Annotated in this window: 68 protein-coding genes (2 of these 68 cut by a window edge); 39 read left to right on the top strand and 29 right to left on the bottom strand. The window is 72.5% G+C overall.

The genetic code is table 11. The annotated features are described in order from the left end of the window. The 10 genes from AOM46_RS35930 to AOM46_RS16800 all read left to right on the top strand — a co-directional run. Positions 1-16499, top strand: partial view of a type I polyketide synthase gene (locus tag AOM46_RS35930; protein WP_062212231.1) — the 3' portion only. 340 nt of this gene lie to the left of the window's left edge; the window shows 16499 of its 16839 coding nt (coding positions 341-16839); the start codon falls outside the window, past its left edge; its stop codon occupies positions 16497-16499. Positions 16500-16573: 74 nt separating this feature from the next. Then, entirely contained in the window at positions 16574-26410 is a 9837-nt protein-coding gene (locus AOM46_RS16840; protein ID WP_062212228.1) for a type I polyketide synthase, read from the top strand. Continuing rightward, entirely contained in the window at positions 26407-35673 is a 9267-nt protein-coding gene (locus AOM46_RS16835) for a type I polyketide synthase (protein WP_062212226.1), read from the top strand. Before AOM46_RS16840 ends, AOM46_RS16835 begins: the two co-directional genes overlap by 4 nt. 146 nt (positions 35674-35819) lie before the next feature. Further along, positions 35820-37322: an MFS transporter gene (locus AOM46_RS16830; RefSeq protein WP_078856893.1), complete on the top strand. Its 1503-nt coding sequence runs from the start codon at positions 35820-35822 to the stop codon at positions 37320-37322. A 2-nt stretch (positions 37323-37324) separates the two neighbouring features. Continuing rightward, positions 37325-40744, top strand: a complete 3420-nt coding sequence (locus tag AOM46_RS16825; protein ID WP_062212220.1) for a non-ribosomal peptide synthetase — start codon at positions 37325-37327, stop codon at positions 40742-40744. Continuing rightward, complete coding sequence (locus tag AOM46_RS16820; protein WP_062212217.1) at positions 40741-41802, top strand: MupA/Atu3671 family FMN-dependent luciferase-like monooxygenase; 1062 nt, start codon at positions 40741-40743, stop codon at positions 41800-41802. Before AOM46_RS16825 ends, AOM46_RS16820 begins: the two co-directional genes overlap by 4 nt. After that, positions 41799-46451, top strand: a complete 4653-nt coding sequence (locus AOM46_RS16815; protein ID WP_062212214.1) for a non-ribosomal peptide synthetase — start codon at positions 41799-41801, stop codon at positions 46449-46451. Before AOM46_RS16820 ends, AOM46_RS16815 begins: the two co-directional genes overlap by 4 nt. Further along, positions 46448-50341, top strand: coding sequence for a non-ribosomal peptide synthetase (locus tag AOM46_RS16810; RefSeq protein WP_062212211.1), 3894 nt, complete (start codon positions 46448-46450; stop codon positions 50339-50341). The genes AOM46_RS16815 and AOM46_RS16810 overlap by 4 nt, the downstream gene beginning before the upstream one ends. Next, a complete protein-coding gene (locus AOM46_RS16805; protein WP_062212208.1) occupies positions 50338-53628 on the top strand; it encodes a non-ribosomal peptide synthetase in 3291 nt (1096 codons plus the stop codon). Before AOM46_RS16810 ends, AOM46_RS16805 begins: the two co-directional genes overlap by 4 nt. Beyond that, positions 53625-55364 (top strand): beta-ketoacyl synthase N-terminal-like domain-containing protein, encoded by a 1740-nt coding sequence (locus AOM46_RS16800; RefSeq protein WP_062212205.1) that lies wholly within the window; start codon positions 53625-53627, stop codon positions 55362-55364. Before AOM46_RS16805 ends, AOM46_RS16800 begins: the two co-directional genes overlap by 4 nt. 43 nt (positions 55365-55407) lie before the next feature. Here AOM46_RS16800 and AOM46_RS16795 read toward each other — a convergent pair whose 3' ends face one another. From AOM46_RS16795 to AOM46_RS16785, 3 genes are read right to left on the bottom strand one after another with little or no spacing between them, the layout of a single operon-like run. Continuing rightward, positions 55408-56268, bottom strand: a complete 861-nt coding sequence (locus tag AOM46_RS16795) for a carbohydrate ABC transporter permease (protein ID WP_067226287.1) — start codon at positions 56266-56268, stop codon at positions 55408-55410. After that, positions 56265-57245, bottom strand: a complete 981-nt coding sequence (locus AOM46_RS16790; protein ID WP_062212202.1) for a carbohydrate ABC transporter permease — start codon at positions 57243-57245, stop codon at positions 56265-56267. Before AOM46_RS16790 ends, AOM46_RS16795 begins: the two co-directional genes overlap by 4 nt. A gap of 34 nt (positions 57246-57279) precedes the next feature. Further along, positions 57280-58536, bottom strand: coding sequence for an extracellular solute-binding protein (locus AOM46_RS16785; RefSeq protein WP_062212199.1), 1257 nt, complete (start codon positions 58534-58536; stop codon positions 57280-57282). Between the two features lie 367 nt (positions 58537-58903). Between AOM46_RS16785 and AOM46_RS16780 the strand changes: the two genes are divergently transcribed. The 3 genes from AOM46_RS16780 to AOM46_RS16770 all read left to right on the top strand — a co-directional run bounded on the left by AOM46_RS16780 (position 58904) and on the right by AOM46_RS16770 (position 63014). Next, positions 58904-60484: a beta-N-acetylhexosaminidase gene (locus AOM46_RS16780; RefSeq protein WP_062212196.1), complete on the top strand. Its 1581-nt coding sequence runs from the start codon at positions 58904-58906 to the stop codon at positions 60482-60484. Between the two features lie 113 nt (positions 60485-60597). Then, positions 60598-62040: a cellulose binding domain-containing protein gene (locus AOM46_RS16775; RefSeq protein WP_078856889.1), complete on the top strand. Its 1443-nt coding sequence runs from the start codon at positions 60598-60600 to the stop codon at positions 62038-62040. A 125-nt stretch (positions 62041-62165) separates the two neighbouring features. Continuing rightward, positions 62166-63014 (top strand): GntR family transcriptional regulator, encoded by an 849-nt coding sequence (locus tag AOM46_RS16770; RefSeq protein WP_062212193.1) that lies wholly within the window; start codon positions 62166-62168, stop codon positions 63012-63014. A gap of 98 nt (positions 63015-63112) precedes the next feature. Here AOM46_RS16770 and AOM46_RS16765 read toward each other — a convergent pair whose 3' ends face one another. Next, a complete protein-coding gene (locus AOM46_RS16765; protein ID WP_062212190.1) occupies positions 63113-64336 on the bottom strand; it encodes a GDSL-type esterase/lipase family protein in 1224 nt (407 codons plus the stop codon). 204 nt (positions 64337-64540) lie between these two features. Beyond that, positions 64541-64804 (bottom strand): sensor histidine kinase, encoded by a 264-nt coding sequence (locus AOM46_RS16760; RefSeq protein WP_062212187.1) that lies wholly within the window; start codon positions 64802-64804, stop codon positions 64541-64543. A 159-nt stretch (positions 64805-64963) separates the two neighbouring features. On the opposite strand from AOM46_RS16760, the gene AOM46_RS16755 reads away from it, so the two are divergent. The 6 genes from AOM46_RS16755 (at position 64964) to AOM46_RS16730 (ending at position 70151) form a co-directional block, all read left to right on the top strand. Then, entirely contained in the window at positions 64964-65854 is an 891-nt protein-coding gene (locus AOM46_RS16755) for an aldo/keto reductase (protein WP_062212184.1), read from the top strand. Positions 65855-66173: 319 nt separating this feature from the next. Beyond that, positions 66174-66686: a hypothetical protein gene (locus tag AOM46_RS16750; protein WP_158920451.1), complete on the top strand. Its 513-nt coding sequence runs from the start codon at positions 66174-66176 to the stop codon at positions 66684-66686. Positions 66687-66746: 60 nt separating this feature from the next. Next, positions 66747-67034, top strand: coding sequence for a hypothetical protein (locus AOM46_RS16745; RefSeq protein ID WP_062212178.1), 288 nt, complete (start codon positions 66747-66749; stop codon positions 67032-67034). Between the two features lie 3 nt (positions 67035-67037). Further along, positions 67038-68489 (top strand): hypothetical protein, encoded by a 1452-nt coding sequence (locus tag AOM46_RS16740; protein WP_062212175.1) that lies wholly within the window; start codon positions 67038-67040, stop codon positions 68487-68489. An 85-nt stretch (positions 68490-68574) separates the two neighbouring features. Continuing rightward, on the top strand, positions 68575-69138 hold the full coding sequence (locus AOM46_RS16735; RefSeq protein ID WP_062212172.1) for a hypothetical protein: 564 nt from the start codon (positions 68575-68577) through the stop codon (positions 69136-69138). 299 nt (positions 69139-69437) lie between these two features. Then, complete coding sequence (locus AOM46_RS16730; RefSeq protein WP_158920448.1) at positions 69438-70151, top strand: hypothetical protein; 714 nt, start codon at positions 69438-69440, stop codon at positions 70149-70151. A 116-nt stretch (positions 70152-70267) separates the two neighbouring features. Here the strand turns inward: AOM46_RS16730 and AOM46_RS16725 are convergent, their stop codons facing one another. Next, positions 70268-71200 carry a polysaccharide deacetylase family protein gene (locus AOM46_RS16725; protein WP_078856886.1) on the bottom strand — a complete coding sequence of 311 codons (933 nt, stop codon included), beginning with the start codon at positions 71198-71200 and terminating at the stop codon, positions 70268-70270. A gap of 107 nt (positions 71201-71307) precedes the next feature. Between AOM46_RS16725 and AOM46_RS16720 the strand changes: the two genes are divergently transcribed. From AOM46_RS16720 to AOM46_RS16705, 4 genes are all read left to right on the top strand, one after another. Then, positions 71308-71667 carry a MerR family transcriptional regulator gene (locus tag AOM46_RS16720; RefSeq protein ID WP_062212165.1) on the top strand — a complete coding sequence of 120 codons (360 nt, stop codon included), beginning with the start codon at positions 71308-71310 and terminating at the stop codon, positions 71665-71667. A gap of 208 nt (positions 71668-71875) precedes the next feature. After that, positions 71876-73870 (top strand): molecular chaperone HtpG, encoded by a 1995-nt coding sequence (gene htpG / locus AOM46_RS16715; protein WP_062212162.1) that lies wholly within the window; start codon positions 71876-71878, stop codon positions 73868-73870. A 155-nt stretch (positions 73871-74025) separates the two neighbouring features. Beyond that, entirely contained in the window at positions 74026-74583 is a 558-nt protein-coding gene (locus AOM46_RS16710) for a DUF1648 domain-containing protein (protein WP_062212159.1), read from the top strand. A gap of 116 nt (positions 74584-74699) precedes the next feature. Further along, entirely contained in the window at positions 74700-75758 is a 1059-nt protein-coding gene (locus tag AOM46_RS16705; protein ID WP_062212156.1) for a LacI family DNA-binding transcriptional regulator, read from the top strand. Positions 75759-75884: 126 nt separating this feature from the next. On the opposite strand, the gene AOM46_RS16700 is transcribed toward AOM46_RS16705, so the two are convergent. From AOM46_RS16700 to AOM46_RS16685, 4 genes are read right to left on the bottom strand one after another with little or no spacing between them, the layout of a single operon-like run. After that, the gene (locus tag AOM46_RS16700) at positions 75885-77345 is read right to left on the bottom strand and encodes a glycoside hydrolase family 32 protein (protein WP_062212153.1); all 1461 of its coding nucleotides are present in this window, start codon (positions 77343-77345) and stop codon (positions 75885-75887) included. Further along, the gene (locus AOM46_RS16695; protein WP_062212148.1) at positions 77342-78187 is read right to left on the bottom strand and encodes a carbohydrate ABC transporter permease; all 846 of its coding nucleotides are present in this window, start codon (positions 78185-78187) and stop codon (positions 77342-77344) included. The genes AOM46_RS16700 and AOM46_RS16695 overlap by 4 nt, the downstream gene beginning before the upstream one ends. A 16-nt stretch (positions 78188-78203) precedes the next feature. Beyond that, positions 78204-79154, bottom strand: coding sequence for a carbohydrate ABC transporter permease (locus AOM46_RS16690; protein ID WP_078856928.1), 951 nt, complete (start codon positions 79152-79154; stop codon positions 78204-78206). A gap of 5 nt (positions 79155-79159) precedes the next feature. Continuing rightward, a complete protein-coding gene (locus tag AOM46_RS16685; RefSeq protein ID WP_062212140.1) occupies positions 79160-80578 on the bottom strand; it encodes an extracellular solute-binding protein in 1419 nt (472 codons plus the stop codon). 349 nt (positions 80579-80927) lie between these two features. Here AOM46_RS16685 and AOM46_RS16680 point away from each other — a divergent pair, with 349 nt between their 5' ends. Together AOM46_RS16680 and AOM46_RS16675 are read left to right on the top strand one after the other, a co-directional pair. Next, the gene (locus AOM46_RS16680; RefSeq protein WP_078856884.1) at positions 80928-82538 is read left to right on the top strand and encodes a glycoside hydrolase family 32 protein; all 1611 of its coding nucleotides are present in this window, start codon (positions 80928-80930) and stop codon (positions 82536-82538) included. Beyond that, positions 82525-83466 (top strand): carbohydrate kinase, encoded by a 942-nt coding sequence (locus tag AOM46_RS16675; protein WP_062212137.1) that lies wholly within the window; start codon positions 82525-82527, stop codon positions 83464-83466. Before AOM46_RS16680 ends, AOM46_RS16675 begins: the two co-directional genes overlap by 14 nt. 130 nt (positions 83467-83596) lie before the next feature. Here AOM46_RS16675 and AOM46_RS16670 read toward each other — a convergent pair whose 3' ends face one another. After that, positions 83597-83995 carry a peptidase inhibitor family I36 protein gene (locus tag AOM46_RS16670; protein WP_062212136.1) on the bottom strand — a complete coding sequence of 133 codons (399 nt, stop codon included), beginning with the start codon at positions 83993-83995 and terminating at the stop codon, positions 83597-83599. Positions 83996-84607: 612 nt separating this feature from the next. On the opposite strand from AOM46_RS16670, the gene AOM46_RS16665 reads away from it, so the two are divergent. Next, on the top strand, positions 84608-85273 hold the full coding sequence (locus tag AOM46_RS16665) for a hypothetical protein (RefSeq protein ID WP_062212134.1): 666 nt from the start codon (positions 84608-84610) through the stop codon (positions 85271-85273). Between the two features lie 40 nt (positions 85274-85313). Here the strand turns inward: AOM46_RS16665 and AOM46_RS16660 are convergent, their stop codons facing one another. Further along, positions 85314-86201 (bottom strand): siderophore-interacting protein, encoded by an 888-nt coding sequence (locus tag AOM46_RS16660; protein WP_062212129.1) that lies wholly within the window; start codon positions 86199-86201, stop codon positions 85314-85316. Between the two features lie 115 nt (positions 86202-86316). Here AOM46_RS16660 and AOM46_RS16655 point away from each other — a divergent pair, with 115 nt between their 5' ends. Then, positions 86317-88020 (top strand): ABC transporter ATP-binding protein, encoded by a 1704-nt coding sequence (locus AOM46_RS16655; RefSeq protein WP_062212125.1) that lies wholly within the window; start codon positions 86317-86319, stop codon positions 88018-88020. Between the two features lie 56 nt (positions 88021-88076). Further along, entirely contained in the window at positions 88077-90437 is a 2361-nt protein-coding gene (locus tag AOM46_RS16650; protein ID WP_234313810.1) for an ABC transporter ATP-binding protein, read from the top strand. 50 nt (positions 90438-90487) lie between these two features. On the opposite strand, the gene AOM46_RS16645 is transcribed toward AOM46_RS16650, so the two are convergent. The 6 genes from AOM46_RS16645 to AOM46_RS16620 form a co-directional block, all read right to left on the bottom strand. Then, a complete protein-coding gene (locus AOM46_RS16645) occupies positions 90488-91285 on the bottom strand; it encodes an SAM-dependent methyltransferase (RefSeq protein ID WP_062212122.1) in 798 nt (265 codons plus the stop codon). 217 nt (positions 91286-91502) lie between these two features. Beyond that, positions 91503-92504: a glycosyl hydrolase gene (locus AOM46_RS16640; RefSeq protein WP_062212119.1), complete on the bottom strand. Its 1002-nt coding sequence runs from the start codon at positions 92502-92504 to the stop codon at positions 91503-91505. A gap of 103 nt (positions 92505-92607) precedes the next feature. Next, positions 92608-93654 (bottom strand): LacI family DNA-binding transcriptional regulator, encoded by a 1047-nt coding sequence (locus tag AOM46_RS16635; RefSeq protein ID WP_062212116.1) that lies wholly within the window; start codon positions 93652-93654, stop codon positions 92608-92610. A gap of 214 nt (positions 93655-93868) precedes the next feature. Continuing rightward, complete coding sequence (locus AOM46_RS16630) at positions 93869-94909, bottom strand: ABC transporter permease (protein ID WP_062212113.1); 1041 nt, start codon at positions 94907-94909, stop codon at positions 93869-93871. After that, positions 94902-96449, bottom strand: a complete 1548-nt coding sequence (locus AOM46_RS16625) for a sugar ABC transporter ATP-binding protein (RefSeq protein ID WP_062212112.1) — start codon at positions 96447-96449, stop codon at positions 94902-94904. Before AOM46_RS16625 ends, AOM46_RS16630 begins: the two co-directional genes overlap by 8 nt. Positions 96450-96508: 59 nt before the next feature. Continuing rightward, on the bottom strand, positions 96509-97558 hold the full coding sequence (locus AOM46_RS16620; protein ID WP_062212109.1) for a sugar ABC transporter substrate-binding protein: 1050 nt from the start codon (positions 97556-97558) through the stop codon (positions 96509-96511). A 289-nt stretch (positions 97559-97847) separates the two neighbouring features. Between AOM46_RS16620 and AOM46_RS16615 the strand changes: the two genes are divergently transcribed. After that, on the top strand, positions 97848-99047 hold the full coding sequence (locus tag AOM46_RS16615) for an RNA-guided endonuclease TnpB family protein (RefSeq protein ID WP_062212107.1): 1200 nt from the start codon (positions 97848-97850) through the stop codon (positions 99045-99047). Between the two features lie 312 nt (positions 99048-99359). Here the strand turns inward: AOM46_RS16615 and AOM46_RS16610 are convergent, their stop codons facing one another. The 3 genes from AOM46_RS16610 to AOM46_RS16600 form a co-directional block, all read right to left on the bottom strand. Next, positions 99360-100601 carry an MFS transporter gene (locus tag AOM46_RS16610; RefSeq protein WP_062212103.1) on the bottom strand — a complete coding sequence of 414 codons (1242 nt, stop codon included), beginning with the start codon at positions 100599-100601 and terminating at the stop codon, positions 99360-99362. A gap of 231 nt (positions 100602-100832) precedes the next feature. Continuing rightward, positions 100833-101393: a TetR/AcrR family transcriptional regulator gene (locus AOM46_RS16605; RefSeq protein ID WP_062212101.1), complete on the bottom strand. Its 561-nt coding sequence runs from the start codon at positions 101391-101393 to the stop codon at positions 100833-100835. Further along, complete coding sequence (locus AOM46_RS16600) at positions 101393-102016, bottom strand: sugar O-acetyltransferase (protein WP_062212098.1); 624 nt, start codon at positions 102014-102016, stop codon at positions 101393-101395. The genes AOM46_RS16605 and AOM46_RS16600 overlap by 1 nt, the downstream gene beginning before the upstream one ends. A gap of 254 nt (positions 102017-102270) precedes the next feature. Between AOM46_RS16600 and AOM46_RS16595 the strand changes: the two genes are divergently transcribed. Beyond that, positions 102271-103104, top strand: coding sequence for an SDR family oxidoreductase (locus AOM46_RS16595; RefSeq protein WP_062212095.1), 834 nt, complete (start codon positions 102271-102273; stop codon positions 103102-103104). A 62-nt stretch (positions 103105-103166) separates the two neighbouring features. Here the strand turns inward: AOM46_RS16595 and AOM46_RS16590 are convergent, their stop codons facing one another. Genes AOM46_RS16590 through AOM46_RS16575 form a run of 4 tightly spaced genes read right to left on the bottom strand, consistent with a single transcriptional unit; the run spans position 103167 to position 104569 of the window. After that, positions 103167-103535: a hypothetical protein gene (locus tag AOM46_RS16590; protein ID WP_062212093.1), complete on the bottom strand. Its 369-nt coding sequence runs from the start codon at positions 103533-103535 to the stop codon at positions 103167-103169. Between the two features lie 21 nt (positions 103536-103556). Next, entirely contained in the window at positions 103557-103973 is a 417-nt protein-coding gene (locus tag AOM46_RS16585) for a hypothetical protein (protein ID WP_062212090.1), read from the bottom strand. Positions 103974-103994: 21 nt separating this feature from the next. Next, positions 103995-104363: a hypothetical protein gene (locus AOM46_RS16580; RefSeq protein WP_062212087.1), complete on the bottom strand. Its 369-nt coding sequence runs from the start codon at positions 104361-104363 to the stop codon at positions 103995-103997. Further along, on the bottom strand, positions 104360-104569 hold the full coding sequence (locus AOM46_RS16575; protein ID WP_062212084.1) for a hypothetical protein: 210 nt from the start codon (positions 104567-104569) through the stop codon (positions 104360-104362). The genes AOM46_RS16580 and AOM46_RS16575 overlap by 4 nt, the downstream gene beginning before the upstream one ends. A gap of 329 nt (positions 104570-104898) precedes the next feature. Between AOM46_RS16575 and AOM46_RS16570 the strand changes: the two genes are divergently transcribed. The 6 genes from AOM46_RS16570 (at position 104899) to AOM46_RS16545 (ending at position 109605) form a co-directional block, all read left to right on the top strand. After that, complete coding sequence (locus AOM46_RS16570; RefSeq protein ID WP_062212081.1) at positions 104899-105714, top strand: helix-turn-helix transcriptional regulator; 816 nt, start codon at positions 104899-104901, stop codon at positions 105712-105714. Further along, entirely contained in the window at positions 105704-105913 is a 210-nt protein-coding gene (locus AOM46_RS16565) for a DUF397 domain-containing protein (protein WP_062212078.1), read from the top strand. Before AOM46_RS16570 ends, AOM46_RS16565 begins: the two co-directional genes overlap by 11 nt. A 248-nt stretch (positions 105914-106161) precedes the next feature. Beyond that, entirely contained in the window at positions 106162-106758 is a 597-nt protein-coding gene (locus tag AOM46_RS16560) for a YdcF family protein (RefSeq protein WP_370592731.1), read from the top strand. An 89-nt stretch (positions 106759-106847) separates the two neighbouring features. Next, complete coding sequence (locus tag AOM46_RS16555; protein ID WP_062212073.1) at positions 106848-107792, top strand: zinc-binding dehydrogenase; 945 nt, start codon at positions 106848-106850, stop codon at positions 107790-107792. A gap of 76 nt (positions 107793-107868) precedes the next feature. Next, entirely contained in the window at positions 107869-108531 is a 663-nt protein-coding gene (locus AOM46_RS16550) for a hypothetical protein (protein ID WP_078856882.1), read from the top strand. A gap of 111 nt (positions 108532-108642) precedes the next feature. Then, on the top strand, positions 108643-109605 hold the full coding sequence (locus AOM46_RS16545) for a formylglycine-generating enzyme family protein (protein ID WP_078856881.1): 963 nt from the start codon (positions 108643-108645) through the stop codon (positions 109603-109605). A gap of 24 nt (positions 109606-109629) precedes the next feature. Here AOM46_RS16545 and AOM46_RS16540 read toward each other — a convergent pair whose 3' ends face one another. Then, entirely contained in the window at positions 109630-110550 is a 921-nt protein-coding gene (locus AOM46_RS16540) for an aminoglycoside phosphotransferase family protein (protein WP_062212067.1), read from the bottom strand. Positions 110551-110801: 251 nt separating this feature from the next. On the opposite strand from AOM46_RS16540, the gene AOM46_RS16535 reads away from it, so the two are divergent. After that, positions 110802-111788, top strand: coding sequence for an aminoglycoside phosphotransferase family protein (locus AOM46_RS16535; protein WP_078856926.1), 987 nt, complete (start codon positions 110802-110804; stop codon positions 111786-111788). Positions 111789-111821: 33 nt separating this feature from the next. On the opposite strand, the gene AOM46_RS16530 is transcribed toward AOM46_RS16535, so the two are convergent. Next, a complete protein-coding gene (locus AOM46_RS16530) occupies positions 111822-112280 on the bottom strand; it encodes an N-acetyltransferase (protein WP_062212065.1) in 459 nt (152 codons plus the stop codon). Positions 112281-112464: 184 nt separating this feature from the next. Between AOM46_RS16530 and AOM46_RS16525 the strand changes: the two genes are divergently transcribed. Next, positions 112465-113121 (top strand): aspartate/glutamate racemase family protein, encoded by a 657-nt coding sequence (locus tag AOM46_RS16525; RefSeq protein WP_062212063.1) that lies wholly within the window; start codon positions 112465-112467, stop codon positions 113119-113121. A gap of 15 nt (positions 113122-113136) precedes the next feature. Here the strand turns inward: AOM46_RS16525 and AOM46_RS16520 are convergent, their stop codons facing one another. Both AOM46_RS16520 and AOM46_RS16515 read right to left on the bottom strand, forming a co-directional pair. Further along, a complete protein-coding gene (locus AOM46_RS16520) occupies positions 113137-113574 on the bottom strand; it encodes a hypothetical protein (protein WP_158920446.1) in 438 nt (145 codons plus the stop codon). Positions 113575-113638: 64 nt separating this feature from the next. Further along, positions 113639-114868, bottom strand: coding sequence for an MFS transporter (locus AOM46_RS16515; protein WP_062212057.1), 1230 nt, complete (start codon positions 114866-114868; stop codon positions 113639-113641). A 100-nt stretch (positions 114869-114968) separates the two neighbouring features. On the opposite strand from AOM46_RS16515, the gene AOM46_RS16510 reads away from it, so the two are divergent. Beyond that, a protein-coding gene (locus AOM46_RS16510) for a helix-turn-helix domain-containing protein (protein WP_062212054.1) crosses the window boundary here: on the top strand, positions 114969-115343 show its 5' portion. Its footprint extends 711 nt past the window's final position; only the first 375 of its 1086 coding nucleotides appear in the window; its start codon is at positions 114969-114971; its stop codon lies beyond the right edge, outside the window.

Below are 115343 nucleotides of genomic sequence, written 5' to 3'. Positions count from 1 at the left end.
ACGACGCCCCGGACTTCGACGCCGCGTTCTTCGGCATCAGCCCGCGCGAGGCGCTGGCCATGGACCCGCAGCAGCGGCTGCTTCTGGAGACCTCCTGGGAGGTGATTGAACGCGCCGGGATCGACCCGCTGTCGCTGCGCGCCAGCGCCACCGGCGTCTTCGCCGGCGTGATGTACCACGACTACGCAGGCAGGATGCCCACCGCGCCCGATGGCCTGGAGGGGTACTTCTACAACGGCAGCGCCGGCAGCGTCGCCTCCGGGCGGATCGCCTACACCCTCGGCCTCGAAGGCCCCGCCGTCACCGTCGACACCGCCTGTTCGTCGTCGCTGGTCGCGCTGCACCTGGCCTGCCACGCGCTGCGCGAGGGCGACTGCACCCTCGCCCTCGCGGCCGGGGCCACCGTGCTGGCCAGCCCGAACCTCTTTGTCGAGTCCAGCCGCCAGCATGCCCTCGCGGCGGACGGCCGCTGCAAGGCGTTCGCCGACGCGGCCGACGGCGCCGGCTTCGCCGAGGGCGTCGGCGTGCTGCTGCTGGAGCGCCTCTCCGACGCGCGCCGCAACGGGCACGAGGTGCTGGCCGTGGTGCGCGGCTCGGCCGTCAACCAGGACGGCGCCAGCAGCGGACTGACCGCCCCCAACGGGCCCGCGCAGGAACGCGTCATCCGGCAGGCCCTCGCCAACGCCGGCCTGACGACCGCCGATGTGGACACCGTCGAGGCCCATGGCACCGGCACCACCCTCGGCGACCCGATCGAGGCCCAGGCGCTGCTCGCCACCTACGGGCAGCAGCGGCCGGCCGAACAGCCGCTGTGGCTGGGCTCGTTGAAGTCCAACATCGGCCACACCCAGGCGGCGGCCGGCGTCGGCGGCGTCATCAAGTCGGTGCTGGCCATGCGGCACGGCACGCTGCCCAGGACGCTCCATGTCGACGCGCCGTCGCGGCATGTCGAATGGGACACGGGCGCGGTGCGGCTGCTCACCGAGGCCAGGCCCTGGCCGGAGACCGGGCGCCCCCGCCGGGTCGGCGTGTCCTCCTTCGGCGCCAGCGGCACCAACGCGCACGCCATCATCGAACTGCCCGCCGACGTACCGGAGTCGGCCCCCGTCGACGAGCCGCCCGGGACCGTGCCGCTCGTGCCGCTGGTCCTGCACGGGCACGACGCCGCCGCCGTCCGGGCGCAGGCCGGTGCGCTCCGCGACCATCTGCACGCGCGCCCCGAGCAGTCGCTGGGCGCCACCGCGCGTGCCCTGGTCAGCAGCCGCGCCGCGCTCGACCACCGCGCCGTCCTGGTCGCCGACGACCGGGTGGGCGCCCTGGACGCCCTCGCCGCGCTGGCCGACGGACGGCCCGCCGCCGCCACCTTCACCGGACAGGCGGCGCCGGGCGCCGACCGGCCGGTTCTGGTCTTCCCCGGCCAGGGCTCCCAGTGGGCCGGCATGGCCGTCGACCTGCTGGCCGCCGCGACCGCCCAACCGGCAGGCCCCGCAGGCGCGTTCGCCACCCGCATCGCGGAGTGCGAACGGGCGCTCGCCGCCCATGTCGACTGGTCCCTCACCGATGTGCTGCGCGGCGCGCCCGAGGCGCCGGGCCTGGGCCGGGTGGACGTCGTCCAGCCCGTGCTGTGGGCGGTCATGGTGTCGCTGGCCGAGCTGTGGCGCGCGCACGGCGTCCGGCCGGCCGCCGTCGTCGGCCACTCCCAGGGCGAGATCGCCGCCGCCTGCGTCGCCGGCGCGCTCACCGTCGAGGACGCCGCCCGGGTCGTCGCCCTCCGCAGCCGGGCCCTCCTCGGCCTCGCCGGCGACGGCGGCATGGTCTCGCTGGCCCTGTCCGCCCAGGCGACGGAGACGCTGATCGCCGGCTGGCCCGACCAGATCACCATCGCCGCCGTCAACGGCCCGCACGCCACCGTCGTCACCGGCGAACCCGACGCCCTGGACGAGCTGTTGGACGACTGCCGAAGCGTCGGCGTCCGCGCCCGACGGGTGCCCGTCGACTATGCCTCGCACGGACCCCAGGTCGAGCGGGTCCGCGACGAACTCCGCACCGCCCTCGGCCCGTTGCACCCCACGGCGGCCAGCGTGCCGTTCTACTCGACCGTTACCGCCGAACCCGTCGACACCACCGGGCTCGACGCCGACTACTGGTACACCAACCTGCGGCACGCCGTCCGCTTCGAGGACACCACACGGGCCCTGCTCGCGGCGGGTCACACCCTGTTTGTCGAGGTCAGCGCCCATCCTGTGCTGACCGCCGCGATCGAGGACACCGCCGCCGACGCCGAGGCGGCGGCCGTCGCCGTGGGCACGCTGCGCCGTGACGAGGACGGGCCGCGCCGCTTCCTGCTCTCGCTCGCCGACGCCTACGCCCATGGCGCCGACGTCGACTGGCCCGGCCGGGCCACCGGCGGGACCCCGGCGCCGCTGCCCACCTATGCCTTCCAGCGCGAGCGCTACTGGCTCGACGCGCCGGCCGGCGCAGCGAGCGCCACCGGGCTCGGCCTCGGCTCGGCCGAACACCCCCTGCTCGGCGCCCGGGTGGCGCTCGCCGACGGCGAAGGGCTGCTCTTCACCGGCCGGCTCACCCCCCGCACCCAGCCGTGGCTCGCCCAACACGCCGTGGATGGCACCGTGTTGCTGCCCGGGACCGCGCTGCTCGAACTCGCGGTGCACGCCGGCGACCAGGTCGGCTGCGGCCACGTCGAGGAACTGACGCTGCACGCGCCGCTGTTGCTCCCGGAGCACGGCGGCGTCACGCTCCAGCTCGGCATCGACGCACCCGATCCGACGGGCCGCCGCGCGCTGCGCGTCCACGCCCGGCGCGACGAGGAGGCGCCCTGGACGCGGCACGCCGAGGGCTTCCTCGCCCCCGAGCCCCCCGAGCCCACCGAGCCGGCCGGGACCGACGAGCGGCTTGTCGTCTGGCCGCCGCCGGACGCCGAACTCCTGCCGCTGGACGGCCTCTACGAGCGGCTGGACGCGATCGGCTTCGGCTATGGCCCGGCCTTCCGTGGCCTGAGGTCCGTATGGCGGCGCGGCGAAGAGCTGTATGCCGAGGTCGCGCTGCCCGAGGCGGCCGGCGACGGCGCCGCGCACTACGGACTGCACCCGGCGCTGCTTGACGCGGCCCTGCACCCGCTGGCGCTGGCCGCCCTCGACACGGATGCCGGCGCCGGCGGGGGCGAGCGCGGCCGGCTTCCGTTCTCCTGGAGCGAGGTCACCCTGCACGCCATCGGCGCGGCAGCGCTCCGGGTGCGCCTGCTGCCGACGGGCGTGGACCGGGTCGCGCTCACCGTCGCCGACGCCGAGGGCGAACTCGTCGCCCGGATAGGCGCGTTGGACCTGCGCCCGGTCGCCGCCACCCTGGCCGGGGGCACCGCCGAAGGCGCGGCGCTCCATGAGACGCGCTGGCGCCCATTGCCGCTGCCGCCCGCCGAGGAGCCGTCGGACGCCCCCGAACCCACCGTGCTGCGGCTGGCCTCTGACCCCTCCGCCGAGGACCCCGTCGCCGCCCTGCACGCGGTGGCGGCCCGCGCGCTGGCCGCCGTCCAGGAAGCGGTGACAGCCGACCGGCCGCTGGCCGTGGTCACCACCGGCGCGGTCAGCACCGGGCAGGACGACCCGATCACCGACCCCACGGCCGCCACGGCCTGGGGCCTGGTCCGCTCCGCGCAGGCCGAACACCCGGGACTGCTCACGCTGGCCGACACCGACGAGGACCTTGACCAGGGGACGCTGATGGCGCTGCTGCGCTCCGGCGAACCCCAGACGGCGGTCCGCGCCGGCCACGCCTACACCCCCCGCACCCAACGACTCCCCGAAGTCCCGCCGGGTACCACCGCGTTCGACCCCGAAGGCACCGTGCTGCTCACCGGCGGCACCGGCACCCTCGGAAGACTGACGGCCCGTCATCTCGTGGCCGAGCATGGCGTCCGACGCCTGCTGCTGCTCTCCCGCACTGGACAGAACGCCCCCGGCGCAGCCGAGTTGGTCACCGAATTGACGGCGGCCGGCGCGATCGTCACGGTGACCGCCTGCGATGCCGCCGACCGGGACGCGCTGGCCGCCGTCCTCGACACCATCCCGGACGAGCACCCGTTGACCGCGGTGGTGCACGCCACCGGGGCCCTCGCCGACGGTCTGGTCGCCTCGCTGACAGCGGACGGCCTGGCCGAGGTCCTGCGCTCCAAGGCCGACGCCGCCTGGCATCTGCACGAGCTGACCCGTGACCTCGATCTCGCCGCCTTTGTGCTGTACTCGTCCGCCGCCGGCCTGCTCGGCTCCGCCGGACAGGCCGCCTACGCCGCGGCCAACGCGGCGCTCGACGGCCTCGCCGCCCACCGGCGCGCCCTCGGCCTGCCGGCGATCTCCCTCGCCTGGGGCCTGTGGGCGGAACGCAGCGCCATGACGGGTGCCCTCGGCGACGCCGAGCTGGCCCGCATGAACCGCGACGGCTTCCAACCCCTCACCACAGCCCAGGGGTTGAGCCTTCTCGACCAGGCGCTCACCACTCCCCGCCCGGGCCCGGCCGACGCCACCCTGCTCGCCGTGCACCGCGCCGCGACAGCCACCGCTCCAACCAGCCCGAGGCGTGTCCGCCGGCGCGCGGCCGGCGCCGCCGGCACCCCCGAACTGCGACGGCGCCTCGCCGCGCTCCCCGCACAGGACCGGCGCGCCAAGGTCCTCGGCCTGGTCCGGGAGAACGCCGCCCTGGTCCTGGGGCACTCCTCGCCCGACACCGTCGCGCCGGGCCGCGCCTTCAAGGACCTCGGCTTCGACTCGCTGACCGCCGTGGAACTGCGCAACCGCCTCAACGCCGAGACCGGACTGCGGCTGCCCGCCACCCTGGTCTTCGACCACCCCACCCCCGAGGCGCTGGCGGAACTGATGGAGCGTCAGCTGCTCGATCAGGCGCCGGAACGTCGCCCCGCCGCCGTCGCGACCGCCGTGGCCGAGCCGATCGCGATCGTGGCGATGGGCTGCCGCTATCCGGGCGGCGTCGACTCGCCCGAGGCGCTGTGGCGGCTGGTCGCCGAGGGCGGCGACGCCATCGCGGAGTTCCCCACCGACCGGGGCTGGGACCTGGAGTCCCTTTACGACCCGGACCCCGAGCGCTCCGGCACCTCCTACACCCGGCACGGCGGATTCCTGCGCGACGCCGCCGAGTTCGACGCCGAACTGTTCGGGATCTCGCCGCGTGAGGCCCTGGCGATGGACCCCCAGCAGCGGTTGCTGTTGGAAACGTCCTGGGAGACGTTCGAGCGGGCCGGCATCGATCCGCTGTCGCTGCGCGGCCGGGACGTCGGCGTCTTCGCCGGCGTGATGTACCACGACTACGGCAGCCGACTGCGGGAGATCCCCGAGGACGTCGAGGGATATCTCGCCACCGGCGCCTCCAGCAGCGTCATCTCCGGCCGCGTCGCCTATACCTTCGGCCTTGAGGGCCCGGCGGTGACGGTGGACACGGCGTGCTCATCGTCGCTGGTGGCACTGCACCTGGCGGCCCAGTCACTGCGCAACGGCGAATGCGGCCTGGCGCTCGCCGGCGGCGTCACCGTCCTGTCGTCCCCCGGACTCTTCACCGAGTTCAGCCGCCAGCGCGGCCTCTCGCCCGACGGCCGCTGCAAGGCCTTCGGTGCCGACGCCGACGGGGCGGGCTTCGCCGAGGGTGTGGGGATGCTGCTGCTGGAACGGCTCTCGGACGCGCGTCGTAACGGGCACCGGGTGTTGGCGGTGGTTCGTGGCTCGGCGGTGAACCAGGACGGGGCGAGCAACGGTCTGACGGCGCCCAACGGTCCTTCCCAACAGCGGGTGATCCGGGCGGCGTTGGCGGGTGCGGGGCTTGGCGTGGCGGATGTGGATGCGGTGGAGGCGCATGGGACGGGCACGACCCTTGGTGATCCGATCGAGGCGCAGGCGCTGCTCGCCACCTATGGGCAGGAGCGGGACGTTGAGCGGCCGTTGTGGTTGGGGTCGTTGAAGTCGAATATCGGGCATGCGCAGGCGGCCGCCGGTGTGGGTGGCGTCATCAAGATGGTGCAGGCCATGCGCCATGGGGTGCTGCCGCGCACCCTCCACGTTGAGGAACCGTCCCCGCATGTCGACTGGGAGTCGGGCGCGGTGCGGCTGCTGACGGATGAGGTCCCCTGGCCGGAGACGGGGCGCCCGCGTCGGGCCGGGGTCTCCTCCTTCGGGGCGAGCGGGACCAATGCGCATGTGATCATCGAGCAGCCGGCGCCTCAGCACGAGCCGGAGCCGGAGCCCGGGGTGCGGCCGGTGGTGGATACTCCGATTCCGTTGGTCGTCTCGGCCGCGACTCCGTTGGCGGTGGATGCGCAGCTTCAGCGGGTGGGGTCGTTGGTGGGGTCGGTGGATGTGGGGTGGTCTTTGGCGTGTGGTCGGGCGGCGTTGGGTGAGCGGGCGGTGGTGTTGGGTTCGGAGGTGGTGCGTGGGGGTGTGGTGCCGGGTGCGGGTCGGGTGGTGTTTGTGTTCCCGGGGCAGGGTTCGCAGTGGTTGGGCATGGCGGAGGAACTGCTGGACGCTTCGCCGGTGTTTGAGCGGCGGTTGGTGGAGTGTGAGGAGGCGTTGTCGGGGTTTGTGGAGTGGTCGTTGGTGGGGGTGTTGCGGTCTGGGGATGAGGGTTGGTTGGGGCGGGTGGATGTGGTGCAGCCGGTGTTGTGGGCGGTGATGGTGTCGTTGGCGGAGGTGTGGCGGGGGTATGGGGTTGAGCCGGCTGCGGTGATCGGTCATTCGCAGGGTGAGATCGCGGCGGCGGTGGTGGCGGGTGGGTTGTCGTTGGTGGATGGGGCGCGGGTGGTGGCGTTGCGGTCGCGGGCTATTGGTGAGGTGTTGTCGGGTCGGGGTGGGATGGTGTCCGTCGCGGAGTCGGTGGGTGTTGTGGAGGGGCTGATTGCGGCCTGGGGCGATCGGCTGTCGATCGCGGTGGTGAACGGTCCCTCGGCCACGGTGGTCGCGGGCGAACCGGCGGCGTTGGACGAGCTGTTGGCGGCCTGCGAGGCGGATGAGGTCCGGGCCCGCCGAGTCCCCGTCGACTATGCCTCGCACTCCGCCCAGGTCGACGAACTGCGCGAGCGTCTGCTGGCCGATCTTGCGGAGGTGACACCCCACTCCGCGCCCATACCGTTCTATTCGACGGTGACCGGACAGCCCGTTGATACGGCTGAGTTGACGGCCGAGTACTGGTTCACCAATCTCCGTAGTCGCGTGCGGTTCGATGAGGCGGTCGTCGCCGCAGGCCAGGGGACGTTTGTTGAGGTCAGTGCGCATCCGGTGTTGACGATGGCGATCGAGGACGCCCCTGCCGTGGGGACGTTGCGGCGGGGCGAGGGCGGTCTGGACAGGTTCCTTACCTCCCTGGCCGAGGCCTGGGTCCAGGGTGTGCCGGTCGCCTGGGAGCGGGTGCTGGCCGGTGGCCGGCAGGTCGACGTTCCGACGTATCCGTTCCAGCGGAAGCGCTACTGGCTGGATGGCGGTCAAGAGGCGGTCAATGCGGCCAGGTTGGGCCTTGGCGAGACGCGGCATCCGCTGTTGGGTGCCGGTGTGGAGCTGGTGGACACCGATGGGTTTCTGCTGACCGGCAGCCTGTCGCCGGCCACCCACCCTTGGCTGGTCGACCATGCGGTCAACGGGACGCTGCTGCTCCCCGGCACGGCGATGTTGGAGCTTGCCGTGCATGCCGGGGATCAGGTCGGCTGTGGCTGGGTTGAGGAACTGACCCTTGAGGCGCCGTTGGTGATCGCGGAGAGCGGGGAGACCCAGCTGCAACTCGTCGTCTCCGCCCCGGAGGACGCCGCCGCCGCGGAGGACGCCGGGCGGCGCACGCTCAGTCTGCATGCCCGCCATGGCGTCTCGGGCGGGTGGACGCGGCACGCCACCGGGCTGCTCGCCGAGCGGCCGGTGCCGCCGGGCGGCGAGCCGGCGGCGGTCTGGCCGCCGGATGGCGCGGCCGCCGTGGACCTCTCCGACTTCTATGCGCGGGCAAACGACGCCGGCTTCCAGTACGGCCCGGCGTTCCGTGGACTGCGCGCTGCCTGGCGGCGCGGCGACGAGGTGTATGCCGAGATCGAGCTGCCGGAGGCGGCGGGCGACGGCGCGGAGTTCGCGTTGCATCCGGCGTTGCTGGACGCCGGATTGCAGGCGTTGCGGGTGGGCGGCGTCCTCGAAGGGGAGGGGCGGCTGCCGTTCTCCTGGCGCGATGTCACCCTGCACGCCGCCGGCGCCGCCGATCTGCTGCGGGTGCGGCTTTCGGCGCTCGGCCCGGACGAGGTGGCGATCGACGTTCGGGACCGGCAGGGGCTGCCGGTGCTGACGGTCGGCTCCCTGGTCGCCCGACCGCTGGCCGCCGGTCAACAACAGCCCAAGGCCGCCCAGGACTTCCTCTTCCGGGTCGTCTGGTCCCCGGTACCGGGCGGCGGCGAGGCCGCCGCGTCGGATCAGCCGGTCGAGCTGCTGCGCCTCGGCGCGGCCGACCCGGCACGCGGCGAGCTGCCGGACGCCGTGCACGCGGCCGTCGCCGACGCCCTGGACCGGGTGCGCGGCTGGCTGGCCGACGAGGCGAACGAGGGCACGCGGCTGGTGGTGGTCACCCGGGGCGCCGTCGCCGTCCAGGCGGGCGAGCCGATCGTCGATCTGGCGGGCGCTGCGGCCTGGGGTCTGCTGCGCTCGGCGCAGGCCGAACACCCGGGCCGAATAACCCTGTTGGACAGTGACAGTGACAGTGACAGTGACAGTGACGGCGACACCGCCACCGTTGCCCAGCTGACCCAACTAAGCCTCGGGGAACCGCAGTTGGCCGTGCGCGCCGGCACCGCATATGTGCCGCGTCTCGACCGGGGGACGCCGCCGCTCGCCCCGCCGGCCGAGGCGCCGGACGGCGCGTGGCGGCTGCGGCTCGGCGATGGCGCCGTGGGCGCCGGCACGGTCGGCGATGTGCGGCTGGGCGCCGCGCCGGAGGTTGGCGCGCCGCTGGCCGCCGGCCAGGTACGGGTCGCCGTGCGGGCGGCCGGGGTGAACTTCCGCGATGTGGTGCTGGCCCTCGGCATGGTGGCCGGCCGGGACGGCGGCGCGGGGCGGGACGAGTTGGGCGGCGAGGGCGCCGGAGTGGTGCTGGCCGTCGCCGACGATGTGCCCGATCTGCGGCCGGGGGACCGGGTGATGGGCCTGCTGCCAGGATCGTTCGGCCCGGTCGCGGTCGCCGACCACCGGATGCTGGCGTTGATCCCCGACGGCTGGTCGTTTGTCGACGCCGCCACGTTGCCGATCGCCTACCTCACCGCCGCCTATGGCCTGCGCGACCTCGGCGAACTCCGCCGGGGCGAACGGGTGTTGGTGCATGCGGCGGCCGGCGGTGTCGGCATGGCGGCGGTGCGGCTCGCTCGCCACTGGGGCGCCGAGGTGTTCGGCACCGCGAGCCCCGGGAAATGGCCGGCGTTGCAGGAACAGGGCCTGGACGCCGAGCACATCGCGTCCTCCCGGAACCTCGCATTCGAGGACGCGTTCCGGGCCGCGACCGGCGGCCGGGGCGTCGACCTGGTGCTCAACTCGCTTGCCGGCGCCCCCGTTGACGCGGGCCAACGGTTGCTGGCCGCCGGCGGTCGGTTTGTCGAGATGGGCAAGACCGACATCAGGGAAGGCGCGCTCAGGGACGATATCCGCTACCGGGCGTTCGATCTGATCGAGGCCGGGCCGGACAGGGTGCGGAGCCTGCTGGCCGAGCTGCGCGGGCTGGCCCAGGACGGCGTCATCGTGCCGCTGCCCGCCACCACCTGGGATGTGCGGCGGGCCCCCGAGGCGCTGCGTCATCTGCAGCAGGCCCGGCATATCGGCAAGGTCGTGCTGACCGTTCCGGCACCGCCGGCCGCCGACGGAACGGTGTTGATCACCGGTGGCACCGGCACGCTGGGCAGCGCGGTGGCCCGCCATCTGGTCGCCGCCCGGGGCGCGCGCCGGCTGCTGCTGCTCAGCCGCAGTGGCCCCGAGGCGCCTGGCGCCGCCGAACTCGTCGCCCAGCTGGCGGAGTTGGGCGCGACGGCGACCGTCGTGGGCTGCGATGCGGCGGACCGCGAGCAGTTGGCCGCTGTGCTGGCCGGGATACCGGACGAGCATCCGCTGTCCGCCGTGATCCACACGGCCGGTGTGTTGGACGACGGGGTCATCGGCTCGTTGACGCCGGAGCGGCTGGCCCGGGTGCTGCGGCCCAAGGTGGACGCGGCCTGGCATCTGCACGAGCTGACCCGGGCGCTGGATCTCGACGCGTTTGTGCTGTTCTCCTCGGCCGCGGGACTGCTCGGCGGCCCCGGCCAGGGAAACTATGCGGCGGCAAACGCCTTTCTCGACGCCCTGGCCCTGCACCGCAGGTCGCTCGGGTTGCCCGCGGTCTCGCTGGCCTGGGGTCTGTGGGCGGAACGCAGCGCCATGACCGGAGGGCTCGGCCGGGAGGACCTGGCCAGGATGGGGCAGGCCGGGATCGACGCGCTGTCCACGGAGGAAGGTCTCGCCCTCCTCGACGCCGCCCTCGCCTCGGCCGAGACGCTGCTGGCGCCGATCCGGCTGCGCACCGCCGCGTTGCGCGCCCGAGGCGCGGACGCCGCCGAAACCCCGCCGCTGCTGCGCGGACTGGCCCGCGCCGCGCGCCGCCGCCGGCTGCCCAGGAGCGGGGGCGGCGACGGCGGCGGACGCTATGCCACCGCGTCGGCCGAGGAACTGCTCGCGTTGGTCCGCACCGTGGCGGCGACCGTGCTGGGGCATGAGACGCCGGAGGCGGTCGATCCCGAACGCGCCTTCAAGGACGTGGGGTTCGACTCGCTGACCGCCGTCGAACTCCGCAACCGGCTGAACGCGGCGACCGGCCTCCGGCTGCCGTCCACCGCTGTCTTCGATCACCCCACGCCGCTTTCGCTCGCCGACCGGCTGGTGACCCTCCTCGCGCCCGAGGCGCCGGCCGCCGCGCCGACCCCCGTGCGGACAGGGGCAGTTGACGCCGATGATCCGGTGGTGATCGTCGGGATGGCGTGTCGTTTCCCGGGCGGGGTGGATTCGCCGGAGGCGCTGTGGCGGCTGGTGGCCGACGGCGTCGACGCGGTCTCGACCTTCCCCGACGACCGGGGTTGGGATGTGGCCGCGCTCTACCATCCGGACCCGGAACACCCCGGCACCTCCTATGCGCGGGAGGGCGGATTCCTTGCGGGGGCCGCCGAGTTCGACGCCGGTTTCTTTGGGATCTCGCCTCGTGAGGCGCTGGCGATGGACCCCCAGCAACGGTTGCTGTTGGAAACCTCCTGGGAGGTGTTCGAACGGGCCGGGATCGATCCCGCGTCGGTGCGCGGCAGCGCCACCGGGGTGTTCGCCGGGCTGATCCACGGCGGCTATGGCCATGGCTCGGCCGCCGCCCTTGAGCTGGAGGGCTATCTGGGCAACGGCAGCGCCGGCAGTGTCGCCTCCGGAAGGGTCGCCTACACCTTCGGGCTTGAGGGTCCGGCCGTCACGGTGGACACGGCGTGTTCGTCGTCGCTTGTGGCGTTGCATCTGGCGGCGCAGGCGTTGCGCACCGGTGAGTGCACGATGGCGCTGGCCGGCGGTGCCACGGTGATGGCCACCCCGACCGCCTTCGTGGAGTTCAGCCGGCAGCGTGGCCTCGCCCCCGATGGTCGTTGCAAACCGTTTGCCGAGGCGGCGGACGGCACGGCCTGGGCCGAGGGTGTGGGCATGCTGTTGCTGGAGCGGCTTTCGGACGCGCGCCGCAACGGGCATGAGGTACTGGCCGTGGTCCGGGGTTCGGCCGTCAACCAGGACGGTGCCAGCAACGGTCTGACCGCGCCCAACGGTCCCGCCCAACAACGGGTCATTCGGGCCGCGTTGACGGCCGCCGGGCTGACCCCGAACGATATCGACGCCGTCGAGGCCCATGGCACCGGCACCGCCCTGGGCGATCCGATCGAGGCCCAGGCGCTGCTCGCCACCTATGGCCAGGGGCGGTCGGAGGAACGGCCGTTGTGGCTGGGCTCGTTGAAGTCCAATATCGGGCATGCCCAGGCGGCGGCCGGAGTCGGCGGCGTCATCAAGATGATCGAGGCGATGCGGCATGGCACCCTGCCGCGCACCCTCCATATCGATGAGCCGTCCTCGCATGTCGACTGGGAGTCGGGCGCGGTGCGGCTGCTCACCGAGGAGACGCCGTGGCCGACGACGCCCGACGGTGAGCGTCCCCGCCGGGCCGCCGTCTCCTCGTTCGGCGTCAGCGGCACCAACGCGCATGTCATCGTCGAGCAGCCCGTCCCACCGGAGCCGCACGAGGAGCGGCCGCCGGCCGGTCCGGTGCCCGTGCTGCTCTCCGCCGAGAGCCCCGAGGCGCTTGCCGCCCAGGCCGGCCGGCTGCGGGCCCATCTCACCGCCCACCCCGAGCTGCGACCCGCCGATGTGGCCCGCTCCCTCGCCGACGGCCGCGCTGCCCTCACCCACCGGGCCGCGCTGACCATCGCCGACGGGACCGAACAGGCGCCGCTGCTCGCCGCGTTGGACGCTCTCGCGGAGGGCGCCGAATTGCCCCGCGTGATCAGCGGCACCCCCGCCGAGGGCGGCACCGCGTTCCTGTTCACCGGGCAGGGGAGTCAACGGGTGCGGATGGGGGTGGAGTTGGCGGAGGTGTTTCCGGTGTTCGCCGATGCGTTGTATGGGGTGTGGGGGGAGTTGGATCGGCATCTGCCGCGGCCGTTGGGTGAAGTTGTGGCCGATGAGGGGGTGTTGGGGCGGACGGAGTTTGCGCAGCCGGCGTTGTTCGGGGTGGAGGTGGCGTTGTTTCGGTTGGTGGAGTCGTGGGGTGTGGTGCCGGCTTTTGTGGTTGGTCATTCGGTGGGGGAGTTGGCGGCGGCTCATGTGGCGGGGGTGTGGTCGTTGGCGGATGCGTGTGCGTTGGTGGTGGCGCGGGGTCGGTTGATGCAGGAGCAGCGGTCGGATGGGGCGATGCTTGCGGTTCAGGCTGCCGAGGACGAGGTGGCGCCGTTCCTGGTCGAGCGTTCGACGCGTCTGGCTCTGGCGGCTGTCAACGGTCCGTTGTCCGTGGTGGTGGCGGGGGACGTGGACGCGGTGGAGGAGGCGGCGGCGCATTTCACGGGTCTGGGGCGGAAGACCAAGCGGTTGCGGACCTCGCATGCCTTCCACTCCCCGCATATGGACGGCATGCTCGACGCGTTCGCCGAGGTCGCCGAGCGGGTCACCTACCATCCGGCGCGCATCCCGATCGTCTCCGATATGACCGGAACCGTCATCGATGACGAGGAACTGAGCGATCCGGCCTACTGGGTGCGGCATGCCAGGCAACCCGTGCGGTTCGCCGACGCCATCGCCACCCTGCACCGGCGGGGCGTGCGGACCTTCCTCGAACTCGGCCCCGACGCGGTGCTCAGCGCGATGGCCGAGGACTGCCTCCCCGACGCGCGGGACGCCGCGTTTCTGCCCACCCTGCGCGGCGGGCAGGACGAGGCGCTGGCGCTCACCACCGCGTTCGGCCGGCTCCAGGTGCGCGGACTGGTGAGGAACCGCGCCGCCCACCCCACCGGCGGCCGGCGCGTCCCGCTCCCCACCTATGCCTTCCAACGCCGCCGCTACTGGCTCAACCCCGGTGCGCCCGGCGCCCATCGGGCCGCGCCCGACGCCCATCCGCTGCTGCCCGAGGTCGTCACCCTCGCCGACGGCGAGGGAACGCTGCTCAGCGGGCGGCTCTCCACCGCCGACCAGCCCTGGCTCGGCGACCACACCATCCATGGCACCGTGCTGGTGCCCGGCACCGCGCTGGTGGAGATGGCCTGGCAGGCCGGTCAGCACAGCGGCTGTGCGCTTGTTGAGGAACTGACCCTGGAGGCACCGCTGGTGCTGCCCCCGGGCGGTGCCCAGGCGCTGGTGCAGCTACGGGTGGGTGCCGCCGACGCGGCCGGCCGCCGGCCGCTCACCCTGCACTCCCGCCCGGCGGCCGACCCCGAGGCGCCCTGGACCCGGCATGCCGAAGGCGTGCTCGCCGACGCCCCCGACGCCAAGGCGCCGCCGGCCCCTGACGGTGCGGACTGGCCACCACCGGGCGCCGTCCCCTTGGAGACGGCCGACTTCTATCGGTGGTTCGCCGCCGGCGGCTTCGACCTCGGCCCCGCGTTCCAGGGCCTGGGCGCCGCCTGGCGGGACGGCGACGACACCCTCGCCGAGGTGGCCCTGCCGGCGGAACAGCACCGGGACGCGCCCCGCTACGGCATCCACCCGGCGCTGCTCGACGCAGCCCTGCACGCCGGCGGCCTCAGCGTCCCCGATGCCGGCGACACCGCCGAGGGGTCGGGCGGCGCCGGCCGGCTGCCGTTCGCCTGGCATGACGTCGTCCGGTACGCCCCCGCGCCCACCGCGCTGCGGGTGCGGCTGAGCCCCACCGGCACCGACGGTGCCCGGGTCACCCTCACCGACCACCGGGGGCGGCCCGTCGCCCGGATCGGCCGGCTGGTCACCCGACCCGTCAGCGAGGAACAACTGGCCCCGCGCCAGCACGCGTTGCACACCGTCGCCTGGCGCGAACTGCCGCCGGCACCGCAGCAGCCGACCGGCCGGTGGGCGGCCCTGGCCCCCGCCCAAGGACCGGACGGGCTACCGGAGTTGACGGGCCTGACCCGGCATGCCGAGCTGACCGCGCTGGCCAAGAGCCTCACCGACGGCGGGCCGCGCCCGGAGCTTGTGCTCGCGCCGCTGCCGCCCGATTCGGCGCTGCCCGTGCACGAGGCCGCGCACGCGCTGGTCCACCGCACCCGCGATCTCGTGCAGACCTGGCTCGACGGCGAGTTCGCGCCCGCCCGGCTGGTGCTGGTCACCCGGGGCGCCGTCGCCCAGCACGACGGCGAGGCGCCGCATCCGGCGTCGGCCGCCGTCTGGGGCCTGATCGCCGCCGTCCAGGCCGAGCACCCGGGCCGCTTTGTGCTGCTCGACGCCGCGCCGGACGCCCCCCTCGACGCCGGGCCGCTCGCCCGCGCCCTCGCCTCGGACGAGCCCAGGCTCGCCCTGCGCGGCGAGACGGTACGCGTCCCCCGCCTGGCCCGCCGCCACGACACCCCGGACCGGGCAGCATCAGAACGGGCAGCCCCAGAGGGGGCGTTGGCGGATCGGGGCCTGACCGGTACCGTTCTGGTCACCGGGGCCACCGGCGGCCTAGGCCGAGCCCTGGTCCGGCATCTCGCCGAACGCGGCGCCCGGCAACTGCTGTTGGTCAGCCGCTCCGGCGCCGACGCTCCCGAGGCCACCCAACTCGTCGCCGAACTGGCCGCGGTGGGCGCCACCGCCGAGGTGCGGTCCTGCGATGTGGCCAACCGCACCCAGCTCGCCGCGCTCCTCGCCGAACCGCGCGAGCATCCGCTCACCGCCGTCTACCATCTCGCCGGCGTCCTCGACGACGGCATCGTGGAGTCCCTGACCCCCGCGCGGTTCGACCGGGTGCTGCGGCCCAAGGCCGACGCGGCCTGGCATCTGCACGAACTGACAAGGGAGTTGAGCCTGGGCGCGTTTGTGCTGTTCTCCTCCGCCTCCGGCGTCATCGGCGGCGCTGGCCAGGCCAACTACGCCGCCGCCAACGCGTTCCTCGACGCCCTCGCCCGGCACCGGCACGCCCAGGGGCTGCCCGCGCTGGCACTGGCCTGGGGCGCCTGGGAGGCCGGCATGGCCGGGGAGTTGGCGGACGCCGACCGGGAGCGGCTGGCCAGATCGGGCGCGGCGCCGCTCACCGAGGCCCAGGGCATCGCCCTGCTCGACGCCGCCGCCCGGACGGGCGAACCGCATCTCGTTCCGCTGCGGCTCGACCCGGCCGCGCTGCGCGCCGCGGAGGTCCTGCCGCGGCTGCTCGCCGAGCTTGTCCCGGCGCCCGTCCGACGCCCCGGAAGCGCCGAAGCGGCCGGGGAGTCCACCGCGCTGCGCGGCCGGCTCGCCGGCCGGGAGACGTCCGAACGGGCCGAGATTCTGCTGGAGTTGATCCGGACCAAGGCGGCCCTGGTCCTCGGCCATGACACGCCCGAAGGCATCGAGCCCGGGCGTGGCTTCACCCAGGCCGGCTTCGACTCGCTGGCCACCGTCGAACTGCGGAACCGGCTCAACGAGGTCACCGGGCTCCGCCTCGCCTCCACCGCCCTCTTCGACCACCCCACACCGCTGGCGCTGGCCCACCATCTCGCGGAGGAACTGCCCTCGCCCGACACCGCGACCGGCCCGGCGGCGCCCCCGCCGGACGTTGCCGCCGCCGGCACACCGGCCGCCCGGCTGGCGATGCTCGAAGCGCTCGACGATCTGTCCGTCAGCGATATCGCCAGGGCCGACCGCGAGGCCGTCGCCGACCGGCTCGAACGCCTGCTGACCAGGCTGCGGCTGCCCACCGACGCGCCGGCCGGCGCATCGACCGACGAGGACATCGCCCGGGCCACGGACGACGAGCTGTTCGACCTCATCAACGAGGACTTCGGCCTCTCCTGACCCAGGCCCGCCGCCCGCCCGCCCGCACCTGCCCGGCCCCCCGGACCCGCCCCGGACCCGCCCGAAGAGGACAGATGTCGAACGAACAGAAGCTTCGCGACTACCTGAAACTGGTCGCGACCGACCTGCGGCACACCCGCGAGAAGCTGGGGACCGTCCAGGCGGCCGAGCGGGAACCCATCGCCGTCGTCGGCATCGGCTGCCGCTACCCGGGCGGCGCGCGCTCCGCCGAGGAGCTGTGGCAGCTGGTCGCCGAAGGACGCGACGCCATCGGCGACTTCCCCACCGACCGGGGCTGGGACCTCGACGCCCTCTACGACCCGGACCCGGCGAGCCCCGGCACCACCTATGCCCGGGCCGGCGGATTCCTCGACGAAGTGGCCGAGTTCGACGCCGAGTTCTTCGGCATCTCCCGCCGCGAGGCGCTGGCCATGGACCCACAGCAGCGGCTGCTCCTGGAGACCTCCTGGGAGGCCGTCGAACGCGCCGGCATCCGGCCCCATTCCCTCCACGGACAGGACATCGGCGTCTTCGCCGGCGTCGCCTACAGCGACTACGCCACCCAACTCGACGAGACACCGGCCGAGTTGGAGGGCTATCTCGGCAACGGCAGGTCCGGCAGCGTGGCCACCGGACGGATCGCCTACACCTTCGGCTTCGAGGGCCCGGCCGTCACCGTCGACACCGCCTGCTCCTCCTCCCTGGTCGCCATCCACCTGGCCTGCCAGGCGCTCCGCAGACGCGAATGCGGAATGGCCCTCGCCGGCGGCGTCACCGTGATGTCGACGCCCGGCATGTTTGTCGAGTTCAGCCGGCAACGCGGCCTCTCGCCCGACGGCCGGTGCAAGGCGTTCGGCGCCGAGGCCGACGGCACCGGATGGGGCGAGGGCGCCGGCGTGCTGCTGCTGGAACGGCTCTCGGACGCGCGCCGCAACGGGCACCGGGTGCTGGCCGTCGTCCGTGGCTCGGCCGTCAACCAGGACGGCGCCAGCAGCGGTCTGACCGTGCCCCGGGGACCCGCCCAACAGCGGGTCATCCGGGCCGCGTTGGACAACGCCGGGCTGGCGACCGGCGATGTGGACGCCGTCGAGGCCCATGGCACCGGCACCACCCTTGGCGACCCCATCGAGGCCCGCGCCCTGCTCGCCACCTATGGCCAGGGCCGGGACCCGGAGCGGCCGCTGTGGCTGGGCTCGTTGAAGTCCAATATCGGGCACACCCAGGCCGCCTCGGGCGTGGCCGGCGTCATCAAGATGATCGAGGCCATGCGGCACGGCACCCTGCCGCGCACCCTGCATGCCGAGCAACCGTCCCCCCATGTCGACTGGGACTCGGGCGCGGTACGACTGCTGACGGATGAGGTGCCCTGGCCGACGACGCCCGAGGCGGGCCGTCCCCGCCGGGCCGCCGTCTCCTCGTTCGGCGTCAGCGGCACCAACGCCCATATCGTCCTTGAGCAGGTTCCCGAGCAGGTTCCCGAGCAGGTTCCCGAGCAGGCCCCCGAACAGGCCCCCGAGCCGGACCCCGAACAGCCCCCCGGCCGGGACCCCGCGCCGCAGGCGTCGCCCGTTCTGCCGTTCCCGGTCTCCGCCAAGGACGAGACGGCCCTGCGCACCGGGATCGAACGGCTCCGCGCCGAGCTGGCCCGCCGGCCCCAACTCGACCGTCAGGACATCGCGTTCACCCTCGCCACCGCCAGGACCCCCTTCGATCACCGCGCGGTGCTGGTCGGCGAGGAGACCGTGACGGGAACGGTGGTGCCGGGGGCCGAGCGGACGGTGTTCGTCTTCCCGGGACAGGGCTCGCAATGGCTCGGGATGGCCGTCCAACTCCTCGACGAATCACCGGTGTTCGCCCGCCGCATGACGGAGTGCGCGGAAGCCCTCGCCGAGTTCGTCGACTGGTCGCTGCTCGATGTGCTGCGCTCGTCCGATCCGGGCTGGCTGGAGCGGGTCGACAGGGTGCAGCCGGCGCTCTGGGCCGTGATGGTGTCGCTGGCCGCCGTCTGGGAAGCGCTGGGCGTCGGCCCCCTGGCGGTCATCGGCCACTCCCAGGGCGAGATCGCCGCCGCCGTGGTCGCCGGCGCGCTGACCCTGACGGACGGCGCCCGGGTGGTCGCGCTCCGCTCGCGCGCCATCGGCGAGGTCCTTTCCGGCCTCGGCGGAATGGTCTCCGTCGTCGAGCCCGCCGACGCCGTGGAACGGCGGATCGCCCGCTGGGGCGACCGGCTCTCCGTCGCCGTGGTCAACGGCCCCTCGGCGACCGTGGTCTCCGGCGAACCGGCCGCGCTGCACGAGCTGTTGGCCTCCTGCGAGGCCGACGACGTCCGCGCCCGCCGGGTGCCGGTCGACTACGCCTCGCACTCCGCCCAGGTGGAGCGGCTAAGGGAACGCGTCCTCGCCGACCTGGCCGGGATCACCCCCCGCGGCACCGTGATCCCGTTCTACTCGACGGTCACCGGCGGCGAGTTGAACACCGCCGAGCTGGACGCCGCCTACTGGTTCACCAATCTGCGCGGCCGAGTACGGTTCGACGAGGCCGTCGCCGCCGTGGGCCAGGGGGTGTTTATCGAGGTCAGCGCCCATCCGGTGCTGACCATGGCGATCGAGGAAGGCACCGCCGTCGGCACCCTGCGGCGCGGCGAGGGCGGCCTGGACCGGGTCCTCACCTCGGTCGCCGAGGCATGGACACGCGGCGTCCCCGTCGCCTGGGAACGGCTGTCGCCCGGCGGCCGACAGGTCGACGTCCCCACCTACCCGTTCCGGCGTGAACGGTTCTGGCTGACGTCGAACGGCAGGGCGCCCACCGGCGGCGGGCTGGACGGCACCGGGCATCCGCTGCTCGGCGCCTGGGTCGGCCTCGCCCAGTCCGACGGCTGTCTCTTCACCGGGCGGCTCTCCCTCGCCCAACAGCCCTGGATCGCCGACCACTCCGTCAACGACGTGGTCCTGCTGCCCGGCACCGGGCTCCTCGAACTCGCCCTGCGCGCCGCCCATGAGGCGGGCTGCGCCACCGTGGAGGAGCTGACCCTCGAAGCGCCGCTGGTCCTCCCCGAGCGGGGCGAGCTGCGGCTCCAGGTCGAACTGGGCCCGCCCGACCCGGACGGCCGGCGGGAACTCGCCCTCCACTCCCGCCACCCCGACGAGACCGGGCCCGGCGGCTGGACCCGCCATGCCACCGGACTGGTCGGCCCGGCACCCCAACAGGCCGCGGAGCAGCGGGACTTCACCAACTGGCCGCCGGCCGGCGCGGAACCCCTCGCAACCGAGGGCCTGTACGCCCGCGCGGCCGCGCTCGGCCTCGGCTACGGCCCGCTCCTCCAGGGCGTCAAGGCCGCCTGGCGGCGCGGCGAAGAGCTGTATGTCGAGGCCGAGTTGGCCGAGGAGCTGCGCGGCGAGGCCGATGCCTACGGCATCCATCCAGCGCTGCTGGACGCCATCCTGCACGCGGTGGGCCTGGGCACCGAGGACGACGACGCGCAGCAGGCACGGCTCCCGTTCTCCTGGCACGGCGTGACCCTGCACGGGTCGGGGCCCGGCGGCCTGCGGGCCCGTGTGAGCTACCACTCGGCCGACTCCGTCGCCCTGGCCGTGGCCGATTCGGCGGGGCGTCCCGTGGTCACCGTCGACGCGCTCCGCACCCGGCCCGTCAACGCGGAGCGGCTGCGCGCCGCCGGCCGACCGGAACTGCGCGCGCTCCATGAGATCCGCTGGCGCCCCGCGCCGGCCGCCGACGATGCCGAACCCACCACCCGGGTGCTGCGGATGGCGCGGCAGCCGGAGGCATCGGCCGCCGCCGTACACCACGCCGTGGAACGGGTGTTGACCGCCGTCCAGGGCGCGGTCGCCGACGGCGACCGGCTCACCGTGGTCACCGAGGGCGCGCTCGCCGTCGACCCGGCCGACCGGATCGACCCCGCCGCCTCGGCCGTCTGGGGCCTGGTCCGATCCGCACAGGCCGAACACCCGGGCCGGCTGCTGCTCGTCGACACCGACACCCCCGAGGACACCTGGACCACGCCCCCCGACGAGCCGCAACTCGCCGTGCGGGACGGAAACGTGCTGGTGCCACGCCTGGAGCGGGTGACCGATCTCGGCGAAGCCGCCCCCGCGCTCGACCCGGCCGGCACCGTACTGGTGACCGGCGGCACCGGCACCCTGGGTCGGCTGACGGCACGTCAGCTGGTGACGGAACACGGAGTGCGGCGACTGGTCCTGGTCTCCCGGCGCGGACCGGCCGCCGAGGGGGCCGAGCAACTAACGGCGGAGCTGGCACAGTTGGGCGCCTCGGTCACACTGGTCGGCTGCGATGTGGGCGACCGGGAGGCGCTGGCGGCCGTCCTGGACGCCATCCCGGCGGAGCACCCGCTGACCGCCGTGGTGCACGCCGCAGGAGTGCTCGCCGACGGGCTGGTGGAGACCCTGACCCCGGACGGACTGGCCGAGGTGCTGAGGGCCAAGACCGACGCGGCCTGGCATCTGCACGAGCTGACCCGCGGCCTCGATCTCGCCGCCTTTGTGCTGTACTCGTCTGCCGCCGGCCTGCTCGGCTCCGCCGGACAGGCGGCCTACGCGGCGGCCAACGCCGCACTGGACGGCCTCGCCACCCACCGGCGCGGCCTCGGCCTGCCGGCGCTCTCCCTGGCCTGGGGCCTGTGGGAGGAACGCAGCGGTCTGACGGGCGCGTTGGGCGAGGTGGAACTGGAACGCATGGCGCGCGGCGGGCTGCGCCCGCTCACCACCGCCCAGGGCCTCGCCCTGTTCAGCGCCGCGCTCCGCGCCGACCGGGCCTGCCTGGTGCCGATCGCCCTCTCCCAGCCGGGGCTGCGCGAACGCGCCGCAAGCGGCGAACTCCCTGTGTTGCTCAAGGAGTTCGCGCCCGTTGTCGTGCCACGCGCCTCGAACGCGAACCGGCGCGACGGCGGCGGGCTCGCCCAACGGATCGCCGAACTGCCGGCGGCCGAACGTCTGGGCGCCGTCGTCCAGTTGGTCCGCGAACATGTCGGGCAGCTGCTCAAGCATCCGGCCCCCGGGACCATCGCCGGGGACCGCGCGTTCAAGGATCTGGGCTTCGACTCGCTGATCGGCCTGGAGCTCCGCAACCGGCTCAACGCCGAGACCGGACTGCGGCTGCCCGCCACCCTGGTCTTCGACCATCCCAGTCCCGAAGCGCTCGCCGTCCACCTCCTCGAACGACTCGCGGACGCGCCACCCGCCGCCGGCCCCGGAACGACGACCCCCCGACGCCGGCGGGCCGCCTCGGCGGACGAGCCGATCGCGATCGTGGCGATGGGCTGCCGCTACCCGGGTGGCGTCGACTCGCCCGAGGCGCTGTGGCGGCTGGTCGCCGAGGGCCGCGATGCGGTCTCCACCTTCCCCGAGAACCGGGGTTGGGACATGGCCGCGCTCTACCACCCGGACCCGGAACACCCCGGCACCTCCTACACCCGGCACGGCGGATTCCTGCACGAAGCCGCCGAGTTCGACCCGACGCTCTTCGGAATCTCCCCGCGCGAGGCGCTGGCCATGGACCCCCAGCAGCGGCTGCTGTTGGAGACGTCCTGGGAGACGTTCGAGCGGGCCGGCATCGACCCGCTGTCGCTGCGCGGCCGGAACATCGGAGTCTTCGCCGGCGTGATGTACCACGACTACGCGTCCCGGCTGGGCGAACTCCCGGACGCCGCACAGGGAATGGAGGGCTACCTCGGCAGCGGCAGCGCCGGCAGCGTGGCCACCGGCCGGATCGCCTATACCTTCGGCCTGGAGGGTCCGGCGGTGACGGTGGACACGGCGTGCTCATCGTCGCTGGTGGCACTGCACCTGGCGGCCCAGTCGCTGCGCAACGGCGAATGCGAGATGGCACTTGCGGGCGGCGTGACGGTGATGTCGACGCCGGGCCTGTTTGTCGAGTTCAGCCGGCAGCGCGGGCTCGCCGCCGACGGCCGCTGCAAGCCCTTCGCCGAGGCGGCCGACGGCACCGCCTGGGCCGAGGGCGTCGGGATGCTGCTGCTGGAACGGCTCTCCGACGCGCGCCGTAACGGGCACCGGGTGCTGGCCGTGGTCCGCGGCTCCGCGGTCAACCAGGACGGGGCGAGCAACGGTCTGACGGCGCCCAACGGTCCCTCCCAACAGCGGGTGATCCGGGCGGCGTTGGCGGGCGCGGGGCTCGGTGCCGCGGATGTGGACGCGGTGGAGGCGCATGGCACGGGCACCACGCTGGGCGATCCGATCGAGGCGCAGGCGCTGCTCGCCACCTATGGGCAGGGGCGCGAACAGCCTCTGTGGTTGGGGTCGTTGAAGTCCAATATCGGCCATGCGCAGGCGGCCGCCGGTGTCGGTGGCGTCATCAAGATGGTGCAGGCCATGCGCCATGGAGTGCTGCCGCGCACCTTGCATGTGGATGAGCCGTCCTCGCATGTGGACTGGGAATCGGGCGCGGTACAGCTGCTGACCGACGAGGTCCCCTGGCCGACGACGCCCGGGGAGGACCGTCCCCGCCGGGCCGCCGTCTCCTCGTTCGGGATGAGCGGCACCAACGCCCATGTGGTCCTCGAACAGGGCCCGGTCGAGAGAAGGCCCCAGCCGCCGGCGACGGCCGAACTGCCCGTGGTGCCACTGGTGGTGTCGGGCGCGGACGAGGGCGCGGTGGACGCCCAACTTCAGCGGGTGCGGTCGTTGCCGCCCTCGCTGGACCTGGGCTGGTCGCTGGCGCGCGGCCGGGCCTCCCTTGCCCGGCGCGCCGTGGCGCTGGGGTCCGAGGTGGTGCGCGGGGGAGTGGTGCCGGGCGCCGGCCGGGTGGTGTTTGTGTTCCCGGGTCAGGGTTCGCAGTGGCTCGGCATGGCGGAGGAACTGCTGGACGCCTCCCCGGTGTTCGAGCGGCGGCTGGCCGAGTGCGAGGAGGCGCTGTCCGGCTTTGTGGAGTGGTCGTTGGTGGGGGTGTTGCGGTCGGAGGACGAGGGCTGGCTTGGCCGGGTGGATGTGGTGCAGCCGGTGTTGTGGGCGGTGATGGTGTCGTTGGCGGAGGTGTGGCGGGATTATGGCGTCGAGCCGGCTGCGGTGATCGGCCATTCGCAGGGTGAGATCGCGGCGGCGGTGGTGGCCGGCGGGTTGTCGCTGGCGGATGGGGCGCGGGTGGTGGCGTTGCGGTCGCGCGCCATTGGCGAGGTGTTGTCGGGTCGGGGCGGGATGGTGTCCGTCGCCGAGCCGGTGGGTGTTGTGGAGGGGCTGATTGCGGCCTGGGGCGATCGGCTGTCGATCGCGGTGGTGAACGGTCCCTCGGCCACGGTGGTCGCGGGCGAACCGGCGGCGTTGGACGAGCTGTTGGCGGCTTGCGAGGCGGACGAGGTCCGGGCCCGCCGGGTTCCCGTGGACTATGCCTCGCACTCCGCCCAGGTCGACGAACTACGCGAGCGTCTGCTGACCGATCTTGCGGAGGTGACACCCAACTCCGCGCCCATACCGTTCTATTCGACGGTGACCGGACAGCTCCTCGACACCGTTGAGTTGACGGCCGAGTACTGGTTCACCAACCTCCGCAGTCGCGTCCGGTTCGACGAGGCCGTCGCCGCCGCCGGAATCGGAACGTTTGTCGAGGTCAGCGCGCATCCGGTGTTGACGATGGCGATCGAGGACGCCCCTGCCGTGGGCACCTTGCGCCGGGGCGAGGGCGGCCTGGATCGCTTCCTCACCTCCCTGGCCGAAGCCTGGGTCCAGGGTGTGCCGGTCGCCTGGGAACGGGTGCTGGCCGGCGGCCGGGGGATCGACGTTCCCACGTACCCGTTCCAGCGGAAGCGCTACTGGCTGGACGCCCCGCCGCCCGGTCGACGAGGGCCGGGCACCGACGACTGGCTGTATGAGATCGCCTGGCGCCGGCAGGCCGAGCCGGCCGGGTCCGCGCTCGCCGGCAGCTGGCTGCTGCTGACCGCCTCGGGGCTGATCGAGAACGACACGATGGGCGCCATCCTCGACGGGCTCAAGGACGCCGGCGCCGATGTGCTGCTGGCCGCGCCGGGCGAGACCCCGCCGCCGGGGCAGCGCATCGACGGTGTGCTCTCCCTGCTCGCCCTCGCCGAGACCGGCCAACCCGACCCGGACGCCGACCCGTTGCTGGCCACGGCGACGCTGCCCACCGCATTGGCCGACGCCGGGGTGACGGCGCCGCTGTGGGTGCTGACCCGGGGCGCCGTCGGCACCGGCGCAGCCGATGCACCGCCCGACCCGTGGGCGGCGCGCCTCTGGGGGCTCGGCCGGACGGCGGCGCTCGAACACCCGGAACGCTGGGGCGGACTCGTCGATCTGCCGGCCGTCCCCACGGTGCCCGAGCCGGCCGTGCTGGCCCGACTGGGGCGGGTACTGGCGGGTGGGCTCGGCGCCGAGGACCAGCTCGCGGTCCGCGACACCGGGGTGCTGGCCCGCCGCCTGACCCGGGTGCGCCCGCGCGCCGAGGGGGCGGGGCCCTGGCGCCCGGCGGAGACCGGCACCGTGCTGGTCACCGGCGGGACCGGCGGGCTCGGCGCCCAGGTGGCCCGCTGGCTGGCGCAGGCCGGCGCCGACCATCTGCTGCTGCTCGGCCGCCGGGGCGACAAGGCGCCAGGCGCATCCGAACTCGCCGCCGAACTGGGCGCGTTGGGCTGCTCGGTGACGATCACGGCCTGCGATGTCGGCGACCGGGAGGCACTGGCCGGCGCCCTCGACGGCATCCCCGCCGACCGCCCCCTCACCGCCGTCTTCCACACCGCCGGCGTGCTGGACGACGGCGCGCTGCGCGATCTCACCCCCGAGCGGTTCGCCGCCGTGGCCCGCCCCAAGGCCCTGGCCGCGCACCATCTCCACGAGCTGACGGAACATCAACAGCTCTCCGCCTTCGTGCTGTTCTCCTCGTTCGCCGGCGTCGTCGGCAACGTCGGCCAGGCCAACTACGGTGCGGCGAACGCGTTTCTGGACGCACTGGCCGAGCGCCGCCGCGCCGGCGGACTGGCCGCCACCTCCGTCGCCTGGGGCGCCTGGGCCGAGGCCGGGCTCGCCACCGGCGAGATCGGCGAGCGCCTGCGCCAGCGCGGGGTGACGCCGATGGACCCACGCCTGGCCATCGCCGCGCTCGGCACCGCCCTGGAACAGGACGCCCCGGCCGTCGCGGTCGCCGATATCAGCTGGGGAACGTTCGGCCCCGCGCTGAGCGGGATCCGGCCGACCCCGCTCCTCGACGAGCTGGCCGAGGCGCGGCCGACCCCCGAGGCATCCGGCCCGGCCCGGCCGACCCTCGCCGCCCGGCTGCTCGGCAGGGGCGTCGAGGAACGGCACGAGATCGTCTCCGAGGTGGTGCGTGACCAGGTCGCCGAGGTGCTGCGCCATGAGTCGGCGGACGAGCTGGACGACGAACGGGCCTTCCGCGACATGGGGTTCGACTCGTTGACCGCCGTCGATCTGCGGAACCGGCTCGGCGTGGCCACCGGCCTGGCGCTGCCCACCACCCTGGCCTTCGACCATCCGACGATCGCCGATCTCGCCGACCACCTGCTGGCCGAACTGACCGCCGCCACCGCCGAACCGGCCGGCGCCGACCCCGAGTTGCTGACGCTGGTGAGCCGCATCCCGCTGGACCGCCTCAAGGAGTCCGGGCTCTATGCCGCGCTGCTACGACTGGCCGACGAGACGGACAACAGGCCGGACGACGAGCCGGACGAGACGGACGCCGACGACGAACCGGCGCCGGCCCGGCGATACGACGACGGCTACGCCGGGGACTACGACGACGACTTCGACGAGGACGCGGTCGACGATATGAGCGTGACCGCCCTGATCCGCCTGGTCCTCGACGACGATGCCCCCGACACCCCCGACACCCCCGATACCGACACAGCCCCCGACACCGACACCGAGCACGACGGGGACACCCCGGGAGGAACCCGATGAGCCAGACCGAGGCGAACGTTGTCGCCGCCCTCCGGGCCTCCGTCAGGGAGAACAAGAAGCTGCAGCGGCAGAACCGGGAGCTGTCCAGGGCCGCCAGGGAACCGATCGCCATCGTCGCCATGGGCTGCCGCTTCCCCGGCGGGGTGGAGTCGCCCGAGGAGCTGTGGCGGCTGCTGGAGTCGGGCGACGACGCGCTGTCCCCGTTCCCCGCCGACCGTGGCTGGGATCTCGACCGGCTGACCGATCCGGCGGCCGATGAGAGCGGCAGCAGCGCCACCGGGCACGGCGGATTCCTGCGCGACGCCGGCGCGTTCGACCCGGCGTTCTTCGGGATCAGCCCGCGCGAGGCGCTGGCCATGGACCCGCAGCAGCGGCTGCTTCTGGAGACCTCCTGGGAGACGTTCGAGCGGGCCGGCATCACCGCCCAGGAGCTGCGCGGCAGCGAGACCGGCGTCTTCATGGGCACCAACGGGCAGGACTACGCGGCGCTGTTCTCCGGCGCGCTGGACGGTGTCGAGGGCTTTCTGATCACCGGCACGGCCGCCAGCGTCGTCTCCGGGCGGCTCGCCTACACCTTCGGCCTCCAGGGCCCGGCCGTGACCGTGGACACCGCGTGCTCCGCCTCGCTGGTGACCCTGCACCTCGCCGCGCAGGCGCTGCGGAACGGCGAGTGCTCCCTGGCGCTGGCCGGCGGCGCCACCGTGATGGCCACGCCGACGGCGTTTGTCGAGTTCAGCAAGCAACGCGGGCTGGCGCCCGACGGTCGCTGCAAGGCGTTCGCCGCCGGCGCCGACGGCACCGGCTGGGGCGAGGGCGTCGGCGTGCTGCTGCTGGAACGCCTCTCCGACGCACGCCGCAACGGGCACCCCGTGCTGGCCGTCGTCCGGGGCTCGGCCGTCAACCAGGACGGTGCCAGCAACGGGCTGACCGCGCCCAGCGGACCCGCCCAACAGCGGGTGATCCGACAGGCGTTGACCGCCGCCGACCTCGACCCGGACGAGGTCGACGCGGTCGAGGCCCATGGCACCGGGACCACCCTCGGCGACCCCATCGAGGCCCAGGCGCTGCTCGCCGTCTACGGCCAACGGCGGGACGCGGAACGGCCGTTGTGGCTCGGATCGATCAAGTCCAATATCGGGCACACCCAGGCGGCGGCCGGGGTCGCCGGCGTCATCAAGATGGTGCAGGCCATGCGGCACGGCACCCTGCCGCGCACCCTGCATGTGGACGAGCCGACGCCGGCCGTCGACTGGTCGTCGGGCGCGCTGCGGCTGCTCACCGAGCCGGTGCCCTGGCCCGAGGTCGGCGACCGGCCGCGCCGCGCCGGCGTCTCCTCGTTCGGCGTCAGCGGCACCAACGCCCATATCGTCCTCGAAGCGGTACCGGCGCCGGCGCCGGAGGCCGAGGAGACGGCCGGCCCCGACCCCGAACGGCCCCTGGTCTTCCCGCTGTCCGCGCGCACCGCCGCCGCGCTGCCGCTGCAGGCCGCGCGGCTGCGCGACCAGCTGGCGGCCGCGCCCGAGCGGCGGCTCGTCGATATCGCGCACGCCCTCGCCACCACCCGCACCCCGATGGACCACCGGGCCGCGCTGGTCGCCGCCGACCACGCGGGGCTGCTCGCCGGCTGCGCCGCGCTGGCCGCCGGCGAGCCGGCGCCCGGGGTGTGGACCGGGCGGGCCCGGCGCGGCAAGCTGGCGTTCCTCCTCACCGGACAGGGCAGCCAACGCCCCGAGATGGCAACGGCGTTGGCCGACGCCTTCCCCGTCTTCTCGGCGGCGCTGGACGAAATCGCCGCGCATACCGACCCGTTGCTCGGCCGGTCGCTGCGCGCGCTGCTGACCGCCGCGCCCGGCAGCCCGGAGGCCGAGGCGCTGCGCGGCACCGAGCTGGCCCAACCCGCCCTGTTCGCCTTCGAGATCGCCCTCGCCCGGCTCCTCGCCTCCTGGGGCGTGCGGCCCGACGCGCTCCTCGGCCACTCCGTCGGCGAACTGGCGGCGGCCCAGCTGGCCGGCGTTCTGACGCTCGCCGACGCCGGCGCGCTGGTGGTGGCGCGTGGCCGGGTCATGGCGCAGGCGCCGGCCGGCGGCGCGATGGTCGCGATCGAGGCGAGTGAGGCCGAGATCGCCGCCTCCCTCGCCGACAACGCCGATCTGGTGTCCCTGGCCGCCGTCAACGGGCCCGGCTCCGTGGTGGTCTCCGGCGACGCCGACGAGGTCGACCGGATCGCCGACGGCTGGCGGCAACAGGGCCGCCGCACCAAACGGCTGGCCGTCAGCCAAGCCTTCCACTCGCCCCAACTCGACTCGGTGCTCGACGAGTTCAGAACCGTGGCGGAGAGCGTCCGGTATGCCGCGCCCAAGGTGCCGCTGGTGTCCGATGTGACGGGTGCGATAGCCGACCCCGAGCTGCTGACCACGCCCGACTACTGGGTGCGGCAGATGCGGGGCACCGTGCGCTTCGCCGACGGCGTCGGCGCGCTGCGCGAGCACGGCGTCACCGCCGGCCTCGAACTCGGCCCCGACGGCGTGCTCTCCGCGATGGCGCAGGAGTGCGCGCCCGAGGCGCTGTTCGTGCCCGCGCAGCGCGCCGAGGGCGATCCCGTCGCCGAGATCACCGGCGCGCTGGCCAGGATCCACACGGCGGGACGGCGGCCCGACTGGGCCGCGTTCCTCGGCGAGGCAGCGCCGCGCCCCGTGGCGCTGCCGACCTACGCCTTCGCCCGCGACCGCTACTGGCTGGACGCCGAACTCACCGCCACCACCCCGCTCGCGGCCCGACCGGCGGCGTTCACGCCCGACGCGCCCGAGGCGTCCGACGCGCCGGCCACGCCGCTCGGCGCCGAACTGGCCGGGCTCCCCGAGGAGGCGCGCACCGCCAGGGCCCTGGGCCTGATCCGCCGGCACACCGCCGCCGTGCTCGGGCACAGCGATACCGAAACGGTCGACCCGGACGCCGCGTTCAGCGATCTCGGCTTCACCTCGCTCACTGCCGTCGAACTGCGCAACAGCCTGGTCGCCGCCACCGGCGTCGAACTGCCCGCCAGCCTGGTCTTCGACCACCCCAGCGCCCGCGCCGCCGCCGCGCACCTCGTCACCGAGGCGCTTGCCGCCCCCGCCCGCGCCCCCCGGCGCGCGCCCCGCGCCCGCACGGTCGACGAGCCCATCGCCATCGTCGGCATGGCCTGCCGCTACCCGGGCGGCGTCGCCTCGCCCGAGGACCTGTGGCGGCTGGTCGACGACGGCGTCGACGCCATCGGCCCGTTCCCCACCGACCGGGGCTGGGACCTGGACACCCTGCTGCACCCCGACCCCGAACACCCCGGCACCACCTATGTCGACGAGGGCGGGTTCCTCACCGGCGCCGACCGGTTCGACGCCGCGTTCTTCGGCATCAACCCGCGCGAGGCGCTGGCCATGGACCCGCAGCAGCGGCAGCTCCTCGAAGTGTCCTGGGAGGCGCTGGAGCGGGCCGGCATCGCGCCCACCACGCTGCGCGGCAGCGACGCCGGCGTGTTCGTCGGCGCCGCCACCCAGAACTACGGCGTCGGCCTGCCCGAACTGCCCGACGGCGTCGAGGGCTATCTGATGACCGGCAACACCGGCAGCGTCATCTCGGGCCGGCTCTCCTATGTCCTCGGCCTCGAAGGGCCCTCGCTCACCGTCGACACCGCCTGCTCCGCCTCGCTGACCGCACTGCACCTCGCCTGCCGGGCGCTGCGCGCGGGCGAGGTCGAGCTGGCGCTGGCCGGCGGCGTGATGGTGATGCCGACGGCGACGCCCTTTGTCGCCATGGCCAAACAACGCGGACTGGCCGAGGACGGCCGCTGCAAGGCGTTCGACGCGAGCGCCGACGGCGCCGGGTTCGCCGAGGGCGTCGGCGTGCTGATCGTGGAACGGCTCAGCGACGCGCGCCGCAACGGGCATCCCGTGCTCGCCCTCGTCCGGGGCACCGCCGTCAACTCCGACGGCGCCAGCAACGGCCTCACCGCGCCCAACGGGCCGTCCCAGGAACGGGTGATCCACGCCGCGCTGGCCGACGCCGGACTCACCCCCGACGCCGTCGACGCGGTCGAGGCCCATGGCACCGGCACCAGGCTGGGCGACCCCATAGAGGCCCAGGCGCTGCTCGCCGTCTACGGCCAACGGCGGGACCCGGAACGGCCGTTGTGGCTCGGATCGATCAAGTCCAATATCGGGCACAGCCAGGCCGCCGCCGGGGTCGCCGGCGTCATCAAGATGGTGCAGGCCATGCGGCACGGCACGCTGCCGCGCACCCTGCACCTCAAGGAGCCCACGCCGCATGTCGACTGGTCGCGCGGCGCGGTCGTGCCGCTCGCCGGCGCCAGGCCCTGGCCCGAGGAGGACGGCCGGCCGCGCCGCGCCGGCGTCTCCTCGTTCGGCGTCAGTGGCACCAACGCCCATGTGCTGCTGGAACAGCCGGCACCCGAGGACCGGCAACCCGTCGACGAGGCCCCGCCGGCCGACGACAACCGGCCCGTGGCGCTTCCCGTATCGGCCAGGACCGAGCCCGCGCTCCGCGCCCAGGCCGCCCGACTCGCCGGCTATCTCACGGGAGAAGGCGCCGACCACCGGCCCCTGGACATCGGCTGGGCGCTGTCCGCCGGACGGGCCGCGTTCGCCCGGCGCGCCGTCGTGGTCGGCCGCGACCGGGCCACCCTGACCGAGGCGCTGACCGCGCTCGCCGACGACCGCCCGCACCCGGCCGCCGTCCGGGGCGCGGTCGTCGACGACCCCGCCGGGCCGGTCTTCGTCTTCCCGGGACAGGGCTCCCAGTGGCGCGGCATGGCCGCCGAACTCCTGGACACCGCACCGGTGTTCGCCGAACGGATCGCCGACTGCCAGCGGGCCCTCGATCCCTATGTCGACTGGTCGCTGGCCGACGCGCTGCGAGGCGGCCCCGACGCGCCGTCCCAGGAACGCACCGATGTCGTCCAGTGCTCGCTGTTCGCCGTGATGGTCGCCCTGGACGCCCTCTGGCGGGCGCACGGGGTGCGGCCCGCCGCCGTACTCGGCCACAGCCAGGGCGAGATCGCCGCCGCCCACTCCGCCGGCGCCCTCACCCTCGACGAGGCCGCCCAACTGGTCGCCACCCGCAGCCAGGCGTATCTGCGGCTCGCCGACACCGGCGCCATGGCCTCCGTGCTGCTGCCGCACGGCCAACTCGAACCGCTGCTCGCCCCCTGGGACGGCCGGCTCTCCGTCGCCGCCGTCAACAGCCCCCGCGCCACCGTCGTCTCCGGCGATCCGGCGGCCGTCGAAGGGCTGATGGCCCAGCTTGGGGAACGCGACGTCAAGGTGCGCCGGGTCCCCGCCAACGCCGCCGGCCACTCCCCGCATGTCGAGGTGCTGCGCCACCAGATCGTCACCGCCTTCGCCGGCATCGCGCCCCGCGCCGGCGAGATCCCGTTCGCCTCCTCGGTGGCCGGCCAGGTCACCGACACCAGCACGCTGGACGCCGGCTACTGGTTCGCCAACCTGCGGCAGACCGTGCGCTTCGACCTGTCCGCCGGGGCCCTGATGGACGCTGGCCACCGGGTGTTCATCGAGATCAGCCCGCATCCCGTCGTCAACCTGTTCCTCCAGGAGACCGCCGCCGACCGGGGCCACCAACCCGTGGTGCTCGGCTCGCTCCGGCGCGACGAGGGCGGCCTCGACCGCTTCCTCACCAGCGTCGCCGAGGCCCATGTGCACGGCGTCGGCGTCGACCTGACCCGCGCGGCCCCCGGCGGGCGCCGCGTCGACGTGCCCACCTACGCCTGGCAGCGCACCCGTTACTGGCTCGCCCCCGGGCACGGCACCGGGGATCTCTCCGCCGCCGGCGCCGAGGCCGCCGAGCACCCGCTGCTCGGCGCGCGGGTCTCGCTGCCCGACGGCGGGCTCGTCCTCACCGGACGGCTCTCCGTCCAGAGCGAGCCCTGGCTCGCCGACCACGCCGCCGCCGGCACCGTACTGCTGCCCGGCGCCGGCCTGTTGGAGCTGGCGCTGCGCGCCGGCGCCGCCACCGGGGCCGAACGCGTCGAGGAACTCACCCTGCACACCCCGCTGGTGCTGCCCGAACGCGGCGGCGTCGCGCTGCGCGTGGTGGCCGAGGCCGCCGACGCCGCCGGCCGCCGCCATCTCGCGATCCACACCCGCCGCACCGACGACGAACCCTGGCTGCGGCACGCCGACGGCCTCCTCACGCGCCAGGGCGACGGCCAACTGCCGGATGACGACGACCCGTTCGCCGTCTGGCCGCCGCCGGGCGCCGAATCCGTTGCCCTGGACGGCGCCTATGAGCGCCTGGCCGAGGCCGGCTACGACTACGGCCCGGCCTTCCGTGGTCTGCGTGCCGTCTGGCGGCGTGGCGCCGAGACCTTCGCCGAGGTGCGGCTCGACGACAAGCCGCGCGCCGATGCCGAACGCTACGGGCTGCACCCGGCGGCCCTCGACGCGGCGCTGCACGCGGCGGCGGCCGGCCGCGCCGACACCCAGGTGCGGCTCCCGTTCGCCTGGGCCGGCGTCACCCTGCACGCCGTCGGCGCCGGCACCCTGCGGGTGCGGCTGACGGCGCTCGGCGACGACACCATGGCCGTCCGCGTCGCCGACGGCACCGGCGCGCCGGTGCTCAGCGCCGACGCGCTGGCCGTCCGGCCCATCGACGTCGCCGCCGTCCAACGCGCCGCGTCCCGCACCGACCTGGCGGCCGACCGGCTCTACGAAACGGTCTGGACGCCGCTGCCACCGGCCGCCGTCCCCGATGTGCCGACCGGCCGCTGGGCCGCCGTCGGGGACATCGCCCTCGCCGAGGGCCTGCAGTCCGTCGGCGTCCCCGTCGACTCCTATCGCGATCTCGCCGAACTCTCCGCCGCCGTCGCGGCCGGCACCCGGGCACCGGAACTGGTCGTCGCCGCCCCGGAAGCCGGCCCGGAAGAGGGGCGCGAACTGGCCGCGCGCACCCATGCGTTGACCCGCCACGCCCTGGCGCTGACCGCCCGACTGCTGACCGACGCCGGCCTCGCCACCACCCGTCTGGCGCTGCTCACCCGGGGCGCGCCCGGTCCCGGCAGCGACCCGATCGACCCGGCCGCCGGCGCCCTGTGGGGCCTGCTGCGGTCGGCCCAGTCGGAGAACCCGGGGCGGCTTCTGCTGCTGGACGTGGCCCCGCCCGACGTCCCGACCCCCTGGCGCGAGGTCGCCGCCGCGCTCGCCACCACCGACGAACCCCAACTCGCCCTCCGCGCCGGGACCTCGCACGCCCCCCGGCTGGCCACCGTCCCCCGGACCGAAGTCGCCGAAACCGACGCCCCGTTGGGGCCCGGCACCGCGCTGATCACCGGCGGCACGGGCACGCTCGGCCGGCTGGTGGCGCGCCATCTCGTCGAGCGACACGGCGTGACCCGGCTGCTGCTGCTCAGCCGCAGCGGCGGCACCGTCGACTTCGCCGACGAGCTGGCCGCGCGCGGCGTCGAGGTCAGCGGCGTCGCCTGCGATGTCACCGAACGGGCCGCGCTGGCCGCCGTGTTGGCGGATATTCCGGCGGAGCATCCGCTGACCGTCGTGGTGCACGCCGCCGGCGTCCTCGACGACGGCGCGGCCGTCTCCCTGACGCCGGAGCGGTTGGCCCGGGTGCTGCGGCCCAAGGCCGACGCGGCCGTGCATCTCGACGAGCTGACCGCCGACCATCCGCTGCGCGCCTTCGTCCTCTTCTCCTCCGCCTCCGGCACCTTCGGCGGCCCGGGCCAGGCCAACTACGCGGCGGGCAACGCGTTTCTGGACGCGCTGGCCGCGCGCCGGCACGCCGAGGGCCGGCCGGCGACCTCCCTGGCGTGGGGCACCTGGGCGCCCGCCAGCGGCCTGGCCGATCTCACCGAGGTCGACCTGCGCCGGATGGCCAGGGGCGGCGTGGTGCCGCTCGGCGCCGACGAGGGCCTGGCGCTGCTGGATCTGGCCCTCGCCCGGCGCGAGCGCCCCGTGCTGGTGCCGGTGCGCCTCGATCTGCCGGCGCTCGCCGCGCAGGCGGCGGCGGCCGGCGTGCCCGTGCCCGGGCTCTTCCGCGGCCTGGTCCGGACCGCACCGCGCCGGGCGGCGAGCGGCGCGGCCGCCCCCGACATGCGGCAGCGGCTCGCCGCCCTGCCGGAGGACGAACGGCTCGACGCGCTGCGGGAGTTGGTCCGCGAGCAGACCGCGACCGTGCTGGGCCACGGCTCCGCGGCCGCCGTCCAACCGGACGCCGGGTTCGGCGAGTTGGGCTTCGACTCGTTGACCTCCGTCGAGCTGCGCAACCGGCTCGCCACCGCCACCGGCCTCACCCTGCCGCCCACCCTGGTCTTCGACCATCCGACGCCCGAGGAGCTGGCCGGCCGGCTGGCCACCGAACTCGCCGGCGCGCTCGACGCCTCGGCCGGCGCGCCCGGCGGGGCACGGGCCGGCGCCGCCCCGGGCGGCGGCAGCACCTTGCTGCCGCTGTTCGCCGGCGCCGTGGAACGCGGCGCGGTAAGGGAGTTCGTCCTCGCGATGGACGCGCTCTCCCGGTTCCGCCCCTCGTTTGACGACGACCAGGGGCACGACGGCGCGGGCGAGGCGCCCGCCGTGCGGCTCGCCGGCGGCGACGCGGGGCCGCTGCTGCTCTGCCTGCCCCCGATCATCGGCGTCTCCGGGCCGCACCAGTACGCCAGGTTCGCCGCCGCGCTCCGTGGCCGGCGCACCGTGCTGGCGCTGCCGCACCCCGGGTTCCGCGCGGGCGAACCGCTCGCCGCGAACGCCCGCGCGCTGGCCGCCGCCCACGCCGGGACGGCGCTGCGGATCGCCGACGGCGCGCCGTTCGCGCTGGTCGGCTACTCGTCGGGCGGCTTTGTCGCCCAGGCCGTGGCCGAGGCGCTGGAAGCCTCGGGCACGCCGGCGGAACGGGTGGTGCTGCTGGACAGCTATCCGCCGGACGAGACCGAGCTGTTGGAACGGCTGGTGCCGGCCGTCGTCGGCGGCCTCCGGAGCCGCAAGGACCGGCTCCTCGGCGGCGACGACGACGCCTGGCTCACCGCGATGGGCCGCTATATGGGCTTCGACTGGACCCCGTCCCCGGTCGGGGCCGGCACCCTGCTGGTCCGCTCCAGCACCCCGCTGGACGGCTTCCCCACGACCGGATGGCAGGCCACCTGGAAGTACCCGCACGACGCCGTGGACGTGCCGGGCGACCACTTCACGATGATGGAGGACCACGCGGACGCCGCCGCCGACGCGGTGGACCGCTGGCTGCGGGACTGATCCCCCGACGGCCCCGAAGAGCACCCCGGTGCTCGAACTCGCCACCTCCGACGCGCAGTTGACGGTGCGTGTCGGCCCGCCGTTGGTGGGGTTGACGGGATCGAACACCGGGGCGAGAGTGACTTCAGCGTCGGGGAACGGGGCTCATGAGCGATACCAACAGGTCCATCGAGACAACCGGGAGCGCACGCGCCGGCACCCCGCCCGGGAGCCGATTAGCGGGCATGGGCTCCTTCACGCTGATCTGGGCCGGCCATACGATCGCGCTGGTCGGGAACTCGGTGATGCGCTTCGCCCTGATCATCCAGGCGTGGACGGACGGCGGCCGGGCCACCTCGGTGGTGCTGCTTTCCCTGTGTGCGCTGCTACCCCAGATCGTGCTCAGTCCCACGGCCGGAGCGTTGATCGACCGGCTGAGTCGGCGTACCGCGCTGCTGCTCGCCGACTTCGGCGGGCTGATCGCCGTCGCGTTGCTGGGCCTGGTCTATCTCTCGGGTGGCATGAGGCTGTGGCATGTGTATATCACCGTGGCCCTGGTAGGCGCCGCCGCCGCCTTTCAGTACCCCGCACTCTCCTCCGCCGTTCCGCAACTCGTCCGCACGGACCAGTTGCAGCGCGCCAACGGCATGCTCTCGTCCGCCAAGAGCAGTGCCGAGGTCGGAGGCCCCGCGCTCGGTGGCCTGTTGGTCGCGCTCTCCGGGCTCGGCTTCATCATCTGGGTCAACCTCGTCTGTTTCGGTCTCTCCCTGCTCGCCGTCTGGCTGGTCCGCTTCCACGAGACCGCCGTCGACCGCGCGGCGGCGAAGGCGCCGCGCAAACGGCTGTGGGCCGACTCCCTCGAAGGGCTACGGGAGTTGTTCGCCCGGCCCAGCCTGCGGGATCTGATGCTGGTGTTCTTCGTGGTCAACCTGGTGATGGTGCTCGGCTTCGCGGCCGTCCAGCCCATGGTGCTGGCCAGGACGGGGGACGACGCCGCCTCGCTCGCCGCCGTCAACACCTGTGTGGGGGTGGGCGGGATCAGCGGCGGGCTGCTGCTCGCCGCCTGGGGCGGGCCCAGGAACCGGGCACGCGGCATGATGTTCGGCATCGTCGGAATGTGCCTGAGTGCCCAGATCCTGATGGCCAGCGTGCATGGCGTGGTGGCATGGGGCGGGGCGATGATGCTGGGCGCCCTGCTGCTGCCGCTGGTCAACGGCGCGATGCAGTCCATCGTGCAGACCAAGGTGCCGCAACGGTTGCACGGGCGGGTGTTCGGCGCCGTCGTCTTTGTCTCCCAACTGTCGATCCCGCTGGCGATGGCCGTCTCGGGGCCCCTCGCCGACCATGTCTTCGAGCCACAGGCGGCCTCCGGGAGCGGCCTGGTGGGACTGCTGGAGCCGGTGGTCGGCAGCGGCAGGGGCAGCGGAATGGCCACCCTGCTGCTGCTCGCCGGCGTGCTGGGCGTCGCCGCCGCGATCTGGGGCATGTCCCGCCGCACCGTGCGCGATATCGACACCCTGATGCCGGACATCGACCCGAAGGACGCGGACCCGAAGGACGCGGACCCGAAGGACGCGGACCCGAAGGACGCGAACCCGACGGACGCGAAGCCGACTGATGCCGAGCCGAAGGACGCCGAGGCCGGCGAGAGCAGAAGCGCGGAGGGTTGACCATGCCATCCCCCACGATCGGATGCGTGCACGAGTTGGTGGCCCGGCACGACGCCGGAGCAACGGCGCTGATCGCGGGCGAACAGCGCGTCACCTACGGCGAGTTGACGGAACGGGCCGGGGACCTCGAAACCCTGCTGCGGCAGCGCGGCGTCCGACGCGGCGCCATCGTCGGGGTGCGTCTCGACCGTGGCGTCGAACTGGTGGTGGCGCTGCTGGCGGTGCTCGGGGCCGGCGCCGCGTACGCCGTGCTCGACCCCGCCCTGCCCGGGCGGCGGCTGCGCGCCATGATCGCGGACGCCGGCATCGAAACCGTCGTCACCGACCGGCCGGCACCCCTGGACGACGCCACCGTGCGCTGGATCGACGTCCGGGGCACCCCGGACGCCGGGCACCTGGCCGGGGACCGGGCGACACCGGCCGACGCCGCCTGTGTGATGTTCACCTCCGGATCCACCGGCCGGCCCAAGCCCGTGTGGGCGGCGCACCGGGCGATCACCACCACCGTCACCGGCCAGGACTTCGCCGCGTTCGGCCCTGGCGCCGTCTGGCTCCAGTGCGCGCCGCTCTCCTGGGACGCCTTCGCGCTGGAGCTGTGGGGGCCGCTGGTCGGCGGCGGCACCTGTGTGCTGCACCCACCGGGACGCCCCGACCCGCTGGTCGTCGGCCGGCTGGTCGGGCGGCACGGCGTCACGGACATGTATCTCTCCGCCAGCCTCTTCAACGTTGTACTGGACGAGTGCCCCGAGGCGCTTGACGGGCTGGCCCGGCTCACCGTCGGCGGCGAGGCGCTGTCCCCGCCGCATGTGGACCGCGCGCTGCGGCGCTGGCCCGCGCTCGAACTCCGCAACGGATACGGCCCTGTTGAGGGCATGGTGTTCCTCACCACGCACCGGGTCCGGCCGACGGCGGTCTCCCCGAGCGAACCGGTGCCGATCGGGCGGCCGCTGGCCGGCCGCCGACTGCGGGTGCTGGACGGGCGGCTGCGCCCGGTCCCCGACGGCGAGCCGGGGGAGCTGTACGCGGCGGGCGAGGGGCTGGCCTTCGGCTATCTGGGCCGGCCGGCGGCGACCGGGGAACGCTTTGTGGCCGACCCGTTCGGCGCGCCCGGGGAACGGATGTACCGGACGGGCGATGTGGTGCGGCAACGCCGGGACGGGGTCCTTGAGTTCGTCGGACGGGCCGACGCCCAGGTGAAGATCCGGGGCTTCCGGGTCGAACCCGGCGAGATCGAGGCGGTGTTGGCCCGCCGGCCCGGGGTGGCCAGGGCCGTGGTGCTGGCCGGGGATGACGAGCTGGGCGAGCGCCGACTGGTGGCCTATCTGGTGCCGGGCCAGGGCCAGGAGATCTCCACGACCGAGCTTCGGGCCCATCTCGCCGATGTCCTGCCGGAGTTCATGGTGCCGGCGGAGTGGCTGGTGCTGGAGAAGCTGCCGCTGCTGGCCAACGGCAAGCTGGACCGGGCGGCGCTGCCGGCCCCGGGACCGCCGGCCGTCGGCCGCCCCGACGGCGCCCCCCGCACCGAGACGGAACGGACGCTGTGCGCGCTCTTCGCCGAGGTCTTGGGGCTGCCGGCGGTCGGGGTGGCCGACGACTTCTTCGCCCTGGGCGGGCATTCGCTGCTGGCCACCCGGCTGTTGAGCCGGATACGCGCCGTGCTGGGCGCGGAGTTGGGCATCGGGGCGGTCTTCGCCACCCCCACGGTCGCCGGGCTGGCGCCCGAGGTCGCCGTCGCCCCGCGCGCCGCCCGGCGGGTCGTCGGGCCGCGCCCGGCGGCGCTGCCGCTCTCCACGGCGCAGCGCGGGCTCTGGTTTCTCGACCGGATGGGCGCCGGCGCCGCCTATGCCATGCCGCTGCTGGTGCGGCTCTCCGGCCCGGTCGACACCGGCGCCCTGGACCGGGCGCTGGCCCGTGTCGTCGACCGCCACGAGGCGCTGCGCACCGTCTTCGACGAGACGGACGGCGAGCCGACGCAGCGGGTGCTGCCGAGCGACGCCGCCCGCCCGCGACTGCACCAAACCACCGTGCGGGCAACGGAGTTACCCGGGAGGCTGAGGGAGACGATCCAAGGCGGCTTCGACCTGGCCACCGAACCCCCGTTGCGCGCCGCTCTCTTCGCCCTCGCCGAGGCCGAACCGCCCGGGGAGCATGCTCTGTTGCTGGTGTTCCACCACATCGCGGTCGACGGCTGGTCGCTGGCGCCGCTGCTGCGGGACCTCTCCCGCGCCTATGCCGGCGAGCCGTCCCCGCCGCTGCCCCTCCAGTACGCCGACCACGCCCTGGCCCAGGCCCTGGACCCGCACCGCGCGGAGCGGCAACTCGCCTACTGGCAACGGGCCTTGGCCGATGCCCCAGTCGGCCCCCAACTGCCGGAGCGCCCCGGCGCGCCGGCCGTCGCCGCGCCCGAGGCCGAAACGGTGGTGCGGGCGGTGGACGCCGCCACCCACGGCCGGCTGGAGGCGCTGGCCCTGGCGTCGGATGCCACGCTCTTCCAGGTGCTGCACGCCGCGCTGGTCGCCGCCATCGGCCGGGCGGGCGCGGCGCGGGACGTGCTGGTCGGCGCCCCGGTCGCCGGCCGGGGCGGCGCGGGCGAACTCGACGATCTGGTCGGCTACTTCGTCAACCTGCTGGTGCTGCGCACCCGTTGGGCCGGCGATCCCACCCTCGCCGAGCTGCTGGCCGAGGTCCGAAGCGCCGATCTGGCCGCGCTGGCACATGGCGAGATCCCGTTCGAGCGGGTGGTGGAACGGCTCAACCCGCCCAGGACGCCCGGCCGGCAGCCGTTCACCGATGTGGTGCTCGCCCTGCAGAACAACGCCAGGGGCGAGCTGACCCTGCCCGGTGTGGAGACCCGCGTCGAGGTGCCCCGCACCGGCGTCGCCCGGTTCCGGCTGCTGCTCGATGTGACCGAGGACCACGGCCCGGCGCGGGAGCCGGCCGGGCTCACCCTGACCTGGGAGTACCAGGCGGACGCCGTCGAAGGGGAGCTGGTCCGCTGGCTCGCCGACGCGTTCCGGACGGTGCTGCTGACGCTGCTCCGGGCCCCCGACACCCGGCTGGCCGCCGTCGCGCTCCCGCCGCAACCCGCCGTCCGACAGCAGAGCCGAGCGCCGGCGCCCGCCGCGCCCGACGGCGCCTTCGACCCGGCGCTCGCCGCCACCGTCGCCGGGGTCTGGGCCGAGGTGCTGGGCGTCCAACGGGTCGGCCCGCACGAGGACTTCTTCGCGCTCGGCGGCAACTCGCTACGCGCGGTGCGGGCCGCCGCCCGGATCGGCGCCCGGGGCGGACCCCGGGTGACCACCGCGCAGATCTTCGCCCACCCCACCCCCGCCGCCCTGGCCCACGCGCTGGCCCGGCAGCCGGCCACCGCGCCGGAGGCGCCCATCCCCCGTCAGCGACGCGTCCCCGCCCAGGAGAGATGACCACGGTGGAACTGAGCATCATGTTCTTCGGCGCCGACTCGGCCGGCCAACGCGCCGACCACGCCGCGAAATACCAGGACATCCTCGCCATCGCCAGGGCCGCCGACCGGCTCGGCTTCGCCGCCGTCTGGACCCCGGAGCGGCACTTCCAGCAGGTCGGACAGGTCTTCCCCAGCCCGCCGGTGCTCAACGCCGCACTGGCCGTGGCCACCGAACGGATCGGGCTGCGCGCCGGCAGCGTGGTGCTGCCGCTGCACCACCCGCTGCGGGTGGCGGAGGACTGGGCCGTGGTGGACAACCTTTCCGGCGGCCGGGTGGGCTTCTCCGTCGCCACCGGCTGGCATTCGGCGGACTTCGTGCTGGCGCCCGACGCCTACCCCGACCGCCGCGCGCGGGCCCTCGCCGATATCCCGCTGCTGCGTCGCCTCTGGGCCGGCGAGGCCGTCGAGTTCACCGACGGCGCCGGCGAACGGATCGCCGTCACCCCCCAACCGGTCCCCGTCCAGGGCGCGTTGCCGCTCTGGCTGACCACCTCGGGCTCGCCGGCGACCTGGGACGCCGCCGGCTCGCTGCGCACCGGAGTGCTGGGCGCCACCGTCGGCCAGAGCCGCGCCGATCTGGCCGCGCTGATCGGCCGCTACCGGGCCGCGTTCCATGCCGCGCCCGTCCAGCCGGGGGCGCGGGACGGCGGCATGGTCACCCTGATGGCGCACACCTTTGTCGGCGCGGACGACGCCGAGGCACGACGGCTGGCCGAGACGCCGCTCAGGGCCTATCTGCGCTCCTATGTGCGGCAGACCTCGGCGAACCGGGGGACGGCCGGCGACACCGCCGGGCTGAACGCACAACAGCTGGACGCCCTCACCGAGTTCGCGTTCCAGCGCTATCTCAACTGGGGCAGCCTGCTGGGCTCGCCGGACACCTGCGCCCGGATGCTCGCCGACCTGCGGGACCTCGGCTGTGACGAGGTCGCCTGCTTTGTCGACTTCGGACTCGAACGCGACCAGGTGATCGCGGGGCTGCACCGGCTCGCCGACATCCGAAAGGACCTGCTATGACGTCTTCGTCGCCCCTCGCGGACCGGTTCGCCGCGCTCACCGGCGAGCAGCGGCAACGGCTGATGCGGCGCCTGGTCGAGGCCGGCCAGGCCGAGGCGATCCCGGCGGTGGTCCCGCCCAGGGACGGCGACGCGCCGCTGCGGCTCAGCCCGGCCCAGGAGGACCTGTGGGTCTTCGACGAGCTGTATCCGGACACCGCCGCGCTCAACCTGTGCTGCGCCTACCACTTCGAAGGGCCCGTCGACCCCGCCGAGTTGGAGCGGGCGCTCACCCTGCTGCGGCGCAACCACGATGTGCTGCGCACCAGGATCGGCGGACCGCCCGAGGCCCCCGACGTCAGCTTCCCGCCGGCCGAGCCCTTCACGCTGGAACGGATCGACCTACGCGGCTCCGACCGCCAACTCGACGATGTCTTCGCCGAGTTCCGGCGGCGCCCGTTCGACCTGCGCGGCGAGGGCCTGATGCGCGGCCGGTTCGTCACCGTCGACGAGCGGCGCCGCACCCTGATGCTGAGCCTGCACCATATCGTCACCGACTGGTGGTCCTTCGACGTTCTGCACACCGAGTTCGCCACCACCTACCGGGTGGTCCGCGAGGGCGGCACCCCGCCGGCGCGGCCGGCCATCCAGTACGCCGACTTCGCCTCCTGGCAACGGGAGTTGGAACGAGCCGGGGTGTTCGAGGCGCGGCTGGCGTTCTGGCGGGACTATCTCGCCGACCCGCCCCGGCCGCTGGCGCCGCACGGCCCGCCCCGCACCGCGCCCGCCCGTTCCGCCGCCATCGCACAGCTCCCGTTCCGGCTGAGCGCCGACGTCGAACGCCGGGTGCGGGCGCTCGCCAGGGAACGCGGCACCACCGTCTACGGGGTGCTGATGGCCGCGTTCGCCGCGTTCGCCGGCCGGCTGGGCGACGTCGACGATCTGGTGCTGGGCACGCCCGTCGCCAACCGGGCGGCCAAAGGCCTGGACCGGGTCATCGGCTATGTGATGAACGCGGTGCCGACCCGCTGGCGGATCGGCCCCGACACCACCTTCGCCCAACTGCTCGCCGGGTTCGCCGCCGACTTCCCACGGGTGCTGGCGCACGCCGACGTGCCGGTCGGGAGGATCGTGGCGGCCACCGCGCCGGACCGCGACGCCGGCCGATCGCCGCTGTTCCAGTGGGTGTTCATGTATCTGCCCCGGCAGGAAAGCGTCCGGCGGATCAGGGAGTTCGCCGAGCCCGAACGGATCCACACCGGCGGCGAACACGATCTGGTCTGTGTCGTCCAGGACGCCGACGACGGCTTCGCCGGCACCATCGAGGTCCGCACCGACCGGCTGCCGCCCGATGTCGTCGCGCACTGGGCGGAGAGCTTCGCCACCCTGCTGGAACGGCTGCTGCACCACCCCGAAACGCCCGTCGCCCACCATCCGCTGGGGACCCACGAGGCACCCCACCGGCCGCCGGCCGACCCGCCGCGCCCGACCGACCAGCCGCCCGGCCTGCCGGCGATGGTGGAACGCTGGGCGGCGGAACGCCCCGGGGCCCCGGCGTTGGACGACGGCGAGACGGTCCTCGACTACGCCACGCTCGCCGACCGGGTCGCCCGGCTGGCCGGCCGTCTCGCCGCCCTCGGCGTGCGGCCGGGCGCCACCGTGGCGCTGGCCCTTGGCCGTTGCCCCGCCGCCACCGTGGCCACCCTCGCCGTGCAGCGCGCCGGCGCCGCGCAGCTGCCCGTCGACCCCGGCCATCCGGAGCGCCGGATACGTCAGCTGCTGGCGGACGCCGAACCCGTGCTGCTGCTGGTCGCCCCCGGCGCCCGGGTGCCGGCCGGCATCGGGACGCCCACGCTGGTGGTCGACGAGGCCGCCTGGTCGGGCCCGCCGCTGCCGGCCGGTCCGCCGCTGCCCGGGCAGCCGGCCTATGTGATCCACACCTCCGGCACCACCGGACGCCCCAAGGGCGTGGTGGTTCCGCACGCGGGCGTCACCACCCTGGCCGCCGCCCTGGTGGACGCCTTCGCGCTGGACGCCAACAGCCGGGTGCTGCAGGCCGGTTCGCCGACGTTCGACATCTTCGTCGCCGAGCTGGCGATGGCCTTCCACGCCGGCGGCACCCTGGTCGTCGCGCCGCCCGGCGGGCTGGCCGGCGAGGCGCTGGCCGAGGTGCTGCGCGACCGGGGGATCAGCGCGACCCTGCTGCCGCCGGCGCTGCTCGCCGGGGTGGCGCCCGACGAGGTGCCGGAGCTGCGCACCGTCGGCGTCGGCGCCGAGCCCTGCCCGCCGGCGCTGGTCGCGCTCTGGGCGGGCGCGGGACGCCGGATGGTCAACGCCTACGGCCCGACGGAGGCCACCGTCGCCGTCACCCTCTCCGATCCGCTGGACGGCGCGGCCGGGACGGTGCCCATCGGCCGGCCGATCCCCGGGGTGCGGGCCCAGGTGCTGGACCGGTCGCTGCGGCCGGTGCCGGTCGGGGTGGCCGGCGAACTCTATCTGGGCGGCCCCGGGTTGGCCCATGGCTATCTGGGCAGGCCCGCGCTCACCGCCGAACGCTTTGTCGCCGACCCACGGGGGCCCGCCGGCGCGCGGATGTACCGCACCGGGGATCTGGTGCGGCGCCGGCCGGACGGTCAACTCGACTTCCTGGCCCGGGTGGACGCCCAGATCCAGCTCCATGGCCTACGGGTCGAACCGGCCGAGGTGGCCGCCGTGCTCGCCGAACACCCGGCGGTGGAACGGGCCGTGGTGGTCGAGCGCGACCAACGACTCGTCGGCTACCCGGTGTCGCGCACCGGGTCGGCGCCCTCCCTGGATGAGCTGCGGGCCTTCCTCGCCGAACGGCTGCCGGCCGCGCTGGTGCCGGCCGCGTTCGTCCCGCTGGCGGCGCTACCGCTCACCCCCGCCGGCAAGACCGATCTTGCGGCGCTGCCCGCCCCCGAACCGGTCGAGCCCACCGACTCCGGGGAGGCCGCGCCCGCCGGCGTCGGGGAGGCCGCGCTCCGCGCGCTCTTCGCCGACGTCATCGGCGTGCCCTCGGTCGGCGCCCAGGACGGCTTCTTCGACCTCGGCGGCGACAGCATCATGGCCATCCAACTGGCCCACCGGGCCCGCGCGATCGGCCTCGCCTTCACCCCGGCGGAAGTCTTCGGCGCCTCGACGCCCCGCCAACTCGCCCTGCTGGCCAGGGAGGTCGAGGCCACGGCCGGCGCGGCGGGGGACGACGGGGTGGGCCGGGCGCCGCTGACCCCGATGATGCGCCGGTGGCTGCCACGCGCCGAGGAACCGGACCGCTTCCTGATGGCGGCGCTGCTGCCGACCCCCGCCGGCAGCGACGAGAAACGCCTCGACGCCGCCCTGCGGAAGCTCACCGAGCGGCATGGCGCGCTGCGTCTGCGGCTGCTCGGGGACGGCGAGGAAGGGCCGGCGCTCGAGGTGCCGCCCGCCCGGGCCGAGACGGCGCCGGGGGTCGAGCGGGTGGACGCGGCGGGCTGGCCGGCCGAGCGGCTGACCGCCCACGCCGGCGAACTGGCCGCCACCGGCCGGATCGACCCCGCATCCGGCCGGCCGTGGCGCGCCGTCTGGTACGACGCGGGCCCCGGGCGCGTCGGCCGGCTGCTGCTGGTCGTGCACCATCTGGCCGTCGACGGCGTCTCCTGGCGGGTGCTCGCCCGGGACCTGGCGGCGTTGCTCTCCACCGCCCCCGACGCGGGCGGCACGCTGCCGCCACCCGGTGTCTCCTTCCGCCGCTGGGCCACCCTGCTGGCCGCCGAGGTTCGGGCCGCCGACCGGCTGCGGGAGCAACTGCCCTACTGGCGCCAGGCGTTGGCCGGCCCCGAGGCCAGGCTGGTGCCCGGTGCCCAACCGGCAGGCGCCCAACCGCCCGGCGCCCAGGCGGCCGGCGCCCAGGCGGCCGGCGAACGTGCCATCTTCACCGTCGAGTTGACCGCGGACCGGACCGCGCCGCTGCTCGGCGAGCTGCCCGCAGCCTGGCGCTGTGGCACCGAGACACTGCTGCTGACCGCGCTCGCCGCCGCCGGCGCCCGCTGGCGCGGGGACGACGGCGCGCTCCTCGTCGATCTGGAGGGCCACGGCCGGGACGGGCTGCCGGACGGGCCCGATGTCTCAGCGGCGGTCGGCTGGTTCACCATCCAGTACCCCGTCCGGCTGGACGCGGCCGGCGAGGCCACCGGCGAGGCGGTGCGCCGGGTCAGGGAACGGCTGCGCGCCGTGCCGTCCGCGGGACTCGGCTGGGGACTGCTGCGCGAGATGGACCAGGAAGCCGGCCCCGAACTGGCCCGACTCCCCGCCCCCGACGTCCGGTTCAACTATCTGGGCGGCATCGCCGGCACCTCAGCCGGCACCTCCGGCGGCGACGGCGTCGAGCTGCTGGGGGCGGGCGCCGACGCCCTGCCGCTGGACCATCTGGTGGAGCTGGACGCGGTGCTCGGCGACGGGCCCGAAGGACCCCGGCTGGTGGCCAGCTGGTCCTATGCCGCCGGCTCCCTCGACGAGGCCGGGGTGCGGCGGCTGGCCGAGCTGTGGACCACGGCGCTGGACGAGCTGGTCACCCACACCCGGGGCGGCGCCACCGCCGCCCCCACCGCCGCCGACTTCCCGCTCGTCGACCTCTCCGACGACCAACTGCTGGCGTTCGAGGAGGAGTTGTGAGCGGCAAACTCGCCGATGTGCTGCCGCTCGCACCGGCCCAACACGGGCTGCTCTTCCACGCCCTCCTCGAACCCGAGGGACCCGACCCCTATCTGGTGCGGGCCAGATTCCATGTCGACGGCCGCCCCGAGCCCGGACGGCTGCGTCAGGCGGTCGCCGCGCTCCTGGAGCGCCACCCCAACCTCCGCGCCTGCTTCCGCCACCGGGGCCTCGACCAGCCGGTCGCGCTGATCCCCCGACGGGCCGAGGTGCCCTGGCGCGAGCTGAACCTGACCGGCCGCCCGCCCGACGAGGTCACGGCGGAGCTGGAACGGCTGCTCGCCCCCGCCGCCGAACCCCGTCTCGACCTCACCCGCCCACCCCTGCTACGAGCCACCGAGGTCCGGCACGACAACGGCACCGAACTGCTGCTGACGCTCCATCACATCCTGCTGGACGGCTGGTCGATGCCGCTGCTGGCCCAGGACCTCAACGCCCTCTACCGAGGCGCCCCGCTGCCGCCGCCCGCCCCCTACCGCGACTATCTGGTCTGGCTGCGCGGCCGGGACCGGCGGCCCGCGCTCGACGCCTGGCGGGACGCCCTCGCCGGAGTCACCCCGCTGACCGCCCCGCCGGCGGGCCAGGGACCGGCCGGCACCCTCGACGTCCAGCTGTCGGCGGAGCTGAGCGCCGCCCTGGCCCGCACCGCCCGCGCCGCCGGTTGCACCGCCAACACCGTCGCGCAGCTGGCGTGGGCGCTGGTGCTGGCCAGGAGTACCGGGCGCCGGGACGTGGTCTTCGGCGGCGTGGTCTCCGGCCGCCCCGTCGAACTCCCCGGCGTGGAACGGATGATCGGCCTCTTCCTCAACACCCTCCCGGTCCGCGTCCGGCCGCGGGAGGGGGAGAGCGTGGCGGCGTTGCTGCGCCGGCTGCGGGACGAACAACTCGCGCTCTCCGCCCACCACCAGGTGCAACTCGCCGATCTCCAGGCCGCCGCGCACCCCGGCGGCGGCCCGCTCTTCGACACGGTGCTCGCCTTCGAGAACTACCCCAGGGCCGGGCTCGCCGCCGATGCGGGCCCGACGTTGCTGGAGACCAGGGACGCCACCCACTATCCGCTCTCCGTCGCCGTCGTCGCCGGCCACCGCTGGCTGCTGAGGTTCGGGCACCGGGGCTCCGTCGATGCCCGGGGCCTCGCCGAACGGCTGGTGCGCGCCCTCGAACTGCTCGCCGGCACCGATATCGAGGCCGACGCGGCGCGGCTCGATGTGCTGCCCGACCACCAGCTGCGGGCGCTGCTCAGCGCCGGACGCGGCGCCGCCCAGGCCCCGCCGCAGCCCGCGACCGTCACCGCTCGGTTTGCCGCCGGACCGGCCGGGACCCCCTCGGCCCCCGCCGTCGAGGACGGCGAACGCACCTACAGCTACGCGGAGTTGGACGACGCCTCGGACCGGCTGGCCGCCCGCCTGACGGCCGCCGGGGCCGCCGGGGGGACGGTGGTGGCGCTGGCGCTGCCCCGCTCCGCCGAGCTGATCGTCGCCCAACTCGCCGCGCTCAAGGCCGGCGCCGCCTATCTGCCGATCGACCCGACACAGCCCCCGGCACGGCTCGCCCGACTGCTGCGGGACGCCGGCGCCCGGCTGGTGGTCGCCGCCGAACGGCCCCCCTGGGCGCCGAACGGAACCCAGTGGCTGACCCCCGACGGGCCCGCCCCGGCGGCACCCGGGGACCCGCCGGCAGAGCCGCACCCCGAAGCGGTGGCCTGTCTGCTGTACACCTCGGGCTCCACCGGCGCGCCCAAGGGCGTGCTGGTCACCCATCGGGGCCTGGTCGCCTTCGCCGCGGACCGCCACTTCCGGCGTCCAGGACACCGCAGGGTGCTCTTCCACAGCCCCCACACCTTCGATGCCGCCAGCTACGAGGTATGGGTGCCGTTGCTCACCGGCGGCACGGTGGTCGTCGCCCCACCAGGGCCGCTCGACCCCCGCACGCTCGGCGCCGCGCTCGCCGCCCACCGGGTCGGCGCGCTGCTGCTCACCGCCGAACTGCTGCGCGCCGTAGCCCAGTTCGCGCCCGACGCGGTCGCGGGCGTGCCCGAGCTGTGGACCGGGGGAGACGCCGTCTCCGCCGAGGCGGTCGCCACGCTCCGCGCCCACTGCCCCGACACCGTCGTCACCAACGCCTACGGCCCCACCGAGGCCACCGTCGCCGCCACCGCCCACCGTTGCGAGGCGCCTGGCGCCGTCCCCGTCGGCCGGCCGCTGGACCACGCGCGGGCCTATGTGCTGGACGCCCGGCTCCGGCCGCTGCCGGCCGGGGGCACCGGCGAGCTGTATCTCGCCGGCGAGGCGCTGGCGCGCGGCTACCACCGCCAACCGGCGCGCACCGCCGAACGGTTCGTCGCCGACCCCCATGGCCCGCCGGGCGCCCGGATGTACCGCACCGGCGATCTGGCCCGCTGGACCGAGGACGGGCTGCTGGAGTTCGCCGGACGGGCCGACGACCAGGTCAAGGTGCGCGGCTTCCGGGTGGAGCCGGCCGAGATCGAGGCAGCTTTGGAGAGCTGCCCCGACGTCGGACGGGCCGTGGTCACCGCCCCGCCGGCGCCCGGCGGCGGACGCCGGCTCGCCGCCCATCTGGTGCTCGCCGCCGGCGGCACCCTGGACCGGGCACGCCGGCACGCCGTCCGCACCCTGCCGGGCCATCTGCTGCCCACCCTCTGGGCCGTGATCGACCGGCCGCCGCTCACCCCCCATGGCAAGATCGACCGGGCGGCCCTTCCCGAGCCCGCCCCGGCACCGTCGACCGCGCTGGACGCCCGGCCGGGCAACGATGCCGAACGCGCCCTCTGCCGCGCCTTCGCCACCGTGCTGGAGCTGCCCGAAGTCCCCGTCGATCTGGACTTCTTCGGCGCCGGCGGCACCTCCCTGCTGGCGCTGCGGCTGGCCGCCGGGATCGAGGCGGAGCTGGGCGTCGCCCCACCCCTCGGCCTGCTCTTCCAGGCCCGCACCCCCGCCACCCTCGCCCGGCGCCTCACCGGAGACGACCGCGCGGCCCCCGCCGGCGGACTCGCCCCGCTGCTGACGGTCCGTCAGGGCAACGACGGGCCACCGCTGTTCTGTATCCACTCCGGACTGGGCATCGGCTGGGGCTATACCGCGCTGCTGCCGCACCTTCCCGCCGGCCGTGCCGTCCACGCGCTGCAGCTCCCCGGACTCGAAGACCCCGGGGCACCGCCGCCGGCGACCCTCGCCGAACTCGCCGACGAGCATCTGCGACGCATCCGCGCCGTGCGCCCCGAGGGCCCCTATCTGCTGCTGGGGCACTCGCTCGGCGGCCTCCTCGCCTATCAACTGGCCGCGCGCCTCACCGCCGAAGGCGAACGCGTCGACCTCCTCGCGGTACTCGATGCCATCCCCGCGACGGCCGACGAGACCACCGTTCCCGTCGACGAGAAGCAGCTCGAACAGGAGTCGCTGAGCGTCCTGTTGAGCCAGTCCGTCCCGGACGCACCCGAAGTACCGCCCATGGCAGGCCCGTTGGACCGTGCCGAGGTCATCGACGCCGTGCGCCGACCCGGCGCCGCCTTCGCCGGACAGCCACCGTCCGTCCTGGAGACCCTGCTGCGGCTGCGCCTCAACAACGCCCGGATCGCCCGCCGTTGGCGGCCTCCGCAGTACCGGGGCCGGCTGCTGCTCTGCTCGGCGAGCCGGGAGCCCGACGTTCCCACCACCGAGGCCAAGGCCGCCCGCTGGCGGGCCCTGGGGGCCACCGTGGACGCCCACGAACTGCCCTGCCGGCACGCCGACCTGCTCCGCCCGGCGTTCGCCGCCCGGATCGCCGCCCTGGTCGACGCCGCCCTCGTCAACGCCACGCCGGAAGCCCGGCCCGCTCAGGGAGGATCGCCGTGATCTACGAGTTCCCCGTCTCACCCGCACAGGGCCGGCTTCTCGTCCTGGACCGGATGCACCCGGGCACCGCGCAGTACAACGTGCCCGCCGGGTTCCACGTCCGGGGCCCGTTCGACCGGGCCGCGTTCCTCCGCGCGCTGGACGCGCTGGTCGCACGCCACGAATCGCTGCGCACCGTGTTCCCCGCGCGGACCGCCGGCGAGGGCGGCGTCCCCACCCAGGTGGTGTCGGCGACGGGGCACCCCGAGGTGGCGTGGCATTCCCAGGTGCCGGCGGGCGATGTCGAGGCGCTGATGCTGGCCGAGGCGGCCCGCCCCTTCGACACCGGAACCGGACCGCTGCTGCGCTGCTCCCTCTACGGGGTGGACGACGGCAGCCACCGGGTGCTGCTGGTGGCCCACCATCTGGTGTGCGACGGCTGGTCGGTGCAGCAGATGCTGCGCGAACTCGCCGCCGACTACGCCGCGTTCACCGGCGAGGTCGCCGACCGCACCGCCGGTGCCACCGGGCGGCCCGCCGAACCCGCCCTGCAGTACCCGGACTACGCCGTCTGGCAGCGGGAGCGGCTGGCCGCCGGCGGCTATGCCGAGGCCGTCGCGCACTGGGCCGGACAGCTGGCCGGCGCCCCCGACACCACCGCGCTGCCCGTCGACCGGCCCCGCCCCGCCCGGCGCGGCACCGAGGGCGGCGTGGCCCGCTTTGTGCTGCCGCCCGAGACCCTGACCCGGCTCGGTGAGCTGGCCAGGGCCAGGGGAGCCACCCCGTTCATGGCCCTGTTCGCCGCCTTCGCCGCGTTTCTCGGCCGGCTCTGCGACCAGGACGATCTGGTCGTCGGAGTGCCGGTCTCGGGCCGGGACCGGCCCGAACTCCACGACATGGTCGGCATGTTGACCAACACCCTGGCCATCCGCTGCGAGCTGACCGGGGAGCCGGGCTATGTCGAGCTGATCGACCGGACGCGGGACCGGCTGCTGGCCGGCCAGCCCTACCAGGACGCGCCGTTCGAGGCGGTCGTGGACGCGGTGGCGCCCCACCGGGCCATCGGCCATGACCCCCTGGTCCAGGTGATGTTCGCCTACGACGACGACACCCAACTCGTCCTCGATCTGCCGAACACCGACACCCGCCGCGTCGAACTCCCACTCAACGTCGCCAAGTTCGACCTGCTGCTCTATGTGGAGCGGATCGGCGACGAACTGGTCGCCTCGCTGATCCACTCCACCGACCTGATCGGCCATGACACGGCCCGACGCTGGGTGCGCGCCTTCGAGACGCTGCTGGACTCCCTGCTGTCCGCCCCCGAGGCGCCCGTCAGGACCGCGGCCCTGCTGCCCGCCGACGAACTGGCCTGGCTGGCGAAGGCCGGCGACCGCACCGCCGAAGCCGCCCCGCCCGAACCGCTGGTGCCTGACCTGATCGCCGCCCAGGCCGAACTGCACCCGGACGCACCCGCCCTCCGCGACCGGGACACCGCCCTCGACTACCGCCAACTCCTGGAGCGGGCCGACCTGTTGGCGGCCCGGCTGCGCGCCGCCGGGGTGCGGCCCGACACCGTCGTCGGGCTGCTGCTGCCCCGTTCCGCGGGAATGGCGCTCGCCGCGCTCGCCGTGCTGCGCGCCGGCGGCGCCTATCTCCCGCTCGACCCGGGACACCCGGTGGCCCGGCTGCGCTATATGGCCGACGACTCCTCCATGTCGCTGCTGCTGGCCGAGGAGACCACCGCCCCGCTCGCCGACCTGCTCGGCCCCCCGGTCCTCCGGATCGACCTACCCGACCAGCACAAACGCGCACCCGAACGCGCACCCGAGCCCGCGCCCGCGCCAACGCCCAGGAACCTCGCCTATCTCCTCTACACCTCGGGCTCCACCGGCACCCCCAAGGGCATCGGCGTCGAACACCGGGCGCTTGCCAACCTCTGCGCCGCCGTGCGCGCCGCGTTCCCGCTGGACGCCGACGACCGGGTGCTGCAGTACGTCAACTTCGGCTTCGACGTGGCCGTTTCCGATTTCTTCCTCACCTGGACCGCCGGCGCCGAACTGCATATCGCCGGCGACGACGAACGCCTCGGCGCACCACTGCTGGCCCGGTTGCGCGACTCCCGCATCAGCTATGTGTTCCTGCCGCCGTCCGCCGCCCTCTCCGTCCCCGACCCCGAGGGGCGGCTGCCCGAGCTGCGGAGCCTGGTGGTGGGCGGCGAGGCATGCCCGGCCGAACTCGTCGAACGCTGGTCCGCGCCCGGCCGGCGCATCGTCAACGCCTACGGACCCAGCGAGGCCACCGTCTACGCCACCACCGAGGACCTGCGGCCCGGCGTCCCGGTGGCCATCGGCGAGCCGGTGCCGGGCGCCCGTGTCATGGTGCTCGACTCCGGGCTGCGCCCCGTCCCGGTCGGTGTCACCGGCGAGATCCATCTCGCCGGCGCCGGCCTCGGCCGGGGCTATCCGCGCCAGCCCGGGCTGACCGCCCAGCGCTTTGTCGCCGACCCCTACGGCCCGTCCGGCTCCCGGATGTACCGCACCGGCGATCTGGGGCGTTTCGACGCGAACGGCCGGCTGCACTACCTCGGGCGCGTCGACACCCAGGTCAAGGTGCGTGGCTTCCGGATCGAACTCGGCGAGATCGAGAGCGTGTTGGCCGGCCATCCGGAGGTCGCGATGGCGGCCGCCGATGTGCGCGGCGACGCCACCGACCGGCATCTGGCGGCCTATGTGGTGCCGGCCGAAGGGCGTCGACCGACCGAGGCGGCGCTGCGCCGGCACCTCGCCGAGCGGCTGCCGAGCTATATGGTCCCCGAGTACGTCACCCACCTCGACGAACTGCCGCTCAACCGCTCGGGCAAGGTGGAACGCGCCCGACTGCCGGCCCCGCACCGGACCTCGGCCGACCCCGAGCGGGCCCATGTCGAACCCGCGACCGCGACCGAACGGCGGGTCGCCGCCGTCTGGGCCGAGGTGCTGGGCCACCAACGGATCGGCGCCCACGACAACTTCTTCGACCTGGGCGGCAACTCCGTCCGGCTGCTCGCCGTCCTCCAGGCGCTCAACGAACCCCTGGGCGAAGCGCTCGACGGGGCGCCAAACGAACGGGGCGACGGGGTGCCCGCACTCACCCTGGTCGACCTCTTCCGGCATCCCAGCCCGGCCGCCCTGGCGGCCCATCTGGACCGACCGCGGCACCGTCCGGCGATCCCGGACGGCGAAAGCGACGCCGCTCGGCGCGGCCAGGACCGCCGCCGACGCCGCACCGCGGCACGCGGCGCCCGACCCAGGAAAGGCAGCACACCGTGACGCATCCCGCCCCCGCCCCGACCGCCGACGACCTCGCCGGATCCGTCGCGATCACCGGCATGCACGGCCGCTTCCCCGGCGCCGCCGACCTGGACACCTACTGGGCCAACCTGCGCCAAGGCACTTGCTCCCTACGGGACTTCAGCGCCGACGAGCTACGCGCCGCCGGCGTCCCCGAGGACGAGCTGAGCCACCCCGCCTATGTCCCCACCAAGGGATGGCTGGCCGACGCCGACCGGTTCGACGCCGCCGCGTTCGGCTTCCACCGCGCCGAGGCCGCCGCGCTCGACCCACAGCACCGGCTGCTGCTGGAGAGCGCCTGGGCCGCCCTTGAGGACGCCGGCTACCACCCCGACAAGGCGCCGGCCAGGACCGCCGTCTATGTCGGCGGCAGCCTCACCGAGCACCTGTTCGCCGCCGGCCGCGACCGCCGGCTGGCCACCACCATCGGCGCCACCCAGCTGCGCATCCTCACCGACCGGGAGTTCCTCGCCCCCTGGATCTCCTACCGGCTCGGCCTGGACGGGCCCAGCATGACGGTGCAGACCGCCTGCTCCACCTCGCTGGCCGCCGTACACCTCGCCGTCCAGGCGTTGTTGGGCGGCGAATGCGACGCGGCGCTCGCCGGCGGTGTCGCCGTGGACGCCGTCGAACCGCGCGGCTACACCTACTACGAGGGCGGCATCTACGCGCCGGACGGCCGCTGCCGCCCGTTCGACGAACACGCCGCCGGCACCGTCCCCGGCAACGGCGTCGGCCTGGTGGTGCTGCGCCGCCTGGAGGACGCCCTCGCCGACGGCGATCCGGTCCACGCGGTCATCCGGGGCACCGCCGTCACCAACGACGGGGCGGGCAGGGTCGGTTTCACCGCCCCCGGCGTCGCCGGGCAGACCGCCGCCATCGAGGAGGCGTGGTCGGCCGCCGGGCTCGACCCGGCGCAGGCCCGCTATCTGGAGGCGCATGGCACCGGCACCCGGCTCGGCGACCGCGTCGAGGCCGAGGCGGCGGCGGCCGCCTTCGCGGGCGCCGGCCGGGGCCGGGTCGCACTGGGCTCCGTCAAGGCCAACATCGGACATCTGGACGCGGCGGCCGGCGTCGCCGCGCTGATCAAGACGGCGCTGATGCTGCACCACCGCACCCTGGTGCCGTCCGCCGGCGTCAGCAGCGCCAACCCCGAACTGGGCCTGGACGACGGCCCGTTCCGGCTGCCGCGCGCCGCCGAGCCCTGGCCTGGTGCGGTCGGCGTGCCACGACTGGCCGGCGTCAGCTCCATCGGCATCGGCGGCACCAACGTGCACGCGGTGCTCGCCGAGGCGCCGGAACGCCCGCCGGGCGCCCGCCGCGCCGCGCGGACGCCCCGCGTCTTCACCCGGCAGTCCTACCCGGCGCTGCGCCCGGCCGACCCGCCGCCGGCCACCTCGCCGGGCGGGGAACCCGTCGAGACGGCGGACGACCTGGGCGGCCGGGTGCACGCGCTGCTGATCGAGGCCCTTGAGCTGCCCGGCGAAGACGCCCTGGACGTCGGCTACTTCGAGGCCGGCGGCGACTCACTCACCGCCGTCCACCTCATCGGCCGGCTCCGCGACGAGCACGGCGTCGAGGTCCCCATCACCCTCTTCCTCGAAGAGGCCCCGCTGCGCGAGCTGGCCGCCCGCATCGTCGCTGAGGTGAACGGCACGGCGGAAGGCCCGTTGGCCTCGCTGCTCGACGAGATCGAGAACGAGAACGAGGGCTGACCGCCCACCAGGTGGCGGGGACAGGGCCGCACGGGCCCCGTCCCTAACCCTTGACCGCCCCCGAGGCGAAGCCCGAGGTGACCTGCCGCTGGAGCAGCAGGAAGATCAACAACGCCGGGATGGCGAAGAGCGTCGAGGCCGCCATCGTCGCGCCCCAGTCGGTGCCGAAGGTGTTCTGGAACGAGGTCAGCCAGACCGGCAGGGTGCGCGCGTCCTGGTTGTTGATGATCAGGAAGTTGGCATAGGCGAACTCGTTCCAAGCGGTGATGAAGCCGAACAGGGAGGTCGCCATCAGCCCGGGCGCCAGCAGCGGGAAGATCACCCGCCGGAACGCGCCCAGCCTGGTGCAGCCGTCGACCTGTGCGGCCTCCTCCAACTCCGGTGGCACCGTGGCCAGGAAGTTGCGCAGCACCACGATGGTGAACGGCAGCGTGATCATGAAATAGATCAGGGTCAGCGCCGGCAGCCGGTCCAACAGGTCGGTGTCCCGGTACATGATGTAGATGGGGATGATCAACGACTCCCAGGGCGCCATCTGGGCGGCGAACACCATCAGCAGGAACTGCCGCCGGCCACGCCACCGCATCCGGGCCACAGCGAACGCGGCCGCCAGCGCCACCACCAGCGCCAGCAGCACCGCACCCACCGTCAACAGCAGACTGTTGCGCCAGAACAGCCAGAACCCGTCGGCCGCCATCGCCGTCCGGAAGTGGTCGAACGTCCAGTTGAACGGAACCAGCTTGGGCTCGTCCGTCTGGATGTCGCCGGCCGGCTTCAGCGCCGTGGAGAACATCCAGTACACCGGGAAGGTGCAGAAGACGAAGACCACCACCGCCGCCGCGCCGCGCAGCGGACGCCTGCGCCGCCGGCGCGGTGGCACCGATGTCCGGAGTGTGCTGGTCACAGCTCGGCCTCCTGACGGTAGAGCTGACGGAAGTAGATGACCAGCACGCTGGACATCAACAGCACGGTGATCATGGAGGCGGCCGTGCCCAGGTCGTAGCGCTGCGCCGACAGCGCGGTCTGCACGGCATAGACCGGCAGGATGGTGGTGGCGTCCCCGGGACCGCCCTGGGTGATCACCCAGATCTGGACGAACGCCCGGAAGGTCCAGATCACTTCGAGGCAGATCACCAGCATGAAGAGCGGCCGCAGCATCGGGAAGGTGACGGTGCGGAACGTCTGGAAGGCGCTCGCCCCGTCCAGCCTGGCCGCCTCATGAAGCTCCCTGGGCACGGTGGTCAACCCGGCATAGAGGGTGATCGCCGCGAACGGCACTGACTGCCAGACCACCAGAAAGACCACGATGGCAAAGGCCGCCGTCCCGTTGGCAAACCAGGCATAGCGTTCGAAGGAGTCGAACCCCAGACTGGTCAATGCCCAGTTGACCACTCCGTACTCGGAGTGGAACATCCACTGGAAGACGGTGGTCGCCGCGATCACCGGCATCCCCCAGGCCAGCACCAGACCGCTGAGCACGGCCGTTCTGCCGAACCTGCCGAGCCGCTCGACCAGCAGCGCGATCAGGGTGCCGATGCCGACGATCAGTACGACGTTGATCGCCATGAAGAGGAAGGTGCGCCGGACCACCTCCCAGAACCTGGGGTCGCCGAGCAGCGTGCCGTAGTTGTCCAGGCCGACGAACTCGGCGTCCCCGTTGACCAGTTCGCGCAGCTTGAAGTCCTGGACCGAGATCAGCAGTCCGCGCAGCAGCGGGACCAGCAGCAGCGCGGCCGTGCCCAGCAGGGTCGGGGCGATCAGCAGATAGGGCCACCAGCCCGAGCCCCGCGCGCGGCGGCGCGGGGCCGGCTCCCCGGCGCGTGCCGGGGGAGCGCTCGGGGGCGTGGCGGCGGGAACGGGACGCTGTCCGGTGACCGACATCTTCAATCCCTTCGACTCCGGCCCGCCGACCCGGTCAGGGGTTCAGCGCCCGGGTGATCACCTCGGACGCCTCCCTGGCCGCGTCCGCCGGATCGCCGCCGGTCAGCACGGCGGTCATATAGTCCTTGATCGGGTTCTCCGCCTCGACCGCCGCCCAGTCGGGCGTGTTGGGCGTGGCGCGCCCCTCGGCGGCACCCACCGCCATCGCGGCGGTGCCCGGCTCGTCGGCGACGGCGTCGGCGAGCCCGGTCCGGTTGGGCACATAGCTCATGGCCCGGGACAGCTCCCGCTGCCACTGCTCGCCGGTCAGCTCCTGGACGAAGGTGTAGGCGGCGTCCTGTTCGCCGGACGCGGCCGGGATGATCAGGTTGGAGCCGCCGGTGAAGACGGCGCCCGGCTTCTCGGGAGTCTTGCCCGGGATCGGGAAGAAGCCGATCCGGCCCTCCAGTTCGGGGTTGCGCTCCACGATCAGGTTGGCGCCGCCCGGCACCGCGATGATCTGCGCCACCTCCTCGCCGGCGAACACCTCGACCTGTGGCGGCTGTGCCTCGTCCGAGTCGCGCGGGCCCTGGCCCAGGCTCTGCAGCCGCTGGTAGAAGTCCATGCCGGCCAGCGCCTCGGGCGTGTCGAGCGCGCCCTGCCAGCCGTCGGCCGTCTCGACGGCCAGCTCGCCGCCTTCGTCCCAGATGAAGCCGGCCAGGGCATACCAGTTCTGCCCCGGCAGATAGATGCCCTGCTGTCCATCGGGCTCGTTCAGCGTCTCCGTTGCGGCCAACCAGGCGTCCCTGGTGGTCAGTTCGGCGGGATCGACGCCGGCGGCCCCGAACAGGTCGGTGCGGTAGATGACCACTCGGTTGGCGGCGTAGTAGGGGATGCCGTACTGCCGTCCTTCGATGGCGCCCGGCTCGGCGAGGCCCGATATCCAGTCGCCGCCGTTCAACTCCTCGACCCGGTCGGTCAGGTCGACGACGCCGCCGCTGGCCGCGTACTGGGCGACCTGGGTGTTGCCGACCTCGATCACATCGGGTGCGTCATTGCTGGCCAGGGCGGCGGTGACGCGTTGGCCGATCCCGTTCCACTCCTGTATCTGGACGTTCACCCTGATGTCCGAGTGGGCTGCGTGGAAGGCGTCCACGAACTCCTGCTGGAACTCCTGGCTGACGCTGTCCCGCATCAGCCAGACGTCGATGGTCGTCCGCCCGTCCCCGCTGTCCGACGAGCCGTCCGAACAACCTGTCAGGAGCATGACGGTGGTAAGTGAGGTGGCCAGGGCCACGGTACGGATCTTCACGGTTCACCTCGGGATCGAGAGGCGGAAGGCGCTGAGTCGATTGACCAATTGGCTTGCCTGGGTCGTGAACGAGAAAGTTGGCATAGACCTTTGAGGGCGTCAAGGCCGCCGGTGCCGTTCTTGTGCAAACAGTCGGGGAAAAATGGAACTGGACGCGCCGGAAGGGGCGTTGGCGGTGAAACTAACTGCCACCCGTTGTCCCGTCGTGGCCGCGGTGGTCGAACGGGAAGCGTTGTCGCCGCCCTTGACACCGCTCGGCCGAGGCTGCCACTTTTCTTACCAGCACTGCCCTTCAGTTGACCAATTGGAAAGTCAAAGGGCTGGGCACGGTCGTCCGCACCGGGCCCGTCCGCTTCCGGAGGCATCCGTGCTCATCCCGCTGCCCCACCATCTCCTCGAACGCTCGGGTCACTTCACTCTCACCGAGCACACCGCCCTGCGCCTCACCCCGGGCAGCGAGCCGGTCGCCCGGCTGCTGCGCGAGACGCTCGCCCCCGCCACCGGACTGCCCCTGCCGGCTCATGCCGACGGCCAACTCGCCCTCGTCCTCGACCCGTTGCTCACCGGGCTCGGACCCGAGGGCTACGGCCTCACCGTCGGCGCCGAGGCGGTCCTGCTCCGCGCCGCCACCCCCGCGGGACTGCGCAACGGCGTGCAGACCCTGCGTCAGGCACTGCCGCCCACGGCCCTCGGCGACACCCCGGCGCCCGGCGTGCCCTGGCGACTGCCCCTGATGGAGATCACCGACCGCCCCCGCTTCCCCTGGCGTGGCGCGATGCTGGATGTGGCCAGGCACTTCATGCCGGTCGCGTTTCTGCACCGCTTTGTCGACCTGCTGGCCCTGCACAAGCTGAACGTCTTCCATCTGCACCTGACGGACGACCAGGGCTGGCGGATGCCGGTGCCCCGCCATCCCGCGCTCACCGAGGTGGGCGCCTGGCGCGCCGAGTCGATGGTCGGCCGGGCCGGCAGCCGCCGCTACGACGGCACCCCGCACGGCGGCGCCTACACCCGCGCCGAGTTGACCGGCCTGGTCGAGTACGCGGCCGAGCGGGGCGTCACCGTGGTCCCCGAGATCGAGATGCCGGGGCACACCCGCGCCGCCATCGCCGCCTACCCCCGGCTGGGCAACCGCCCGGACCGCCGGCTGCCCGTCTGGCCCGAGTGGGGCGTCTGCGATTCCGTCCTCGGCGTGCACGACGCCGCGTTGGACTTCTGCCGCGAGGTGCTGGACGAGGTGATGGACGTGTTCCCCGCCCGCCATGTGCACATCGGCGGCGACGAATGCCCCACCACCGAATGGGCCGCCAGCGACGCCGCGCTCCGCCGGATGCGCGCCGAGGGCCTGGCCGGCCCCGCCGCGTTGCGCGGCTGGTTCCTGCGGCAGATCGCCAACCATCTGATCGACCAGGGCCGCACCCCCGTCACCTGGGACGAGGGCGACGACGAACAGCTGCCGCCCGAGGTGGTCACCATGGCCTGGCGCACGGGCGCGCACGGCGCCCCCGCGGCGCGCTCCCTGGCGCGCGGGCACCGGGTGGTGCTCACCCCCTGGGAGCGCACCTATCTGGACTATCCGCGCTCCGCCGACCCCGGCGAACCGCTCGGCCAGGACGGCACCGTCACCGTGCGGGACATCCTCGCCTGGGACCCGGTGCCGGTGCCGCTGCCGGAGTTCGGCGCCGGCAGCGGCTCGGTGCTCGGCACCCAGGCCCAGCTGTGGACCGAGTTCGCGCCCACCCCGGCCGACGTCGAATACCTCGCCTTCCCCCGGCTCGCCGCGCTCGCCGAGGTGGCCTGGAGCCCTCGACGGGGCACGCCGGGGCGCAACTCCCGTTCGTTCACCGCGCGGTTGGCCGCGCACAGCGCCCGACTCGACGCGCTGGGCGTCAACCACCGCAAGCCCAGACGGCCACCGCGCCGCCGCGCCGACGCGCGCCTCGGCTGAGCCACGCGCCCGTGGGCCGGCCCCGGTTCGCCCCCCTTGATCTCGCTCTCTCGATCTCGCTCTCTCGATTTCGTCCCCCTGGTTTCGTACCCCCAGCGAAGGAGAAGTGACCCATGCGCCACTCCCCACCCCGAGCGCGGTTCCGGCGGCGGATCGCCGTCCTGGTGACCGGGCTCGCCCTGGTCGCCGGACTCGGCGCCGCCGGCGTCTCGCACGCCGATCCGCAAGCCTCGGACATCGAGGCCGCCGACGCCGCCGTGGCCCTGCACTACCGCAGCGGCAACGGCGGAGCCACCGCCGACCAGATCGAACCCTGGCTCAAACTGGTCAACACAGGCGACCAACCAGTCGTCCTGAGCGAGTTGACCATCCGCTACTACTTCAAGGCCGAATCGCCCGGCACCGACTACCGCTTCGGCTGCTCCTGGGCGGTCGTCTCCTGCGGCAACGTGCGGGGCTCCTTCGGCCTGTTGACCCAGCCGTCCGAGACCGCCGACCGCTACCTGGAGGTCGGCTTCTCCTCGGGCGCCGGCACCCTCGCCCCCGGCACGGACACCGGTGACCTGCAACTCCGGCTGCACCGCGCGGACTGGCAACAGGTGGTCCAGTCCGATGACTACTCCTTCGGCGCGGGCCAGACCTCCTACGGCCCCTGGGAACGGATCACCGTGCGGCGCGACGGCGAGCTGATCTGGGGCACCGCACCCGAGGGCGACGAGCCGGGCGAACCCGAGGAGCCGGGCGATCCCACCGGCGAACTCTTCGACGACTTCGACTACTCTGGGCACGCCGACCCCGCCCTGAGCCGGAACGGATGGATCGTGCGCACCTACACCGGCGGCCCCGGCGTCCCGGGCGCCAGCTGGCCGGCGGAGAACATCACCTTCCCGGCCGGCGAGGGCGGCACGGTGCTCAACCTGGAGTCCGCCACCGACGGCACCCCGGGCGGCACCGAACAGTCCGAGCTCTACACCTCGGAACTCAAGTTCCAGGAGGGCACCTACGCGGCCAGGGTGCGGTTCTCCGACGCCCCACGCTTCGGACCCGACGGCGACCATCTGGTGCAGACGTTCTTCTCCATCAACGCCCTCCAGGCGCCGATGGATCCGGACTACGCCGAGTACGACTTCGAGTACCTGCCCAACGGCGGCTGGGGCGAGCCGGACAACATCCTCTACGCCACCTCCTGGGAGACCTACCGCGCGGAACCCTGGGAGGCGGTCAACACCCACACCGCCGAGCGAACCAGTTTCGACGGCTGGCACGACCTGGTGTTTACCATCGACGGCCAGAGCATCAGGTACTACCTGGACGGCCGGCTCTTCGCCGTGCACGGCGAGCCCTATCTGCCCGAGAAGCCCATGTCGATCAACTTCAACCAGTGGTTCATCGACCTGCTCGGACAGCCCGGTACCACCCCGCGCGCCTATGACCAGCAGGTGGACTACGTCTACTTCGCCGCCGACACCGCGCTGACCCCGGCACAGGTCACCGCACGGATCGCGGAGTACCGGGGCGACGGCGTCTCGTTCGAGGACACCGTCCCCGCCGGCTAGGAACGGTCCGCCGGGAGCGGACAGCGGGCGCCGGCCGGCGTCGCGAGTCGCCGGCCGGCGCCAACTGGTCATATGCTGGTCAAAGTTACGTCGAACGAGCAGCAGTCGAGCACGGGGGAACGACCATGGCCAGACCGTCGCCCGGGGCGGCCCTCAAACGCGAACGGGTGCGGGAGCACCTGCTGGAGCTGATCGAGGAACGCCGCCCAGGAGACGCGATCCCCTCCGAACGTTCGCTCTGCGCCCGGCTTGAGGTCTCCAGGCCCACGCTGCGGGCCGCGGTGGACGAACTGGTGGCGACCGGCCAACTGGTCCGCGAACACGGCCGTGGCATGTTCATCGCGCCCGGCAAGATCACCCAGGAACTGGTCTCCGGCGGCGACTCCCTCGCCGTTCCGCTGGCCTCGGGCGCCTGGACCAGCCGCATCCTGGAGTTCACCGACCAGGCCGCCGGCGCCCGGGTGGGGCGCAAGCTCCGGATGTCGCCCGCCGGTCGGATCTTCTATATCGCCCGGCTGCGGCTGGTGGAGTCCATGCCCATGGCCGTCGAGTATCTGCACCTCCCGGCCGATCTGGCCCCCCGGCTGGACGAGCGCGATCTCGCCGCCGGCGATCTCTACGACCATCTGCGGGAACGCCATGGCGTCCAGGTGCGGGAGGCCACCCAGTCCATCGAGCCCACCGTGGTCAGCGAGGCGGAGGCCGCGCTGCTCGACGTGCCGGCGTTCTCCCCGGCGCTGCTCTTCGAACGCGTCACCACGGACAGCGCCGGCCGCACCGTCGAGTACTGCCACTCGCTGTACCGGGGTGACCGTTACCGCATCGTCTCCCGCCTCGCCCTCACCGGCGGCGCGGCCCCCGGCTCGGTCCCCGCTCCGGCCGGCGGCCACCACCCGGGAATGCCCCCGGCCGACTCCGGCACCGGCCGCCCCGTGATCTCCGCCACCACCGGCGACATCCAACCGGCGGACTGAGCCGACGCTTTCGCGACAGCGAGGAGTTGACGCCCGCCCACGCCGACGGGTCCTTCCCACCGGGGCGGGGCAGGGCGGGGCGGAGCGGCGCTTCGGGCTCAGGGCTGTTCGGCCGCGGGGCGTCCGGTGCTGAACGGGCCGCCGGGGGCGAAGGCCAGCCCGGCGAACCGTTCGCCCACCAGGCGATGGGTCGCGGCGTCCGGATGCAGCGCGTCGGGCAGCGGCAGCTCGGCGTGGTCCGCCTCGCCATAAAGGGCCAGGCCGTCGAGGTAGTACAGCCGGTGGTCGTCGACCGCCCGCCGGCTCACGATCCGGGCCAGCTCGTCCCTGATGACGGTGAGCGTCAGCTTCCCCGCGGCCCGCTCCGCCGGATCGCCGGCGGCGCGAAACCGCAGAATCCCGCTGCCGAGGTCGCTGAAGTCCGGGACGGACGGCCCGGGGGTGTTCTCGTGCAGCGGGCACAGCAGCGGCGAGATGACCAGCAGCGGTGCGGTCGGATGGCCCTCACGGATGGTGTCGAGGAAGCCGTGCACGGCCGGGGCAAAGGCACGTAGCCGCATCAGATCGTTGTTGACCAGATTGATGCCGATCTTGACGCTGAGCAGATCGGCTGGGGTATCGCGCATGGCGCGGGCCGTGAACGAGTCCAGCAGTCCGCCACCGCCCAGTCCCAGATTGACCAGCTCCACGCCGCCGAGGGACGCGGCCAGCGCCGGCCAGGTGCTGCTGGGACTGGCGGCGTTCGAACCCTGGCTGATCGAGCTGCCATGGTGCAGCCACACCCGACGGCCCGTCCGCTCGACCGGTTCGACGGGGGCGTCGGCGCGCAGCGCGACCAGCCGGGTGGTCTCGTTGTGCGGCAGCCAGAGGGCGATCTCCTTCGCGCCCTCGGGCAGCCCGGCGAACCGGACGGTGCCCGCGGGGCCGGGCAGCGTCTCGGCGGTGCCGGCCGCCATGTCAACGGAGAGCACCATGCCGCCGGACGCGCTCGCCTGCCCGACCCGATGCCCGTCGACCAGCAGGTCATAGACCCCGTCGGGGCGCGGCGGGGCACCCTGGTAGACCGTCTTGGTGGGGAGCGTGTCCAACTCGACGACGGTGGCCCGACTGCGGAAGACGAGCCGAACGCCGGACGGTTGGGACTCCGCCATGGCCAGCTGGCCGTCGTCGCACTGAGCCCTGGCCCGGGCGGGCAGCCGGTGCGGCAGCAGACCGTCCTCGGTCCGCTCGATATCGAGGGCGCCGAACAGCAGATCCTCGGTGAGGGGAATCTCGATCAACGGGGGGCCGGCCGGTGTGGGGTTGTCGTGCTGGTGGTCCATGGGCCCCAGGGTGTCAACGGGAGGGCGGGTCCGCACGCGGATTGCCGCCGGCCGACGGGGGTGTGTGCGCGAGCACCAGGCGGATGGCGTCGTCGAGGAGCCCGGTCTCCTCCTCGCTCATCGCGGGGTCCGCGGCCCGCCGAGCCCTGGCCTCCGCCAGACAGCCGGCCCCGGCCGGCCCCGGGCGGTGGGCGGCCGGCCAGGTCAGCGGCGCGGGGAGAGACGGAAGACGCAGCCGTCACCGCAGGGCCCAGAGGAGGCGACCGTGAGGCGCCCCCCATGGGCCTCGGCTATCTGGTAGGCGATCGGCAGGCCCAGGCCGGCCCCCGCATATCGTCGTGGCCACGCCAGGGCCGTCAGATCGGCGGGAGCCCGGTCGAGCGTGCGGGCCCGGCCCCGCGCCTCGATCAGCAACTCGTCGATGGTCGCCTGGAGTCGATCGGCCGCCCGCTGGAGGCGCCCCGACATTTCATGCCCCGAACCTAGGAACCCCCGTGCAAACGTGATGTGAACGAACCCGCCGCCCCTATGTTTTTCCGGACCGTCCTTCCACCCCCGATCTTCCACAGCGGGGATGTCAGTGCCCCTTGCTAACGTGGCCGAGCGAGTTCAACGGAGGCTGACCGGATGACAAGTTCGAGCACGTTCCGCATCGGTGGGGATCTGGAGGTGGGCCGGCTGGGCTTCGGTGCCATGCGACTGCCGACGGAGGAAGGCCCACCCCGCGAGGGCTCCCTGGCGGTGCTGCGCAGGGTCGTCGAGCTGGGCGTCACCCTGATCGACACCGCCTTTCTCTACGGCGGCGGGGCCAACGAGGAGCTGATCGTCGAGGCCCTTCACCCGTTCCCCGAGGGGGTCCTGGTCACCACCAAGATCGGTGTCGCCCGCTCGGCGGAGTCAGGCGAGTGGGCGCTCGACGGGCGCCCCGAGGTGCTGCGCGACCAGGTCGACCGGGCGCTGGCCCGGCTGCGGTTCGAACGCCTGGAACTGCTCCAACTGCACCGAATAGACCCCGAGGTGCCGCTCGCCGACCAGATCGGCACGCTGCGGGATCTCCAGGCCGAGGGCAAGATCGGCCGGATCGGGCTCTCCGAGATCAGCGTCGACGATCTCGACCAGGCCAGAAAGATCATCGATGTGGCCAGCGTGCAGAACCGCTACAACCTGTTGGACGCCGAGCACGAGCCGGTGCTCGCGGCCTGCGAGGCGGCCGGCATAGCCTTCCTGCCGTGGCGCCCGGTGCACACCGTCCACACCGCGACGTCGGCGACGGCCGACTCGGGAGCGGCCGAATCGGCAGCGGCGGAAGAGGTCGCGGCCATCGCCGCCGAACTCGACGCGACCCCCGCCCAGGTGGCGCTCGCCTGGCTGTTGGACCACTCCCCGGTGATCCTCCCCATCCCGGGAACCGCCAGCATCAAGCACCTGGAACAGAACGTCGCGGCAGCCGCCCTGCACCTGACCAAAGCCCAACGCACCCGCCTCGACCGACAACGCCCCACCCCGCCCCAGCCGTAGCGGACAACCAGGAACCAGCTGGCCACGGAGTCCATGGACAGCCGCACGCAACCGCATCGACCGCAGTGATCTCACGCTGCGGCATCCCATGGCCACCGTCCGCAGCGCTACTGGTAGGTTCGTGTTCACTCGTTGACCAAGCGTCACGGAACCCTGGGGGGAACACGTGAGCCATCAAGCGCCGTATGTCGCCAACCCGACAGCGGAACGGTCGGGCCCGCCGCGATTACCGTCCACGTACCGCCTGATCACACCGACGGATTGGTTCCGCGTACCACTGCGGTCGCGGCAGAAGCGTGACGCTTCCCTTCGGTCCCTGGTGGACGCCGCCTATCCGAATCGGGATCAACACGCCGCTCGCCGTCATGAATTCCGACAGATGCTCACGGCCATGGTGGAGTCCGCCGCCGAGCGTGACGGAATCGAGTTGTACCTTTCCACTCACGCTGTGCTCGGAATTCCCGTCCCTGCCAGCCTGTTGGTTACGGCGGCGTCCGGAGATCCCGAACATCCCGGGCCGCTGCCTGTCGACACCATCGCCGACAGCCTTCGTGGCGCGCACGGCCGGGCGGCCGAGATCGATACGGTCACGCTGCCCTCCGGGCCGGCCGTGCGTTGTAGACGCACGGAACACACGGAGGAGACCAAAGGGCTGGGCCAGCCAGAGGATCAGCCCAACACCGTCCTCGACTTCTATCTTCCTGTGCCGAACTCGGGCGCCTGGTTGCTGCTGACATTCAGTACGCCGATGCCGGTCCCTGAGATCGCCGACGCACAAGTGGAGATGTTCGAGGCCATCGCGGCCTCGTTGCGCTGGACCTACACGTCTTGAGCTCCTCGGGAGAGGAGCGGCTAGCGGAACCCTAATCGATATCACTGAGAGGGGAAAGGTATGTCCGATCTGACAGTCTCTGTCGATGACGTCCAGGAACTCGGTAACAAACTACGATTCGTTGCCGGCGAGTTCGAGGGTGCTGAAGACATCGCCTCGGACTATGCGGAGGAGGTCTGCCACGGCGACCTCGCCCACGAATTGGAACAGTTCGCGTCGAACTGGCGTGTTCACCGGAGCAAGTTGATGGAGGGCCTTACCAAGTTCGCAGAACTGGCCCAGGCGGCTGGAGACAGCTACGACGGCATTGAGTCCGAACTGGCCAACGCGTTACAGGGGGAGGGCTGAGCAATGAGTCGCCCGACGGACTGGTACCCGCTGATTGAGTGGGGCATCGATCCCCTTCCCGGTGACTGGGAGTTGGTGCAGGAGGCCGCAGCCCGTTACCGGCGCACTGCCGATTCCATCCAACGGGCCCGTGAGCTGCTGGAGGACGTGACCGACAGCGAGGACGGTTGGCAGTCCGACGCCGGGGAGGCCTTTCGCGAGAAAGCCACGGAGCTGTCCGACGACGTGTTCCACGCATACGGCCGCTATGACGCCACGGCCAACGCCTTAGCCGGGTACTGGCCCGAACTGCGCGAAGCGCAGGAGGAGAGCCTGGAACTCCGCCGCCAGGCACAGCAGGCTCAGGCGGAACTGGACCGGCTCGTCCCAAGGATTGAGGCAGCGGAAGACGAGAACTCTGAAACCCACGATCAACACGCTTCACTGCAAGGTCAGTTGGATAGTGCGCAGGCTGAGATACAGCGGCTGCGCCTGCGGTTGGCCGAAGTTATTGAGGACAAGGACGTCGCCGCCCAGCGAGCTGCGGATGCTATCGGTGACTTCATCGGCGGAGACGGCCTCACCGACGGTTTCTGGGACCGCGCTGGGGCCGCCCTCACTCAGGCCTTGAATCTCCTGGGGGCCCTGGCGGGCCAGATAGCGATGATCGCGGGCATAGCCTCACTGCTTCTCTGCTGGGTCCCGGTGTTGGGCGCGGCGCTGGGCGCCGTAGCCGCCGTTGCTACCGCGATCTCCCTGACGGTGAACGTCCTTCAGGGGAATTGGAAGGGGGTCCTGATGGATTCCATCGGACTTCTCACGTTCGGCATCGGCCGAGTAGCCGGAGTCGCGGCGCGTGCCGCGCGTGGACGAGGCGTCTATCGGGCGGCCAACAACGTACGGAGAACAACGGCTCCTGGAGCATCGGCAGCGGCGCGGCTCAGCAGGATCCGACGTCTTACCCGTGCCACTCCGGGCGAGGCGCTGCGGGGATATCGCTATGCCAGGGAGGTCACCAATATCGCCAGACAGCCGTTGAACGTGTTTGGGCGCTCCGTTCCGCTCGGCCCTCTAGGCTGGGGGCGGCACGCCTTCCGGAATCTCGGTCCGGATCTGGCCGGTAGCCTGCGTGCTCCCTTCACCGGGGGGAACCCCTTCTCGCGTGCGGGGGACTGGCGTCAGGCTATGAACTTGACGGACATGGGTGCCGCCACCAGTGCACGTGCAGGCAGCACCACCGCAGCACAACGGGCCAGCCTTTTCGAGGGTGTCGGGGTGGGCGTAGGTGCCGGGACAGCCGTTCTCACATCGGGGGATGATGCAATTATCCAGCCCAATATTCCAGGTGGTTGGAGTCCGCAGATTCCTTTCGCGGAGCTTCCTGGACTCTCGCTGAGCATGGACAGTCCGTGGTCCCAGGATGCCGCGCAGGTCGGTGAGTTCTCCTATCAGGAAAGCGAGGCGACCGTCCGATGAGTTGGGGAGACGACGCGATAGATGCCTGGGAGGTGTGGCCGTGACCCGATGGTATTCACGCTTCGCGTCCCCTGGGGACGGGTGGGTGCAGATAGGTAGTGCGGATCCGGACGGTGCTGAGACTGCCGCTCAGCGCATTGCCGACCGGGGTGGTGCGGGGGCATCGGAGTACGCCGAGGCTGTCTATCCCGAGCTCAAGGAAATCTGGGCGGAGATGGGGGAGAGGGAGGCTGCGCCCGTGTTGGCGTATGTGCCCCCGGTGCCGATCAGTACACGACCGCTGGTGCCGGCAGTGGCCTATGTGCAGGCAAGGCGGTGTACGGAGGAGGAGCGAACGTTGGACGCGGTGGTCGACATGGCGAGCCACCCTGTTCCTCATCGGCATGGTGAGCCGGAGATCACCAGGCTCGAACTGCCTGCCGGACTCGCCTGCAGGGTGCATGAGGTGCTCCTGAGCGAGGCGGACGAGGATGGGCGCAGTTTCCTCTCGGAACGTGTCGATCACTATGTTCTGCCGCCTCAGTGCCCGGAGGGCATGTTCAAACTATCCGTCCAGTGGGCGGGGCCGACGATCAGCGTGGCCATGGTGGAGATCGCCGACCGCATGGGCGTTTCGCTCGGCGTGTGGGCGGAGGGTGAGGGCGAGTGAGCCGGTTGCCCCGGAACGGAGAGGACGTACAGGTGACGGACTGGGTGCCGAGGGTCGACTATCCGGGCGGTGGCGAGTGGCTGTGGCTCGATGTGCGTCTTCCGGATCCGGTCGGGTCGGTGGTGGAGCAGGTTGTGGGGCGGGGGCGTCCGCTGCGGCGGAGTTACACGAGAGCCCTGGAGCGAGAGCTGCGGGACGCGTGGGCGGAAGCCGCGGAAGATCGGATCGAGCCGGTCACGCTGTATATCCCGACTGTGCCTCGGCACGCGGAACCCAGGTCGCCGGTCAGCATTCACGGTATGCGCGACACTCCCGACTATCCGCGCACGGTCGAAGCCATTGCGGAAGCGGTGCGGAGGCCGATGGAGATGCTGCCCGGGACGAGCCTTGCGTCGGAGCCTGAGGTCACGGTGGTCGATCTGGCGGCTGGGCCCGCCTGTCGCTATCGGTCCGGCATCGTCACGGAGACCGAGTTCGGGGACCGCGTCGAGATGGAGACGATCCAGTACTACGTGATTCCGGATGTGTACACGGAAGACATCTGGCTGCTGCAGGTGTACTGGGTTCGGGGGAGCGCGCCGGGGATGGTGGAGTTGGCCCAGCGGGTGGCGGAGTCGTTGGTGTTCGTGCCGCGTGGGGGGGGTGAAGCCGCGCCTCGGGCGGTGTTGGAGTGGAGCGATGTGGTGGCTTTCGACGAGGTGCAGATCGGGCGTGGGGCTCGGCCGTTGGCGCAGCACGGGTTCGTGGTGGTGGAGGACGGAGTGCTGTCGTTGCTGGGGAGCGATCGGGAGGTGATCGATCGGGCTGCGGTGGGGGAGGTGGTGGTGCGGTCGGCTCGGGGCGCGCTTGGGTCCGCGGTGGTGCTGGAGGTCAACGGCGTGGCGTACAGCGCGGCTCCGGGGCGCGGTGGTTATACGAAGGCGTTTACGCTGCCGACCGATCTGCTGAACGGGCGGCGGGATGCTGAGGAGATGGCGCGGATCATCGAGGAACGCGGGGGTCGGCGCGGCTGACCGGCTGGAAGGGGAGAGGTGATGCGGGTGAGGTCGGGCCGCGCGTTTCTCCGGCGGTCCGCCCTCACCGTCGAGTGGCGGGCCGCCGGAGCCGGGCTCGCCCGGTGTCGTGCTGGTCAGGGGTGCGTCGCCGCGTAGTGGGTGGCGATTTCGTCGCTGGTGGTGAGCCAGATGTCGGGGTGGTTGGCGATGTGGTCCAGGGCCTCGTCGAGGTATCTGGCGCGGAAGGCCTGGCCCATCACGAACGGGTGCAGGACCAGGGGCAGCACTCGGCCGCTGTCGGTCGACTCCGCGTGGAGTTGGGCCAGTTGGTCCTTGACGAGGCGGACGAAGTCGGGGCCGCTGAGGCTTTTGCCGACGAAGAGGCTGATGTCGTTGAGCTCCACCGTGTACGGGACCCCGTACATCCCCGGCACGTTCAGCGGGTAGGGCTGGTCGTCGTTGGTCCAGTCCAGGAGATAGCTGAGGCCGAGCTCGGCCAGCAGTTCGGGGGTGTGGAAGGTTTCCGTGAGGGCCGGTCCCAGCCAGCCCCGCGGTCGGGTGCCGGTGGTGCGTTCGATGCTGTCGACGACCTCGGTCAGATAGCGTCGCTCCGCTTCCCGGTCCGGTCCGTTCTGGAAGGTCGACTGGAAGGTCGAGTTGTTCCGACCGTGGGCGATCCAGGCCCAGTTCCGGTCGCGGCCCGCCCGGACGATGGCCGGATAGCGTTCCCCGGCGTCGGAGTTGAGCATCACGCTGGCCCGCACCCCGTGCCGGTCCAGGCTCTCGATCAGCCGCCAGACGCCGACCCGCGGCCCGTAGTCCCGCCAGCCGTAGTTCAACGGGTCGGGCGCGAACGCCGAGGTGTCGGGGAAGATGCTGGTCGCCGGGCGGTCGACCCGGTAGTGCTCGATGTTGAGCGCGAGATAGAACGCGATCCTGGCACCGCCCGGCCACCGGATCGGGGCGCGGTCCACGATGGGGCTGTAGTCGTAGAGTCGCTGCTCGCCGTGCGCGGGCCGGTACGAGGCCGGCACGGGGGAGGAGGGGATCGAGGGCTGGTCGGTCATGGCGTCTCACCTGTCGCTGGTGGGGTGGGCCGGGGCCCGGTGTCCGCCTATGCTCAAACCTTCACATCTGTGTGAGGGTAAAGCCGGCTCGGCGTGAGGTGGATCACATGCGCATCGGGGAGTTGTCCGAACGCACCGGCATATCGCGGCGGTTGCTCCGTTACTACGAGGAACAGGAGCTGATCACGCCGGTCCGGTGCGCCAACGGCTACCGCTCCTATGACGAGGTCTTCGTCGACCGGGTGATCCAGATCCGGGGCCTGTTGGAGGCCGGGCTGCCCACCAGGATCATTCGGCAGATCCTCCCGTGCCTCGATCGTCCTCGCGATATCCACTTCCGGGACGCCACTCCCGAGATGCTGGCGCTGCTGGAGCGGGAGCGGGACGCGATGACCGACCGGATCGCGGTCCTGCTCCGGAACAGGGACGCCATCGCCGACTATCTCGACGCCGTCCGCGCCCGCTGACCGCCCCCGGGTCGTCCGCCGCCCAGGGGGCGCGTCGGACAACACAGGGGGGTGTGCCCGGGGGGAGGACAGGGTGGTGGGCGCCGCGCTCGCCTAACATCGTCAACGCACCCGTCCCCGTGCGGCGCGCGCCGTCGTGGCGCTCGTCCCCGCCAGGGGTGGGGGCAGGTTCCCGTTACCGTGCGACAGACGTGAGGAATCCACGACCATGCCGACCGAGACGTTCGAGTTCCAGGTAGAGGCGCGCCAGCTTCTCCAGATGATGATCCACTCGATCTACTCGAACAAGGACGTGTTTCTGCGCGAACTGATCTCCAACGCCTCCGACGCGTTGGACAAGCTGCGCATCGAGTCCCTGCGTGACGACAGCCTCGACGCCGATGTCTCCGATCTCCATATCGAGATCGAGGCCGACCAGGACGCCCGCACGCTCATCGTGCGGGACAACGGCATCGGGATGGCGCACGACGAGGTGGTCGAGTTGATCGGCACCATCGCCAAGTCGGGCACGGCCGAGCTGCTGAAGAAGCTGCGCGAGGCGCAGGACGCCAACGCGGCCGAGGGCCTGATCGGCCAGTTCGGCGTGGGCTTCTACGCCAGCTTCATGGTGGCCGAGGAGGTGCAGCTGATCACCCGCCGCGCGGGCGAGAGCGGGGGCACCCGCTGGTCGTCGACCGGCGAGGGAACGTACACCATCGAGTCGGTGGACGAGGCGCCGCAGGGCACCTCGGTCATTCTGCGGCTGAAGCCGGCGGACGACGACGACCAGCTCTTCGACTACACCTCCACCTGGAAGATCCGGGAGATCGTCAAGCGCTACTCCGACTTCATCACCTGGCCCATCAGGCTGGCCACCCCGGCCAAGGAGGAGGCCGCCGAGACCGCCGAGGCAGCCGAGGCAGCCAAGGACGCCGAGGAGGAGACGGCCGAGGCGGAGCAGGACGGGAGCGCGGACGGCGAGAAGGCCAAGGCCGCCGAGCCGGAGACGCTCAACTCCATGAAGGCGCTGTGGGCCCGCTCGCGCGACGAGGTCGCCGAGGAGGAGTACCACGAGCTGTACAAGCACATCAGCCATGACTGGAACAACCCGCTGGAGACCATCCACCTGCGGGCCGAGGGCACCTTCGAGTACCAGTCGCTGCTGTTCCTGCCCAAGCGGGCCGCGCAGGACCTCTACTCCCAGGCGCACAAGCGCGGCGTCCAGCTCTATGTGAAGCGCGTCTTCATCATGGACGACTGCGAGGCGCTGGTCCCGGAGTACCTGCGCTTTGTGAAGGGTGTGGTCGACGCCCAGGACCTGTCGCTCAACGTGTCCCGCGAGATCCTGCAGCAGGACCGCCAGATCCAGCTGATGCGCCGCCGGCTGGTGAAGAAGGTGCTCTCCACCCTGCGCGAGATGATGACCAAGCGCGAGGAGAACTACACCGCGTTCTGGAAGGAGTTCGGCGGCGTCGTCAAGGAGGGCCTGCTCAGCGACAGCGACAACCGGGACGCGATCCTCGCCGTCTGCTCGTTCGCCTCGACCCACGACGAGGAGAAGCAGACCACGCTCAAGCAGTATGTCGAGCGGATGAAGGACGGCCAGCAGCACATCTACTACATGACGGGCGAGTCGCGGACCGCCGTGGAGAACTCCCCGCATATGGAGGCCTTCCGGGAGAAGGGCCTTGAGGTGCTGATCCTGACCGACGCGGTGGACGAGGTCTGGGTGGACGCGGTGCCGGAGTTCGACGGCCGGCAGCTCCGTTCGGTCGCCAAGGGCGACGCCGATCTGGAGACCGAGGAGCAGAGCGAGGAGACCAAGGCCGAGCGGGAGCGGCAGCGCGAGGACTACGCCGAGCTGCTGCGGTGGATGAGCGAGCGGCTGAGCGAGGAGGTCAAGGAGGTGCGGCTGTCGTCGCGGCTCACCGTCTCGCCGGCGTGTGTCGTCTCGGACGCCGAGGATGTGACCCCCGCCCTGCAGAACATCTATCGGGCGATGGGGCAGGAGGTGCCGATCGGCAAGCGCATCCTGGAGCTCAACCCGGGGCATGGCCTGGTCACCGGCCTGCGGAAGGCGCACGCCGCCGACACCGCGGACCCGGCGCTCGCCGCCACGGCCGAACTGCTCTATGGGATGGCCCTGTTGGCGGAGGGCAGCCAGCTCGCCGATCCGGCGCGGTTCACCAAGCTGCTGGCCGAACGCCTGGAGCAGAGCCTGTAGTCACCGGCTCTCCACCCGGCTCTTCACCCGGCGCCGCCCGGCGGGTCCGACCCGCCGGGCGGGCGCATGTCAGGGGGCATGTCGGGGCGGTCATGGACGGCGCCGGGCCGGGTAGGAGCCGGACGAACAGGTGCGCGATCCATGGGGGACGACCCGTGAGCAAGGAAGCAGACGCGAGGTTGTGGTGGTGGCTGGCGCCCAGCCTGCTGCTGGTGGCGGGGCTGACGGTCTGGGGGGTGGCGCGGTATCCGCATCTTCCCGATCGGATTCCGCAACATATCGGTGCCGGCGGTGTCGACGACTGGGCAGACAAGAGCGTTCTGGTCGCTTTCCTGCCGGTCTATGTCTATGCGCTGCTCACGGCCGTCATGGTGGGCGCGACCGTGGCGATGCTCCGCACCACGCCGGCCGACCAGTTGCCGGAGGCGGAGAACCGCTGGGCCCGGGCGGTCGCCGCGACGAGCAACCGTCCGGCCAGCGCGGCGTCCGCCCGCCGGGCCGCCACCGCGCTGCTCGCCGGCAACGCCCTGATGGGGATCGCCTTCATCCCCATGGCGCATGTGCAGTGGCGGGGCTCGGAGACCGCCCACGTCCCCGGCTGGATGTTCGCGGCCACGCTGGTACCGCTGTTGGGCGGCGTCGCGCCGGTGGTGGTCGCGGCCCTGCGGGACGCGGCCGAGAAGCGGACGGCACGCGAGGGCCGGGCGGCCTGACGCCAACGGCGGCCCCACGCGGCCCCACGCCGCCCCACGCGATCCCACGGGGCCCCACGCGGCCCCAGCCGGTCCCACGCGGCACGGCCGTCTCCGGGCCGGGATAGCATGCCGAGGTGGCTGGCAGCGGTGAGGGCGCGGAACGGAGAAGGCCCACGTCACGGGATGTGGCCAGGCTCGCCGGTGTCTCCCACACCGCGGTCTCCTTCGTGTTCAACGGGCGAGCCGACGGCAACCTCTCCGCCGAGACGCAGCGCCGCATCAGGGACGCCGCCGAGCGGCTGAACTATCGGCCCAATCCGGTGGCGCGCGGCCTGCGCAGCCGCCGCACGGCCGTCATCGGCATGGTCACCGACCACATCGCCTCCACCCCGTTCGCCGGCGCCCTGCTGCGCGGCGCCATGCGGACCGCCTGGGAGCGCCAACACCTGGTGCTGACGGTGGACTCGGCGGGCTCCCGGGAACGGGAGGACGCCGCCGTGGCCGAGCTGCTGGACCGCAGGGTCGACGGCATCATCTATGCCGCGATGTCCCTGCGGAAGGCGTGGCTGCCCGCGGGGCTGGACCAGTGCCACACCGTCCTGGCCAACTGCCTCCCGGCGGACGGCTCCCTGCCCGCCGTCATCCCCGCCGAACGGGCCGGCGGCCGGGCCGCCGCCCGCCTGCTGCTGGACGCGGGCCACCGGCGGGTGGCCCTGGCCGGCGGCCTCGACGACATCGCCTCGGCCGAGCGGCTGGGCGGCTTCCGCGACGCGCTGCGCACCGTCGGCCTCAAGCCCGCGCCGGAGAGCGTGGTGCGGACCGGCGGCGAGATCGCCAGCGGCTACCGGGCCGCCCGGCGGCTGCTGGACGGCGTGCCGGCGAACGAACGCCCCACCGGCATCGTCTGCTACAACGACCGGGTCGCCGCCGGGGTGTTGCTCGCCGCCGCCCGCCTGGGGCTCGATGTGCCGGCGGATCTCTCGCTGGTCGGCTACGACGACCAGGAGCATATGGCCGCCTTCCTCGACCCGCCGTTGACCACGGTGGCGCTGCCGCACGAGGCGATGGGCGAGGTCGCCGCCGCACTCCTGCTGGACGCCGTCGAGACCGGCACCCCACCCGCCGTCGAGACCACGGCGCTGCCCTGCCCCACCGTTTCCCGGGGCTCCGTGGGCCCGCCCGCCGACCGCTGACCGGGACCGCCGACCACGGACGCCGGCCCGTCGACCACGGGGCCCCGCCGGGGGAGAGCACGCCCCTCCCGCCGTCGGGGATCCCGCCTCCGTGCCATGGTGACAGGCGGCACCGACAACGGGCCGTCAGCCCCGGTCGGGAACGCCCAACTCCCAGCAGCGCGCCGAGAACGAGGCGGCCGGGCTCTGGGCGCGCACCACCAGGGCGCGGTGGTCGTCAGGGCGGAGATAGATCCGTTCGGTGGCCATCGCCCGGCCGTCGCCCGCCAGGATCTCGATCACCGAACCATCCACCCACACCCGCACCGCCAGTGCCCCGGCCTCCGAAACCGGGCCCGGGTACGGCACCGGTATGCGCAGCGGCCCGAAGTCCGCCTCCGCGCCCGGCCGTTGCCTCGGCCAGCCGTCCCGGGTGAACACCACCTCGCCGGCCGCCGGGTCGAGCCGCAGGGCCAGCGACCGACCGGCCCCGTCCCCGGCCAGCTCGGCCAGCACCGGGCCGCCCCGCGCCGTCAGCGCCACCTCGTAGGCGGACGGCAGCGGCACCGGGCCCAACTCCGTCGCGCCCTCCCGCACCACCAGCGGCGCGCCGGCGCGCAACGCCACCAGTTCGGGCGCCGGCGCGCTGCGCAGCGCGCCGTCCGGATGGGTGGCCACCTCGCGCGGCAGCGTCAACACCCCGGCCCAGCCCGCCTCGTCCACCTCGCGCTGCCCGCGCGCCTCCCAGGACCAGCCCCACAACAGCGCCCGTTCCTCCTGCTGGAGCACGGCCGGCGCATAGCAGTCCCGGCCCAGATCCAGCGGACCCGAGCGGCGCGGCCCGAACGTCAGCCCGGGCCCGTCCGCCCCGTCCACCGGCCGCAGTTCGCCGGAGAGCCAGACCACACGCAACGGGTCCCCGTCCCACAGCGACAGCACCAGCACCCACTCCCCGCGGCCCGCGTGGAAGAGCTGGGGGCACTCCCAACCCGTCGCCGGGAAACGCGCGTCGGGGTGCCTTCCGTCCAACAGCACGCCGGCGAACCGCCAGTCGGACAGGTCCTGGCAGTCGTAGAGCAGCACCGACGGCGTGCCGTCCGCATGGCCGGCGCCCACCAGCGCCCAGCGCCGCCCGCCGTGCCGGAAGACGAACGGGTCGCGGAACATCACCACGTCCAGCCCGTCCGGCGGCCCTTCCAGCACCGGCAGGGGCAGCGGCTCCCAGTCGAGCAGCAGCTGGTCGGCCGGGTCGGCGGCGCGCGCCAGGCAGATGGTGCCGAGCCCCTCGTGCCGCTCGTCGACGCCCGTGTAGACGGCGGTCGGCGTCCCGCCGTCGTCCACCACGCAGCCCGACCAGCAGCCCGCCGAGTCCGGCCCGCCGGGGGTGGGGGCGAGGGCCACCCGGTGGTGCTCCCAGCCGACCAGATCCGGGCTGCTGGCATGCCCCCAGTGGATGTTCTCGTGCACGGGGCCGGCCGGGTTGTGCTGGTAGAAGAGGTGGTAACGACCACGCCAACGGAACGGCCCGTTCGGGTCGTTGGCCCAGCCGGACGGCGGCCGGACATGCAGGCGCGGATCTTCGGGACGGGTCGCCCTGGAACGGGTCACCTGTTGACTCCTGCGGAAGTGATGCCCTCGCGGAGAGGACGTTGGCCGACGACGAACACGAGGACTGCGGGAATCATGGAGAGCACCACGCCGGCCAGCACCACGGAGATGCTTCCGGTGCCGAGGTTGCCCTGGAGGGAGACCAGGCCCAGGGGCAGCGTGAAGTTCTCCGTGCTGGTCTCAAGGATCAGCGGGCGGAAGAACTCGTTCCAGTGGTAGTTGAAGGCCAGCACCCCGATGATGGCCAGCCCGGGCGTGGCCAGCGGCGCGTAGACGGAACGGAAGATCCGCCAGGGACCGGCGCCGTCGATCATGGCCGCCTCGCCCAGGTCCCTGGGCATCCCCAGGAAGTACTGCCGCATCAGAAAGGTGCCGAACGCGGTGGGCCAGGCCGGAATGATCAGCGCCAGCAGGGTGTCGGTCAGCGACATCTCCTTCAGCAACAGGAAGACCGGCACGATGGTCACCTGCACCGGCACCATCATCGTCGCCAACACCAGACCGAACAGCGGTCGTTTGAAACGGAAGTCGATCCGGGCGAAGGCGTAGCCGGCGAGCGCCGCCGTCAGCATCTGCCCACCGGCCACCAGCGCCGTCACCAGGGTGCTGTTGAACGCCAGCAGCCAGACGTCGATCTGGTCGAAGACCTGTCGGTACGCCTCCCCGGTCGGGTCGGTCGGGATCGGCCGGGGCGGCAGGTCGAAGGACTCGGCCGGTGCCCGCAGCGAGGTGGACACCGTCCACAGCACGGGCCCCAGGGTGAGCAGCGCCACCAGGGTCAGACAGGTGACGCGCCCCACCAGGCCGAGGCGGGGGCGAACGGACGTGGATGTCGTGGTCATCGGAAGCAGCCCCGGCTCACTGGTAGTGGACGAAACGCCGGCTCAGCCGGAACTGGAGAGCGGTCACGGCGAGAATCAGGCCGAACAGCAGCACCCCGACGGCCGACGCGGAGCCGAAGCGCAGCTGTTCGAAAGCGCTCTGGTAGATCACCATCACCACCGTGCGCGTCGCGTCGCCGGGACCGCCGTCGGTCAGCACATACGGCTGCTCGAAGACCTGAAGCGCGTTGATGACGCCCACCACGGAGGCCACCAGCAGCGTCGGACTGAGCAGCGGGAGGGTGATGTGCAGATGCTTGCGCCAGCCCGTGGAGCCGTCCATCGCCGCCGCCTCGTGCATCTCCCTGGGGATGTTGTTCAGCCCGCCGATGAACAGCAACAGCGAGAAACCGAACTGCTGCCACACATACACCAGCACCACGGCGACCATGGCCCAGGTCTCGTGCGTCAACCACGGCACGGGGGAGACGCCGAGCTGCCCCAGCGCCCAGTTGACCACCCCGAAGTCCTGGTTGAAGAGGTACTTCATCACCACCGAGATGGAGGCCGCCGACAGCACCAGCGGAAAGAAGAACGCCGAACGGAACGCCGTCCGCAGCCAGTTGGGCAACCGCCCGTCCAACGCCAGGGCCAGCACCAACGCCAGCGAGATCTGCAGGCCCACCGCCAGCACCATGAACAGCAGCGTGTTGGTGAACGACACCAGCACCGTCGAATCCGTCGCCATCTCGCGGTAGTTGGCGGCGCCCGCCCAGCGCGGCGAATCGATCACGTTCCAGTGGAAGAAGCTCAGCAGCACCGAGCCCACGATCGGTACCACCGTGAACACCAGCACCCCGACCACCGTCGGCGCCAGGAAGACGGCCGCCAACAGCCGGGCGGCCCGCTGGTGCCGGTTCCTGGACCCGCCGCCTGTCGACGGCCGGCCCCTCGTCCCGCCGTTCCTCGGCGCCCCGGCCCTCGTCATGCCGCTCACAGCTCACGCTCCATGGCCGCCTCCAGGTCGTTCTGCATCGCGCGCAGCGCGGGTCGCACCGATCCGGGACTGCTCAGCGCGGTGCCGGTGTGCTTGGTCAGGGCGAGTTCGACCTCGGTGACCCGAGGCGGCGCCGGGATCGGCGCGGTGTCGGGGAACGCGTCGAGGGTGTCGTAGAAGGTCCGCCAACCGGCGGGACCCGTCTCCCGGTAGCGGGCCGCGTTCACCATCGAACGGCGCGCCGGCGTGGTCTGGTTGGCCTGGAAAAGCGCCTCAAGCACCTCGGTCCGCACCGAGTACTTGATGAACTCCCACGCCTCGTCGGGCTTGTTCGAGGTGCGCAGCAGTGCGTAGCCGGCGCCCCCGAACTGGTGACGCTGGGAGCGCCACCGTGGGAAGAACCGCACGTCGTAGCCGTCCGGATCCATCCCTGCCTCGTGCAGCCCACCGGCCCAGAAACCGCCGGCCGGGGTGACGCCGACCCGCCCGGTGGAGAAGACCCCGACCAGGTTGTTGCCGCTGCCGCCCTCGGGACGTGAGCACAACCCCTCCTGGATCAGCTCGGTCAGGTAGTCGTAGACCTCCTCCACCGGCGCCGAGGTCGCCTGGGGCGTGGTCCAGCGGTAGCCGCCGCCCCTGCCCGCGGCCAGCCCGCCCGGGTAGAAGTCGTCCCAGAGCCAGTCGCCGCCCGGCGCCCTGGACTCCGAGAGGATGTTGGTTTCGTTGACGAACAGCCAGGGCACCACCCCGCCCCACAGCCGGTTGGTCCAGTAGTAGGGGGTGAAGCCACGGCCGCCGGCGGCCTTCAACTCCCGCAGCAGTCCGGTGAACTCGTCCCGCGTCCAGTCGGCGGCCGGCAGTCCGCGGCCGGCCCGGCCCAGCACCGAGGTGTTGAGGTACATGTCGGCGGCGTTGAACTCGACCGGGAGCTGGTAGAGGCTCCCCTCGTACATCATCGACTCCACCAACGAGGGGTGCACGTCGGCGAAGTACTCGCGCAGCTCGTCCGCGTCCCGCCGCACGCGGTCGTCCAGCGCCACGCCCAGGTTCTCGGCGAACAGCTGGACGCCCTCGGTGGCCACATAGACCACGTCGGGGGCGGTGCCGGCGGCGATCTGGGTGAGGATCTTGGCGAAGAAGTCGGGCCAGTCGGTGGCCTGGACGGGGATCAGCCGCACCTTGATCTCCGGGTGCAGCCGCTCGAAGCCCTCGCGCAACACCCGTTGCGCCGCGGGGTCGATGGAGGCGCCGAGCGTCGCCACGGTGAGCGCGTCGCCGTCCCGCCCGGGGATGTCGGCGCCGGTCAACCGGTCCCAACTGGCGATCAAGCCGGCGGCGGTCGCGCCGTAGGCGCCATAGCGCAGCAGCGCGCGCCGCGAGGGGCCGATGCGATCTCGGTGGCCGGTACTGCTCATCGGGGGACCATCCTTTGTTCCACGGCTCGACCCGGGTCCGCTCCACGGCTGGGCCCGGGACGCCCGCACGGGCACGCGGTCGCATGGGGAGGCACGGTCGTCAGGGGCGCGGCCCTGGGGACCTAACTCCTGTTAGGTCTCTCGTGCCGGAAATCATGGGAACCGATCGGCGGCCCTGTCAAGAGGAGCGAACCAGGAAATGTCCCGCCGGTGTCGGCGACGGGGGAAGCTGGCGTCAGGGCTTGACCTTTAACGAGTTAGGTATACGGTCTGGGACACATCGACGGCGACCATCCGGCCGCCCCCGTGCCCCGGCGCGGCCATCCCCCACGGAGAGGACGAGTCCCCCATGGACCCTCAACGGCACACTCCCGCACGGCGGTTCGGACCGGGCAGGCGCTCCTTCATCGGGTTGGCGGCGGGTGGTGCCGTCCTCGGCGCGGTGCCCGTGCTGTCGGCCCGCGCCAGCGGCTCCGGCTCGTCCGAGCCGTCCGGCGGCGGGCCGGAGGCCGACCCGGCGGCCGTGACCTATCGGCCCGTCTACCACCACACCGTCCCCGACGAGTGGAAGAACGACCCGCAGCGCCCGCTGTTGATCGACGGCACCTACCACTACTACTACCTCTACAACGCCGACTACAGCACGGACGGCGAGGGCACCGCCTGGCGCCGCACCACCTCGACCGACCTGGTCACCTTCGCCGACCAGGGGGTGGCGATCCCCAAGGACACCACCCCGGCCGGCGACGTCTGGTCCGGCTGCGCCGTCCTCGATCCGGACGACACCGCCGGCTTCGGCGCCGGCGCGGTGGTCGCCCTGGTCACCATGGAGCCGGTCGAGGGCGCCGACACCCAGGCCCAGTACCTCTGGTACTCGACCGACGGCGGTCGGAGCTTCGTCTCCTACGGTGACGATCCCGTGCTGCCCAACCCCGGTGTACGGGACTTCCGTGACCCGAAACTGATCTGGGACGCCGAACGGGGTCGTTGGGTACAGCTGCTCACGGAGAACAACAAGGTCGGCTTCTATGTCTCGCCCGACCTCAAGAACTGGACCTATGTGAGCGGTTTCGTCCGGGACGGCATCGGCGTGCTGGAGTGCCCCGACATCTTCCGGATCGAGACGGGCGACGGCGAGGCGCGCTGGGTGCTCGGCGTCAGCGCCAACGGCAAGGAGGCCGGGCTGCCCAACACCTACGCCTACTGGGTCGGCGCCTTCGACGGGGAGAGCTTCACCCCCGAGGCCGAGGAACCCCGTTGGCTGGACCACGGTTTCGACTGGTACGGCGCTGTCACCTGGGAGAAGTACACGGATCTGACGACGGGCGCGCCGGACCCCACCACCCGCTACGCCATCGGTTGGATGAACAACTGGGACTACCCCCACAACACCCCCACGTTGGAGAGCGACGGCTTCAACGGGACGGACTCCATCGTCCGCGAGGTCACCCTCGGCCGGGACGAGGACGGTGAGTTCGCCCTCTTCTCCCGCCCGGTGGACACCTTGGCCGACCACGTGGCGCGGACGATCGACCTGGGCGACCAGACGGTGGACGGCGAACTCGTCCTGGACTACACCGGCGTGGCCTATGAACTCAGCACACAGGTGCGGTGGGAACAGCTCACCACGCTCGGCATCCAGCTGCGCCGCTCCGCCGACGGCAGCGGCCATGTCGACGTCGGCGTGCACGAGGACTATGCCTTCCTCAACCGGGGCGGCGTGCCCAATCCCGACACCGGCGGCAGCTGGCAGGAGAGCCGTACCCCGTTCGACCCCGGGCGGCGCGAGGTGACCCTGCGGATACTGGTGGACCGCACCACCGTCGAGGTCTTCCTGGACGACGGCCGCCATGTCCACTCCCAACTGGCCTACCCCGCACCGGAGGACGCCGGCCTGGCGCTGTTCACGGTGGGTGGGCCCGCGACCTTCGGCGCGATGGTGATCCATGAGTTCGACTGAGTCGGCGCCCCGCTCGGGGACGGCGTTCCTGGTGGTCGGCGAGAGCGTCGCCGACGTCGTCCGCACGGCGGGCCGGCCGGATGTGGTGCACCCGGGGGGCAGCCCGGCCAACGTCGCCTACGGCCTGGCCCGGCTGGGCCACGCGCCCACGCTGCTCACCCAGCTCGGGGACGATCCGCTGGGCGCGACCATCAGGGCCCGGCTGACGGGGGCGGGCGTCGCGCTGCCCGCCCCCGGCGGTCCCGCCGTCCGCACACCGTCCGCCGTGGTCACCCTGGACGCGGCGGGGCGGGCGGGCTATGTCTTCGACATCGTCTGGACGCTGCCGCCGCGGGTCGCGCTCCCCGGGCCGCGCCCCGGCCATCTGCACATCGGCTCCATCGCCGCCACCATGGAGCCGGGCGCGGCCGGGGTGCGCGAGCTGGTCGAGCGGCTGCGGCCCACCGCCACGGTCAGCTATGACATCAATGTGCGGCCCCAACTCCTGGGCGGGCAAGCGGAGTCGGTGACCCGGGTGGAGCGGTGCGCGGCGCGGTGCGACATCGTCAAGGCCAGCGAGGAGGATGTCGACTGGCTCTATCCCGGGCGGTCCCCCGACGAGGTCGCCGACGGTTGGCTGGCACGCGGCGCCGGCCTGGCCCTGATCACCCTGGGCGAGCGGGGCGCGTTCGCCCGCACCCGGACGGAACGGGTCACGGTGCCCGCCGGACGCACGGTGGTCGCGGATACGGTGGGCGCGGGAGACGCTTTTATGAGCGGGACGCTGGACGCGTTGGCCCATGCCGGTGCGCTGTCCCGCGACCGGCTGCGGTCGCTCTCCCGTGCCGAGCTGTGCACGGTCGTCTCGCATGCCACCGCGGCGGCCGGCCTCACCGTCTCCCGCCCCGGTGCGGCGCTCCCCACCCGGGCGGAGTTGGGCCTGCCCTGAGAGCGCCGGCCGGGCCCGTCGGCGGAACGCCGCGGCCGGCGCCGCGCGAGGCACGCGCGACGCCGGCCGCCCCCCGTTCCCCGGGACCCTCCGCGTCCCCAGCGGAGGGTGCCCGAAGTGTGAACGGCGGTCAGCCGCGCGGCGGCACCCACACGGAGACCACGCTGAACGATCCGAGGTCGGAGATGCCGGTGCCGGCGGGCACGGCGCTCGGACCGCCGACGCAGTTGTCGTTGGGGAAGAGCGCGACGTTCACGCTGTGCGTGTTGATCACCGAGCGCACCTGACCGTCCCAGCCGTGGTCGGCGAGGCTCACACAGGCGCCCTGGCTTGAGGAGCCGGAGCTGATGGTGGTGCTCTCGCCGGTGAAGCCCACCCCGGTGAAGAGACAGAGGGTGTCGCTCTGGGAACACGTCCCGTCGGGGCCCTCTTCGGGTCCGGACGCGGCGACGGCACCCGACACCGGTCCCATCGCCAGCACCGATGCGAAGGCGGCTGCTCCGGCGATCTTCCCGAAATGCTTGGGCATCGCGTATCACTCTCTTTCTGAAGACGGAAACGGCTGGCTGATCAGGCGGCTCGGAGGCGGCCGGCAGAAACGCGTTCGAGGATTTCCAGGTCTGGACGAACCCGGTCGAAATCTCGTAGAACGAACGGGACGTTCAGATCGGTCGCCTGTCGAGTGAAATTGCGTACGCAATCAATCATGGGGAACTCTGCCTGTCACGACGGGTGTTCCCCTCGTTCATCGCCAACATTATGTGTGCGTGCGCAAAGGTGTCAACGATCGACGGTAAGTTACTCGCGGATAATGTTCCGGCCGTCCTCTTTGGGGGGTGGATTCCCTGTTTCCGGGATATCGCGGTAGATCGGACATGGCGTGGAATCGTGAACCGCCCGCTTGGCGCCCTTTCCCCCTCTTGAGGCGCATGGCCGCGAGGTGAAATGGCCCGGCTCCTGGGCCACTTGAAGCGGCGGGTCGGAGGCGCGAGTATGGAGGATTCGCCGCCGCGTCGACTGCCCTGTCGCCCGACCACGGGGGTGCGGCCCGCCATGGTGAGGGGATTTGCCCGCCTTGAGATCTGTTCCCGCGATTCCAGCGATTCCCGCGATTCTCGCGCTGAGTGCGTCAATTGTCCTGGTGGCTGGCTGCTCCGGCGAATCCGGCAGTTCCGGCAGTTCCGGCGACCCCGGCGGCTCCGGCGAACCGGCGGCGAGTCCGGAGCCGTCGGGATCGCCGGACCCGAGCCCCAGCCCGTCCGAGGAGTCCGGATTCTCCGAGGAGATCCGGACGGTCGAGAACCTGGCGCGATTCTGCGGATACCGCGAGGGCGAGCCGTACGAGGACGCCGCGGAGTATTCCGGCGACGGCCCGCACTCCATGGTCGTCAACCTCTCCGAGGAGAGGACGGATCTCCTGGCCGGAAACCTGTTCCGGGTCCAGGACGGCGAGCCCTATTCCGACTGGATTCCGGACGAGCCCACCGAAGCCGAACTTCTGGGTTGTGTCGAGGGGATTCCTGGAGAAACCCCGGTCGACACCTGCGACTACGAGGAGCTCGGAGTGATGCCCGGCCGGTCCGTGCTCACCCTCCCGCTGCACGACCAGACGTTCCGGATCACCGTGTACGAGCTGAGCACCGCGGCGGTCGTCGCCGAGACCACCCTCGAACCGGAGCCCAACTGCCCTTCGGGCATCGAGTACTTCCAGCTGGAGGACGAGATGCCCAACCTGGTGTACACACCCGTGGTGATGTCCGATGTCGAGGACTTTCTGACCGACATCGTCAACGCCCCCGCCCGCTGAGGGCCGCCCGGGCGGCGCGCGCCGCCCGGGACGGGCCGGGTCACAGGCCGAGCCGCTCCAGCTGCGCGTGGTAGTCGTCGGTGATCTCCTCGATGTCCCGGCTCTTGTCCTCCCACATCGCGTAGAGCCGGGTGCGGGTCTCCTCGTCCAGCCCCTCCCAGCGCTGGCGCAGCTCCTCGGCCCGGTGCGTCCAGTAACCGACGGTGGTGTACGTGCCGTTGGGCAGCTTCCGCTCGCGGCGGAGGTTCTTGCGCACGTTCCGCATCACGCCGGTCTCGCCGGCGAACCACAGATAGCCGGGCTCGTCGGAGAGTTCGAGATCGGACACGATCCGGTCGAGGCGGGAGGGGGCGTGCCCGTTGCCGCCGTAGACCCATTCGACGGTGAGCTCGGCCCGGCTGCTGATGTCCTGTCGGTGAGTGGGGTCGATCACCTCAAGGATGAGGCGGGTGGGCAGGTCCGGGCGGGTGGTCTCGGCGATCCGCGCGGCGGCCGGCAGCCCGGCCGCGTCGGCGACCAGGATCTGCCAACGGGCCTCGGCCGGCGCCTCGTAGAGGCCGGTGGGGGAGGTGAGGCCGACGACATCGCCCTCGGCGGCGCCCAGCGCCCAGCTGGCGGCGACCCCGCCGTCGTGCACCACGAAGTCGATGTCCACGGTGCCGGCCTCGGCGTTCACGGCGCGGATGGTGTACGTCCGCATGGTCGCCGGCTGTTGGTCCTCGTCCCAGCTCCAGCCGCCCCGCTCGGTCGGCGTCGGCAGCTCCGGCTCGTGTTCACCGTCGGCGGGGAAGAACAGGCGGACGTACTCGTCGCCCACGCCGGTGGTCGGGTATGTGGCCAGGTCGGGGCCGCCCAGGGTGACCCGGACCATGCCGGGAGTCAGGCGGCGCGCGGCGGTGACCTCGGCGCGGTGAATGGTGAGAGGCATCAGCCCAGCAACTCCTTCTCATGGGGGTGGTTGGCGTCGTTCCCGACAAACGGCGGTTGCTTCCGAGGCAGGTGGCTCCATTGAGTGAGACTAAGGGAAGGCTTACCTTAGTCCAATGTCTGAAGCGCTGCCATCGTTGCCGCCATCCCCCACGACCTTCGGCGAGGTCTTCCGGCTGGCGGTGGTCCGCGATCGACGTCTGCTCCTCGTCCTCGGCGGGACGCTCGGGCTCAGCGGCCACCAGGTCGGCGAGGCCCTGGTGCCGGTCGCCATCGGCTGGGCCATCGAATCCGGCATCGTCGCCGGCGACACCGGCGCCTTCCTCCGCGATCTCCTGCTGCTCGCCCTGCTCTTCGCCGGCCTCACCCTCTCCTGGCGCCTCGGCTTCACCTGTCTCACCAGAAACAGCCTCTACGGGGCGCACGCCGTGCGGCAGCGGGTCGTGGACCGGGTGCTCGACCCGCATGGCTCCGCCGTCCGCCGCGCCCCCGGCACCACGACCGCCATCGCCACCTCGGACACCGGCCGGGTGGCCCGACTGGCCTGGTCCGTCAGCGAGTTGGTGTCGGTCCTGGTCGCCCTGACGGTCTCCACCGTGGCCCTGCTCCATATCTCGCCCGCGCTGGGCCTGATCGTGCTGGTCGCCACCCCCGTCTCCCTGGGCCTGATGCAGCTGATCTCGCGCCCCCTGGAGCGCCGCAGCGGCGCCGAACAGGCCGCGTCGGCCACCGCGTACGGGCTCGCCACGGAGTTCGTCTCCGGCGTCCGCGTCATCAAGGGCATCGGCGCGGAGGACGAGGCCGCCGCCCGCTACCGGACGGCCAGCCGCCGCTCGCTGGACGCGGCGGTGCGCGCGATCCGCTCCAAGGCCAGCTTCTTCGGGGTGAGCGTGGTCTTCTCCGCGCTGCTCACCTCGGTGATCGCGCTGATCTCCGGACTGCGCGCGCTGGACGGCGAGATCAGCGTCGGCCAACTCGTCGCCGTCGTCGGACTCGCCCAGTTCATCCAGGAACCCATGGCGCGGCTCGGCGTCTTCGGCCTCGACCTGGCCCAACAACGCGCCTCCGCGCGGCGGGTGGCCGACCTCCTTGCCACCGCACCGGCCGTCCGGCCGTCCGCGGCCCCGGCGCCCGAAACGGAGCCGACCGTCGGCACTCTCGTCATCTCCCCGCACCCGGATGGCCGTTGGCCCGCGATCACGGCCCGGCCCGGGCAGCGCCTCGGCCTGGTCTTCGACGACCAGGCCGAGGCCGTCGCCCTGGTCGAGGCCCTGGCACGACGCGTCCCCGTCGAACCGGGACGGATCACCGTCGAGGGCCGGGACCTCGCCACCCTCACCCCCGACCAGTCCCGCGCCAGCCTCCATGTACAGGGCGGCACCACCCGGGTGCTCACCGACACGCTGAGCGACAACGTCGTGCTGGACGCGCCACTGGACGACGAGGCGCTGCGGATCGCGGCGCTCGACGAGGTGGCACGGTTGCTGCCCGACGGCTATGCCGAACGGATAGCCGCCGGCGGCGGAACGCTCTCCGGCGGCCAGCGACAACGCATTCTGCTGGCGCGAGCCCTGCACGCCTCGCCGCCCCTGCTGGTCCTCCAGGACCCGACCACCGCGCTGGACGCCGTCACCGAGTCCCATATCGCCCACGGCCTGAAGGGGATCGACGACCGGGCCGTCGTGCTGGTCACCACCAGCCCCGCCCTGCTCGCCACCTGCGACACCGTCGCCGCCCGACTCGACGGCGGCTGGACCATGGCCGAACACGCCGACCTCTTCCAACAGTCCGCCACCTACCGAGAGTTGGTCGGAGCATGAACCTTGACGGCTCCGCGACTGGCTCCGCCGGTTCGGCCACGAACGGCCCCGCCGCCGTGCCCACCGCCGCAGGCGGCGGTGGGCAGGGGGCGGCGAACGGTGTGAACGGCTCCGCCGGCCCGGGGGGTTCGGCCGGCGCCGGCGGCGCGGGGCCGGTCCCCGGTGCGGGTGATGTCTCCGACGGTTCGGACGAGGCCGGTGTCGTGTTGCCCTCTGGAACCGTCGCGCGCCCCGAGGACGCGCCCGGCACCGGCACCCCTGGCAGCGCCAAGGACGACGCGGCCCCCGCCCCCGCGTCGGACGAAGGCGCCACTGGCTCTGCTGCCGCAGACGCCAGACCGGCCGACAGCGCCACCGCCGCCACCCCGGCCCTCACGCGGGGCGAGGGCGCCGATGTCGCCAGCGTTGGATCCCCGACTGCTGCCTCCGCCGGAGGTGTCACTCCCGCTCCCGCGCCGGTCGAGGGCGCCGACGCCCCCGCCAGCGGCGGCAACCCTGTCCCCGCGTCGGACGAGGGCGCCCACGCCCCCGTCGTTGGTTCCCCGACCGCTGCCCCCGCCGGAGGCGGCACCGCCGCCCCCGCGCCGGGCAGCGGCGCCGACGCCGCCGGCGTTGGTTCCTCCGCCCCCGCCGGAGGCGGGGATGCGGACGGGGAGTTGTTGCCGATCATGGGGCCGCGGGAGGCTCGGAGGGAGGCTTGGCGGCGGTTGGCGCGGCGCCCGTACGCTCTCGCGGGGGTCGCGCTGCTGTTTGTCGTGGCATCCGTCTGTGGCCTGGCCGCGCCCGCGTTGTTGGGGCAGATCGTCGCCGCCGTCAGTGAGGGGAAGTCCACCTCGTTCGTCGTCGGCGCCGCCGTCGGCATCGTTGTGGCGGGGGTGGTGGCCGCCTTGGTCGGGCGGTTCGCGCATGCCGTGCTGGCCCGGCTCTTCCAGTCCGCGCTGGCCGATCTGCGCGAGGAGGCGTTCGGGACCGCTCTCGGCCTGCCGCAGGCGCGGTTGGAGAAGGCCGGTGTCGGCGATGTGGTGAGCAGGGTCTCCGGCGATGTGGAGGCGGTCGGCGAGGCCGTCGGTGGCGTGCTGCCCGCGTTGACGGCGTCCGCGTTCACCATCGTGGCCACGGCGGCCGGGCTGGCCGTGCTGGACCCGAGGTTCGCGCTGGGCGCGCTGGTCGCCGTGCCCATCCAGGTGTGGGTCACCCGCTGGTTCCTGGCCAGGTCGGGGCCGGTCTACCGGCGGCTGCGGGTCGCCGAGGGGCAGCGCACGGGTGAGCTGGTCGAGGTGTTCAGCAGCGAGGACACCATCGTCGGCACCGGCCGTTCCGCGCGCCACTCGCGGCGGGTGGCCGCCGCTTCCGAGGCCGCGATCGTCCCCGGTCTTGAGGCCACCCGGCTCAGGGCCGGCTTCTACAACGGGCTGAACGGCGCCGAGTTCGTCGGTCTGGCGTCGGTGTTGGCGGTCGGCGCCTGGCTGACGTCGTCGGACAGCGTCTCCATCAGCGCCGCGACCACCGCCGCGCTGTTGTACTTCCGGCTCTTCGACCCGATCGGCATCGTGCTCGCCGAACTCGACGCGCTGCAACGGGCGATGGCCGGACTCAGCCGGCTGTTCGGCGTGGTCGGCATCCGGGAGACGACGGCGGTGCCGCGCGCCACCCGGCGGCAGCGGGAGGCGCGACGGGCGGGCGTTCCGGCCCGGTTGAGCATCGAGGACGTCACCTTCTCCTACCAGCCGGACCGGCCCGCCGTGCGCGGCGTCTCGTTGACCGTCGAGCCGGGCGAACGGGTCGCCGTGGTCGGCGCCTCGGGGTCGGGCAAGTCCAGTCTGGCGGGGCTGGTCGCCGGCATCCACGCGCCCGGCTCAGGACGGGTGTTGCTGGACGGCGATCCGGTGGTGCCGGGGGCCGCAGCCGAGGCCGGCGTGCTGCTGGTCACCCAGGAGGTGCGGGTCTTCAGCGGCACCGTCGCCGACAATCTGCGGCTGGCCGCGCCGGACGCCGCCCCCGACGCGTTGGCCGCCGCGCTCCGGGCGGTCGGCGCCGAATGGGTCTTCGCGCTGGAGGACGGCGCCGACACCCGGGTCGGCCCGGAGGCGTTGCCGCTCACCAACGAGCAGGCCCAGCAACTGGCGCTGGCCCGGGTGGTGTTGGCCAGGCCCCGGGTGGTGGTGCTGGACGAGGCGACCGCCGAGACCGGCGCCAGGGCCGCCCGCGCGCTGGACCGGGCCACCGCCGAGGCCATCGGGGGCAGCAGCGCCCTGGTGATCGCCCACCGGTTGACGCAGGCGGTGGGCGCCGACCGGGTCGTCGTCATGGCCGAGGGGCGCGTCGTGGAGTCAGGACCGCACGACGCGCTGCTCGCCGCCGGAGGCGCCTACGCGCGGCTCTGGCGGGCGTGGTCGCGGCGCGCCGTGACCGGGTGACCGAGGCGCCCCGGCCGGCGTCCCAGGAGGGCCGGGGCGCCGCCTCGGCCCTACGGCTTGATGCCGACCGCCGCCCACATGGAGACCTCGCGGCTCAACGCCTCGGCCTCGTCCGGCACTTCGTCGTCGCCCGGCCGCCACTGGTGCGGCGGCACAATGCCCGGGTCCACCAGCTCAAGGCCCTCGAAGAAGCCGAGGATCTCCTCCCGGCTGCGCGACTGGGCCGCCATTCCGCCCTGCTGGTAGATCGCCTCCACCCGCCGCATCACGTTCTCGTCGAAGTCGTGCGTGCCATGCGAGAGCACCAGCGCCGAACCCGACGGCAGCGCGTCCACCAGCGCCGCGACCACCTCGCGCGCGCCCTGGTCGTCGGGCACGAAGTGCAGCAGCGCGACCAGGGAGAGCGCCACCGGGCGGTCCCGGTCCAGCACCTCGAACGCCTGGGTGAGGATGCGCTCGTGGTCCCGCGCCACATCCGCCTGGATATACGCCGTGCGCCCCTCGGGCGTGCTGCGCATCAGCGCGTCGGCATAGACCAGCACCAGCTTGTCCTTGTCCGCGTAGACCACCCGGGAATCGGCGGCCACCCCCTGCGCGACCTGGTGCAGGTTCGGCTCGGTCGGGATGCCGGTGCCGATGTCCAGGAACTGCCGCACGCCGCGCTCGGCGAGGTGACGCACCGCGCGGTGCATGAAACGGCGGTTGGTCTGCGCGGCCTTCCGCGCGCCCGGCCAGACCTGGAGCACCGAGTCCCCGGCCTGCTGGTCTATCTCGTAGTAGCTCTTGCCGCCCAGGTAGTAGTCATAGACCCGCGCCGTGTGCGGCACTCCGTGCTGTTGCAACTCCATGGCTCTCCAACTCACTTACCGGTGCGACGCGGACATCCTCCCAGGTGCACCCCTGCCCCGGTCCTGTGGGTTCACTCACCGGCCGGCTCCCGGCCCTCCCCGGCCTCCCCGTCCCCTCGGCGCGCAGGTGTAGTCGCCCATCGCCCACCAGCGGAAGTGGTCAGGGACCACCAGGAACGTTGGCCGCCCCGACCGGGGCGGCCAACGTCCCACCGGTCTACGGGAGATGGACCTCGCCCTGGTTGAACACCCGGGGGTGGAAGTAGGTTTCCTGGATCTCGGCGTTGGAGTTGTTGCCGCGGAGCTGTTCGGACCAGATCATGAAGTAGCTCCAGCGGGTCTGGGAGTCCAGCAGCCAGGGCGCGGGCACCTTGCCCATCTCGGCCAGTGCGATGGGCCGGTCACCCGCGATGGACTGGAGCTGCCGGTAGTCGCCGTCGCTGGGCAGGTCCTTGTACCAGACGTCGAGCGAGGCGACCTCGACATAGTCGTCGCCCGGGTAGTAGGCGTCCCAGCCGCCGGCCGGGTTGTCCTGGACGTTCCACACCCAGATCAGGTTGTCCAGGCCCTGGGCGTCGGCGAGGTAGTCGTGGGTGATCTGGAAGAGCCGTGAACTCCCGTTGGGGCCGGGCCGGTTGCCCCACCAGTTCCATGACTCGTTCATCTCGTGGAACGGGCGGAAGAGCACCGGCACGCCGGCGTCCTGGAGTTGGCGGAGGTAGGGGACCACGGCGTCCAGCCGGCGCAGCCACTCGGCGTGCAGGCCGGTGCCCTCGGTGACGATCTCGGCGAACTGCTGGTCGGAGATGTTGGACTTGACGCCGCCCTCGAACTCGCAGGAGGTCCCGCCGGTCGGCGGGCAGGCGTGCCAGGTGAGCGTGACCAGGGAGCCGTTCTGCCATTCGGTGCGGGCCTGGTCGATCACGGACTGCCGGTTGGCGATGTCCTCGGCGCGGAACATCAGGTCCCCGCCCCACAGCCCCGGCCACTGGCCGGTGATGTCGTGGACCTGGCGGGTGTACTGGCCGGGCTGGTTTGCGGGCTCCTTGTTGTGCTGGCCGGAGACGATGTTCGAGCCGCTGATGCCGTTGAGGTAGGCGAGCACCTCCTGCTTCGGGGTCGGGGGGAACGCGGGTGCGCTGGCGGCGGAGTTGAGCGTCAAGGCGCCGGCGGTGACGCCGACGGTGGCGAGAGCGAACAACAATCTAGGCATGCGCATGACAAGTCGACCTTCCGGTTGGGGGTTCGCCCGCGCCCGCCGGGTGGGACGTGCGGCGGGTGCGGGATGTCGTCGGGCAACTGCCCTTTGTGGAAACGGTGGTTCAGGGGGGCGGCGGTGGTCCGGTGGAGGCGCGGGGGGTGAGGGCGGGCGTCGGCATCCGGCGGGCGGAGATCCGCCTGCCCGCCAGCAGGTCGAAGAGCGCGCGGGCCACCTCCGCGCCGAAGGCGTGCACATCGTGGCTCATGGCGGAGAGGGTGGGGCGGGTCAGCTGGCACAGCTGGGAGTCGTCCCAGGCCAACAGGGAGACATCCGCCGGGACCTCGAGTCCCATCTCGGCGGCGACGGAGAGCCCGGCGACGGCCATCACATCGTTGTCATAGAGAATCGCGGTCGGCCGGCGCGCGGCGGACAGCAGGGAACGGGTGGCCCGCGCGCCCTCCTCGCCGGAGAAGTCGGTGGCCAGCTGACGGCCCTCGTCCAGGCCCAACTCGGCGACGGTGGCGGCGAACGCGGCGGCCCTGATGGCGCTGTGCCCCAGCTCGGCCGAACCGCCGACCCGGGCCAGCGAGCGGTGCCCGAGCGCCGCGAGATAGCGCACGCATTCGGTGACGGCGGTGCCGTCGTCCGTCCAGAGCGCGGGGAACGGGCCGGTGAGGGAGGGGTGTCCGACGGCGACGGCCGGCAGGCCGAGGGCGGAGAGCACCGGCACCCTCGGATCCTCCTGGTGGAAGTCCACCAGCACCGAACCGGCGATCTGCCCGGAACGCCACCAGTGCCGCTGCAGGTCCAACTCCTCGTTCATATCGCGCACCAGACGCAGCAGCAGCGCGCTGGACCGCTCGGCGAGCACCCCCTCCATGCCGGAGATGAACTCCATATAGAAGGGTTCGAGGCCGAGTTGACGGGCGGGCCGGCAGATCGCCAACCCCACGGTCCCGGTGCCGCGTTGGCCGAGCGCCCGGGCCGAGAGGTTGGGCTCCCAGCCCATCTCCCGCGCGGTGGCGAGGATATGGGCGCGGGTGGTGGCGGAGACGCCCGGCTTGTCGTTGAAGGCCAACGAGACCGCCGCACGCGAAACCCCGGCCCGCGCGGCGACATCCCTGATCGTCAGCCGCGGCGAGCCCTGGTTCTCCCGGGACGCGGTCATCGGGATACCTCCGAAACGCTTGAACGTGGCGCTTAACGTAGACGCGTTCCGGGGGGCGCGTCCATAGCCCGGTCAAGTTGGTTCGGACCTTATTTCAGGCCCCCCACCTGCGACATTACTTAACCTTTACTCAACTTGTGACGCCTCTGGACAAGCCGACTTCGACCCCGCACAGTGGCCTCGCGGGCGGTGTGTCCCGGCTCCGGACGCCGCGCTAATCCTGCGCCTTTCCACTGGTGATGCGGGACATCACGAGGGCCAGCAGGATGATCGAGCCGTTGAGGGCGTCGATCCACTCCGCCGGGACGCCGCCGAGGGTGAGGACGTTCTGGATCATGAAGAGCAACAGGATGCCGGTGAACGCGCCGAAGAGGCTGCCGCGTCCGCCGCTGAGGCTGACGCCGCCGATGACGGCGGCGGCGAAGACCGTGAAGATGGCGCCGTCGCCCTGGGCGGCGGCGACGGAGCCGAGTCGTCCGGAGAGCAGCAGTCCGCCGAGGGCGGCGAGCAGTCCGGCGACGATCAACACGATGGCGACGGTGCGGCGGGTGCGGATGCCGGCCGCCCTGGCCGCGTCCTCGTTGCCGCCGATGGCGTAGAGCGAGCGGCCGAAGCCGGTGTAGCCGAGGACGAAGATCCCGATGGCGAACAGCGTCAGGCAGAGCCAGACGGAGGCCGGCAGTCCCGCCCATTTGGTGGTGCCCAAGTAGCTCATGGAACTGGGCAGTTGGAAGAACGTCTGGCCGCCGGATATCCCGGTGAGCATGCCGCGCAGCATGATCAGCATGCCCAGGGTGACGATAAAGCCGCTGAGCCCGAAGCGGACGATCAGCAGCGCGTTGACCAGGCCGATCGCCACCCCGACCGCCAGCGCGATCGGCACCGACAGGGCGCCGGGCAGCAGGTCGAGACCCTGTCCCGCCTCGCTCACGGTGAGCCAGGCCGCGACCCCGGGCGCCAGCCCCATGGTCGATTCCAGGGAGAGATCCATCTTCCGAACGATCAGCACCAGTGCCTGGGCCAGCACCAGCAGAGCGATCTCGGACATGGTCTGAAGGATGTTGATCAGGTTCTGTCGTTGGACAAAGACCGGATCGACGATCCAGCCGGCGATCGCCACCGCGACGATCGCCGGCACCAGGGCGAACTCCCGCAGTCTGGCGATCGGTATCCGGCCGCCCAACAGCCGGGGGGAGCCGGGGCCGCCGGCCCCCACCTCGCCCGTGGGACGGTCGGCGAGAACGGGTTCAGACATCGGCGTATACCCCTTCCATGGCGGTGACCAGCTCGTTGTCCGTCCAGCCCGCGGTGAACTCCGCGACGAGCCGACCCTTGAACATGACCAACACCCGGTCACAGAGCGCCAGATCGTCCAACTCGTCGGAGGCGATCAGCACGCCGGTGCCGGAGCGCGCCACCTCCTCCGCCTTGCCGAGCAGGAACTCCTTGGACCGCACATCGACCCCGGCGGTCGGGTTGATCAGCACCAGCAGCCTCGGCTGGTTGGCCAGCGCCCTGGCCATCACCACCTTCTGCTGGTTGCCCCCCGAAAGACCGGAGACGGGCATCGAGGGGCCGGGCGTCTTGATCGCGAGATGCCGGATCATCTCCCCGGCCAGCGCGTCCCGCCGGCGCGGGTCCAACAGGCCGCCGGGACCCAGGCGTTCGGGGACGGTCAGCGTCGTGTTGTCGCCGATCGACATCTCGGGCACCAGGCCCTGGTGGTGGCGGTCCTCGGGAACGAAGCCGACGCCGGCCGCCAGTGCCGCCGGCACATCGCCGGGACGGGGCCGGCGCCCGGCCACCTCGACCGTGCCGGCGTCCGCCGCCCGCAACCCGGCGACGGTCTCGGCCAGTTCGATCCGTCCGCTGCTCGCCGCCCCCGCCAGGCCGACGATCTCGCCGCCCCCGACGGTGAATCCCACCTGGCGATAGCGGTCGCCGAGGGTGAGTTCGGCCACGGTGAGCACCGGCGACGCGTCGGCCGGCGGAGAGCCGCGCCGCTCCCGCAGATGCCCCGACCCGGCGGCGTCCTCCCCGGTCATCGCGGCGACCAGGTCGTGCTTGCCCAGCTCGGACACCGGCGCGGTGACGATATGCCGCGCGTCCCTGAACACGGTCACCGTGTCGCAGAGGTCGTAGACCTCCTGCAGATGGTGACTGATGAACAGAAAGGTGACGCCCAGCTGTTGGAGGTCCCGGATCCGCCGGAAGAGCCGCGCGATGGCCGCCGCGTCCAGCTGCGCCGTCGGCTCGTCCAGCACGATGAACCGCGCGCCGCCCGAGAGCGCCCGCGCGATCTCCACGAACTGCCGCTGCTCCACGGTGAGATCACGTGCCAGCTGGTGGACGTCCGCCTCCACCCCCCATTCGTCCAGGAGTTCCCGCGCCTGCCGCCGCAGCGTCGGCCAACGCACCGCGCCCCAGCGGTTGGTGGGCTGCCGGTGCAGGAAAAGGTTCTCCGCCACCGTCAACCCCGGTATCACCGTGGACTTCTGGTAGACGCAGGCCACCCGGCGCCGCCAGCCCTCCCGGTCGGCCAGTCGGGGCGCCGGCTCGCCGTCGAAGCTGATCTCGCCCTCGTCCGCCCTGTTCAGGCCGGTGATGATCGAGACCAGCGTCGACTTGCCGGCCCCGTTCCGCCCGACCAGCGCATGGGTCTCACCGGTCGCGACCGCCACCCCGGCCCGGTCCAACGCCACCGTCGAGCCATAGCGTTTGCTCACCCCGACGGCCCGCACCGCGAACGTTCTCCGCTCGTCGGCCGTCACCCGCACCCGCTCCTCGTCCCGCACCGCTCACCCCTTTCCGGCCTGAACGCGCGCCTCTCCGGCGCGAACCGTGCTGACGGGCGTCAGCCCATGTTGTTGCCCCACAGGGACGCGTCGTCGTACTTCAGGCTCTCCACGCCGCCGTACGTTCCGCCGTCCCTGGTGACCAGCGGCGCCGGCAGCTGGTCCTCCAACAGGCCGTCCCTGACCTCGACGATGACGCTGCCGTGGTCGGTCGGGCCCGGCTCGAAGGTCTCCCCGTCGAGCGCCGCCCGGAGGTAGGTGAGCGCGTACTCGGCGTAGAGATCGGCCGGTTGGGACACCGTGGCGTCGATTTTTCCCTCGCCGATCAGCTGCAGCTCCTGCGGAATGCCGTCGTTGGAGATCACGAACACATGGTTCGGATCCTCCGGCGGCACCGCCATGTCCAGCTGCTCCAACACCTGGAGCGTGCCGGTGAGCGCGAAGCTCGCCTGCATGTAGACGCCCCGCACATCCGGATTGGCGATCAACGTGGTCTGGAGCTTCTGCGCCGCCGTGGCCGCGTCCCAGTTGGTGGCCTCGCCCAGCACCTGGACATCGGGATACTCGGCCGCCATGCACTCGTTGAACGCCTCGGTGCGGTCCCGGCCGTTGATCGAGGCCAGATCGCCCTGGAGCATCACCACCTTGCCCGCACCCCCCAGTTGGGTACCGAGGTAGTGGCACGCCTGCTCGCCATAGGCGCGGTTGTCCGCGCGCACCACCATGAACACCTCGCCCTCGTCGGGCCTGGTGTCCACGGTCACCACCGGGATGTCCCGCTCGGCCAGCGACTGCAGCACCGGCGCGACGGCCGCCGTGTCCTGCGGCGCGATGGCCACGCCCTCGACGCCCTGACTCATGAACGTCTGGACGTTGGATGTCAGGGTGGCGACATCGTTGCCCGAGTTGGTGGTCTTCATGTCGAGCCCCAACTCCTCGGCGTACTGGGGCACATAGTCGATGTACGAGTTCCAGAAGTCCGTGTCGGACCTGGGGTAGTCGACGCCGATCGTGCCCTCACCGCTGCCGCCGGTGTCGTCGGCGCAGGCGGTGAGCAGGACGGCGGTCAGCGCGAGCACGCCGGCCAGCCTGGTGGTCTGGAGCTTCACGTCGGTCTTCTCCTCGGGCAGGCTGACGGACGGTCGGACGAGGGACGGAACGCGCGGTGGGACGGACCGGGCGGCGCTCCGCCAACGGGTATGCCCGCAGCGGCTGTTGAGCCGCCGACGGCATATCGCTCATCGGGACTCTTTCGTGGATTCCCCCGGCTTCAGCCGGGGGAGGAAACGCAGCTCCTGCGGAGCAGGGCAGGGAAAGCCGGTTCGCCGTCGGGGCGGACCGGCGTCCACCAGCAACTACCGGCGGATTGTCGTGATTTGATTCAGTATCATGTGAGCTGTGAAGGCCACCCATGTGAAGCGGGCGTTCAAGTACCGCTTCTATCCGACGGATGCGCAGGCGGTGGAGCTGTCGCGGACCTTCGGATGTGTGCGGAAGGTCTACAACCTGGCTCTTGCGGCGCGTACGGAGGCGTGGGGTCGGCAGGAGCGGGTGAGCTACGGCCAGACCTCGGCGATGCTGACGGTCTGGAAGAAGACCGAGGAGTTCGCGTACCTCAACGATGTCTCCTCCGTCCCGCTGCAACAGGCGCTGCGGCATCTTCAGGTGGCGTTCAGCAACTTCTTCGGCAAGCGGGCCGGGTACCCGCGTTTCAAGTCGCGGAAGAGGTCGCGGAGGTCGGCGGAGTACACCGCCTCCGCGTTCCGGTTCCGAGACGGGTGCCTGACCCTGGCGAAGATGGATCAGCCGTTGGACATCGTGTGGTCCCGTCCTCTGCCCGAGGGCGCGTCCCCGTCCACGGTGACCGTCTCCCAGGACCCGGCCGGACGCTGGCACGTGTCCATCCTGGTCCAGGACCCGACCCTTGCGCCGCTCCCGACGGTCGATACGGCCGTCGGTATCGATGTCGGGCTGGATCACCTGCTGACCCTCTCCACCGGCGAGAAGATCACCAACCCCAGGCACGAGCGCCGCGATCGTGCCCGTCTCGCCAAGGCGCAGCGGCGGCTGGCCCGCAAGGCCAAGGGGGAGGGGGCCAACCGTGCCAAGGACCGCCGCAAGGTCGCCAAGGTGCATGCCCGGATCGCTGATCGCAGGCGTGATCACCTGCACAAGCTGACCACTCGACTCGTTCGTGAACACCAAACGATCGTGATCGAGGACCTGTCGGTTCGGAACATGGTGCGGAACCACTCGCTGGCCCGCGCCATCTCGGACGCGGCGTGGTCGGAGTTCAGGGGCATGTTGGAGTACAAGGCGGCCTGGTACGGGCGGGAAGTGATCGCGGTCGATCGCTTCTTTCCCTCCTCCAAGCTGTGCTCGACCTGCGGCACCGTGCGGAGCGAGATGCTGCTGCACGTCCGTGTCTGGACGTGCGACGGTTGCGGGGCGACTCATGACCGGGACGTGAACGCGGCCCACAACGTTCTGGCCGTCGGGCTGACGGTGTCTGTCTGTGGAGCTGGTGTAAGACCTCAACGGAGTACTCCGGGCGGGCAGTCGGCGTCGAAGCAGAAACCCCCACGGCGCGAGCCGTAGGAACCCCCCTCGTCCACGAGGGGGAGGAAGTCAAGCGTGGGGCATGACCTAGACATGGGATCGTTTTATAGACCCAGCGGGATGCGCTGTCTATGGCGCGCGCAAAGATCATCGCAACGTCGCAGGTCACGCGCGAGTTCCGGTTCCGAAGATCGTCGAGGGCGGGGGCGAGTGACCCTATGTCTGTGCCCTATGTCTGGGGCCCCCGCGTCGTGTTGCTGCCCGCGCCGCCTCGGCGACGCCGGCGCGTTTCGGCGCGGGGCGTCTCGGGCCCGGGGCGTCTCGGCGCGGGGCGTTCAGGAGAGGCGGCGTTCAGGTGCGGGACGCCGCCTCGATGGTGCTCGTCGGCGCCGTGGGCGTGTCGCCCGACGGCCTGGTCGCGAGGATGCCCGAGGTCAGCAGGATCACCACGCCGGCGACCGGCACCAACACCAGACCGAGCCGAATGGACTCGGCGTCCGCGATCAGACCGATCATCGGCGGCGACACCAGGAACCCGATCCGCAGCAGGAAAGCAGCCACCGTGATGCCCGCACCCGGCGTCAACCCCGGGATCTCGTCCGCCGCGTGGAAGGCCGCCGGGATCAGCGTCGCGATGCCCAGACCACAGAGCGCGAACCCGACCACCGTGGTGGCGACGGACGGCCACAGCAGCGCCACCCCCATGCCCACCAGCACCAGCAGCCCGCCGACCCTGGCCGTCGTACGGTCCCCGAGCCGCTGCACCACCCGGTCGCCCAGCAGCCGGCCGACGGTCTGCGCGCCCTGCAACGCCATAAAGGCGAGACCGCCGACAAACGGGCTGGAACTCAACTCGTTCTGCAGATAGTTCGCCCCCCAGGAACTGGGCGCGTCCTCGACCACGGCGGTGGCCGCCGTCATCAGCCCCAGCACCGCGAACGCGATCAGCACCGGCCGGGACAGCGCCCGCCGGCCGGCGACGACCGGCACCCCCTCGGCGGCCGGGCCGCGCTCGGAGTCCTCGGGCCCGGGCAGCAGGAACCTGAGGGTGGTGAGCGCGCAGACCACGGCCAGCGCCCCGATCACGGCCAGATGGACGACCAGGGCGATCTCCAACTGGGCCGCCCCGGCCCCGACTATGCCGCCCAGCACGGCGCCGACGCTCCACAGCCCATGGAAGGAGTTGAGGATCGACCGCCCGTAGCGACGTTGCACCCGCATCCCGTGCGCGTTCATCGCCACATCGGTGACCGCGTCCAGCGAACCGGCCAGGAACATCGCCGTGCAGAGCAGCGTGAAATGCGGCGCCGTGCCCACCAGCAGCAGGTTCGCCCCCGCCAGCAGCTGGGCGACGACCGCCGTACGCGCCGACCCGAACCGTCTGATCAACGGGCTCGCCGCCAACCCCAACACCAGCGCGCCCAACGGCATGGCCGCGATGGCGGTGCCCAACGCGGCGTTCGACAGGCCGAGATCGGACTTGATCTCCGGATAGCGCGGGACGACGTTGGCGAAGACGAAGCCGTTGACGAAGAACAGCGCGGCGACCGCGAGCCGTGCCTGGACGGGACGGTCGGGCGTGGTGCGGGGCATGGCGATCTCTCTCGGGGCGTGCGAGGTGCAGGCGGGGCTCGGGGGTGTGGGGGAGGGCGCTCGGGCGCTCTATCCGGCGGGGGGCGTGGTGATGTTGACGAAGAACAGCGCGGCGACCGCGAGCCGTGCCTGGACGGGACGGTCGGGCGTGGTGCGGGGCATGGCGATCTCTCTCGGGGCGTGCGAGGTGCAGGCGGGGCTCGGGGGTGTGGGGGAGGGCGCTCGGGCGCTCTATCCGGCGGGGGGCGTGGTGATCCGGATGATCGCCTCGACGGTCAGCGCGCGTTCATGCGGTTCGGTCTCCAGCGCGCGGTGGATGGAAAGCCCCTCGATCAGCGCGTCGAGCTGGCGAGCGGTGGCCGGATCGAAATGCCATTCGAGGGCCCGCCGACTGCGGCTCATCCAGGCGCGGGTCAGCTCCCGAAAGGCCGGCTCGCGCGCCGCCAGCGTGTACAGCTCATGGGTGAGGACGATGTCCCGCTGGTTGCCCTGGTCGCCGCTGGACAGATGATGAACGAGATCGGCGACCGCCTCGCGGGCCTCCTCGATGCCGCCGGCGGCACCGAGACGCGCCTCGAAAACGGCCACGACGGTGTCCGAGAAACGGGTGAACGCCTCGCGCAGCAGCTCGTCCATGCCGTTGAAGTGGTAGGTCATCGAGCCCAGCGGCACGCCGGCGCGAGCGGCGACCTTACGGTGCGAGGTGCCGGCGACGCCCTGCTCGGCGATCAGCTCCAACGCGGCCTCGATGATCCGCTCGCGCCGGTCCGGATCGTGCTGCCCGATCGCCATCAGCCCGCCCCGTGTCCCGGGTCTCCTATGGCCGTGGTGTCGTCCTGGAGCGGCCTGATCACCTTGGCCGGGTTGCCGAGGGCGAGCACATCGGCCGGAATGTCCCTGGTGACGACCGACCCGGCGCCGATCACGGAGTTGTCGCCGATGGTGACGCCGGGCAGCACGATCACGCCACCGCCGAGCCATACGTTGTCCCCGATGGTGATCGGCTTGGCCGCCTCCAGCTTGTCGCGCCGAGGCCCCGGCTCCAGGGGGTGGGTCGGGGTCAGCAACTGCACCTGGGGGCCGATCTGGCAGTCCTGCCCGATGGTGATCCTCGCCACGTCGAGCGCGGTGAAGTTGTAGTTGATGAAGGTCCGGTCGCCGACGGAGACATAGGTGCCGTAGTCGACGAACAGCGGTGGCCTGATGTGCGCCTCCGCGCCGAGATCGCCGATCAACTCGCGGATGATCGGCTGCGCGCCCTCGATATCGGTGGCATAGGCAGCCTGGTACTCGGCGGCCAGGCGGACGGCGCGCTGCTGCGCCCGCAGGATCTCCGGATCGTCGGCGATATAGAGGTCTCCGGCGAGCATCCGCTCGTGCTGGGTGCGGGAATCCCCGGCGAAGTAGTCCGTCACCCGGCCGAGAGTACACCTCGGGTGTACGAACGTACACCCACCCTGACCTGCTGTTTCTACCCGTGCGTGCGGGCGGTCGCCGAGGGGCTGCGGGGCGTGCCCGGGCGCGGGGCACCGCGCCGGCACGGGCCCCGCCGGCACCCGACCCGCCGGGCCGCACCGTCTCCGGACACCTGGTGTCCACCCCGGCCGTGCGTCAACAGCGCCGGAAAATCGGCTTGGTGACCGTGCGCAAGCATGCTACGGCTTTCCGTATGGACAGCTCACCCAGGCATGTGGCCATCGTGACCGGCGCCAACCACGGCATCGGGGCCGCCATCGCCGAGACGCTCGCCAGGAACGACATCGCCGTGCTCTGCGCCTATCTGCGGGCCGAGGACGAGGAGGACGGCAAACCCGCCGGCAGGCACGCCCACCGGAAGGACGGTTTCCACAGGGACCCCAGCTCGTCCGGTGAGGAGGTCGCCCTGGAGATCCGCGATCGCGGTGGTCGGGCCGCGGCCTTCGAGGCCGACCTCAGGGACCCCACCGCCCCGGCCCGGATCTTCGACGCGGCGGAGGAACTGCTCGGCCCCGTCGACATTCTGATCAACAACGCGTCCGGCTGGGTTCAGGACACCTTCCGCTTCGACGGCGAACCAGATCAGTTCGGTCGCACCACGGTCCCGGTCGATCACGAGACGATCAGCCAGCAGTTCGCCGTCGACGCCCACGCCCCGGCCCTGCTGATCGCCGAACTCGCCCGCCGCCACCGGGCCCGCGAGGCCGACTGGGGCCGCATCGTCGGCCTCACCTCGGGCGGCGACCTCGGTTTCCCGGGCGAGGTCTCCTATGGCGCGGCCAAGGCCGCCCAGACCCACTACACGATGTCGGCCGCGGTCGAGCTGGTCCCCGACGGCATCACGGCCAATGTCGTGCACCCGCCGGTCACCGACACCGGCTGGGTCACCGACGAGGTCCGCGACTACGTCAGGGCCAGCTCGTCCCACTTCCATATCGCCAACCCGGCGGAGGTCGCGGCCACCGTCGCGTTCCTCGTCTCCTACGACGCCGACCTGATCACCGGCAACGTCATCACCATGCGCTGACGCCCCGGACCACCGAGCCCTGGCCGTCGGCCCCTCGGGGCCGACGGCCGTTTACATCAGGTTCAGGCAGCGGGAAGTTGAATGCTGATGTCGGTGTTGGCGGCGTCGAGGGCTTCCTGGACGGCGGCGTTGTCGGTGAGGGAGGTGATGGGTGCCCAGCGGGCGTTGGGGTTGGTGTCCTCGGTGACGTCGGGGACGGTGTTGAACGTTCCGCCGTCGAGTACCCACAACTCGCCGTGGGCGGTGGTGGGTTGGACGGTCCAGGCGCGGGTGATGTCGGTGAGGTGGCCGGTCTGGCGGGCGAGGGTGAGTTGTCCGGTGAGGGCGAGGTCGCCGTGGTTGGGGACGGTGGCCTGTGGCAGTTGGTCGCGGTGGAGGAGGGCGTATCCGTTGCGGGTGGTGACGAGGATGATGACGGTCTGCTGTGCCATGTGCTTTTCTCTGTTTCTGTTCTAGGTGTAGGCGGCGTCGGGGCGTTCGCCGTTGATGAGTACGGGTACGCGGCGTCGTTGGGCGGCGGCGGTGAGGGCGTTGCGGATGATGGGGGGTGGTTCGTGGAGTTCGCGGAGGGGGAGCCAGGCGGCGTTGGTGGGGAGGTGTTTGTGTGCGCCGGTGGGGATGGTGGGGGTGTGTCCGCCGTCCAGGACGTAGGTGAGGGTGTTGGTGGGGTGGTGGGTGAGGCTGATGGCGTAGGCGTCGGTGACGCCTCGGTCGTAGCCGGTGGTGTCCATCAGCGTTTCGCGTGCGGTGAGGACGGGGCAGCGGCCGGGTGGGATGGTGCCGTGGGGCAGCGTCCAGCCGTCTGTGCCCTGGACCATCAGCAGGTGCCCGTCCCGGGTGGTTGCCAGGACCATGAAGGTGATGAGCATGAAGTTGTTTGTCCTTGTTGATCAGTTGAGGGAGATGAAGTAGCCGGTCAGGGCGGTGCCCAGGCACATCAGCCCGACGAACGCCGGCCCGAACGCCCGGTCCAGAAACGCCAGCACCGGCTTCTGCGGCGGGTCCGGGTTCTCGTCCTCATGCCGGCGGCGCACGACGCGCCAGTGCTTTTCCGCCCGCGCGAGAAACAGGTCGTGGTCCGGGTGTTGGGCGGTGTGCTGAACGGTCCAGACCGCAACGGGCTTCGCGTCGTCGTCGAAGAGCGGCGAGCGGGCCTCGCAGGCCATGCACTCCACGCCGTATATGCCGCTGGGCGCCCCGGGCCCGTGGTCGTCGGTGAGGACCCAGTCCGCACCCTTGATGATCGGCTCCCCGGTCATGCCACGTCACCGGCCTCGAACCGGTAGGCGCGGGTGATGTGTTCGCGGTAGCCGAGGTGATCCGGATGCAGCGCGCGGTGCTGACTGGCCCACTCGGCCCCGTCCTCCGCGTCCTGCCCCTTTGGCCCGAAGAACCCGCAGGTCACGCACTCCATGACGAACAACGTCGGCTGGTCCGCATCGACGGCGAACTCCGGGGTACTCACGGCACGTCCCCGCTCTTGATCCGGTAGTTGACCTCACTGGCGGCGTTCCGCGCCCGAAGCCGAGCGAGCAATTCCGCGTGCGGGTCGGGCTCGGGTTCGGCTTCCGGCGGCTCTCCTCGATGTCAGGCGAGGAAACCGAGTCCTCTCTTGGCGTGGTCATCCCGCTCACCCATCCTTCTCGCGCTCCTGGTCTGCGGCGGGAGACGGATGTGTCATCCCGCTGCGTGGTGGTTCGATCACAGCGTGGTGTATCGGTCGCTACGCTGACCAGAGGAAATGGCCTGACAACACCTGGGTCAGGCACGGGAGTTCAGCTAGGAGATTCACGGATGGCCGTTCGACAACCCTCCACACTGCGTAAGAAGTACGGCGACGAGCTGCGCCGACGCCGCCTCGCCGCCGGGATGACCCAAGAGCAGTTGGCCCTTGAAGTGGTCTGCTCACCGACCTTGATCAGCCACTTCGAAGCAGGTCGCCGCCTCCCCAACCCCGACGACGCCAAGCGGATCGACAGGGCGTTGAACACCGACGGCTGGTTCTCCCGATGGCTGGAGGACCTGAACCAGCGGTACGCCGACCACTTCGCCGAGGCCGCTGAGTTGCAACAGCAGGCGACGGAGATCCGTCAGTTCAGCGGTCTGCTGATTCCTGGCCTGCTCCAGACCGAGGCGTATGCCCGTGCGGTCTTTCAGACGTTTCAGCCGAACTACCAGCCGGAGGTGGTTGACCAGCAGGTAGTCAATCGAATGGAGCGGGGCCGCATCCTGGAAGACGCGCAGGCGCCCGTACTGTGGGCAGTGCTCGACGAGGGCGCGCTTCGCCGAAGGGTGGGCGGAGGCCGGGCCATGGCCGAACAACTGCGCAAGGTCGCGGATCTGGCGGAGTCCGGACGGCTCCGGCTCCACGTGCTTCCTTTCTCGGTTGGCGCGCATGCCCTTCTGGAAGGCATGCTGATGCTGATGAGCTTCGCCGACGCCGCCCCGGTGGCCTATGCCGAGGGCGTTCTGTCGGGACATCTCCTTGATGACCCAGCCCTGTTGGCACGGTGCCATGCGGCCTACGATGTCGCTCTGAGCGACGCTCTGCCCCAACGCGAGTCCCTAGCCCTCACCAGGGCTATTGCAGAGGAACACGATGAACCCTGAACCGACCTCCCTCCCCGACGCTTCTTCGCTCACCGGCTGGCGCAAGTCCAGCTACAGCGGCGGCAGCAATGGAGATTGTCTGGAGGTCTGCCCCGACCGCGCCACCGCCGTTCCGGTTCGCGACAGCAAGCGACCGACCGGGCCGGCGATCGTCTTCTCCTCCGATTCCTGGACGGCCTTCCTCACCACCGTCCGCTGACAGCGGCCCGCGACAACGGACGAGGCGACCACCGGCCGCCTCGTCCAGTCTCACTCCAGCACGGCATTCCCCTGGCACGTCGGCCTGAACGCCTTCCCAAGCCCATGATCGGCGTGCCTTCCGCGGCTGCCGTCGTCGTCGCTCGGCCAAATTCAAGTTCGGAGACCGAATGTTGTCCGACCAGGGAGCAGAGGGCCGTGACGGAGGAACAACGGGAGTTGGCCGTCTTGATCTGGGACTATCACCAGATGGGGCATCAGGTGCGGCCTTGTGATGTGGCGATCGGGTTGGGGAGTCACGATCTGGGGGTGGCCACGTTCGCCGCCGAGTTGTACCGGGCCGGGTTCTTTCCGACGGTTGTCTTCACCGGTGGCAACAGCCCCACCACGGCTGCCCGCTTTCCGCGTGGGGAGGCTGTGCACTACCGCGAGCAGGCGCTGGAACTGGGGGTGCCCGGGGAGGCGATCCTGTTGGAGACCCGCGCGGGCAATACCGGGCAGAACATCAGCCTCTCCCGCGAAGTGCTGGCCGGGGCCGGGATCGTCCCGGCGTCGGTGCTGCTGGTCTCCAAGCCCTATATGGAGCGGCGTTCCTATGCCACCGCTCGCAAGCTGTGGCCCGAGGTCGAGGTGGTCTGCGCCTCGGAGCCGCTGCGGTTCGACGACTACGTGAAGAGCATCGGCGACGAGAAGCTCGTCGTGGACATGCTGGTGGGCGATCTGCAACGGGTGGTCGACTACCCGAAGCTCGGGTTCGCCATCAAGCAGGACGTCCCGGAGGATGTGCGAGCCGCTTACGCGTCCCTCGTCCAGGACGGGTTCACCAGCCGTCTCGTCGCATCCTGACCGAAGCCGAAGAGGAGCGCGGCGGGCTGGTGCGCCACCGTTCCGGGAGGGGCGGAATGCGGGGCGGGTGGGGGGAGTTGTGGGGTGGCATGAAGGCAATCGGTGTGTATGACTTCGGTGGTCCCGACGTGCTGCGGGTGCTGAACCTGCCGGAGCCGGTGGCGGGGCCTGGCGAGGTGCGGGTTCGGGTGCGGGCGGCGGCGGTGAATCCGACGGATGTGCTGTTGCGGACCGGGGGGCACGCCGTGCGGATGGCCGACCGCCGGGGCCCGTTCGTGCCGGGGATGGACGCCGCGGGGGTGATCGACCAGGTGGGGCCCGGGGTCGGCGATCGGCTGGCGGTGGGGCAACGGGTGGTCGCCATGGTGCTGTTCACCGGTGAGCACGGTGGGGCCTATGCCGAGCAGGTGGTGGTGCCCGCCGCTTCGGTGGTGCCGGCGCCCGATGGGGTGGACTTCCCGGCCGCCTCGACGTTGCTGATGAACGCCATGACCGCACGGCTGGCGCTGGACGCGCTGGCGGTGCCGGCCGGCGGGACGGTCGCCGTGACCGGTGCGGCCGGTGCCGTCGGCGGGTACGCGGTCGAGCTGGCCAAGGCCGACGGGCTGACCGTCATCGCGGACGCCGCGCCCGGGGACGTCGAACGCGTCCGCCGGTTCGGTGCCGACCATATTGTCGAGCGTGGCCCGGAAGTCGCGGCCCGGATAAGGGAGTTGGTGCCCGAGGGGGTGCCGGGGCTGGTGGACGGTTCGATGCAGACCGTCGAGGTCGTTCCGGCCGTCGCCGACGGTGGGACGTTGGCGGAGCTGCGGGGCTGGTCGGGTCCGGCCGAACGCGGTGTGCGGGTGCGGCCGTTGATGGTGACGGAGGGCATCGAGGACACCGGCGGGCTGGACGCGCTCTGCCGGCAGGTGGAGAACGGCGTCCTCTCGCTGCATGTCGCCGAAGTGCTGCCGGCCGAGCAGGCGGCCGAGGCGCACCGCAGGCTGGAGGCGGGCGGGTTGCGCGGCCGGCTGGTGCTGGACTTCTCCTGACGGCAGGGGCGGCCGAACTCGACTGTGGCCGGGGCGCGTTGGCGCGCGCCCCGGTCGATCCGACATAGTTCCTGGCATGGTGATGACCGAGGACGAGACCCTGACCGCGTTGAACAGCACCCCGCTGGCCGAACTCCGCCGCCGGGCCGCCGTCGTCACGGACCTCTCGGGCACCGATGCGACCCCTTCGGCGCCGGCCCGCTGCTATCGCGTCGACGGGGCCACCCGTTATGCCACCAACGACAGCGGTGGGCAGTCGGTGATCTGGTACTTCGCCGACGACGGCCGGGCGTTGCTGCTGACCTACGAGCACACGTCCGATCTGAACGTGCCGGGCCCGGACAACGACTTCGATCTGCAACTCGCCTTCTACGGCGGCGTTCCCGACGATCTGCGACGGCTCGCCGGCGACCGGACCGAGGCCTATGAGAACCAGCTGCTGGAGGATCCGGCGACGGGGGACGCACTGCTGCTGGCCACCGGCGTGGTGTGGTTCGACGGCGATCGGTGGCGCGTCGCCGACGGGCTGTTGGAGCACTGTGAGACCGAGGGCGTCGACCTGGGCGAGGCCGGGCTCTATCTGCTGAGCCCCTATCTGCTCGGCCAGGACTTCACGCCCGAGGCCTATGTCGACGGCTACTTCCTGTTCGACGGCTGGGACGGACCGGACCGGGAGACGCTGCTCGCCCAGGTCGGCGCCGTTCTGGAACGGCATCGGGCCCACCACACCCAGGGCTGACGCGCTGCCGACGTTACGTCGGCCCCGGGGGTGGAGCGGGCTCTAACATGGCCTGGTCCGTCGGCCCTGCCACGGGCTGTTCTGGCGCTTCGGCCGGGGAGTTGAGGGAACATGAGCGGTGGTGGTGCGGCCGAGGGCGGCGACTGTCGTTCGCCTTCGCCCGGGGGGCGCCGCGCGGGCGAGGTCGTCGTGGCTCTCGGCGCGGCCGGAGCCGGGCGGGGGAGCACCGCCGGGATGGTGCGGCTGGACGGGGGCGCGTTCCTGATGGGAACGGAGGACGCCGACGCGTTGCCCGCCGACGGGGAGGGGCCGGTGCGGCGGGTCACCCTTCGACCGTTCCGGATCGACGCGCACGCGGTGAGCAACGACCGGTTCGCCGCGTTTGTCGACGCGACCGGCTATCTGACGGAGGCGGAACGGTTCGGCTGGTCGCTGGTGTTCGTCGGGCTGCTGCCGGCGGAGTCGCGCAAGGGGGCGCCCAGGCCGGAGCGCGCGCCCTGGTGGTGCGCGGTGGCGGGCGCGTACTGGCGCGCGCCGGAGGGCCCGGGCAGCGGCGTGGCGGAACGCGGCGACCACCCGGTGGTGCATGTCTCCTTCAACGACGCGCAGGCGTACTGCCGTTGGGCGGGCGTCCGACTGCCGACCGAGGCGGAGTGGGAGTACGCGGCGCGCGGCGGCCTGGAGCAGGCGCGTTACCCGTGGGGCGACGAGCTGACGCCGGGCGGCGAACACCGCTGCAACATCTGGCAGGGCCCGTTCCCGACCGGCGACACCGCCGAGGACGGCTACGCCGGCACGGCGCCCGTCACCGCGTTCGAACCCAACGGGTTCGGCCTGTTCAACATGGCCGGAAACGTCTGGGAGTGGTGCGCCGACCGGTGGGGGACCGACCAGCCGGGCGCCGCCCGCCCCGGCCCAGGGGACCGGCCAACCGGCAAGGACCGGGTGACGCGCGGGGGTTCGTATCTGTGCCACCGGTCCTACTGCGACGGCTACCGGGTGGCGGCCCGCGACCACGACTACCCGGAGAGCACCACGGGGGACCGGGGCTTCCGCTGCGCCGGCGACGCCTGACGCCCGAGCCGGCAGCCGGTGGGGTCACGCCCCGAGGGCGGCGTCGGCCAGGATCTCGCGGATCACATGGCGGGAGTTGGCGGCCAGCGCCGGGTTGGTGATCCGGTAGTAGGGAAGCTGGATCAGCGAGATGGACAGCGCCCATGCCCGGCCGCGCGCCCAGGTCACCTCGTCCGAGCCCAGCAGCGAACGGAACGTCGGCCGGGCCTCGGCGGGCAACAGGTTCCACGCCACGATCTGTTCCACGCTGGGGTCACCGATGCCGACGATGCCGAAGTCGATCACCGCGTTCAGCCGGCCGTCCGGACCGACCAGCACATTGCCCGGCGAGAGATCCCCGTGCAGCCACTGGTCGCCGCCCTCGTACGGGGGCAGCGTCAGCGCCTCGTCCCAGATTCGGGTGATGGCATCCAGGTCCAGCGGCTCGTCCTCCGGGGCCAGTGCGGCGAGTTGGGCCAACGCGTCCCTGGTCGGTTTGTCCCGGCCGGACAGCGGCTTCCCACGGCTGGCGCGAGGGCCCTCGCCGGGGTCGACGGCGCGCAGCGCGTTGACGAACTCGGCCAGATCCTCCGCGAGATGCAGCGGAGCGACGACCTCGCCCGCCACCGGGTTGACGCCCGGCAGCCAGCGGTGCACCGACCAGCGCCAGGGATAGCCCTCCGCCGGCTCGCCCACCTCCAGGGGGACGGGGATCGGCACCGGCAGATGGCTGGCGAGCCGCGTCGGCCAGCGCTCCTCGGTCTCCACCGCATCCGCCGCCCCCGACGTGCGCGGCAACCGCACCACCAGCGCCCCGCCCAGCCGGAACATCGCGTTGTCCGTGCCGGAGGACGGCACCGGGGTGACGGGCAGCCCGTCCCACCGGGGAAACCGTGCCGCGATCAGCCGGCTGACCAGCGACGTGTCGATATCGGGCTCATCGGCGTGCATCTTCACGGCGCACATGGATACCTTCTCTGGCCGGTCCTGCGGGCTTCTCGACGGTGACGGGGAACGGTCGTTCCTGGTCGCCACGCTCGGTGGTCGCCACGCTCGGTGGTCGCCCCGGCGGCGGAGCGCCATCGGCGCGCGGCAGGGGCACACGGCGGATCGTCCCGCCGCCGAGCCGCACCATCCGACCAGGTCACCAGGGCGCTGTCGAGCCGATTTCGCCTTCGCGTAATCCCATTCGACAACGGCCGTGTGCCGGTTGTTGGATGGGCCGCTTGTCGCGTCAACTCCCATGGCGAGGAAACCGATCACCCTTGTCCGGCACAGCACCCGCATCACTCGCAGCACCCACTGCGTTCTCCGGCCCCGTCACGCCCGAGATCGACAAGGAACTCGTCCGACGGCTGTTGGCCGACCAGTATCCGAACGGGGCCGCACTGCCGCTGCGGCGACTGACCCCCGGCGGATCCGACCATGTGATCTACCGCCTCGGCGAGACCCTGTCGGTGCGGCTCCCCCGAGGGGACTGGGCCGCCGGGCAGGCGGAGAAGGAGGCCCGCTGGCTGCCGCTGCTCGCCCCCCGGCTGCCACTCCCCGTCCCCGAGCCGCTGTTCGTCGGCCGCCCCGACCACGGCTACCCCTGGCACTGGTCCGTCGCCCGCTGGCTGGACGGCACCCAGGCCATCCCCGAGGCGCTGACCGATCCGGCCCGAACGGCCCGCCGGCTGGCCGACTTCCTCACCGCGCTGCACACCCTGCCGCCCGCCCACACCCTCGCCCCCGGGCCCGCCGGCCAGGACCTGGGCCTGGACGTGCGCCATGCCGGCCTTCCGGAGCGCGACCAGGCGACCCGCACCCATATCGAGGCCCTGAAGGACACCTTCCCCGCGGAAGCGCTCACCGCCCTCTGGGACTCCGGGCTGCACGCCCCGGCCTGGGACCGTCCGCCCGTGTGGTTCCACGGCGACTTCCATGTCGGCAACCTGCTCATGCGCGACGGCGAGATCAGCGCCGTGATCGACTTCGGCGGCCTGGGCGACCCGGCCTGCGACCTGGTGATCGCCTGGACACTGCTCACCCCCGAGACCAGGCCCCTCTTCCGCGAGGCCCTGGGGCTCGACGACGCCACGTGGACCAGGGGCCGCGCCTGGGCCCTGACCACCGGACTCAACGCCCACCACAGCTACGCCGCCACCCGCCCCGACGTGGCCCGCGCCACCACCCACCAGATCACCCAGGCCCTGACCGGCTGACCGGCCGACCGGCCACCAGAACCACCAGAACCGTCAGGACAACAACAGCTCGCCGACCACCTGCCCTTCCAGCGTCTCCCCCGTGGGCCGGAAACCGACCCGGAGATAGAACTCCTCGGGGCCGTGCTCATGGGGCAGCCACATGACCGTCACCCGCCGCTGCCCCCGCCGGCGGGCCTCCGCGCAGACCGCCTCGACCGCGAACCGGCCATACCCCCTGCCCTGCGCCTCGGCGGCTATGTTGAGCCGCCAGATGCCGCACCGGAACGCATCCACCGGACAGTCCGGATCGAAGCCGCCCATGACAAAGCCCACCAACTCCGAACCGTCGAAGATCAACCGGGGCCAGGCCGTCTGCGGCGACGCGTACGCCTCGGCCAACGACATGACGACCGGCGCCACCACCTTCTCCTGCTCGGGGCGTACCCGCAGGGCGCAGGCAGCCCTGACGTTCTCCGGAGTGACCTTCTTCAGGGACAGTGCTGAGGACATGCCGTCACAGTAAGGGCGACCACTGACAATCGCCCGCGCGCTCAGCCCGGTTGGGCGGCCGCGCTCCCACACCGCCCGCCGCGGGCGGTGACCGGCCCCCCAGCGAACCGGACTCCCAGCGAACCGGGCCCTCAGCGAACCGGGCCCTCAGCGAACCGGGCCGATCCATGCCTAAACTGCACACATGATCGGATTTCTGCATACCGCGGCGGTGCATCGGGCCTCGTTCCAGGGCCTGCTGGACGAACTGGCACCGGGAACGCCCGCCGAACATCTGATCACCGAACGACATCTGGAACGAGCCAGGGAACACGGCATCGACGAGGTGACCCACGCCGAGGTCCGCCGGGACCTGGACCAACTCGTCCAGCACGGCGCCCGGGTGATCGTCTGCACCTGCTCCACCATCGCCGGCCTCGCCGAGGAGTACGGCGCCCAGGCCGGCGGCCCGCTGCCCGTGCCGGTGCTCCGCGTGGACCGCCCGATGGCCGAGGCGGCGGTCCGCGCCGGCCGCCGGATCGCGATCATCGCGGCCACCGCCTCCACCATCGACCCCACCAGCCAACTCCTCGACGACTGCGCCCGGGCCGCCGACCGCGAGGTCGAACTGGTGCCGGCGCCCTGCCTCGGCGCCTGGGAACTGTTCACCGCCGGCGACACCGACGGCTACGCCCGCGAAGTCGCCGCCCACGCCCGCCGACTCGCGGCGGACGTCGACGTGGTGGTGCTGGCCCAGGCGTCCATGGCCCCGGCCCAGGACCTCCTGACCGATCTGAGCGTGCCCGTCCTCAGCAGCCCCAGGCTCGGCGTCCAGGGCGCGCTCCGACACCGCGCGGGCTGACCGCGCCGCGCGCCGTCAGTGGTGGTGGTAGTGCGTGCCGCCGGGGCCCGGCCCGTTGAGGTTCCATCCTTCGGTCCGCCACCGTCGACCCGGCGGCACGGGCGGCAGCCGCACGATCAACAGCACCACGGGGATGGCCAGCACCACCGACCAGCCGACCCGCTTCGTCCGCTGGGCGTCGCAGGCGGCGTTGACCTTTCCCTGTTCCTCGCCGCTGATCCGGCTCGACTGCCGGTCCCAGGCGTTGCCCAGCGAGCCCGACGGGCCGCCGAACAGCACAGAATCGCAACTGACCGACGGGGTGTCGGGGCCGGTGCTGTGCGGGCCGCTGGTCGGCCAGGTGTGGGCGGGCAGCGCGAGCAGCGATATCAGCGCCGCCACCCCCGCCGTGATCAGCGCCAGCCGCGTACGTCGAGGCCAGGGGGAATACTCTTCCTCGGCAGTTGACTCCATGGCCGACACCCTAGGTTCCGCCCCGACCCCGGCGCAGGGGGGTCAACGCGGCGCCGGCAGAGGGTCAACGCGGCGCCGGGGCCTCCGCCTTCGGCGTCGCCCGATCCCGTTCCGCCGCGACCGTGCCCGAGGCGAGCAGCGTCGCGCCGGCGAGGCCGCCCCACAGCGCCGCCGAACCGTGCGGCGCCAGCGCGGTGAACACCATCGGCGAGACCGCCAGCCCGAAACCCGTCGACAGCTCGAAACGGGCGAGCGTCCGCCCCAGCGCCCGCGCCGGGGCGAGGACCGTGACCAACGCGGTGGCGGTACCGGCATAGACGATCTCCCCGAGCGTGCACAGCACCGAAACCAGCGCGACGGCCGGCGGACCCCAGCCAGGACCCAACGAGGTCGCCGCGAGAAAACCCAGATAGGACACGGTGAGCACCACCCCGCCGAAGGCCAGCACGCTCCGCCGCGAGTAACGGGACAACGCCACGGTGACCGGAACCTGCAGGGCGACCACCAACACCGTGTTGGCCACGAAGATCGCCGCCGACCACATCGGTGACGCGTCCAACCGCGTCACCAGAACCAACGGCAGCGCGATCTCGGGCACCTGAAGACAGAAGGCGTAGATCACATTGGCCGCCAACAGCCCCCGCAGCCGCGGCGCCGGCCCCTCGTCCCCACCCTCGGCCGAGGGCGTGGCCGGCCGCACCCGCAGCCGGACCGACCAGGTCAGCACCGCCGCGACCAGACAGGCAACACCGGTGACGGCAGCCAGCACCCGCAGCGCCGTGCCACCACCCGCCAGACACACCATGGCGAGCAACGCGCCCACCCCCATGCCCGCGTTACGCAGCGCACGACCCCCGGCGAGCGCCGCGTCCCGTTCCCGGCCATGGGCGACCGTCGCCACCAGCGCCGCATGGGCCGCCGGCCACGCCTGGTTGCCGATGCCCAGCAGCAGCGCCGCCGCCGCGAACAGCCAGCTGTTGCCCGTCGGCGTGGCCAGCAGCACCACCACCCCCACCACCCGCACCAGCATCGACGCCGCCACCACCGCACTGCGCGCGCCCCGATCCAACCACCAGCCCACCGCCGGCACGCACAGCAGCCCCATCACGATGCCCGCCGTCATGGCGAAACCCGTGGCCGACGCCGGCAGATCAAGCACCAGCACGCCGTAGAGCAGCAGAAACGGCCGCAGCAGACCGGTACCGAGCGCATCGACGGCCAGGGCCACCGCATAGCGCGGCCCCCCGGAGGCCCGAACGAGGGCACGGAACGTGAACGTGGTGAGGAACGCCATGGCAACCACGGTGCGACCACCCCGCCGGACCGACGCCCTCGGTTGACGGACCCCGTCAACCGACCCGGAAGCCGACCGCCCGATCGGTGATGATGAGCGCGTGACGCTGAGGATCGACATCGGCGGCCTGCCGTCCGAACGACTACGGTTCGCCGCCTCCCCGCTGGCCGAACTGACCGCCATGCTGCACATGCTGGCCGAACCGGGCCACCACCCACGGCACGCCGGCCTGGCCGCGGACATCTGGGCCGAACTGCCGCCCGAACTGGCCGAAAGACTGAGGGAGGCGGAATTCCTCTGGCGCTCCTCCCAGGCCGACTTCCTGCTCCCCGCCCACCCCCGGCCGACCCTCGCCGAGGAACTGGACGACGTCGACCGGATCGACGACGAGACCTATGTGACCGCCGCGCTCGTCACCACCTGCGGCGGCGGCCGGGGCCACTTCACCGCACCCTCGCCGCTCACCGACGCGCCC

The organism is Streptomyces sp. NBRC 109706 (genome assembly GCF_000974485.1).
GTDB lineage: Bacteria > Actinomycetota > Actinomycetes > Streptomycetales > Streptomycetaceae > Streptomyces.
Note: the sequence above shows the minus strand (reverse complement) of the source record. Positions and strands in the feature narration are given on the sequence as shown.

Coding starts and splice junctions, on each gene's coding strand:
- AOM46_RS16840 (WP_062212228.1), top strand. CDS start 16,574: ATGTCGAACGAACAGAAGCTTCGCGACTACCTGAAACTGGTCGCGACC.
- AOM46_RS16835 (WP_062212226.1), top strand. CDS start 26,407: ATGAGCCAGACCGAGGCGAACGTTGTCGCCGCCCTCCGGGCCTCCGTC.
- AOM46_RS16830 (WP_078856893.1), top strand. CDS start 35,820: ATGAGCGATACCAACAGGTCCATCGAGACAACCGGGAGCGCACGCGCC.
- AOM46_RS16825 (WP_062212220.1), top strand. CDS start 37,325: ATGCCATCCCCCACGATCGGATGCGTGCACGAGTTGGTGGCCCGGCAC.
- AOM46_RS16820 (WP_062212217.1), top strand. CDS start 40,741: ATGACCACGGTGGAACTGAGCATCATGTTCTTCGGCGCCGACTCGGCC.
- AOM46_RS16815 (WP_062212214.1), top strand. CDS start 41,799: ATGACGTCTTCGTCGCCCCTCGCGGACCGGTTCGCCGCGCTCACCGGC.
- AOM46_RS16790 (WP_062212202.1), bottom strand. CDS start 57,245: ATGTCGGTCACCGGACAGCGTCCCGTTCCCGCCGCCACGCCCCCGAGC.
- AOM46_RS16775 (WP_078856889.1), top strand. CDS start 60,598: ATGCGCCACTCCCCACCCCGAGCGCGGTTCCGGCGGCGGATCGCCGTC.
- AOM46_RS16770 (WP_062212193.1), top strand. CDS start 62,166: ATGGCCAGACCGTCGCCCGGGGCGGCCCTCAAACGCGAACGGGTGCGG.
- AOM46_RS16765 (WP_062212190.1), bottom strand. CDS start 64,336: ATGGACCACCAGCACGACAACCCCACACCGGCCGGCCCCCCGTTGATC.
- AOM46_RS16760 (WP_062212187.1), bottom strand. CDS start 64,804: ATGTCGGGGCGCCTCCAGCGGGCGGCCGATCGACTCCAGGCGACCATC.
- AOM46_RS16755 (WP_062212184.1), top strand. CDS start 64,964: ATGACAAGTTCGAGCACGTTCCGCATCGGTGGGGATCTGGAGGTGGGC.
- AOM46_RS16745 (WP_062212178.1), top strand. CDS start 66,747: ATGTCCGATCTGACAGTCTCTGTCGATGACGTCCAGGAACTCGGTAAC.
- AOM46_RS16740 (WP_062212175.1), top strand. CDS start 67,038: ATGAGTCGCCCGACGGACTGGTACCCGCTGATTGAGTGGGGCATCGAT.
- AOM46_RS16730 (WP_158920448.1), top strand. CDS start 69,438: ATGCGCGACACTCCCGACTATCCGCGCACGGTCGAAGCCATTGCGGAA.
- AOM46_RS16725 (WP_078856886.1), bottom strand. CDS start 71,200: ATGACCGACCAGCCCTCGATCCCCTCCTCCCCCGTGCCGGCCTCGTAC.
- AOM46_RS16720 (WP_062212165.1), top strand. CDS start 71,308: ATGCGCATCGGGGAGTTGTCCGAACGCACCGGCATATCGCGGCGGTTG.
- htpG (WP_062212162.1), top strand. CDS start 71,876: ATGCCGACCGAGACGTTCGAGTTCCAGGTAGAGGCGCGCCAGCTTCTC.
- AOM46_RS16695 (WP_062212148.1), bottom strand. CDS start 78,187: ATGACCACGACATCCACGTCCGTTCGCCCCCGCCTCGGCCTGGTGGGG.
- AOM46_RS16690 (WP_078856928.1), bottom strand. CDS start 79,154: ATGACGAGGGCCGGGGCGCCGAGGAACGGCGGGACGAGGGGCCGGCCG.
- AOM46_RS16685 (WP_062212140.1), bottom strand. CDS start 80,578: ATGAGCAGTACCGGCCACCGAGATCGCATCGGCCCCTCGCGGCGCGCG.
- AOM46_RS16680 (WP_078856884.1), top strand. CDS start 80,928: ATGGACCCTCAACGGCACACTCCCGCACGGCGGTTCGGACCGGGCAGG.
- AOM46_RS16675 (WP_062212137.1), top strand. CDS start 82,525: ATGAGTTCGACTGAGTCGGCGCCCCGCTCGGGGACGGCGTTCCTGGTG.
- AOM46_RS16670 (WP_062212136.1), bottom strand. CDS start 83,995: ATGCCCAAGCATTTCGGGAAGATCGCCGGAGCAGCCGCCTTCGCATCG.
- AOM46_RS16660 (WP_062212129.1), bottom strand. CDS start 86,201: ATGCCTCTCACCATTCACCGCGCCGAGGTCACCGCCGCGCGCCGCCTG.
- AOM46_RS16655 (WP_062212125.1), top strand. CDS start 86,317: ATGTCTGAAGCGCTGCCATCGTTGCCGCCATCCCCCACGACCTTCGGC.
- AOM46_RS16645 (WP_062212122.1), bottom strand. CDS start 91,285: ATGGAGTTGCAACAGCACGGAGTGCCGCACACGGCGCGGGTCTATGAC.
- AOM46_RS16640 (WP_062212119.1), bottom strand. CDS start 92,504: ATGCGCATGCCTAGATTGTTGTTCGCTCTCGCCACCGTCGGCGTCACC.
- AOM46_RS16635 (WP_062212116.1), bottom strand. CDS start 93,654: ATGACCGCGTCCCGGGAGAACCAGGGCTCGCCGCGGCTGACGATCAGG.
- AOM46_RS16630 (WP_062212113.1), bottom strand. CDS start 94,909: ATGTCTGAACCCGTTCTCGCCGACCGTCCCACGGGCGAGGTGGGGGCC.
- AOM46_RS16610 (WP_062212103.1), bottom strand. CDS start 100,601: ATGCCCCGCACCACGCCCGACCGTCCCGTCCAGGCACGGCTCGCGGTC.
- AOM46_RS16605 (WP_062212101.1), bottom strand. CDS start 101,393: ATGGCGATCGGGCAGCACGATCCGGACCGGCGCGAGCGGATCATCGAG.
- AOM46_RS16595 (WP_062212095.1), top strand. CDS start 102,271: ATGGACAGCTCACCCAGGCATGTGGCCATCGTGACCGGCGCCAACCAC.
- AOM46_RS16590 (WP_062212093.1), bottom strand. CDS start 103,535: ATGGCACAGCAGACCGTCATCATCCTCGTCACCACCCGCAACGGATAC.
- AOM46_RS16585 (WP_062212090.1), bottom strand. CDS start 103,973: ATGCTCATCACCTTCATGGTCCTGGCAACCACCCGGGACGGGCACCTG.
- AOM46_RS16580 (WP_062212087.1), bottom strand. CDS start 104,363: ATGACCGGGGAGCCGATCATCAAGGGTGCGGACTGGGTCCTCACCGAC.
- AOM46_RS16570 (WP_062212081.1), top strand. CDS start 104,899: ATGGCCGTTCGACAACCCTCCACACTGCGTAAGAAGTACGGCGACGAG.
- AOM46_RS16565 (WP_062212078.1), top strand. CDS start 105,704: ATGAACCCTGAACCGACCTCCCTCCCCGACGCTTCTTCGCTCACCGGC.
- AOM46_RS16560 (WP_370592731.1), top strand. CDS start 106,162: ATGGGGCATCAGGTGCGGCCTTGTGATGTGGCGATCGGGTTGGGGAGT.
- AOM46_RS16555 (WP_062212073.1), top strand. CDS start 106,848: ATGAAGGCAATCGGTGTGTATGACTTCGGTGGTCCCGACGTGCTGCGG.
- AOM46_RS16550 (WP_078856882.1), top strand. CDS start 107,869: ATGGTGATGACCGAGGACGAGACCCTGACCGCGTTGAACAGCACCCCG.
- AOM46_RS16545 (WP_078856881.1), top strand. CDS start 108,643: ATGAGCGGTGGTGGTGCGGCCGAGGGCGGCGACTGTCGTTCGCCTTCG.
- AOM46_RS16540 (WP_062212067.1), bottom strand. CDS start 110,550: ATGTGCGCCGTGAAGATGCACGCCGATGAGCCCGATATCGACACGTCG.
- AOM46_RS16535 (WP_078856926.1), top strand. CDS start 110,802: ATGGGCCGCTTGTCGCGTCAACTCCCATGGCGAGGAAACCGATCACCC.
- AOM46_RS16530 (WP_062212065.1), bottom strand. CDS start 112,280: ATGTCCTCAGCACTGTCCCTGAAGAAGGTCACTCCGGAGAACGTCAGG.
- AOM46_RS16525 (WP_062212063.1), top strand. CDS start 112,465: ATGATCGGATTTCTGCATACCGCGGCGGTGCATCGGGCCTCGTTCCAG.
- AOM46_RS16520 (WP_158920446.1), bottom strand. CDS start 113,574: ATGGAGTCAACTGCCGAGGAAGAGTATTCCCCCTGGCCTCGACGTACG.
- AOM46_RS16515 (WP_062212057.1), bottom strand. CDS start 114,868: ATGGCGTTCCTCACCACGTTCACGTTCCGTGCCCTCGTTCGGGCCTCC.